The sequence below is a fragment of the Priestia sp. BR_2 genome (genome assembly GCF_041954005.1).
Taxonomy (GTDB): Bacteria; Bacillota; Bacilli; order Paenibacillales; family Paenibacillaceae; genus Paenibacillus_AQ; species Paenibacillus_AQ lautus_A.
Genome location: NZ_JAVFHM010000351.1, coordinates 288356 through 373636, shown reverse-complemented (window position 1 = coordinate 373636; position 85281 = coordinate 288356). Strand labels below are relative to the sequence as shown.

Sequence of the window (85281 nt, the reverse complement as noted above, 5' to 3'; positions counted from 1 at the left end):
AAAAATCTAGCTACACGAACGACAACGACCGTGTGACGGACTCATGTGCACTGATTGGCCAGATGAACCCACGATTTTAAGAGCAAACGGAAAACGGATCACTTATTACCGCAATAAACGGTCTATTTGCCATCATATTCGATGAATAACGGATCTGGTGTCCGTTAGCCATCAAAAACTACGCCTATTCAGCTAAATAACGTATCCTCAGTCCGCTTGTCCTCGGGCGGTCAGACCAAGACCAGGAGTCGCACCAAGACCAGTAGTCGCACAAGACCAGTAATAGCACCAAGACCAGTAATAGCATCAATACCTGCCAGTCACCAAGGGGCATGTTAACGGACACCAGTTCCCTTATGCCCCTGAATAACCTCCGATTCTCAGATCAAACGGACACAGGATCCCTTATTACCGCAATAAACGGTCCTTTTGCCATCATATTCTATGAATAACGTATCTGGTGTCCGTTAGCCATCAAAAATTACGCCTATTCAGCTAAATAACGTATCCTCAGTCCGCTTGTCCTCGGGCGGTCAGACCAAGACCAGTAGTCGCACCAAGACCAGTAGTCGCACAAGACCAGTAATAGCACCAAGACCAGTAATAGCATCAATACCAGCCAGTCACCAAGGTGCTCGTTAACGGACACCAGTTCCCTTATTTCCCTGATTAACCTCCGATTCTCAGATCAAACGGACACAGGATCCCTTATTACCGCAATAAACTGTCCTTTTGCCATCATATTCTATGAATAACGTATCTGGTGTCCGTTAGCCATCAAAAATCACGCCTATTCAGCTAAATAACGTATCCTCAGTCCGTTTGTCCTCGAGCGGTCGCACCAAGACCAGTAGTCGCACCAAGACCAGTAGTAGCATCAATACCGTAGTCGCACCAAGACCAGTAGTAGCATCAATACCGTAGTCGTACCAAGAACAGTAGTCGCACAAGACCCGTAATAGCACCAAGACCAGTAATAGCATCAATACCAGTAATAGCATCAATACCAGCCAGTCACCAAGGTACTCGTTAACGGACACCAGTTCAATAACGCTCGCTTCACGGTAACTTTTTACGACGTCTTCACCACGATCTCCGCCCCTGCAACATAGGTCATCGCTTGGATGTATTCCGGGTCTTGGGCACGCTGTTCCATTTCCACCGGAGTGAGGTCCTCCATTCGTGTCTGTACCCACCATAAGTTGCCGAACGGGTCCCGTACCCGTCCCACCCGATCGCCGAAGAACAAGGTCGTTGGCTCCGTCACCGAGACCGCACCTGCGGCCAGCGCTTGCCGATACACGTCATCGCAATCCTCAACATACAAACGGAGGTATGCCGGGCTATCCGGCCATTCCGGCTTTGCGTCAAACATCATGACGACGGCATCCCCGATTCGCACCTCGGCATGGCCGATGACACCATCGCCAACATAGACGCGGGCTAACTCTTCGGCCCGAAAAGCCTGCTTGAGGAAATCGATCAGCGCTGCGGAGTTTCTTGAGATGATCCACGGCGTCACGGAGGTGTAGCCATCCGGAATGGGTTTAACCGCTTTCGGTTGGTTCGTCATAAATACACTCGCTCCTTTAAATTTCATTTATTTGAATTGTGCTTATGCACTCATTATGCGGGGGCATATATGACAGCCGAGCGTCAGTGTTTCCGGAATGAGTTTGGGGTAGCCTGCGTTTTTATCTTGCGAAAAGACAGCCGCCACCGTACATCGTCACAATCACGCGGTCGGAGGAAGGCTCGAGCTTGAGGTTCCGTCCACAAACTGTTAACGTTTGACACCACCCCCAAACCTATGTACAGTATTAGACAAAAGAATAGGAAGTCCACTAGGGGAGCCGTTGGCGGCTGAGACAAGAGCGTATCTTGGACCCTTTGAACCTGATCTAGTTCGTACTAGCGTAGGAAAGTGGAGCCTTCGAATATGAGGTCTCGGTGCGTTTTTTTGGCGCACCCGGGCTTGTTGACGAAGCCGCTCCAGTTTTCGGGGCGGCTTTTTTCGTTTTCTGAAAAGTCGTGTCTTACGGACTTCCTGCTCTTCAATATGTTGGAGGTGGGGACAAACATGAGTTTCACGCAAGAGCTCCGTCAGCAGGCGGGAGGCATTTTTCAAGCAATCTTCGATCATCCCTTCGTAAAAGGCATTGCCGAGGGGAATCTGGAGCGGGAGCAGTTGATTCACTATGTGAAGCAGGATTTTGAGTATTTGAATGCCTACATGCGGATATACGGAATAGCCATTTCCAAATCGACCAGCCGGGAAGAGATTGCGGCCTTTAACGAACAGATTTCATTCATCCTGCACAGCGAGGTGCACCCGCATCAGAATTTTTGCGCAGCCGCCGGGGTGACCTATGAGGAGCTTCAAGGGTATCCGCTGGCTCCGTCCGCGCATCATTACATCCGTCATATGCTGACGGTGGCGCACGAGGGTAGTTTGGGGGAGATTATGGCCGTGCTGCTGCCGTGCCCATGGACGTACCTGGAGATTGGCCGCAAGCTGTTGAATGAGGTGAAGCCGGATGCCTCCCATCCGTTTTACGACTGGATTTCTTTCTACGGAAACCGGGGGGAAGACGCGACAGCCAAATTCCGCGACCGTATTGATGCATGGGCGGAGCGTGCGACGGCAGCCGAGCGGGAACGGATGAGGGAGCATTTCATGCTGAGCTGCCAGCTGGAGTATCTGTTCTGGGACATGGCTTATAAGCAGGAGGAGTGGCCGGTGCAGCTGGAGGCTGCGGTGCTGTAAGAGCAATGATCACAAGCACATGGAATTCCATTATAGCGAAGAGAGGCTGATATAAATGCATTCATGGGAAAAAGAGGTTTCGGCGCTTTTGACGAAGGTACAGCAGACGAGCCCCCTCGTTCACAATATGACGAACGTGGTGGTTACGAATTTTACGGCTAACGGCTTGTACGCGCTGGGCGCGTCGCCCGTGATGGCCTACGCGCCGGAGGAAGTGGCGGATATGGCCGCCATCGCGGGCGCGCTCGTATTGAACATCGGTACGCTGAACCGCGAGCTGGTGGATGCGATGATTATCGCCGGGCAATCGGCGAATGCCCATGGCGTGCCGGTGCTGCTGGACCCGGTCGGCGCGGGAGCGACCCGTTTTCGGACGGAGTCGGCGCTGCGGATCCTAAGCGAGGTGAAGGTTTCGCTCGTGCGCGGAAATGCGGCTGAAGTCGCTCACCTTATCGGGGAGATCCGCGAGATCAAGGGCGTAGACGCAGGCAATAGCGCAGGCAGCAATCATGCCGAGCTGGCCGTGCGGGCGGCGCGCGAGTTAGGCACGATCGTGGCCATTACCGGTGAAGAGGACGTGATTACCGATGGAACGGAAGTGCGCATCATTACCGGAGGGGATGCTCTGCTTACGAAGGTGACCGGCGCAGGCTGCCTGCTGACCTCGGTGCTGGGTGCCTTTGCCGCGGTGGAAGCAAACCTGCTGCTTGCAGGTACGGCGGGTCTGGCCTTCTATGGGGCCGCGGCGGCGAAAGCTGCTGAGCGAACGGCAGATCTGGGACCGGGAAGCTTCCAGATAACTTTCCTGGACGAGCTGGCGAAGCTTCATCCAGGATCGCTGGAAGGGTATGCCGCTGTGCTGGAAGCGGGAGCGGCGGCTGCCGGAGGCACGCGATGAGCGAGGCTCGCATACCCCGTGCCCTGACGATTGCTGGGTCTGACAGCGGTGGCGGCGCCGGCATTCAGGCCGATCTGAAAACCTTCCAGGAACTCGGCGTGTACGGCATGTCGGCGATTACCGCGATCACGGTACAGAATACCTTGGAGGTTCCCGGCGTTTATCCGCTGCCGCCCGAAGCAACTGCGGAGCAGATTGAAGCGGTTGGCTCGGACCTCGGGATAGATGCATTGAAGACGGGCATGCTGTTCAACGCCGAGATCATTCGGCTGGTTGCTGACCGGATTCGGGCATTCGGCTGGGGGAAGGTCGTTGTCGATCCCGTGATGATCGCCAAGGGCGGAGCGGAGCTGCTGCAAAGCGAAGCGGTGGAGGCTTTAAGAGAAGATTTGCTGCCGCTGGCGTTGATTGTCACCCCCAATATACCGGAGGCCGAAGTATTGGCGGGGATGCGAATCCGCACGATGAACGATCGCAAAGAAGCGGCGAGACGTATTCATGCTCTTGGGCCCAGGATCGTAGTGATCAAAGGCGGTCATGACGAGGGAATCCTTGGAAGCGATGAAGGTACGGATCACGAAAGAGACAGGGGACCGGCTATATCGGCGGGTATGCAGCAGGAAGAGTTGCCTCAATCCGAAAGGACGCACGGTCTAACGAGAATTGCCATGCCTGCTGGGGAGTATAGGGGGGGCCGCCCGCTCTTTTCCAACGATGACGGTTATCCGGAAAGTCTTCCGGTCATCGACATCGTTTATGATGGTACGGCCTTCACAGATTTATATGGCAAACGAATTGATACCGTTCATACACATGGGACCGGCTGTACCTTCTCTGCGGCCATTACCGCAGGCCTGGCCCAAGGCTTGAGCGCACTCGATGCGATTCAGAGCGGGCGCTTATTCATTCAAGCCGCCATTGAGGACGGCTTAAACCTGGGGCAGGGGCAGGGGCCGACCAATCATTGGGCATACAATCGCCGCCGTCAGGAGGTGCTGCGATGACGGGCAGAGTGGCCCCCGAGATCATGAGGCGGCATCTGCGGATGTACCTCGTGCTCGGCAGCTTGAACTGCAGCGTCGAGCCAAGCTTGGTCCTGCAGGAAGCACTGGCTGGAGGAGCAACCATGGTCCAGTTCCGTGAGAAGGGGCAAGGAGCACTCGCCGGGGAGGCGATGATCCGGCTGGCTCGCCGGATTCAGGATCAGTGTTGCCAAGCGGGCGTGCCCTTCATCGTCAATGACGATGTGGAGCTGGCACTGAAGCTGAACGCCGACGGCGTGCACGTCGGCCAGGACGACGAATCCGCGGCTTCCGTCCGCGAGCGGATCGGCAACCGGATTCTCGGCGTTTCCGCCCACACGGTGGAGGAAGCGCGGCGCGCGATTCTCCACGGCGCCGACTATCTTGGCATCGGGCCGATCTATCCGACCCGCTCGAAGGATGATGCCATAACTGCGCAAGGCCCGGCCATTCTCCATGAGCTTCGCGAAGCTGGAATCCACCTGCCGATCGTTGGGATCGGCGGGATTACCGTGGAGCGCGTGGAGGAAGTGATTGGAGCGGGTGCGGATGGCGTCGCGGTGATATCCGCCGTGACGGGAGCGGAGTCGGCGCGGGAAGTTGTAGAGGCTTTTATAGGTAAGATACGATGTACGACCGGAAGAATTTCTTAAGATGTAAGAGGGATTAAAATCGGATCATGAAACAAGGGGGCCGACTTCTGCGGCACCCTTGTTTTGTTTACGTCGGATTTTAGAATACTGTATATGCTCAGCTTTTCCGTCAATATGCCATTTCTTTTGATCCACTCTCGTGTAACCTCCCAGATCAGTTTGCCATAGAGACCCGGATATGATATACGTAGGACAATGCACCCGCTCTACGATGAGTGAGCACTCCCATTAAGTTGAATAGGGGATCGGAATGAATAATAGGCAAAAAGAGATTTTTCGCAATTTGTTAATGGAACCGAACCGGCTGTGGCTCGTTCAGGATCTGGCGGATCAGACCGAGTGCTCGGAGAAGACGATCCGAAACGATCTGAAGGTGATTGAAGAATATATAGCTAAGCACTCCAGCGGCCATCTGGTGAAAAGGCCGGGACTTGGCGTCTATCTGGAGATCGGGGAAGCGGATCTGGCTGATTTATTCCGCCGCTTGTATTCCAACGAGAGTACCGCCGAGGATGAATCCGATGAGGAAAGGGTGCTGCACCTGGCATATCGGCTCTTGATGAACGCGAAGCCCGTAACCCTGCAGAACCTGGCTTCACCGTTTTACGTGAACAAGGCGATTATCCGTCGGGATATGGAAAAGATTGAGGGCTGGCTGCGGAGCTTTGATCTGAGCTTAATGACGAAGCAGCGAGTAGGCTTCATGATTGAGGGCTCGGAGAAGAACAAACGGATGGCGCTGGCGCGGTTGAACCAATTGATCAACCGTCCGGAATTGACGGGACAGATGATGCGTAACCAGTATGAACCGCACGAGATCGCAGCCGTATACAATGAGTTGAAGGCGTTGCAAAAGCGGCACCAGCTCCGCTTCACCGATGAAGCCTTTGAAAGCTTGATGCTGCATATATTGCTTATGGTCAAACGGACCAAGTTGGGACAGCCGATTTCGCTCTCTGCGCAGGACATAGCGTTTTTGGAGAATAAAGCGGAATTTGCATGGGCGATAGACTTTTTGAAGCAGCTGCAAAAATTGTTCGCCGTCCCTTTTTCCAAGGAAGAAACCGCTTATCTAACCCTGCACCTGCTTGGCGGGAAGTTCCGATACACGCAGGAGGATGGAAGTGCCCGGCGGGGCGATCTGGCAGACAGCCACCCCCTGCTGCCACAGTTGGTTGAGCAACTGATTCGGCGGATGTCGGAGCTGAATATGATCCCATTTTCCAAGGACCCGGTATTATTGAACGGGTTGAAAGTGCATTTGTACACGACCATGAACCGTCTTCATTATGGTCTGGCTGTGTCCAATCCGATGCTGGCCGAGATCAAAAAGATGTATCCCTATATGTTCGATCGCGTCATCATGGCCCTGGAGGAGGTAGGGGGAGCGCTCCAACTGTACTTTCCAGAAGAGGAGGCCGCGTATTTGACTTTGCATTTTCAGGCGTCTGTAGAACGGCTTCACCAGAACGAAAGCCACCCTCAGAAGGTCATAATCGTGTGTCATATGGGCGTTGGGATGTCCCAATTGCTTCTCGCGAAGGTGGAACGAAGATTCCCGTCCGTGCATGTAGAGACAACGATGTCCAAAGCGGAAGTTGAGGATTATCTGGCAGCTCATGAGGTGGATCTTGTCATTACGACCGTTGATCTGCCCGAGTTAAAAACACCTCATATCCTCGTTTCCCCTCTGCTCGAGGCCAGTGACGAGCGGAAGCTGGAGCAAGCGATCCGGGGGCTCGATGAGCCGGACGGCAGGGCGGCTGAGGAATCGGTCTTTTTGAAATATACGACACCTTTTCTCATCTTTCCTCAGCAGGAGGTCGAGCGTCCAGAACAGTTGATCTCCAAGTTTGCGCAGATGCTGGTGGACAAAGGATATGTCCAGGCAGGATATACGGAAAGTGTGCTGGATCGTGAGAATATGTCTGCTACGACGATTGGAGGAGGCATTGCCATCCCTCATGGCAGCTCGGAGCGGGTTACACAGTCCTGCATCGTTGTTATTACTTTAAAGCAGCCGATTACCTGGGGAACCGAGAAGGTAGAGCTTGTGTTCTTACTTGCTATCAAGCATGATGAGCGGAAAGAGATGCGGCAGCTGTTCAGGGAATTGTCACGGATCAGTGAGCAGCCGGCATTGGTCCGTGCGTTGTCTAAGGAGACGGACGCGATACGATTGCTGAATACGTTAAAAGGGTAAAATTAGTAGTAGAGGTTGTTCAAAAAGTCAGCTTTTGATAAGAAAACCTCTTATCGAGGCCACTTCAAGGATGAGCGACCGCGATGCATAGGTAGGTTTTCTTGCGATATAGAATTTCATCAGTTCCACTGATAACTCATAAATTCTATATCTAACACGAAGCGAATCAGGAAGCAGCTCGGCATCGAATCTTGAATTCAGCCGGGCCTAAGCAGATGCTTTCGAAGCATGTTTCCTGCGGAAACATTTCAGGTGCTCACGTACCCAAAACGTACGCTCCGCTCCTGACGTCCCTAGCTTCATCCAACCTTCTCGGTGCTGAAAATCGACCTTTTTGAACACGCACTATTTCAAACTGTGATGATGAAGCAGGACGGTATACCGTCCTGCTTTTTACATTTTTTTGGGGTCCCGCGTAAAGTATTTGGATTAAGCATATAGGCTCCACTTTGTGGGGATATTTGTTTGCGAAATAAACCTGTTTTTCCGGAAGTTCCGGTAAAAAGTTCATCCGATAACAGCGTTTTCAGCATGTACACTATAAATGTAAGCGGGAACATGACAGCGAAGGAGAATGACGAACATGAAAATATTAGCGATTACTTCATGTCCTAACGGAATTGCACATACGTATATGGCCGCTGAGAATCTGCAGAAGGCAGGCGCGAAGCTTGGCGTTGAGATGAAAGTGGAGACCCAAGGCTCCATCGGCGTGGAGAACCAATTCACGGAGCAGGATATCCGCGAAGCCGATGGCATTATTATCGCAGCGGATAAGACGGTGGTGAAGGACCGGTTTGTGGGTAAAAAACTGCTTGTCGTTGGGGTGCAGGATGGTATCCGTCGTCCAGAAGAGCTGATCCAACGGATGATGGAAGGGGATGTGCCCGTCTATCAGGCACAGTCCAAGTCGGCTGAAGCTATGACGGGAGAGAACAAACCCAAACAAAATCCGATCTATCGCCACTTGATGAACGGTGTATCCTATATGGTGCCGTTTATCGTGATCGGTGGGCTGCTCATCGCAATCGCCCTGACGATGGGCGGCGTGAAAACGCCGGGTGGTCTGGTGATACCGGAAGATTCCATCTGGAAAACGATTGAGAGTATCGGCGCGGCTGCGTTTACCTTCATGGTTCCGATCCTTGCCGGATTTATCGCCATGAGTATTGCGGACAGGCCGGGTCTTGCACCAGGTATGGTCGGCGGGTTCATTGCTGCGAACGGCAGCTTTTATGGAAGTGAAGCAGGAGCTGGATTCATCGGGGGGATTATTGCCGGTTTCCTGGCGGGATATGTCGCACTTGCTATTAAAAGGATCAAGGTTCCTCGGTCGCTGCAGCCGATTATGCCCATTATCGTTATCCCGGTACTGGCTTCGCTGGTTGTAGGATTAATCTTCGTCTTTGTGATTGGCGCTCCGGTTGCGGATCTGTTTGAAGCGTTAACCGTCTGGCTCGCGGGAATGCAGGGTACTAGTTCGATTCTGCTCGCGCTTATTCTGGGCGCGATGATTTCTTTTGACATGGGGGGGCCCGTGAATAAGGTTGCGTTCCTGTTCGGCTCGGCCATGATCGGTGAAGGCAACTATGAAATTATGGGCCAAATTGCCGTTGCCATCTGTGTTCCTCCGATTGCCATGGGACTGGCGGCCATGATGAACAAAAGGAAGTTTACGCCTGCGGAACGCGAAGCTGGAAAAGCGACATTTACGATGGGATTGTTCGGTATTACCGAAGGAGCGATTCCATTCGCGGCGCAAGATCCTCTACGCGTCATTCCGAGTATCATGGTCGGTTCCATGACGGGTTCGGTGATTGCCATGTTGGGCAGTGTCGGTGACAGCGTAGCCCATGGCGGTCCTATTGTAGCCGTGCTCGGTGCCGTGGATCATGTGCTGATGTTCTTCATAGCGGTCATGGCCGGTTCAGCCGTATCGGTTATCATGGTGAGCCTGCTCAAGAAAGATGTTGCAGCTGTGACTCCGGCAGTTGTTGGAGAAGGAGCAGAAGCGATAGAGAATCCTGCCGTAGCAGGTGAATCGTCGACAGTACACGCGGCTGCCCCCATGGCCGCGGATTCAGCTGAAGTGGATTCAACCGTGATCCATAATGGTACAGCAACGGAAGTTTCTGCTATCCGCGTTGAGAAATTGACGGATATTGTGACACCGGATCTCATTAACCTGAATCTGGTAGGAACAACACAGGATGCTGTGATCGACGAAATGATCGGTGTATTGGAGCGGAATGGGGCGATCAGAGCCGACGGAGATTTTAAACAGGCCATATTAGCCCGGGAGCAAGAAAGCTCCACCGGCATCGGCATGAATATTGCAATTCCTCACGGTAAATCGGATGCTGTCCTGAAACCAAGCGTGGTCTTTGGCATCCAGCAGGATGGCGTCGACTGGAAGAGTCTGGACGGTAGCGAAGCCAAACTGATCTTTATGATTGCCGTGCCGCGTAATAGTAAACAGAATGCGCATTTGAAAGTGCTGCAAATGTTGTCCCGCAAGCTGATGGACGATGATTTCAGGGAAGCGCTCTTGGCGGTGACAACCAAGGAAGAGGCCTATCGATTGCTCAATCAGGTGCATTAATTCAAGAGACTGAGTGAATTCACCTAGACCAGCCCCGCACAGAAATGAGCGGGGCTGGTTTTATACGTTTCTCGGCTTGCTTCCGCAAAATCCACGGATTTGCTTGTCAGCCGGCGCCATGCCAATCGCTTTCAGAGCAATAACTCCATGGCTGCGCGTTCTTTATCCGCAATCTCGAGCAAGAGATTGGACGCCTGCTGTAGCTCCTGGGTGTTACCTGATCTTCCCGCACGGTCGATCGCTGCGGAGACACTGGCCCACATTGGCGCGATCTCCGTAAACAAAAGGTAGGCTTGTTCGATTCTCGGGTCTTCCAACCGATCGGCGCATTCCTTCAAGTAATCCCGATACAGATTCCGAAACAAAGCACCGCCGGTTCCCGCACGCTCCATCAGCAATGCGGTCAGGCATAAATCTTGTTCGAAATGGTTGCTGCGGGAAGGCCACTTCAGGATCTCTTTGCTCATTTTTACAATGCCTTTATTCCCGATATTGCGAATGGGCGGGTTCAAATAGTCATGCGCATTCTTGGTCAAGGATTCGCGTAATGCGGGAACGAGCGGCGGTAAGGCGTCGATGGGCTCGAGCGTAAAAGAGCGGTTTCGGGAACTCATGGCACCCTTTGCGTTTCTGGCTGCGGCCAAGCTTGTCAAACGCGTCTTTACCAGTCCGCCCTGTTGCCTGGTATCTGCCATGTAGGCATATTCGTCATCCACGCCGTATAGGACCGCATAGTGACCGGCAAAGTGCACTTTGTTCGTGAAATAGTCCAAGTAATAGGAATCCAATTTCAGCCCAACCGGAATTCCGCGTTCGATGCAGCTCCGTACGTTCCGCCACGCTTTGTCGACGGACGACGTTTCTTGGACTCTGACGGTCAACCCCAGCCTGTCAGCGAGGTTCGCCGTCAACTTATCCACTTTCACCCTTCCTCCGATGAACGGAAAATCCATTCCCTTCGAGTCCCAATAAATGAATCCGAGCCCTTGTCCGAGTCCGAACAGCATCGGCTCCGATAGCCGGACTCCCGCAAATTGCATTAAATTGCCCAGGGTGGTCGTTTCGCAATGGTCGCCTTGGTAAGGAACAAAACCTTCAATGATTGTGGTCATCTTCCCTGGTCTCCTTCGACAATTCGTTAATTAGACTGGCAACGAACGCTTGCTCACTCTCTATTAGGCTAATCGGATGCAAGAACAGCGCCCTTACGTTCAGCGGCAAATGGACGCCGCCCTGGGATTCGAATTTTTGCTTTATGCCTTCTGAAGCTTCCCGTAGAAAATCCAACCGCTTCCGCAAGGCAGCTATGGCCATGTCGTTCCCGATAAGAGGCAATGCGGCCAAACCGAGATCGAAGCGGTTGTCGCGTTCCCGTGCTGACGAAAGACTGTCAAGGACTTCATCTTTCAGCTTGACCATACCGGCTTCGGTGAGGACAAACCGGGTCGGCATGGGTCCCTTGCCGGATTTTTCGTCGGATTCCTCGGATGCAATCCATCCTTTATCGCTCAGTTTCCTCAGTCCTACGTAGATCGAAGTCGTGCCGATGTTGGCCCATTCCCGATAGCCTCGTTGATCGACTAACTTCTTGATATCGTACCCCGAAGCTTGACGACATTCTGCGATCATTTGCAGCAGCATGAATTCGACGTTTGAAATAGGGTGCATGAAGAACCCCCTTGTCTTTTAATATTTCACATATGTAATATAACACCAGTGAAATATAAGATCAACAACGGAATTCAGACACTCGACAGTACGCCGAAAGATAATCATCGATACTAAACCTTTAAAACCATGAGCGGATGAATTGAAATGTATGAGTATCACGGATGGGCAACTATTAGAGAGAGTTCTTCAATTGAATTTTCAAATGACAAAATAATAGGTGATCCTTTTTTATAGCGAATTAATTTCCATTAAACTAAAGCCTGCCGTTTACCCGGCAGGCCTTCGGAATTCGGTGTTATAAATCGTATTTTCGTTTTTCAGTTCCAGTATCTTAGCAGAGATCGAACCGAAGACGTTTATTACATGTATGTTACTGACGTAAATAATGAGCAGTATCTAAAAAGTTTGAAAGTAACCTTGGAATTGATATTGATCCATATGATTCAACACAAAATGAGTTGATACTGACTAAAGTAGGAGTAGAGAATTGGAGAAAAGTTTTGCCGCCAGAATTGTTGTAATAAAGTTTTTCTGGATATGATTTTGACGAAAGCATGACGGCAAATTACTAACTTCATGAAATAAAGTAAAGTGGAGCCGTTTCCTATTCGGGAGCGCAGCTTCTTTTTATGTTATAACCAGGCTGAAAAGGAATGTAATCTAAGAAAATTCAACTCATTACAGTTTACATATCTATCGAATGAACCATACTTTCCCCCCCCCCACCTCAACAAAACACAACCTCAACCCAAAAAAACAAAGAGGCTGCAACAGCGTACCTTCTATAATGGAGGTTACTAGACTGTCGGACCGTTAACTGGCAGGTGAGGAGGGACAAACATGAAGCGGGATGAATACATGGATGGGGCCGGATGGGAGCAGGAACGCTCGGATATTATCCCGACTGATCTATTGGTGAACGACCGAGATCACAATCGTCGGATAGCCTGGTGGAGGGAAGCGCGTTTTGGGCTGTTTGTGCATTGGGGGCCTTACTCGATGCTGGGCGGAATGTGGAAGGGCGAGCGAGTGGATGCGAATTATGCCGAACATATCCAGCTTAGGGGGAAGATACCTGTAGCTGAGTATGCAGAAGCCGCAGCCGGTATGAATCCGGAGGCGTTCGATGCGCATGAGTGGGTGTTGCTGGCCAAGCGGTCGGGGGCCAAATACCTCATCGTGACGGCGAAGCATCATGACGGGTTTGCCATGTATGATTCCAAGGTTTGCGATTATTCGATTACCCGGCATGCAAATTTCCCGAGAGATCCGATCAAGGAGCTGGCAGAGGCATGCGAGGCCGAGGGGATTCGGCTCGGGATTTACTATTCTCACGCCATGGACTGGCATCATCCGAATTCGCAGGGGAACACGCTGGATTACCCGGGGAATATCGGTGCATGGGATCTGCTGGAGGACTGGATCGACGATCAGGATAAGCGGGAACGCTTTGAGCGTTATCTTCATGAGAAGGCTCTTCCCCAGGTCGAGGAGCTGCTGACCGATTACGGCCCGATCGGGTTGATGTGGTTTGATTGCGGCCATAAGATCAGCGACGAACACGCCGTGTGGTTCCATGATCGGGTACGCCGGCTGCAGCCGGATTGCCTGATTAACAAGCGGCTTCGGGATGACCGCTTTGCGGATTACGGGAATCCGCATGATAACCAGCTGCGATTTCATCCGGTGCAGCAGGACTGGGAGTCGATTCATACGCTGAATGATTCTTGGGGATTCCGGTATGGCGATGACCATTGGAAGAGTCCGGAGGAATTGATCGACCAGCTGCTGCGCGTGGCAGCGGCGAACGGCAATCTGGTACTGAATGTCGGTCCGCTCGGAAACGGGGCGATTGACGAGAAGTCGAGAAGCCTGCTGGAGACGGTGGGCAGCTTCCTGGAGCGGAACGGCGAGGCCATATATGGCACGAGCGGCAGTCCAATCGGTACGCCGCAGTGGGGCTACTGCACCTGGAAGCCTGAAGAGAACAGCTTGTATCTGCTGGTTAGAGATTGGTCACAGGACGGTTATTTGATTCTGCCCGGTCTCGCAAGCGGAGTTCAATATGCGAGGCCTATCGGAGCGAAGGCCAAGGAGGACCGCCTGCCGATCCGGCAGCTTGGGCGATGGGACTGGCAAATTGATGTGCGTTCGGTACCTCAGGACGCCTATGCGACTGTGCTAGAGCTGAAGCTAAGCGGGGAGCAGCTGGAGAGCAACGGGACTCCTAGATTCATATCTTCAATGCCGAATACGTTTTGGGCATATGATGGTGTTATCGAGGGCGACGGCCTGCGCCGCGACAATGGAAAAAGAGGGCATGACGGCGTTACCGGGTGGACCGCTCCACATGCGGCTGTTCAATGGGCGTTTCGTTCGGAAGAAGAAGCGCCCGTCCACTGCCGAATCATCGTCACCTTGTCCGCCTCAGCGGATCAGGCGGGGGGACGCTTTGAATTGTCCCTGGATGAACAGAAGCTGGCTTGTACCGTTTACGATACGGGAGGGGACGGATGCTGGGGAGATTTTGAGATCGGTCAATTGACGATTCATTCGGCAAGCCTACACCGTCTTGAAGTCCGCGGAATATCGCTGGCATCGGATTCTTTGATGAATTTGCGCAAGGTTACGCTGCTGCCAATGGAAGGGGAGTGAGGAGTTTATGAAAATCGTATTTGATCCTGCACCGGTTGCAGGAGGCTTTCGAATGCCGGGGTATTGGGTCTGGTGCGGCAGCGTGATTCGAGGCGAGGATGGCCGCTACCATATGTTTGCTTCGCGCTGGCCGAAATCCATGCCCATGCACCCCGGATGGCTCGCGGCCTCGGAGATCGTCCGTGCAGCCGCCGATCATCCGGCCGGACCGTACGTCTACGAGGAGACGGTGCTTGGGGCCAGGTCTCCGGCCTATTGGGACGGCTGCAGCGTGCACAATCCGCATATCGTGAAGGTGGATGGCATATACGTGCTCTATTATATGGGCACGACGTTCCCGTTCCCGCTGCCTGACGAAGGGGAGGCGCTGCTGCCGCACGATCCGCTCGCCGTGGTGGCCAGGGCCAACAAACGGATCGGCGTTGCGACCGCTCCTTCCGTAACCGGCCCTTGGACACGAAGGGATCTTCCGGTTCTGCTGCCGCGCCCGAATCAGTTTGACAGCTTTTTCGTGTCCAATCCGGCACCCTGTGTTCATGCCGACGGCTCGGTGCAGCTGATCTATAAATCCCGGCCCTACGAAGGGCATACCTATGGCAACATGCAGCTGGGCTTGGCCAGCGCTGAATCGGTATACGGTCCATACGCCCGCAAGCCTGAGCCGCTGTTTCCGCCTGCCATTCATATTGAAGATCCCTTCATTTGGCGTACGGCACGGGGGTACGAGATGATTGCCAAGGACATGGACGGCTCCATCTGCGGAGAGCGCTATAGCGGGGTCCATGCGTGGTCGGCGAACGGAGAGCAGTGGGAGATGACAACCCGGCCAGGGGAGCCGGCGTATTCCCGCAGGGTAATGTGGGACGATGGCGCGGAGCGGCTGATGGGCAACCTGGAACGGCCGTTTTTGCTCATGGAGGACGGTCGTCCGGCCTGGATGTTCGCAGCGACCTCGGATGGAACCAACGGATTTCACGACTGCACGGAAACCTGGAATATGGCGATTCCGATTCGGGAGATGGAGGAGAAGGAGCACGAATAGGGCAGCCTTTTCCGGTGCAAACGAATGGATGAGCTTGTTTTTCCCGCGAAGCCGCACGGGGTGATATTCACGATTCAGCTCCATCCGATCCCCCTTGCCAACCGGGGGACCGCCGTCCTGCGACACCGAACCAAGCATCGTAGTCGAGCGAGGTTCGTCACACGACGGCAAGGTTGTTCCCCATGGACACAGTAGGCCTGTGTCCATGCCCCATAAGCATAAGCCCTTTGGCGAAACTTGGCCGTATTAGACCAGGGTTCCCTAAAGGGTTCTTTTTTGTGTCACACTCCTTTCGCCGTGCCCTCTACAAACACAATCGTAAAAAAACACATCGACAAACAAATGCCGCCATTGTTGGCGAAGCACTCCGCTTATAGGATGAATACGAAGGCAAACTTACAACGGGAGGTCCTTATGGCGAACATCAACCCAAGCACGCGGCTAACACCGTCAGCGCGGAGCCGGGAATGGTTATCCAGCTTTCGCAAGTACAAGGCGATATACCTCATCTCGATTCCGGGCATCCTCTATTTTCTCGTATTCAAATACGTCCCTTTATTCGGCAGTGCCATGGCTTTTCAGGAGTACAACTTATTCAAAGGCATATGGGAGAGCCCTTGGGTCGGGCTGGACCAGTTCTACCGGATGTTTCAGTACGAGGAGTTTCTGCGGATTTTCTGGAACACCCTGCTGATCGGGATGTACAGCATCGCATTCGCGTTTCCGGTACCGATCATTCTGGCCCTGCTATTGAACGAGATTCGTCTTGTCCTGTACAAGCGGGTGCTCCAGACAGTCATCTACATGCCCCACTTCCTGTCCTGGGTCATTATCGGGGGGATTGCGGTGGGCATTCTGTCTCCGACCACGGGGATCATCAATCAGATCCTGATGTGGGTGGGACTCGAACCGATTTACTTCCTTGGCGAGGAAAGCTACATTCGCAGCATTCTGATCGGCTCGGGCATCTGGAAGGAAGCGGGCTGGGGAACGATTATTTACCTGGCGGCGTTGGCCGGAATCAATCCGGACCTGTACGAAGCTGCACGCGTAGACGGCGCGAACCGCTGGCGCCAGACCTTGGCGATTACGATTCCGTCGATTCTGCCAACCATCATGATTCTATTCCTGCTGAACATCGGCAACTTCCTCGATTTCGGGTTTGAACGGGTGTTTGTGTTCCTGAACGCCTTGAACGAGAACAAGGGCGACATTCTGGATACGTACATCTATCGCGTCGGTCTGCTTGGACAGCAGTACAGCTACACCACGGCCATCGGGCTGTTCAAATCGCTCATCGGGCTGCTGCTCATTGTGGGCGGTAACGCCATCAGCCGTAAAACGACCGGAAATTCCTTATACTAGGCAGGTGACCGAAAACATGATAAAACGATCAACAGGCGAAATCGTATTCGAAATGTTCAACTATATCTTCCTGGCCGTCGTGTCGGCCGCCATGATCTTTCCGATCCTGCACGTAGCGGCGCAATCGCTCAGCAGCGATCTGGCCATCTCCAGGGGGGACGTCGGCCTGTGGCCGGTTGAGTTTACGCTCTCGAACTACGCCATCGTATTGAACGATACCTCGGTATGGCGTTCCTTCATGATCAGCGTATTCGTGACCGTCGTGGGGACGGGAATCAACTTAATCGCAACGGCTTCGCTGGCTTACCCGCTGTCGCGCAACGAATATCGGGGACGGAAGGTCATTCTCATGCTCGTCCTGATCACCTTTATTTTCAGCGCGCCGCTCATTCCAAACTATCTGCTCATTAAATCGCTGAATATGCTGGATACGGTCTGGGCCCTCATTATTCCGGGCGCCATCAGCGCGTACAACCTGTTCATCATGCGCTCGTTCTTCATGAATCTGCCTAACGAGATTATCGACTCGGCAAGGATCGACGGGTGCGGAGAGCTGCGGATCATATCAAGCATCGTGCTTCCGCTATCCAAGCCGGTGATGGCGACGATGGGACTGTTTTACGCCGTGGCGCATTGGAATTCGTACTCGTCCGCTCTATACTATATCAATAGCCGAAAGCTGTTTCCGCTGCAGGTTCGCCTGAGGGAAATCGTGATCACCGATCAGATGGGAGAGATGGACACCACGTTCGAGAACTTGGCCAACATGTCCCCGGAGGGCATCAAGATGGCCACGATCGTCATCGCTACGCTGCCGATCATCCTGGTATACCCGTTCCTGCAGAAATATTTTATCAAGGGCATGCTTATCGGTTCGATCAAATCCTGATCGTAAAAGAACACAAATCCATAATAAGAACGCCAATTCTGCGCATGAGGGTTATGAGCTACGATGAAATGGATTTTACGAAAGCGCTTACCTCATGAATGAACCACTTGTCTATTTTTGCGAAAAGGGGAGAGGTTGATGAAAAAAAGTTGGACGGTCTTACTGATCGGCGTCATGATGATGACACTGCTTGCGGGGTGCGGGGGGAAAGCGGAAGAAGGAGCAGGGAATACCAAGCCGGAAGGGAACGAGCAGGGTACGGCTTCCAGTAAGCTGGCATTCTCGATTTCATTCTCCACGGGCGGCAATACCTATATCGAATCGTCGCCCGACATCAACAAGGACAAATGGGTGCTGAAGCTGGAGGAGATGACGAACACCGATCTCGATATCCGCTTGATGTCCCATAAGGAATTCGATCAGAAGATGAGTCTGATGTTTGCAGGCAACGAAATTCCGGACGTGGTCGGCAATATGCGCGGGGGGCCGACGACGGGCTCCATGTCAGGCTCGGTGGAAGCGGGCGTGTTCATGCCGCTGGATGACCTCCTGAAGGAGCATGCGCCGAATCTGATGAAAATGGTCACCCCGGCGGCATGGGAGGAAGTATCGTACGACGGCAAAATCTACGGCATTCCGGCTTGGCTGGAGAACCCGTCGCGCCGCGCCACGTTTATCCGTACGGATCTGATGGAGAAGGCAGGCATCCAGGAAGCGCCGAAAACGGTGGAAGAGTATCTGGATATGCTGCGTGCCTTCAAGAGACTGGGAGTAGAGCATCCGTTCCAATACCGGGAGGGCTTTAAATACGCGGATACCTTCCTGGGGGCATACGACGTGCTGCCGTTCCAGTTCATGGAGCTGAACGGGGAAGTCGTGCCGAAGTTCTTCGATGTGGAGAACATGACCAAGGCGCTGGAGACGTATAAGACGATGTACGACGAAGGCCTGATTCCGAAGGATTTCGCTTCCCTGTCCCAGGAGGATTACGGCCGGAATATCAATTCCGGCAAAGCCGGCATGTGGGCGTCCAACGGCGAGGGGCTGATCGGGTTCCGCGCCAAGCTGAAGGAAGTGGATCCTTCGATGAAGGTGGATATTTATCCTTCGCCGACGGGCTCGGACGGCAAGGGCGGCCTCGGCTTGTACAGCTCGATCTCGACCACGTATTACATCAACAACAAGGTCGGTAAGGAAAAAGCGATCGAAATCATTAAATTCCTCGACTGGATGCTGACGGAGGAAGCCGATATGTTCTTCTCCTTCGGGATCGAGGGCGAGAACTACACGATGGAGGACGGCAAGGTCAACTATACATGGCCCGTGAAAAAGGAAGAAGTGGACGAAGCGGGGTTCCGGGCCAACCAGCTGTGGTTCGTGCATGAGCTGACCTACAACAAGAAGCAGACGGCCCTGACCGAGGACGGCCAGGATGTCATTACGGCGTTCAGCGACGTGCTCAGCAATGAAGGCCGTGGCGGCATTACGTTTACGGCGAACCTGAACAGCTTCTCCAAGTTCCCGGATTTGGCCTCGACTGGAGATACGGGACCGAAATTCATTCTGGACAGCATGGTGAAGATGATTTACGGCAAGCAGCCGATATCCGAATGGCCGAAGGTGCTCGAGGAATATCGCGCCAAAGGCGGGGACGAGATCATCAAGGAAGCGACGGAACGCTGGAAGAACAAGGAGAATGTCGTGGATCGTACAAGATAACATGCAAGATAGGCAGTAGGACATCTCCTGTTTATCCCGAAAATCCTGTACAATGAATCCGATATGTAAGCGTTTTAAATAAATGAATGAATGCGAAAGTTCAAGGTATCCGCCGGTCTGCCATGCAAGGCAGCCGCTCGCGGATACCTTCTTGTTCCATTTCATGATTGCCTCATCCCTAATTCTTCTACATACAGGAGGCTGAAAATAATGCGGTTGTTGATTGCTGACGACGAACCTGTCATCCGAAGAGGGCTGGTCAAGATGGCGGAAACCTATCGCCTGCAGTTTGACGCCATCGATACGGCCGTGAACGGCGAGCATGCGCTCTCGATGATCAAGGAGACCGAGCCGGATGTGCTGCTGACCGATATCCGCATGCCCCGAATGGGCGGGCTGGAGCTGTGCCAGGAGCTGCATGAGTTGTATGGGCATATTCAGATCATCGTCATCTCGGGTTACGGCGAATTCCAATATGCGCAGCAGTGCCTGGCTTACGGGGTGAAGCATTATCTGCTGAAGCCGGTGACGGGCGTGGTGCTGCACCAAACCTTTGACGCGATCGTAAAACATCGCAATAAAGGCATTGTCTCCCTGGCTTCCTACGTCGATTGGATTGAAAACATCGGGCAGGAAATTTGGATGCTGCAGACCGAAAGGCTGGATGAGCTGTTGCTCGATTGGAGGGCGCATCTGCAGGCAGCGGGGCTTAGCGTCCCGCAGCTTCAGCAGCTGCTGGATGATGCAGTGGGGATGATTTTCCGGCGGCTGGTATCGAAGGGATATATGGAGGTTTCCGTGATCGAACCCATCGGCCATCATGCGGCCCAGGAACAGCTGCTGAATGAATTCGAGCTGAGGGTTAAGCGGATGACGGCCGATCTGGTGACCCAGCGCTGGGGGAATTTCAAGAATCCGCTGGATGAAGTGAAAGCGTACATCGACACGCATCTGTCCGAGGAAATCACGCTGGAGGAAGTGGCGGAGATGGCGGGGTATACGCCGACCTATTTTAGCGCGATGTTTAAGAAAATGACCAATGAAACCTTTGTCCGGTACCGCATTCACCGGCGGATGGAGCGGGCGAAGGAGCTGCTTGCGCTGCCGCATATGCGGATCATCGACGTGGCGGCAAACGTCGGTTACGAGGACTATCCCCATTTTACGAAGATGTTCAAGAAGGTAACGGGACACACGCCGACGGAATATCGGACGATGCTGGGATTTAACGGATGAAGAATAAACTGTATCGCAAGCTTTTCCTGTACTGCGTATCGATCATAGCGCTGTCCTCGTTATTGATCGGCATCGTCACGTACGCGCGTTCTTCCGCGGAGCTGGATCGGCAGCTGGATCGGCATCTGTCGCAAATCGTGCAGAATGCCTTGAATCACACGGACCTGTACATCAAATCCTATGACCGGACGATGATCTCCCTGCTGACCAACCGGGAATTGAAGAAATTCGTGGATCTGCCGAACCCGGCGGACCATTACGAATACTATCACATCAGCTCCACGATCAAGGATACGGTGTTCCGTCCCCTGATGGACCGGGGGCCCGAGCTGCTGACGATGTATCTGTTGTCCTACAACGGAAACGCGACGTACAGCTTCGGCTCCGACTTTACGGCGCCGGTGTTCAGCGAAGAGGACAAGTCGAAGCAGCTGACGGAGCTCCGCCATGCCACAAAAGACGAAAGCGGCCTCATGATTCATACGGAGAGCATTATTCCGGGACGCAGCGGCAGCGTGATACGCATGACTAGACAGATGAAGGGTTTGTCTTCCACGGCGGAAAAAGGGGTGCTCGCCATGGAGGTGCGCTCCCAGGAGCTGTCCTCCCTCTGGAAAGGCATCGATCTGGGCGAACGCGGATACTTCTATATTGCCGATGCCAGCGGTCACGTGGTTTACCAGCCCGAAGGGCTGGAGGACAACGCCTCGTCTCCTGCCCGGGATACGAAGCTGACCGCCGCCATTATGGGCGCGGACGAGGAATCCTTTAAATACACGACGGTCGATGGAGAGCAGCGGGTATTCATGACCCGGATGTCTCCTTATTCCGGATGGCGCTTGGTAGCCTCGATTCCGCTGGAAGAGTGGCGCCAGCCGATTGCCAATATCCGCACGACGGCCTGGACGATCGGCTTGATCAGTCTCGTCGCCGCTTGTTTGCTTGCTTACCGTTTCACCCGTTCCATTACCCAGCCGATCCAGACGATTATCCGCGGAATGAGGCAGACGGAGCAGGGCCGATGGATTCCCCTGGACCTTCCTGAACGGCGGCAGGATGAGCTGACGGAAATGATGCAGCGGTACAATCTGATGGTGAGCCGGCTGTCGGAACTGATCGAGCGGGTATACGAGACCGAGCTGCAGCAGCAGAAGACGATCATTGAGCGGCAAAAGGCCGAGTTTCATCGTCCGAGATTACCGAGATGGTGTCTTCGCTGGGCTTTATGATGCGATATTCCTTACTGACCTCGCTGGAGGAGATCACGGTTGCGAACGAACTGAACCATGTGCTGAATTACATGACCATCATGAAGCACCGGCACGACATGGAATTCGATCTTCGGGTCGAGGTTCCCCATGAGCTTCTCCTGTACAAAATGGTGCGCTTGACGCTCCAGCCTTTAATCGAAAATGCATTCCAGCATGCGTTTCCGGACGGCATCGAAGCCTCGCAGCACATCATCATCACTGCCGGCTGCAGCGACGATGCCTTCTGGGTCAGCGTGACGGACAACGGCATCGGCATGACCGATGAACAACTGCACGAGGTTGCGGCACGGCTGTCCTACGAGCACGACCACACGAATCCTTCGCCGGAATCCTCCCTGAACCTTAGCGGTACCGGAGGCATCGGACTGCTTAACGTGCATCGCCGGATTCAGCTGGTATTCGGCAAGAGTTACGGACTCCGCGTAACCTCCGCGGGCGAGGGGGCAGGAACCACCATCCGCATGGTTATGCCGAGTCCGCCGCGTATTTAGCCAAGTCCTGCCTCTCCCGGTCATGGAGGGCAGATTCTGTGCTCGAAGTGCAAATAGAAACGCTGTCCTTAAGGTAAGGGCAGCGTTTTTCCCGTTCTTGGGGCGCATTTCGGATCGCAAAGTTTCATGGAACGAGATTCGAAGGTTCCAAGAAGCTCTGCGCCTTCAGCAGAGGCTTATGATCGGTTAACGTTTCACGAATGGCGTCCACGACGTCCAAGCCGTCCGTAAAGATCATTTCAAAGCGGCGTGAGATGGATGGATAGACCTCCATATATCTTCAGGCGCTTCGTGATCGTATCTGTGCTGCAGCAGGTTTCCGTGCGAATCTCAATGGGAGGAAGAACGGAACGATAACGATATTCGTCCGGCTCTCCCTGCTCCTGATAGATCACTGCTTGGTATGCCGTATGATCGTCAAGGAAATCCAGCGGGATTCGGGCATCTCGTCCTCCTGCGGCACAGATGGAGGCGACGAACCATTCCGCGCCGGATCGTCTGGCGATCGTAACGTACCGGCCCGGATAACCTTCCAGCAGCCGCGTCTCATCCCAGACGGCAGGAACCTCGGCCAGCAGCGGCTTGCCCGGATGGTCCGCGAACACGGAGATCGCATCCGCATAGTGCTGGATGCCGGACTCGAAGAGGATGGCCAGAGCGAGCTGAAGCCCCTGGGTCGTGTTGGTCTTCCTGCTGAACGTGACCGGCGTAAAGTCCATGGATCCGATCACATTTCGCGTAAACGGCAAGGTACAGAGATGAACCGCATTCGGGCCTTCACTCTGCGCCCGGTAGTATTCCGCGCCGTAAACGCCTTCTCTTGTCATCACATGAGGCCATGTCCGGTGCTCCCCGCTCGGTTTGGTGGATCCGTGGAAATTAACCATTAGCCGGTGTCTGGCGGCGGATTCGGCGATGGCGTCGTAGACCTGGAGCGTCTCTTGATTGTCGCTGTCGAAGAAATCGACCTTGATCCCAACCGCACCCCAGGAGGCCCACAGGCGTAATTTCTCTTCTCGGAGTTCCTCCGTGTTCAGCCCTTGATAATGCGTCCACAGCCAGATGCCGACGCCGCGCTCCTTCGCGTAATCGATCAGCTGAGGCGCATCCAGCACACCCTCCCAGCCGCCGTCTACGACGACGTATTCCCATCCCATCCCGGCGGCAAAATCGATATGCTGCCGCTGAATATCCATATCGCCGCAAGAACCGCCCTCCGCGTACCAGGACCAGGCTGCTCTGCCCGGAGCGATCCAAGAGGTGTCTTTCAGCACGGGCGGGGGACATAGATGAGTCGTTACCGATGAAGTCACCAGATCCCCGAGCGATCCGATGATCATGACGCGCCAAGGCGTCGAGAGCGGAAGCTGCGCGGCAATCGGCGTTTCCTGATCCGGAGCGTACGAGATGCGAAGCTTCCGGCCGTCTTGCTCATCGGCTGCGAGGTGACTGGCGCCATAACCGCCGTCCACGGCAGCTTCTGTCAGCAGCAGCCATTGCTCCTCTGTCGATTGAACCAAAAGCGGGAAGCCGAAATGCCCTCCCCGAAGATCGTTCGGCATGGCATGGTCGTAGGTTCGTTCATAACACCGCATGAACGGCTGCGCCCAGACGTTAAGCATCCGATCCTCCGGCAGATGGAATCCGGAGATCTCGTTCTCGATGCGAATATCACCTTCTCCTTGCAGTTCATAGCGGTAAGCAGCGCCGTCTCGAAAAGCGCGGAATCGAATCCTCACCTGATGATGCTCGACGGAAGCCAGGAGCATCAGCTCGCTTGCTTCGTAAGACTGCGATTTTTGCTTGCCGGTCATCAGCTCGTAACGCTCCGTGATCGCGTTGTGCTCAACCCCCTGGATGCGGATGTTTTGCTGAAATTGGTATCTGTTCGTGATGAGTCCGAGCGGGGATCTGTCAAGAACCCGGAATCCCTTGTTCATAACCGTATACAAGAGGGGACCGTTATGCGCCTGCTCCAGGGTGATCTGCAAATTCCCGTCAGGGGAAAAAAGCTGAGCATGAAACGGCGCCGACAGAGATGGGGACAGCTCATGATCCATAAACGAAACTCCTTCCTTGTCGCTACCAAAATGACGTACCCATTGCAGCCTCATTGTAACGGACAAAGGGGAGGCTTAGCATACGGCTCCGTTCGTTCCGGGTTGTGTTTTCTTACGTTGTGTTACTCCGTAAAAAAACACGGCCCTTCCGCAAGTTACGGCATGGTCTGGCGAGAGGCCGCTGTTTTAACATGGAAGCATCAAGAGGCGTCTGAAAGGAGGGTATCCTGTAATCGCGGGTAGATCGTTAATCACTACACTAGGACAAAGGATGGGTGATGATTGATGAGACAGGTGCGCAGGCGTAACGGACAGGTAAGAAGGGGGAGTATTATATTGCTGCTGGGTATTCTGCTGTTTTCGTTCAGCAATCCGCCAATACAGGGGGAAACGGCGGCAGCCGGTGGGTTGGAGCGGGTCAACCTTGCAATGAATAGGCCGGCAACGGCCAGTTCGGAGATCAGCGGGCGTGAAGCCGGGAAAGCCGTGGATGGCAGCAAGGATACCTATTGGCAGCCGGCGAGCACGGATCGTGAGGACATGAGTGTGCACGTTCAGGTGGATCTGGGGAGCGAGCAGTCCTTCAACCAGGTCGTCCTGGACTTAAACCGGGGAGATAATTTGGGCAGCATCGAGATTGATTATTCCCTTGACGGCGAGTCTTGGACCAGAGCCTATGCGAAAAACGGGGGCATTCGAGCGGACGGTCAGGAAGTCATGGCGTTTGATTCCGTAAGCGCTTCCCAAATGCGGGTGACTCTGCAGCTCAGCCGAAATCTCAACGTTCAGCTTAAGGAGTTGGAGGTTTATATGCAGGATGGAGATCAAGGGATTCCGTCGGACGTAACGGAGCTGGCTTTCGTGAAGCCGGATGGCACTCCTTATAACAACAATGATGAACGGACCTTGGACATTGGAGAAACGTCGACCTTGGGGGTGCGCGGCAAACGAGCCAACGGAGAGTGGGTTGCGCTCCCTCCAGGCCAGGTACAATACCATGCTGCGGGGAGCAGCATGGCCGTGGATGCAGCTGGTTCCGTAACCGGAGTCAAGGTCGGCGCCACGCGGATGTATGCGGAAATCAGCGTTAATGGCCAAACGGTTGGGACGCCGGATTTCTGGTTTGTCGTGAAGGATGATCAGGAATTCCGGGATGCGAAATATATTGCCTTCAGCTCGTTCACGCATCCGACGTTAGTCCAGAAGATCGGCGAGGCGGCGATCCTGGATGACGGCAAGCCATTGCCTGTCGTCACGATCGCTCCGAATACGGATGGGACCGTTAGCGCCAGATGGTTCAAGGACGGCCAATCCAGAGGTTCGCTGGGCACAAAGACGCTGCAAACGGGGATAAGTCAATCGATCACTCTTCCGGGCGGGATGAAGGTACCGGGCACGCACGAAGTGAGGATGACGTTCCAAGCCGCGGACGGGGGAACTTACTACGACAGCTTGTTTTACACCGTCATGCCCAAGAAAGGGATACCTGACGGTCAGAGTCATATCGCATATACAGGAAAGGACGGAAGAATGGCGTATGTTCCCGATTATAAAGGAAATCGGATCATCGATTTCTCGAATGTCGGTTATATGGGCGGCGGGGTGAAGCTTCCCGACGTGCAGGCGAGGATCGCCGTGCAGCCGACCGGCGGGGATGATACGGCGATGCTGCAAGCGGCGATCGACGAGGTGTCGCATCTGCCGCGCGACGCAGACGGCTTCCGGGGGGCCGTGCTGCTGAAGAAGGGCACGTATCTGGTCGGCGGATCGCTGAACATCCAGGCGAGCGGCGTCGTGCTCCGGGGCGAGGGGAAGAGCGAGGACGGGACCATCATCCGCGGCACGGGAACAACGGCCAGAAATTTGATCGTCGTGGGCGGAACGAATGGCGCAACGATCGTGGACGGCACGGAGACCGATATCCAGGATCTGTACGTTCCGGCAGGCTCGCGTTCCTTCCATGTCCAGGATGCCTCTGACTATCAGGTAGGCGATTCCGTCATCGTCCGGAGGATCGGCAACGACCGCTGGATTCATGAAATCGGCATGGATCATATCTACATGCGGCCAGGAACCGGAGGAACGCAGCAGTGGTCCCCGTTCAATCTGGATTTTGACCGCGTGATTACGGCGATCGACGGCAACCGGATTACGGTGGACGCTCCGTTAGCGAATGCCGTTGAGCGTCAATGGGGCGGGGGCAAGCTGTTCAAGGCGACGGACGAATCGCGAATCGAACAGGTAGGGATCGAGAACATGCGCGCCATATCCGATTTTGATCCAAGCAAGACCGACACGAAGATGGATAACGATGTTCTGGACACTCCGTATTACTCCGATGAGGACCATGCGGAACGTTTCATCATGATGAACAGCGTGAAGAATGCCTGGGTACGAGAGGTGGCCGGCTACCATTTTTCCTATGCCTTGGTGCAGGTCGGGCGGCAGGCCAAGTGGGTCACGGTGCAGGACAGCGAAATGCACGACATGGTGAGCATTATTACCGGCGGGCGGCGTTACAGCTTTTTCATCCAGGGGCAGTTAAATCTGGTGCAGCGCAATTATACGGAGACTTCCCGCCATGCTTACGTCATTGAAAGCCGCGTGCAAGGGCCGAACGTGATGTACGACAATAAGGCCACTCGCGAATACAATACAAGCGAGCCGCACCACCGCTGGTCGACAGGCGGTTTGTACGACAACGTCAGCGCGCGCATCAGCGTCCGCGACCGGGGATGGCTGGGCAGCGGACACGGGTGGGCCGGCGCGAATTACGTCATGTGGAATACCGAAGGCGGGCTTGTCGCCCAGAAGCCCCCAACTGCCCAAAACTATGTCATCGGGCATATCCCTACCGAAGACGGCTTGAACGTGAAGCCGCTCGTTCCGAGTGCCTACGATCCAAGACCTCGCGAGGACGGCTATTGGGAATATGCCGATCGGCATGTGGCGCTCCAGAGCTTATTCATCCAGCAGCTGAAGGATCGCCTGGGACAGCATGCGGTAGATCATCTGGCCCGAACGCCGGTGGGCGGCGGTGCGTTGGATATACCGGAACAGCCTTAATCATATATAACGAACAGGGGATGTTCAGGGAGAACGCTGAGCATCCCCTTTTTCTTGAAGAAGGAGACGTGTTGGATTATGGAGAGGGAGACAACAGGAAGTAATGCCGAGTATTCTCTTGAAGGGCATCAGGGAGGTCGTGATCTTGCGGGGCAGCCTGAGGTGACGGGGGGGATAGATGTTACCGCTTCGAGGCGGCCTGACATCTCCGCAAATCGGGGCTTGCGGTTGTGGTACGATTCCCCGGCAGCGGAGTGGAATGAAGCTTTGCCGATCGGGAACGGTCGCCTGGGAGGCATGGTCTTTGGCAAGCCTTCGCTTGAGCGCGTGCAGCTAAATGAAGATTCTCTATGGTATGGAGGTCCGGGGAGGGGAGCCAATCCTGACGCCTCCGGGTATTTGAGCGAGATCAGGCAGATGCTCTTCGATGGGCGCCAAGCCGAGGCCGAGCATTTAGCCCGGATGGCGATGACCTCCTCCCCGAAATACGAGCAGCCGTACCAGCCGCTGGGCGATCTGCTGCTCAAATTCCTGGACGGGGAGGAAACGGTGGAGCATTATGAACGAGAGCTGGATCTGGAACGGTCGATGGTGACCGTATCCTATTCGTCCCGGGGCATCCGATTTCGCAGGTCGTATTTTGCCAGTGCGCCGGATGGCGTGCTGGTCATTCGCCTGTCTGCCGACAGGCCGGGGGCGCTGACGTTTGCGGCGAACCTGATGCGCCGTCCTTTTGATGGGGGGACGGTATCATTGCGTCATGACACCCTGCTGATGGAGGGAGAGTGCGGTGCGGACGGCATTTCCTTTGGCATGGCGCTGCGTGCTGCCGCTGTGGGAGGAGCCGTTCGAACCATCGGTGACTTTCTCTCGGTAGAAGGAGCGGATTCCGTTACGCTGCTGTTGTCAGCCCAGACGACCTTTCGATGCCGGCAGCCGGCCCAGGTCTGTCTGGAACAGCTGGATCGTGCGGCAGGCATGTCTTACGAGCAGTTGGTAAACCGTCATCAGGCGGAATATCGGGAGAAGTTTGAACGCTTCTCCCTTACGCTCGGCACTGGCAAGAACGGGGCGAGCAGGGCGGAATGTTCCGATAGCGGAACTGCCTTTTCGAATGGGACGGAGGTAATCCGCGCTTCAGATCGAGTCGAATATCCTAATGGAACAGAAGACGACCAGCCGTCCCTGCCCACCGATCGGCGGCTGAATTTGCTGAAGGCTAGAGTGAAGACGGAAGGCGCTTCCGCAGAGAATAGCGACCCCGAATTGATTGCCTTATACGTGCAGTACGGGCGATACCTGCTCATCTCCTGTTCCAGGCCCGGATCTCTTGCTGCGAACCTGCAAGGCATATGGAATGACAGTTTCACCCCGCCCTGGGAGTCCAAGTATACGATCAATGTGAACATTCAGATGAACTATTGGCCGGCAGAGCTGTTGGGCTTGGCGGAGTGCCACGAGCCGTTGTTCGACCTGATCGACCGGATGCTCCCGAATGGCCGCGATACGGCTCGGGAGATGTATGGCTGCCGCGGCTTCGCGGCGCATCATAATACGAATCTTTGGGGAGAAACCCGGCCCGAAGGGATATTGATGACTTGTACCGTATGGCCGATGGGAGCCGCGTGGCTGTGCCTTCATCTGTGGGAGCATTACCGGTTTGGCGGCGATGCGGATTTCCTGCGGGAGCGGGCGTATCCGGTCATGAAGGAAGCGGCAGAATTCCTGCTGGATTACATGACCGTGGATGAGGTAGGGAGACGGATGACCGGCCCCTCCGTGTCGCCGGAAAACCGATTCGTGCTTCCGAACGGAGCCGTCGGCAGCCTCTGCATGGGGCCCGCCATGGACGGGCAGATTGCGACGGCTTTATTCCGTGCCTGCCTGGAGGCCGGCCATCTCGTCGGAGATGAGTCTGCCTTCTTAGGGGAGCTTCAAACGGCGCTGGAGGAAATTCCGGCACCGCAGATTGGACGCCATGGAGGGATCATGGAATGGCTGAACGATTACGAGGAGGCCGATCCCGGGCACCGGCATATCTCGCAGTTGTTCGCCCTGTATCCGGGAGAGCAGATTGATCCTGACCGGTCCACTGAGCTTGCCGAGGCGGCTTACAAGACCTTGGAGCGGCGGCTTGCTCATGGCGGCGGCCACACGGGCTGGAGCCGCGCTTGGATCATCAATTACTACGCCAGGCTGCAGCGCGGAGCGGAAGCGCACGAGCATCTCGTGAATTTGCTGGCTTCCTCGACTTATCCGAACCTGCTGGATTGCCACCCGCCTTTTCAAATCGATGGCAATTTCGGCGGGATTGCCGGCGTTGCCGAAATGCTGCTGCAGTCGCATATGGATGAGTTAAGGCTGCTCCCCGCCCTGCCCCCGCAGTGGAACAGCGGCGAGGTGAAGGGGCTTCGGGCCCGCGGCGGCTTTGTTGTCGACATGCGCTGGGAGGAAGGCGAGCTGACCGAAGTGAAGATCCGCGCTGATAGAGCCGGCGAGTGCAGGATTTGGTCCCGTGCGGCACTTGTCTTCATAGAGGAGAAACAGCTGGGAGAGGTAACTCTGATGAGTACCACGATATCCCGCAGAGGCCATGGCTGCTCTATCCGGATGCAGCAGGGTACCAGCTGTTGCTTGGAGCGGCCTAAAAGGGGCGGCTTAAAGAACGGTTAAAGAATAAAATGGCTGACGTACCTCGATAAACGACGAAAGCAACCCGCTCCTAAGGCTGCCGCCAAAGCGGGTTGCTTTCTCATTCCTGAAGCTATCTTGGAGGAGATATAGCCGATTAACACACCAATTAAACGTTATGAGACTTGCTGCCATTGCGGCCTCAAGGCTACACTAATATCATCATGAAACAGACAACGATGGATGAAAGGAGCGGATAGCCTTGAAGCATGGAAGCGGCAAGACCTCATTGGCGACATTTGCGGGCGGTTGTTTCTGGTGCATGGTGAAGCCGTTTGACGAGCTGCCCGGCATCCTTTCGCTGGTTTCCGGCTACACGGGCGGCCATACGGAGAATCCGACCTACGAAGAAGTAGGAACGGAAACGACGGGGCATTACGAAGCCGTGCAAATCCGGTTTAACCCGGATGTGTTTCCGTACTCACGGCTGCTGGACATCTATTGGCGCTTGATTGATCCAACGGATGCGGAAGGTCAGTTCATGGACCGCGGGGCGTCTTACCGGTCGGCGATTTTCGTGCATGACGAAGCGCAGCGCGAGCAGGCGGAAGCCTCCAAGCGCAGCCTGCAGCTTAGCGGCCGGTTCAAGGGGAAGATCGTGACGCCGATCCTTCCGGCAGCTCCCTTTTATCCCGCGGAGGATGTCCATCAGAACTACTATAATACCCACCGGTATGACTATAACCGGTATTATGAGGGTTCCGGCCGGGATTCTTTTGCGAAGCGGCATTGGAGGCGCAAAGAGGATCAGGATGAGCTGCGCAGGCGTCTTACCGCTCTCCAATACGCGGTGACGCAAGAAGGCTTGGACGAGCCTGCCTACGATAATCTGTATTGGAATCACGCAAGCCGGGGGATTTACGCGGACGTGGTGAACGGCGACCCTCTGTTCAGCTCGACCGATCAATATGATGCGGGTACGGGATTGCCGGCTTTTAGGAAGCCGCTGCACGAAGGATATATCAGCAAAAAGGGGGATCTCCGCGGCGGCAAGGTACGCACCGCGCTCTACGGCAGATTGTCCGGCTCTTACCTGGGACATCTGTATCATGACGGGCCCCAGCCGGGCGGCCTGCATTATCAGGTAAACTCCGCGGCGCTGCGGTTTATACCGGAGGAAGCGCTGGTCCGGGAAGGTTACGGTGAATTCGCCGGGCTGTTTGAGTAGGGAACGGATGGAGGCCGTCTTATGATAATCAAACTGCTGTACCTTGTAGCGAATTTCAGTATTTGCTTAAGCACGAGTACCCTTGCGTCGTGCCGATTTCTTCCGTGAACGGGGAATGGATCGAGACGATTCAGGTACCGGAGGGGCAGTATCACGGCGTCGTGTTCAGCGCCGCCGGAGGGATTGCATTCCATGGCACTCCCTCCGCGTCCCAATGCAGGGACTGGGGGAAATCGCTCGCAAGGCTGCATACGCTGTCCAGCCGATATGAACCTGGAGCCGTAAGGCGAAGAAGCGTGGAGGACATCCTGCGTTTGATCGATCAGGTGCTGCGGCGGCATCCCGGGGAGCAGGATGCTATGGATGAGCTTCATCGGGTCAGTCTATGGCTGCAGTTCCTGCCCGCGTCGAGACAGACGTACGGCTTGATCCACTTTGACTTCCAGCTGGATAACATCTTTTATGAAGCGAAGGAACGTTCATTCCACGTGATCGATTTCGACGATGCCATGTACCATTGGTATGCGGCGGATATCGTCACGGCTCTTGCCGATGCCGAGTCGGAGCATGACAAGCAGGCATTTCTGAAAGGGTATCGCTCGATCCGAAGCCTGGATCACGAGCTGGAGGCAGAGTTTTCAAGATTTCAAAGATTCAGCCGTTTGTACCGTTTTGCCAGCGTGCTGCGTTCCCTGGAGGACAGCGAGTTGGCCGATGTCCCCTCTTGGTATGAGGGGCTTCGCACGAAGCTGCTGCGCGATTGCGAGCAGGATAGACAGGGGTTCAGGGAACCGTGGTAACCGCACGAGCCATTACGCGCAGCTTGGATGCTGGCTGCTAGCAGCCGGACGGCTTTAGTGGGCTAATCGAACCAGGAAAACCACATCGGGCACGATGTGGTTTTTTGTCGCGGCTTCAAGACGGCATCAGCCGAAATCATCCCCATGGATGGCATTGGGCAAGCAGCGAGCAGGCGGAAGCGAAAAAAATCCCTTCAATTTGATATTAATTGTCGAGAAATGGTAAATATTGCTTTGTTCGCCGTTCAGGCATTTGCTATGATTTTCGTACTAGGCACAAAGAATCAGAGGAATGGAGTTGAAACGATGAATCGAAAAATGATTTTATCCACGGCCGCGTCTCTTCTGGTCGGGGTAGTGGCAGGCACGGGCATCATGATGAACGACCAGGCTTACCAGTCGGTCAAGCAGGCCGTAGGAGGAAGCGCAACGAACAATGCCATTGGCGGGATCGGTAACGTCGCACAGATCGATCTGTCCAGCATGGATATTGAGAGCGCATTGATGGTCGTGCAGCAGCAGCGGACCCAGATGCTGGATGCGCAGCTTAACAACCAGATTCAGGACGTGCAGAAGCGGAACGAGGAAATCGCCAAGAAGAACGACGCCATGGCAGGCATTAACAGCGCCTTGACCGGAGAAGCGGTGGACGGCAAATATTCGATACCGGACGATCTTGCCGGCAAGCTGGCAGCGGAAGGCATCGCAGATGCATCCAAGAAGGAATATACGGCCGAAGAGCTCAATCAAGCCACGGAGAAGCTGAAGGGATCGATCGATAGTCTATCGAACTCCCAGCAAATGGACATGCTTCGCCTGCAGTCGATGACCAACAAGCGCAATGAAGCCTTTGACGTCATGACGAATTTTATTAAGAAAATGGAAGAATCACGCAGCAGCATCATCGGAAATATGCGATAATAGAGTCATACATAATGAATAGAGAGGAATCTGCCGTCGGGCGGATTCTTTTCGTCTATGGAGAGAATGCAGATGACGACGAAGGCGATGGAGTTTTTGCGTAATCATACGCTGTTTCGCGGGGTGCCGCTGCATGAATTGGAAGGTGCCGTCCAGTCCATGCACGAGGAGCTGTTTCATGACGGGGACCCGTTGATCGTAGAGGGAAGCTACGGCAATTCCTGTTATTTCATCATGAACGGGCAGGTTCAGATCGTTTCGAGGAATCTGATCGGCCACACGGTGACGCTGGACGTTCTGGGCGAAGGCGCGTTGATCGGGGAGGTCTCCCTGTTTCTAGAGGAAAAAAGGACTTCGGGTGCCCAGGCGATCGGCGAGGTAACGGCATTGCGGCTGGAGCAGAACGCGTTCAGCCGGCTTGCCGCGGCAAGCCCGATGTTTCACGAGAGCCTGTCGTTCTCGGCCCGAATCCGTACGATGCATGCGATGCTGAGCAAGGCGACGATCTGGGCCGCGATTCCGAACGCGGAGCTGCGCGGTCTTGCCGAGGTCACGGTCAGGCGGAAAGTATACAAAGGGGACGTCATTGTCGCGGAAGGCACCATGGCGGACCGTTTCTATATGATTGCCGAAGGACGGTTCGAAGTGCGCAGCGGGCGCCGGAAGAAGGCGGTCTATAAACCCGGGGATTATTTCGGCGAGATGGACCTCCTCAGCGGCGAAGCCCATACGGGCACGGTGACGGCGCTTGAGAACGGCGAGCTGATGGTGATGGGCCGGGATGAGTTTCATTTTGTCCTGCAGCAGTACGAACCGGTCAGGCGGCAATTTCATGAGGTGCTGCGGATTCGAAGACCCGAGCTTCTCAATGATGAGGTATCGGCGAAGCTGCAATTCACGGAGGCGGAGCAGGTGCCGGAAGCTGCAGTCGAGGCTGCCGCGACCCTGGAAGCCGTTATTCCGGCCCCTCCCCAAAAAGATCGCTGGATGGATGTGCTGCTGGCGCTCGGCGGCATTTTCGTTGCGTTCACAGGGCTAGCCATTTGGCTGAAACAGCCGGTTTGGATATATGCCGCTTTGATATCGGGCGGATTCGTTGGACCGGTTTCGTTTGTTGCTTATATGCGCAGCTCCCAGCTGCTCGGATTCAAGCCCATTCGGCTGGCAGCCGTATTCGCGGCTTCCGGCATCATCGCCGTGCCGGTTGCGTGGGTGCTGGAACGCTACTGGTCCGTCGGCAGCGGCCTGGAGACAACGACCATTGAGCATGTGCAGGCATCGCTTCTGATCGGCGTTATCGAAGAAATGGCCAAGCTGCTCGTATGCTTCTTCTTCCTCCGCGGCCGCAAGCAGCGATTCCTGATGGATGCCGTAGTATTCGGAGCTGCGGTAGGCATGGGCTTTGCCGCGGTTGAGAGCATTCTGTACGGCTTCATGTATCTGCAGCAGCATGCGACTTCGGGGATGCTGGCCGTGCTGTGGGTCCGGGCGCTGCTGTCCCCGTTCGGGCACGGCACCTGGACGGCCATTGCCGCAGCCGGACTGTGGTATGGCCTAGGGAGATCCGCTAAACGGGGCTCGACCGCGCATCGGCTCCTGAGGATGGCTGCCCTGCTGCTGATCAGCATTCTGCTGCATGCGGCTTGGGACTATCCTTATGCGGCGGGCTTGTGGAAAATGGTCGGCATGGTCATGGTCGGGGGCATCGGCATTGCGCTGCTCTTTTCGCTCATTCGGCAAGGCACGAAGGAGGAAAGGGCGATGCATCGGGCCGTCAATCCCGCCCAGCAGGTAGAGGAACGGCTCCGGCAAGCGGTCGGCTCCGATTCGAAGCGCGGCGGTTCCAAAGGACCGGGCACCGCCCCGCCGTCTTTAACCTGCGAGGGTTGCGGCACCGTGTCGCCTGCAGGGACCCGCTACTGCGGCCGCTGCGGTCAGGCATTGCAGTTATAATACGAAAAGGGTTAGGCAGAGGGCTTGATAGCCCGAACTGCCTAACCCTTTTTTCATAACCGTCAACCATATAAATACGACTTCACATCCCAGCCGATGTAGGCTCGCCATATAATCAGATTGTAAGGATCGTCCCAGTCGATGTTCTGCGGCTCCCCGAACATGCGGTGCAGGCGGTTGTTGTTGAAGATGATCGAGCCGCGCTGATCGAAAGCCACCCCGTACACCCACAGCATTCGGTCATCGGACAGCAGCTTGTGAAATGAGCGCGTGCAGGGCGAATAATAACCGATGCCTTTGCCTTCCAGCATGGTGTAGAAGACATGGCCTTGATTGTCGGCATGCATGCCGTCGGTCGTCGTTCCTTTGCTGCCCAGAGCTTGAACGGCATTTCGAATGAGCGAATCGGGGGTATCGAAATTACGCAGCAGCCCCGTATCGATCGCATACAGATTGCGTCCGGTTACCTGGCAGTAGAAGAGCGTTTCGCGATCCGCCGCCAGGGCGATGCCGTCCGCGCCGATCCGGACCGGCTTGTTGCGATAGACCGGCTCCGTATCGATCTCGAACCGGAACCTTGGCACGTCCTGCGTGCTGTAATGGCTGTCCAGGACCCGGCGGAATCTCTTCGTTCTCATATTGTAGACGATGATGCCGCCGTATACCTCGTGATCGGGCCAGCCGGAGCCCGAATCGGTGATATAGGCGTAACCGTTCCGGTTATCCACCACAATATCGTTCAGGAACGACGTCCGGGGCGGTGCAATATCATCCGGGATGACGATGGAGTCGATCAGGCGGTTTGCGCTCAGGTCCCAGATGACCAGCTTTTGGGAGCCTTCGGGCGAGGTGTTATATGCGATTTTTCCTTGATCCAGAATCCACATCCGGTTATGTTCATCGATCTCGTAACCCAGGACGGATTGCAGCACTCGCACATCTCCCGGCGTATTCCACTCCCAGCTTGGAAAAGCATTCAGCACCGGCTTGCCGTTCACCATCACGATGGTGTTGAGCGTAGCGGGAACGCCTTCCGCCCAGCGCGGAACCGAAACATAGAAACGCCCCTGTCGGTCCACTTTGACGCCTGCAGGCATGCAGTGCTTCCAGTATTGATGCAGCTCGAACCGCTGCTTCATCGCAGCATTCGGAAAGTTCCAGTCCAAGCGGTTCCAGTGGAACAGCATTTGGTAAGGACTTGTTGGGTGATGAGCTTTCCTTGCATGGGGAAGGGCAGTCTGCTGCTGCATCCCCATAGGATGGTAAGGTATATACATTCTGGCAAGACCTCCGGTAACGTGTTCGGTTCACCCGAAACGGGCAGCGCCTTCCTTACGAGCTTATTCCTCTGAGTTCGTTATATGCCCGGAGGGTCGGATTGGCGCTGCTTAAATCATCGGAGAGGTCTTGTTGCGTGTTTCGTTACACTTGCAGAACCTTAATCAGATTCGTGTTGCCGGATTGACCGATCGGCACGCCGGCAGACAATACGATAATGTCGCCTTTTTCGATGTAGCCTGTCTTGATGGCGTTGCGGGTCGCGGACTCGAACATTTCGTCCGTTGTGGTAACCTTGTCGCCTTTTACCGGGATGACGCCGGAGAGCAGGCAGATTTTGGCCAGCACTTCTTCATGCTGCGTGACGGCGATGATCGGTGCTTCCGGACGATATTTCGAAATCATCCGCGCCGTAAATCCGCTCTCCGTTGACGTAATGATGGCTTTGGCATTCAGCACGAGGGAAGAGCTGACCGCGCCTTGGCTGATGACCTCGGTAATATCGGCTACTTGTTGTCTGGATTTGAAAGCGAACTGGTCCTTATAATCGATCATGGTCTCGGCGCGGCGGGCGACTGCCGCCATCGTACGCACGGATTCCACCGGATATTTGCCAGCGGCGGATTCTCCGGACAGCATGACCACGTCTGCGCCCTGGATCACGGCGTTCGCCACGTCGCTCACCTCGGAGCGGGTAGGGCGGGGATTGACCTGCATCGATTCCAGCATATGCGTTGCCACGATAACCGGCTTGCCTGCCAGATTGCATTTATCGATCATTTCTTTCTGCATCATCGGCACTTCTTCGATCGGCACTTCGACGCCAAGGTCGCCGCGGGCAACCATGATCCCGTCGGAGGCTTCAATGATGTCGTCCAGGTTCTCCATGCCCTCTCCGTTTTCGATCTTGGAGATGATCTGCACATGCTCCGCGCCGCGTTCCTTCAGGATGCTGCGGATTTCGCGGATGTTGTCGCCATGGCGCACGAAAGATGCGGCAATGATCTCGATGTTGTTCTCCAGTCCGAAGCCGATATGCATGACGTCACGCTCGGTGACGCCGGGCAGCGTCGTTTTGATGCCGGGCAGGTTGACGCCTTTGCGCGGTTTGAGCACGCCGCCGCTGACGATTTTGCAAAGAATGTCCGGTCCGTCGACGCGAATGACGTTCAGGTCGACAAGGCCGTCATCGATCAAGATGCGGTCTCCCGGTTTCACGACTAGATTCAACTCGGCATAATTGACCGAGATGCGCTGGGCGTCTCCCAGTATTTCTTCGGTCGTCAGGATCAGTTCCTCACCCGGTTTCAGAAGGCAGGAAGCCTCTTTCAGCTTGCCGATCCGGACTTCGGGACCTTTAATGTCCATCATGATCGGGACATACGTGTTTAATTCGGATGCGGCCTGGCGAACATTCCGAATCCGGGCCACGTGATCCTCCGGCTCGCCATGTGCCATATTCAATCGGGCGACCGTCATCCCCTCCTGAATCATATTTTTCAACAGCTCGATGGAATCGCATGCCGGCCCCATCGTACAGATGATTTTTGTCTTAAGCATGGTTGGTTGTTCCTCCTTTGTATTTGCACCCTGCGGCATTTTGCAGCACTCGGGCTTCTAGAAATGTAAATCTCATGAACTACCCTAATGATCACATTGTAGCCTGTCTTGTCGAATCATGATATGAACTATAGTACAATGAATGGATTATAGTAATGCATATGAGGTGAAATTATGGTCACTCCGGTTGAAGTTCGGCAAATTAGCGGCGTCGATTGGTATGAGGAAGCAGACCATGGAAAGAGCGCATGGCGGCTAAGCGTGACGACCTATGGAAAATGCGTATATTGGGTGAATGGAGATAAGCAGATTATGGAGAAGGGGGAACTGCTGCTTATTCCGGCCGGCGTTCCGTATTACGGCAAAAGCATCCCTACCGTGACGCACACGCAAATGGTCGTTCAATGGACGGGAGAGCCGTCCACGGCTTTATCCGCGCTTGAACGGGAAGAAGCGTTGAAGCATAAGCCGGGCTGTTACGAATTGATCCACGAACGTTTGAAGGCGATCCACCAGCAGTGGCGGGAGCGCCCGTCTTATTATGCAATGATGATAGAAGCATTATTGACAGAAGTGTTGATTTATATCAGCCGAGAACTGGATCGGGGCGTTATCACGCCTGAGAAGCACTTGCATGCGGAACGGATGAAATCTTACATTGAGCGGCATTACCGGGAGAGAATAACGAAAGAGGAGCTCGGCGATGCCATCGGCAAAACGCCCAATTACGCTGCGGCGCTCTTCAAGAGCGTCACGGGACAGACGATCAGCCAGTACGTGCACGCCCAGCGGATGAAACGGGCAGCCTATCTGTTGACGGAATCGCAGCTGACGGTACAGGAGATTGCGGTATTTCTCGGCTATCAGGACCTCTCCTACTTCTACAGAATCTATAAGCGGTTCACAGGCAGCGCTCCGTCGGAGCTGCTGCATGAGCGTCCGCGGACGGTCTAGCCGAAAAAAAAGAGGGCATACGCCCTCTTCGTTTGCTTGCTGGCTTTATTCAGCGGCATCGCTTTCGAACAATTCCTTTACGTACTGCCGCAATTTGTTTTTATCCACGCCGAGCACCTGGGCCCGTCCGACCTTCTCGTTGGTTAACAGCGAGAACGGCGGGATCTGCTGCTGATCGACTTTGTCCAGGTTCACGTCAAACCCGAGCGCCATCAGCTTCAGCATTTCCTTCGGGCTTAAGTCCGTCTCGATATAAGGCGCGATCGAATCCAGGATGCCGGGCAGCTTGATGAGCGAGCTCGTGGTCTGCATTTTCTTGGCGACTTCCGTCATGAGAATCCGTTGTCTTTCGGTACGGGCAAAGTCGGACCTCGCATCGTGCCGGAACCGGACATACTGCAGCGCCATTTTGCCGTCGAGGTGCTGCAGCCCTTGTTTCAAATCGATGTCGTACATATGCTTGTCGGCTTTGCTTGTGTAATACATGTCTTTCTCTACTTCAATGTCGACCCCGCCGATGGCGTCGACCAGGGCGATGAATCCGACAAAATCGGTGTAAACATATTTATGTATAGGCAGGTCCAACAAATCGCCGATGGTCTGTCTGGTCAGCTCGATGCCGCCGTAAGCAAAAGCCGAATTCAGCCTTCCTTTGCCATGACCGGGGATGTCCACGTAAGTGTCCCGCAAAATCGAGAACAAATGGGCGCTTTTCGTAACGGGATCGATGGAGGCCACCAGCATGGTATCGGATCTTCCGGCATCGTCTCCCCGGGAGTCTCCTCCGATCAGAAGAATATTGACGCGTTCTTTGCCCTCCCACTTCGGAATTTCAATGACCTCTTCCTGTGCGGCCCCCGTGCTGCCCGTTGGCTTCACCGGATTCGAAGCGGTCGAGATTTGGTTTGAGAATTGTATGATAGCGTAGGTATAGTACGAGATAATCCCCAAGATTCCAACGGAAAATAAGAGCATGGCGTATTTGAACCATTTCCTTTTCATCGTTTCCTATAACATCCTTTCTATTAAACTGATTGCATAATGGACCATTCTAGCAAAATAATGAGCAAAAATCATATTTTCTTGAGAAAAGCGAGATTAGGTACCGATATAACGAAGTAGAAATGGTAGTAAAAAAGGGATGTGACAGCGTCACATCCCGAATTCTAGCAGCATAAGCCATTATCCCCTTGAAGGAAACTCTCCCTGAAGGCAAATGATGAAATTTTGAGCGATAAACGGCTGCATATTGTTATGCGGCTGCGAGCCCCCCGTCACGGAAAGTGCCATGGGTGACATTTGCATGTTTGGCGCAGGATCGAACATCTTGGTTTGCGGTGCGATTGGCGAGGCTTTCGGTGCCTGCGCCCAGAAATTCCCTGTAGGATCTGATTTGCTTCCCATGGCATCGATAGCCTGAGGCATGTGCGTGTGGGGAGGTATTTCGTTGCTGATAAGCGTAACGGTAGGGGAGCCGACCTTCGATCCCACGGTTCTTGGCGTGAGGCCTTGTCCGGCTCCTTGATTCATGGCGGCGCTGCCCATTAGATTCGGTAAGGCAAAGTTGGTTTTGCCGTCGCCGCCATATTGCACGCCAAGTATGGAGAACAGGGCGGTGTTTTGAGCAATGGGCAACAGTTGGCCGTTACATAAGGCCCAGCCTTTGGGAGCGAAGTTTCCTGCAAAGATTCGAATTTCTCCAATATAAGCTTCTGCCATTGTACTTACTCTCCTCTAATTTCGACTAGGGAATATCCCCGTAACGGCGATTGCATAATTCAGGACCAAGTACGGCTGCATGTTCGAATGCGGCTGACTTCCGCCGGATGTTGAAATAGACTGGGCATTCATCTGCACCATGGCGGCTGGTGGATCATATACGTTGTCTACGGCCGCCCAGGCGTTGCCTGCAGGGGAAACGGCGCTTGCCGTATTGGAAGATGCGGAAACCTGATGGGTATGCTGCGGCATTTCATTTTGATTTAACGTATGTTGTTCTTCCCCGGAGGACAGTCCAAGGGGGAGGGTTGAGCTCACATGAATCGGTACGCGTCCGCGGTAATCCGGAAGGGCGAAGGTATTGACGCCATCGCCGCCATATACGTTACCAAGTAAGGAGTAGAGGGCCTGATACCCATTGATCGGAAGGATTTGACCTTCACAATACATCCAGTTACGGGGAGCATATCCGTTGGCAAACAAGCGGATTTCTCCTACGAAAGGTTCTGACATTTCGTTTCCTCCTTCATTCACTGTCAAATATAGTACGAGAAATCAAGGTTGGGGAGGGAAGACCCCATATAAAGAAATAATGAATGAAATCGTAGTGGTCGGCATCATGTTGTCATGGGGTTGTCCTCCGCCAACGGAAGATAACAGCTGGGTATTCATGCCCACCGGCGTTTTTCCAGAACCATCGGAGAAGCTTCGTCTGGACGTCTGCCCCCAGATGGAGTTTTGAGGGGTACCCCCCACGGCGTTGGTTTGTCCGTTCGCATGGGGAATATGCGTGTGCTGAGGCATTTGATTAAGTGTCAAAGTAACGGATTCCGTGCCACCCTTTTCGCCAACAGGATGTGCGGCATTCTTATGGATCGGAATACGGCCCTGCAGATCGGGTAAGGCAAAGGTCGTTTGACCATCCCCGCCATATGTTGTGCCTAACAGTGCAAACAACGCTTCATTCTCCGAAATGGAAAGCAATTGCCCGTTGCATAATGCCCACCCTTGCGGGGCGAAATTGCCAGCGAACATGCGGATTTCGCCCAGATAAGATTCACTCATCCATAGTCACCTCATGATTTGATATTGTATATAGAAAGTCGGAGCCATCAGATAGCCCCTCTCCATTCCAGCCTCACATGGTATCCGTCAGATTCTAGCTTGCGGAAACCCAACCGTTCATACAGCCGCAGTGCAGGAGAGGTAGGGAGTACGCTTAGTGACAATAGGTTCTGCTGCTTTGTTGCCTCTGTCTGAAGTTCACGAATGAGAGAGGTACCGATCCCGCGATTTTGGAACTCGGGAAGAAGTGAAATATCGATTAAAGTGATCGTCGTCTTTTCTTTTTGGCGATTGACAATCATTCGGCCCGCCTTTTTATTATTCTGAAGCAGAATAGACTGCTCCGCCTTCGGAAACTGCATGGCATAAGAGTGCTGCTGTGCATTCCACTGCATGAGTAAGAACTGCTCGCGCATCATATCGTCCCAACCATGGGCCTCAACCTCAGCCTGGCGCGTACTACAGTACAAAAGGAACAAAAAGCTTCGATCATCAGGGGTAACGGGACGTTTTTGAATCATAAGGTTACCCTCCCGGTGACAGGATAATTTTGGTACATAGGAAGATTATAGCATCTCGCATTCGACAATAATATACAAATTTTTTTGGTAGAAAATGCTATAAAAATGGTTTACCGGAGCGGCAGGATGACATATATTTAGTAGGTGTTATTTCGTTTTTGGTAGATACGATTCTTCGGAGGTGATGGGCAAGCAGACTGTTTTCAAAATACAGCAGTTATCTAAAGCTGCCTGTCGAATTCTTGACACGATACGACACTTCATTTTTTTGAGATGGCCAGAGGGGAGATTCGCAATTGAATCCATTTTTTAATAGAATTCGTCGCGCTTTGTGTATGATTATGGTAGTTTTGCTTGTCATTGGCTCCCAGGGGTTGGCCCCCTGGATGCCAAAAACAGAGGCGGCTGCAACTTGGGCTGAAGGGGATATGTCACCTTTCAATGTAGACCATATCAGTTTCGGCAACGGTGTTTGGCTGGCCACGGGGATGGATCGATACTATATTTCAACGGACGGTTCTACCTGGGACGAGAGGTTTTATTCTGGAGCGGACAACTGCTCCGCACGCGCGACCGTATACTCCGGCGGCAAGTGGTATGTCGCATGTTATAACGGCGCAATTCTTTCCTCCGACAGCCTGGATAGCTGGATGGAGAGGACCGTGGTTCCTGAAGGGTTGTATAACATAACGTCAAACGGAACCACGCTGGTAGCTGTCGGCGGCAATGAGAACACTGGCGACGGCGTGCTGCTTACCTCAACGGATGGGGGAGTTACCTGGAGAAATAGTTTGCCTAATAACGATATCTGGTATTTGATCGATATCATATATGCCAATGGACAATTCATGACTGTCGGAGCTGATAAAAATTATAGCCCGGTGATATTGGTTTCTTCCGACGGCATGAACTGGAATCCGTTACATCCTCAAGGCCCAGTCCAGCCTATAAACGGCATCGCATACGGTGATGGCCATTACGTTGCGGTGGGATTTGGAGGAGAGATATATACCTCGGCAGATGGCGTCAGCTGGAATAATTCTCTAACGCCACCGAATGAAGTATCCGGCAATGATTTCTTCTCTGTGGCATACAGTAACGGGAAATTTTACGCAGTCGGCACAGAAGAATCCATCATTTCGTTCTCATTTGAGCAAGGACAATGGAACAAAGAATTGGAAACCCATGTGAATTATTCCGTTCAACTGACCAGCATAGAGGCAGCGAATGGAAGAGTCGTTGCGGTAGGAGAAGACGGGATATTCAAAACAGCCAATCTAATCCCTCCTCTGAGCAGCGAAAGCCGTCTTAGCGGGTTGCAAATTTCGCCTGTCGGGATACCGTTCAATCCGGACCAAGAGACATATATGATGCCGGTGCCGCACGGAACAACTGAAGTATCGGTGACACCGACGACGATGGACTCTGCGGCGACGCTCACAGTAAACGGCGCTAGTAGGGTTAGCGGAGCCGAAACAAAGATTCAGCTGGATGCCGACGGGAGTACGGATATCAACATCATCGTTACCGCACAAAATGGAATAACAACAACATACGACGTTAATGTAGTAGAACAAGCTCCTTCAAATAACGCATTTTTGCGTAACATTCAGCCAACAATGGGAAGTTTAAGCCCGGCGTTTAGCCAGAATCAATTTGATTACGAAGTAGCCGTTCCATATCCTGTCGTGGAGATCGGCATCACGCCGGAGCTAGCGGATTCACATGCCAGTTACACGCTGCACCTTGATGGCAAGGCTATAACCGATGCTGAAGCACAGCATATAAGTCTGCTTCCAGGAGTTCCGGGCGTACTGGAGATCGAAGTGACGGCGCAGAATGGCGTCGATCAGCAAAGCTATCAAGTCAACGTAAAGCGCGCATCCCCTGCAAAGGATGCAACCTTGAGCAGTTTATCGTTGAACGGGGCCATGGTGCAGGGGTTTCAGAGCAACAAGTTGGTATATAGCGAAAGCGTACCTTATACGACCGAGATGATCGATGTGAGTTGGATCATGCATGATCCGAATGCCGCCTATAAGGTCTTGGTTGGCGGCCAGGAGCAAGTCGGTGCAACCGAGATTAGCGACCTGTCCTTGATACCAGGCACACCGACAGAAATCACAATTGAAGTAACAGCGGAAGATCCGGCGGTTAAGGAGACGTATAAGCTTACGGTAACTCGTGCAGAACCTGCGAAGAACGCAGCGCTTAATAGCTTGACTATCGATGGAGCACTGGTGAATGGGTTTCAGAGCGATGGGTTAACGTATGCAGAGCATCTGCCTTTTACAAACGACTCTGTCGATGTAGATTGGGTTGCAAGCGATCCGAATGCGACTTACAAGGTGAGGGTTGACGGTCAAGAGGTTGCAAATGCACCCAACCCTTATACCCTGCCGCTGCTCCCTGGAGCCGATAAAGTGATTGAAATCGTGGTCACAGCTCAGGACACCCGTATTGAGAGGACTTACACATTAACCGTAACACGAGGAGAGCCGGCAACCGATGCTACGCTCAGCGGCTTGACCATAAACGGAATAGCGGTGAAGGATTTCCAAAGCGGGAAGACCGATTACACTGAGGATATTCCCTACACGATGGATGCAGTCCATGTCGATTGGACCGTAAATGATGTTCATGCTACTTACAAGATTAAGGTGGATGGGCAGGAGCAAGCCAACGTAACGCGGCTTGCGAACCTCCCATTGTCGCCGGGAACGCCAAAAGTCATTGAAATCGAGGTTACCGCCCAAGACACGAATGTGAAAATGACTTATCAGTTGCAGATTACACGTGCGAACCCTGCGACTGACGCAACGCTCAGCAGCATTAACATCGATGGGAATTTGTTGGATGGATTCCAGCGGGATCAATACAGTTATACGAAGACGGTTCCATATACGACAACTGCCGTAGATGTTGATTTTGCGCTCGGTGATCCATCAACAGCGACATTCGAAATCAAGCTGGATGGCGTGGATGTCGGCCAAAATCAGTTAAACGGGATCGCCTTGATACCGGGAACCGATAGAATGGTTGAAATCAAGGGTATAGCACAGGATCAAAGCGAGAAAATCTACAGGCTGACCCTGAAACGAGAGCTGCCGGCAACGGACGCAACGCTCGATAGCTTAAGGATCGACGGTCATTTGGTAGAAAATTTCCGAAGCGACCGCTTTGCGTATACTGTAGTCGTACCTTTTACACAGGAACTAATAGATGTCTCCTGGGTTTTGGGAGATCCTAATAGGGCGACGTTTAGGGTTTTGGAAGACGGTCAGGAAGCGAGTGGGAATGAGCTTTTCGATGTGATCCTGACTTCCGGCGTAACGAAGAAGATTGAAATCGAGGTCAAGGCACAGGATCCGAATGTAATCCAAACCTATACATTGAACGTGACCCGGGATCTGCCATCCAATAATGCCCTTCTAGGTTCGCTTGCCGTATCATCAGGCGCAAGCTTGGAGCCTTCATCTTTTGTGCCGACGATAGCTGAATATAAGGTGCAGGCGCTTGAGGATACGGATAGCTTTGCCATCACTCCTGTGCTGGCGGACACTACGGCATCCATTCGGATTACAGAAGGGACTAAAAATACTTCGTGGAATAGCGGAGAAGCATACGCCATTACCCTTGATAAGGGAGAGACGAAAGAGGTAGGAATTGTGGTCTTGGCGCAAGACAGCATAACCTCCCAAACGTATACGCTGCAAGTTTCGCGTGCGCCTTCTACCAATGCACTGCTCCGTGATATCCATATGACGGCAGGTACGCTTAATCCTGGGTTTGATCCTGCCGGCCAGGAATATGCACTGCTTGTTCCGTACATGGAGAACGAGGTAGGTATTACGCCTGTATTGGCTGATTCCAAGGCTTCCTTCCAGGCAAACGTGGACGGTCAGGCAGTGAATGAAGCCGAGTTGTCCAACTTGGTACTGATTCCTGGGGTGACTAGAGTGATCGAGATTCAAGTGACCGCACAAAACCAGGCCGTAACTGCATTGTATAAGTTAACGGTAACCCGGGCAGAGCCTGCGACGGATGCTGCACTTAGCAGCTTAAATGTGGACGGCGCATTGGTAGCGGGATTTCAGAGCGATGCTTTGGAATACACGGTTCATATGCCAACGGCCAAGTCCGCTATCAACGTGAATTGGACTTTGCGGGATGCTGTAAACGCAACATCGACGGTTAAGATCGACGGTAAACCAGTGAATGACTCCACGCTGGAGGATGTGGCATTGGTTCCTGGCGTAGCCAAAGTGATCGAGATTGAAGTGAAGGCGCAGGACGGAAGCACTCAAGTTTATAGGTTAACGGTTATTCGCGCCAAGGGAGTGGTTAATCCGCCGTCAGAACCATCCTCGCCTGCTCCGGGGCCAACTCCATTACTGCCTGTTCCGGTCAATGAAAAGGCGGAAATCGATGTAGATGGGGGCTTCAAAACTCCGGTTGCCGCGAAAATGATCATAGATCGAACAAAGGAGTCAGGCAAGATAACGGAAAAATTGACTTTGAATCATGAAAAGATCAAAGCGGCAATTCATGCGCTGCCATCTGCAAAAAATACGATCCGCCTGGTTATTCCGGATAAGAAGGACGAGGTAACGCGGCTAGATGTGAACATGCCTGCTGCAGTTTTAAAGGAACTTAGCGAAGCTAAGAAACGCCTGGAGATTTATACGGATCATGCTCGAATCCAGCTCTCACTAGAAACAATGAAAGGCCTGCTGGATTCATATTTCCGCATCGTTCCGGTCAGGGATGCACAGAAGCATACTGAAGTGCTTAACGGCGCATTGCAGGAAGAGTTTATTCAGCAATTCTCCCTCACCTCCAAGCCATTCGTGGTTGCAAGACCGATGGTCATTGAGACCAACCTGAGCAACAAGGAGGTTACGGTCGTGCTGCCGCTAAAAGACGTCACGCTACCGCAAAGCCTTGAGGAGCAGGAAGCATATGCGAAATCACTTGCCATATTTATTGAGCATAGCGACGAAGAACGCGAGCTGATCGCTGGAAGCCTTGTAGATTATGACAACAACGGCTTGATGGGGATTCAATTTACCGTCAAGAAGTTCAGCACGTTTGCCATTCTTAGCTGGCCTGGTCAAGATATGAATAAGCTTTTGAATGGGGCATCCGTAGGAAATCATGAGGCTTACATCCAGGGCTTTGCAGATGGAACGTTCCGGCCTGAGCAAGGCGTGACCCGTGAACAGCTTGCTGCCATGCTGGCACGGCTGCTTGGCGGCGAAACAGCGAAGATATCCGGCTTTACGGATGTGGGAGCAACGCATTGGGCAGCGGAAGCCATTGCTTTTGTCCAAGAACAAGGTCTGATGATTGGCGATCCGTCAGGCCAATTCGCGCCAGATCAAGAAGTGACGAGGGCAGAGCTTGCCGTCATAGCTGCACGGTATAAAGAGCTGAATGTGGTGAAGCAAGACAAGAGAGAGTTTACTGATGTTGCGTTAGAGCATTGGGCTATGGGAGCTATAACTGCTTCTAAGCAGGCCGGATTGCTGCAAGGTTATACCGATGGGTCATTCCGGCCTGACAGGAGTGTAACCCGCGCTGAGGCCGTAACCATTTTGAACAAGATGTTTGGGCGATATCCAATTGCGGGATTGCAGTTGTCTTCCTGGAAGGATGTCCCAACCGCGCATTGGGCATTTGGAGACATTGAGGAAGCTTCACGCAGCCATCAGTTTAAAGTGACAGGCGAAGGCATGGAGCAGATCATGGATTAATCCGTTTGTTGTGGTGCCGGGAATGTTTTTTGCAGAAGAGGGTTAAGTGGATGGTTACGTCTGCTTAATCCTTTTTTGCTTCACTTATTTCATTAAATCAAGGTTGACTCTCCTCCAAGGGGAGGCCTTAGACTGTAGATCGAAGGAGGGAACAGCATGCTGTACACGGTAAAAGAGGTTTCGGAACTGTCCGGGTTAACCATCAAGGCGCTGCATCATTATCACAAAATCGGACTGCTGCAGCCTGCCGAGATCAGCGATGCGGGGTATCGCTTGTACGGCGCGGCGGAACTGGAGCGCTTGCAGCAAATCCGGTTCTACAGGGAGATGGATTTTCCGCTGGAACAAATTAAAGAGCTGATGGAGGAAACGACGGATCGGCTCTCCATTCTCACGGAGCAGGAGAAGCTGCTCCTGGCCCGGTGGAATCGGCTGGAGCGCGTTCTGCAGACGTTGAGGCAGTCCATAGAATACGTTGGGGAGGGAAGACGAATGGAGCCGGAAGAAATGTTCAAAGGGTTTGATAGCGAAGAAGAGTGGAAGGATGCCTTGGCTGAGCAGAATCAACATTTGAAGGAGCGGTACGAGGTGGATTTGCTTGACGGTGCACCGATGGATGTTCCCAATGTGAACGAGCAAGCGAAGGAAGCGGCTGACTTCATGGCCGGCATGGCCAATGCTTTGAAAACGGGAATCAGGCACGATGATGAGCGTGTTCAAGATGCGATCCACGAACATTTGCGATTTATGAACGAGCATGGCCACGCTTTTACCGCCGCCGATTTTGCCGGGCAAACGAAGTTTTTCCTGCACGATGAATTCCATCTTCGGATGCTGGAAGAGCAGCAGACGGGGCTGGCTTATTATCTGCATGCGGCTGCAGAGGCGTATGCGAATCTGACGTAAATCCTATGATGAAGCCGCGCGAGCCGCGGCTTTTGTCATTTCTGACGCATACATGGATTCCGCATGAACCAGCCGGTACGGTTTCAGCGGCGAGGAGAGCCGCGAATGGCGCTGGGCGAACGGCCTGCTGCCAGACGGTACCGGCAATTTCGAATACGTGGCGAATCCGGCGGCTTATGGCGACGTTCCCGTATTAAATCCTCCCTCCAAACCAGCACTTTACGCTGGGAACAGGTCCTATGTGGTGAGCGAAGGAATCGAAAAGTAATGTTTAATTTTTTTCCGAAGGGTTAAATAGATGACGTAGCAGCAACAAAAAACAACTTAGGAGTGATGAACAATGGCTAACAACAACGGCAACAAAATGAGCAGAGAAGAAGCCGGACGCAAAGGCGGCGAAGCAACGGCCAAGAATCACGACAAGGAGTTTTACCAAGAAATCGGCCGTAAGGGCGGAGAGGCCACATCGGATTCCCACGATAAGGAGTTCTACGAGGAAATCGGCCGCAAAGGCGGAGAATCCCGCGGCAATCAAAACAATAACGATTAAATGAAGTCGACAATCTAAAAATAGCAAGCTTTTAACAAAGCAGCGGCGGTTCCCGTTAAACGGAATCCGCCGCTGCTTTTTTTTGAGCTAACCGTCGGGTTCGGATCGTTTGCCGGACGCTGTCAGCTATCTTGAATTTAAGTCCACCGTGCTGCCCACAGCTTCATTTCCTTGCAGATGACATGCAGGTCCATGCCCTTCGGCGTTAGGGTGTATTCCACCGTAACCGGAACGGTAGGGAATACTTCGCGCTCCAGCACGCCCTGTTCTTCCAAGTGGCGAAGCGTCGTGGTCAGCGCCCGCGGGCTGACATTCGGGATTTGCCGCTGCAGCTCGCCAAATCGTTTCGTGCCTCCAAAGAGCTCCCGAATGACGAGAAAAGCCCACTTTCCCCCTAGGACCAGCAGCGTTTTTTCGATATTGCATTCGATATGTTCGGGAGTTTTCGGTATGTAACTGCTCGCTTTATTTCCCATAACCATAGGCTCCTTCCGGTATTCTATTAACTATACTCCAGTATATCAGCTATCCTTCCTATAATATAGTGAAGAACTTTTCACTTCTTCCGTGGGAATAGGAACTACTTTAGAATAGTTCATGTAGCATCCAAGTTAATCTATTGAAGGAGGATTTGCCATGAAATACAGAAGATTAGGACGCACAGGTCTCAAGGTCAGTGAGGTCAGCTTGGGAAGCTGGCTTACATACGGAGGTTACGTTGAACGCGAGAATGCGGTTAACGCGATTAAAACGGCTTATGATCTGGGCATTAACTTCTTTGATACGGCGAATGTTTACGAGAAGGGCGCAGCCGAAGTATTGGTAGGCGAAACCTTGAAAGCGTATCCGCGCGAATCGTACGTGCTGGCCACGAAGGCCTTCTGGCCGATGGGTGACGGCCCGAACGACCGGGGTTTGTCCCGCAAGCACATTATGGAGCAGGCGCATGCCAGCTTGAAGCGCCTTGGCCATGATTACGTGGATATTTTCTACTGCCACCGCCATGATCCGGAAACGCCGCTGGACGAGACGCTTCGCGTGATCGACGACCTTGTTCGCCAGGGCAAGGTGCTCTATGTCGGCGTCAGCGAGTGGCAGGCATCGCAAATCGCGGAGGCATTGACGGTAGCGGATCGTTACCTCCTCGACCGCATCGTGGTCAATCAACCTATCTACAATATGTTTGAACGTTATATTGAAAAGGAAATCATTCCGCTCAGCGAGCGCTCCGGCATTGGGCAGGTCGTATTCTCCCCGCTGGCACAAGGCCTGCTGACAGGGAAATATACCTCTGCCTCCGATATTCCGGCTGACAGCCGTGCCGCGAAGCTGGAATGGATGCGCAAAGGCATTACCGAGGAGAAAATCGCGAAGGTTCGCGAGCTGGAGAAGATTGCGGCAGAGCTTGACGTGTCCGTGGGCAATCTGGCGCTTGCGTGGATTCTGCGTCAGCCGAACGTAGCCAGCGCACTGGTCGGCGCAAGCCGTCCGGAGCAGGTAACCGAGAATGCGAAGGCATCCGGTATCGAGCTTAGCGAAGATGTTCAGACTCGCATCGAGGAGATTCTGAAATAGGGAAGTAAATCGACTAAGAACTAAAACGTTATCGCATGGACCCTTGGGAATAAGAGAATCCGAGGGCAGTATGAAAGATTTATATAAGATGGCTTCTGACTTGGTTCAGGGGCCATCTTTTTTGCGTGTATATTTGGCTAATGGAGCCTCCCTCAATTAGAAGACATTTTCTTGTTGAATTATACGTTCCATCATTTATAATACTCCCTAGTAATGTTATAATACTTTCTAGTATTATATTACTGAAATAGGACAAATGCATTAGGGGGAGAAGTTGCAATATGCAAAAACGAAGGCGAATGGCATCCGCGAAATGGTTGAAGGTGATGTTGTCCATTCTAATAGGTTTAGAGGTTGTACTGGGTGTGCTCGCATCTCCGAAGACGGTTAAGGCGAATCCTCCAAACTCTCACTATCTCGGGGAGATCCGACTGTTTCCATACCATAACGGCCCCGAAGGGTGGATATACTGTGCAGGGCAGGAGCTGCCGTTAGGTCTCGAATATGTGGGTTTGTATTCATTTTTGGGGGACCAATTCGGAGGAGATGGCAGCAAGACGTTTGCAGTGCCTGATTTACGGGGAGAAGAACCCGTGCCGGGTATGGGGTACTATATAGCGGTTGAGGGATTAAACCCTAGGAACAATGGATTGACCTCCAATACGATGCTGGGGGAGCTTCGACTCTTTCCCTACTATATGGAGATGAATGATAACTGGGTGACGACGGATGGCCGCGCTTTAAGCAATTCTGACCCTCTGTACGGCATCTACGGCACTGCATTCGGCCAAGACTGGCAGGGCAGCTTTAAATTGCCGGAGATTGACCCTGTGCAGCCCAACATCCGGTATTTCGCCGCCAAGTCCGGGATCCAACCCAGTACGGCTGGTGCCGTATACATGGGCGAGACACGTCTGTTTCCTCTGGATATCCCTGCCCTCTCTTCTTTTAAGGCGGACGGTAAACTGCTGAATGTTGCCTCGAACATGGCGCTGTATGGCTTAATCGGCAACGCTTTCGGGGGATCGCCGGATCAAACGTTTGCGATTCCCGATCTTGGAGTCGATCCGCTGATAACGTATTATGTATTCCATACGGGAATCGTTCCTGTCTTGCAGCAGGTTCAACCCGTTAGCGTGCCGGATCAATATACGACGGCGGAGTCCACCATATTAAGCGTTCCTGCACCGGGTGTTCTGAAAAATGATTCCGATGCCATGATCGCCAACATCGTGGATCTGCCTGCTCATGGAAAGATCACATTTCATAAGAATGGCTCCTTTACCTATACGCCGGATGCCGATTTTGTTGGCACAGATTCTTTTACATATATCGCTAGCAACAATAACAAGAGCGGCAGCGTAACCAGCGTTACCATCCACGTGGCAGAGCCTGAATCCCGGATAAGCGGTGTAACCGATGGAGGAATTTATAATCACGAAGTGACGCCTGTTTATACCCATGGCACGGGAACGCTGGACGGGCAGCCCTTTGCCAGCGGTACGACCATCCGCAAAGATGGCCAGTATAGACTGGTCGTCGAGTCGCCTCGCGGAAAAACGGTCAAGGCCGATTTTGAGATCGACCAAACCGCGCCTTTGGTTTCAGGCGTGGCAGATGGAGGCCAATACGATCGGGAGCTGCAAATCTTCTTCAATGAAGGGAGCGCAACGCTCAATCAGCAAGCGTTTCGAAGCGGAGACAGGGTTAACACGGAAGGGGAATTCGATCTCGTCGTAACCGACCGTGCAGGGAATAAGGCTGAGGTTCATTTCTCGATCTATTTCCCTAAAACCGTGACGTTCGACAGCAACGGGGGGGCTCCCGTGGCAGATGAGGTCGTCCCTCATCATACAACGGCAACGAAGCCCGTTGATCCGATAAAACCCGGTTATGCCTTCGGGGGGTGGTATATGGATCGAATCTTTCAGCTTCCATTTGATTTTAAGACACCCATTCTGGCTAACCTGACGCTGTATGCCAAATGGAACGATGCGGATGCGCCTGTCGTGGTGGATCGGGCTCCTCTGCATCTGGCGGATGACGTGCCGATCGGGACGAAACTTGAATTCACGTTCGATGAACCCGTAACCGCAAGCAGCGGCAAATACATATCGATTATGAGAGCGGCGGACCATCAAAAGATCGAGTCGATCGACATAACCGATAGCTCCCGCGTCAGCGTGATCGACGAGAGGGTTGCGGTAAGTCTGACGCGACAGCTGTCGTATCTTACGCGTTATTACATCGAAATAGAGGAGGGTGCATTTCAGGATGCAGCAGGCAACCTCTATGCAGGCATGAAGGGCCCTGGAGATTGGAGCTTTACAACGGAGGCTGGGCCTGTCGCAGCACCGTTAGCACCTGCAAATTTGACGGCTACAGCAGGAGATGGAGAGGTGTCCTTACTGTGGTCCACCGTTACGGGTGCGACCTATTACGATATTTATTCCGGGACGGAGTCCGGCGTATACGGGAGCTCACCGATCGCAACGGTTACGGGTTCGACGTATTCGGCAGGGAATTTACTGAACGGAACGACTTATTATTTTGCGGTGAAAGCCGGTAACGTCGGGGGTTCCAGCGCATTTTCGGAAGAGGTGAGCGCAAGACCGGCCGGTGCCGAGATACCCGTTCCGGGCGATGCGGATTTAAGCGGATTAGCATTATCGCATGGAACGCTTGCTCCGGCATTCAACCCTGCTGTCACCAGCTACATTAGCCATGTTGGAAACCCTATAACGGAGATCCGCATAACGCCGAGCGTTTCCGATCCTAAGGCAACGGTGACGATAAACGGTAAGGCTGCCTCCGCCGGACAGGCATCAGATTCGATCAGCCTGGCGGTAGGAAGCAACAGCATTCATCTCGTGGTTACGGCTCAGAATGGATCTACGAAGACTTACGCGGTGGATGTGACCAGAGAGGCGGCCGCTTCACCTGAACCTGAACCGGAGCCCGGAAATCCTTCCAGTCCGGGGACGCCGGGGAGCGGATCAGGATCTTCGGAAGGTCAAGGACCTGGCGTAGATGGGAGTTCCCAAGCAGGTCAAGGGGCGGGCTCAGGGCAGAGCCCGTCAGGCAGCAGCCACGTCACGTCGTATATTAATGATGTATTGCTGACCGGCTTGATATCATCGGAGATAACGAAAGAGAACGGACAGACCCTGCTGACCGTCAAGATGAACGGAGACAGGCTCCAATCGCTGCTGGCACAGGATAAGAACAGCCGACTGATCGTCCGGCTGCGCGCCACGGAGGGGCTTGATCAAGCCGTGGTGGTTCTGGATGGCAAGTCAGCCAAAGCGCTTGAAGCAAGCGGAGCGATGATTGCCTTCGAGACCTTGGCAGGCAGCGTCCGTATTCCGGTTCAGGCCATTTCCGAACAGATCGGCAGTCTTGCCGGAACGAAGGAAGGCACGATTCAACTTGGGCTAGCCGATGGCAACGCCGCGATCAGCGCAAAGCTGAAGCGGGTCGGGAACGGGAAGTATTTTGGTGAACATTATGGCTCCATAGACGTTAGCGTAGCAGCCTATGATCAAGGAAAACGGCTGAGCGGAAATACCTATTCCTCTTATGTGGAGCTGGAAGTTCCCGTGGCAGAGGGGTCAGCTGCCATCGTGACAACGGCCGTCCTGCTGGATGATCAAGGGAAGGTTCATCACGCACCAACCCGGCTGGTTACGCGGGAAGGCCGTACTTACGCCATAATAAAAGGTTTATACAGCGGGACGTATGCTTTAATCAGCCACGACGAAGAATTATCGGATATGAAAGGCCATTGGGCCGAGGCGGCGGTGAACGAGATGGCGTCACGCCTTCTCGTTGGCGGCAGAGGCGCCGCCGGATTCCATCCGAATGAACCGGTAACCCGTGCGGAATTCGTCACCATGATGGTACGCTCGCTCGGTTTAACGGAGCAAAGCAATACAAGCACGTTTCAAGATGTAACTTCCCGGGACTGGTATGTGGGGGCCGTTTCGGCAGCAAGCGGGAGCGGACTCATACACGGTTATGCCGACGGGACTTTTTTGCCGAATGGCTTGATCTCCAGACAGGAGGCGATGGTTATTTTCGCAAGAGCGTTAAAGTTCGCTGAGGGTTCCCCAATGGTAGAGGCCATGGATTCGGAGGCTGTGCTGGCTGCTTTCCAAGACCGTGCCGAATTGGCAAGCTGGGCGAAGGCGGCTGCAGCCGAAGTGGTTCACAGCGGACTCATGAGCGGTTACGATGCCAAGCTGAGACCACGGAGTGATATGACCAGGGCGGAAACGGCAACGATTCTTCTACGGATGCTATCAGCTTCGGGGATGATCGGAGATATGCCGTCTAAATAGTGGTTTTCGAGTATAGAAGAAAAAGAGCTGCACCGAAGGGTCGTTGGTCCCGGAGCAGCTCTTTGTATTAGCGGAACATCGCAGCTTACCCCAGCCGATACGTCGCAAACGGCTTGGCATGAACAAAGCCGTCGCTGATTTCATCCAGGCTCGAACGCAGGGACTCGTCCAGCTTAATCTCGAGGCTTTTCAGGTTATCGTCCAGCTGTTCGGTCTTCGTAGCCCCGACGATGACGGTCGAGACGGCAGGGCGGTCCATCAGCCAGGCAATGGATAGCGCGCTGGGAGAATGGCCGTGCTCTGCTGCGAGCTGGTTTACTTGTTGACCGAGCTTCAGATTGTGTTCTTCAAGGAAGCGATTGAAGTTCGGGTCCGTTTCCGCGCGGGAGCCGGCAGGCTTGCTTGCGCCCTGACCGTATTTGCCGGTGAGAATGCCGCCGGCCAGCGGGAAATACGGAATGATGCCAACGCCCTGATCGAGACAGAGGGGGACAAGCTCCAGCTCCGGCGTACGGTCTGCCAGGGAATAACTCGTTTGGGTCGATACATAACGGGCATATCCGCGCAATTCGCTGATTCCGAGCGCCTTCATGATTTCCCAGGCGGCATAGTTGGAGGCGCCGATATATCTGACCTTGCCCGATGTTACCATGTCGTCCAGCGTGCGCAGGGTCTCCTCAAGGGGAGTGTCCGGATCAAACGTATGGATCTGATATAGGTCTACATAGTCGGTCTTCAGCCGCTTCAAGCTGTTCTCCAGCTCTTGCTGCAGATGATAGCGGGAGGAGCCCCGTTCGTTCGGTCCTTGGCCGTTCACGAGTCCGGCTTTCGTGGCTAATACGACGTTATGCCGTTTGCCGGCCAGCGCCTCACCGATGATGCGCTCGGATTCCGATCCGGCGTAAATATTGGCGGTATCGATGAAATTGATGCCACGGTCCAGCGCGTGATCCAGGATCCGGGTGGATGTTTCTTGATCGGCTCTTTTGCCAAAAGCGTTCGTGCCGAGCCCCAGCTCCGAAACCTTGAGGCCGCTGCTGCCAAGACGGCGATAATTCATGCTTAATCCCACTCCTCTATGTATAGATTTCCTATAGTATAAACATGATCCAAGAGGCGCTTCAAATGGATCGAACGCATAAAAGGTATGAAGATGTAAGATTCTACATCTTTTTTCGACAATATCTAAAAAAAGTGATTAACTTCCATACCATGAAATGGTAATATAGTCGTAGGAGAAAAGATTCGGATTAACCATGAGATTTACTGCTTAAGAACTACTTCGGATGTTGGAGTACGACTTCTTTTTTCACTAATCGTTGGAGTGTGAATCATGAAGATTTATCTGAAAAATGATGCTGGGGTAACGAAACAAGTGAAGGTAGGTTTTAGCTGGACGACGCTATTCTTTGCATTCTTCCCGGCATTGTTCCGAGGCGATCTGAAGTGGGCAGTCATCATGTTTATTATCTCTGCCGTAGTCGGTCCTTTTACATTGGGAATCGGGGCTTGGATCAGCGGAATCATATTCTCGTTCGTGTATAACAAGATATATATTAAGGAGCTGTTGGAGAAAGGCTACCGTCCTGCCACGGAGGAAGCTAGAGCCGTTCTTGAAAACAACCACATCATCGCTAGAGCGGCATAATTCTATTTGCATGCATAAAGCCTGGAACTGAGTGAATCTTTCATTCATAGCTCCAGGCTTTACTATATTCTTTAGCTAACGATGAAGCGATTCGTGACTAAATTCTAAAGGTAACGCGAATTGTCTTAGGACTCCTTGCGATAGGCAAAATAGTACGATAGGATAGTTACGTACGAATTGGAAGGGGGATTATGATATGAATGAAGCGATTTTCAACCAATTGGATTTTGCCAGAGGAGCAACCTTGAAATCGGTGGAACAACTAACGGAACAGGAAGCGGATATCATCCCGGAAGGATTCGCGAATAGCATTCGCTGGAATCTCGGGCACATCTACACCGTAACCGAGCAGTTCGCTTTTGCGACCGCGGGCGAGCAGCCGCGTCTTCCGGAAGGATTCGAGGCATGGTTTGCAACCGGAACCAAGCCGGCCGATTGGACGTCGAAGCCGCCTGCGCTGTCCGAGCTGGCAGAGCTTTTGCAGGAGCAAACCGCCCGAATCCGCGAAACCTTCTCGAATCGCCTGGACCAGGCCTCTGCCCACCCGCTGACGATCGGTCCCGTGACGTTCCAAACCGTCGGCGAGTTTCTTACGTTCAGCTTGTACCACGAAGGCATGCACACGCAGACGATCAAGGCTTATAGAAAATTGATAAAGTAATGCATGAACTCGAAGCGATAGAAGTATGCCCAGCGTATACCTTCTATTGCTTTTGATTTGTCGCTGGGGCTGCGGGTCCTTATAATGGAATCAGCAGACTGGGAATGACGAATGGAGGACATCACACTCATGGCGATTGAAATCGAACGCAAATACCTTCTGGAGGCTTATCCCGATGAGTTGATTCAGGAAGGAAGTATCGTGGTCGAGAAGGAGCAGTTCATCGAGCAGACGTATTTGGCATTGGATGGGGACCAGGAGCTGCGGGTCCGGAAAATAACGGATCTGACATCGGGTCGGCTCGAATTCACCCATACGTTCAAAAAAGGGTGGGGAATTGCCCGGGAAGAAGTTGAATATGCGATTTCCGAAGGTCTCTACGATCAGGTAGTCAAGGCGCATGGGGCGATTCCGTTGACCAAGAGACGGGTAACCGCCCGTTGGGGCAGCACGATCATCGAAATCGACGATTATGCGCAGATAAGCTTGCTAGTGCTGGAAGTCGAATTTCCTTCCCTGGAAGCCGCTGACGGCTTTGTGCCGCCGGCATGGTTCGGACGAGATATCAGCACGGACAAACAATACAGCAACAAAAAGGTATGGCGGGATCTGCAGCTTCAAGCAGGCAGGGAAGCCTGAGCGGAATAAGGCTCGAATAGGGCTCGAATAGGGCGGAAGGCGCTTGGGACAAGCGCGGTCAGTTCAGATGAGGGGGCAACGCCCTCACCATACGGTTGGAACAAAGGCTCTTGCGGCAGGTTCGCAAGAGCCTTTTACTATGGCATGCAGCAAACAGAGCGCGCAGCTATCGAGATACACCTTCGCCGGATGCCTGCTTATTCGAGCATTCGGACAGTCATCGACTTTTTTTGACAAAAATATTGTAAACGGTTTATTATTATAATATAATATTATCATGATAATTAATTATTATTTTTCAATGGACGATATCCATAAAAATGATGGCGTATCAGAGAAGGGAGAGGCTCTTTATGAATGAAAACCAGCAGCTGCTTGAAAGCTATTTTCCAATCGCTTCGTTTATCGCGGCGATCATCGGACCTCAATGCGAGGTGGTCGTGCACGATATCAGCGATCCGGAACGCTCTATCATCTTTATCGAGAACGGCCATATTAGTGGACGCCGGGTCGGCGATGCCTCCACCGACCTCGTGTTGAAGATTTTGAAGGCGGAGGCCTACCGCGAAGAGCAGTTCATCGCGAACTACAAAGCTTCCGGCGCTCGGGGGCAAACCTTCCGGTCGTCTACGTACTTTATTAAGAACGGAAGCGGCGAGCTGGTCGGTCTTATGTGCCTGAACATCGACATCACGCATATGGAGGTTGCCGCTGATTGGATCAACAGCATTTTGCGGGGAGGCTCGCTTACGCCGCCGGCCGCCCTGGATGCACCCAAGGAGGACAAACCTTCCACCGAATACCTCCAGGGGAACGTGGACGATTTGCTTCAGCACATCATCCAGACCGTCCTAGGCAAAATCAGCATTCCGGCGGACCGTTTATCTTCGAACGAGAAGATCGAGATTGTGAAGGAATTGAACGAACAGGGCGTATTCCTGCTAAAGGGCGGGGTTTCCAAGGTTGCCGCTGCTTTATCCATATCGGAGCCTACCGTGTATCGTTATTTGCAGAAGCTGAAATAAGCGGCCGTTTATCCTGTTAAACATGCATTGCATCCTGAGACAATGGAAGGTGACATCATGACATATAACTTTGACAAGGTCGTCAGCCGGTATGGAACGAACAGCGCCAAATGGGACGGCATGGCGCAGAGCATGGGGAACGACATGATCGCTCTCTCCGTGGCGGATATGGATCTGCCGGCACCGCCCATGGTGGTGGACAAGGTAGCGGAGGCGGCGCGTCACGGCATTTACGGATATACCGACCCGTTTCCGCCTTACTTCGAAGCGGTCCGTGCTTGGCTCGATAAGGCCTACGACTGGCAGGTCGAGCCCGAATGGATCGTGTTTTGTCCGCGCATTGTGCAGGCCGTTTCGGTCATTGTTCAGAAATTCGCGGAAGCCGGAGACAGGATTCTTGTCCACACGCCTGTTTATCAGCCTGTTGCGAAAGCGGTTACGCTAAACGGCCGGATATTGGTTGAAAGTCCGCTGGTGCTTGCGGACGGGCGATACGAGATCGATTTTGACGATATGGAACGACGGATGCAGGAAGGGATCAAGATAGTCCTGCTCATATCCCCCCACAATCCGGTGGGCCGCGTATGGACGAGGGAGGAGCTTGAACGCATGGCGGAGCTTTGCATCCGGTATGACGCACTGATTGTGTCCGATGACATCCATGCCGATTTCATTCATGAAGGTCACGAGCATACCGTCATCGCCAAGCTGTCCGAAGAGGTTGCGAACCGTTCCATAATCTGCACGTCGCCGGGCAAAACCTTTAACCTGGCGAGTCTCGAAATCGCCAACATCATCATTCCCAATGCTGCGCTGCGGGAGCAGTTTCAACAAGGTTTGCTGCAGGCGGGGATTCATAATCCCACATTCTTCGCCGTGCCCGCGCTGGAAATTGCGTATGCTTCGTGCGATGAATGGCTGACGGCGCTGCGCGCTTATATCAAAGACAATATTGCTTATGCTCAAAGCTTCATTGCCGATCATATGCCTGAGCTGAACGTCATCGATCCTGAAGGGACGTACCTGCTATGGATCGACTGTAAGGCAGTGAGCCGTCATGAAAAGGATCTGGTGGAGTGGATCCAGGAAAAGGCGCGCGTCAGCGTCAGCTTCGGCTCATCCTTCGGTCCCGGCGGTGAAGGCTATATCAGGGTCAACGTGGCTGCGCCGCGCCCTGTGTTGCAGGAAGGCCTGAAGCGGCTTGCCGCGGCTTATCCACTAAAGCGTTAACAACCATAGTCTAAGAGATCAGAAGGAATAAACTTCAAAGGCTTACCAACCTTATCACGCAAGAAAAACTTCCGCTATATGCGGCATGTCTTCTACAGAAGGTTACGTCGATTGACGTTTTCTTATTTACATCCAGGGGGAATTCATAATGGCTAAGCCAACAGAGGAACGAATGATTAAGCAGCCGACCATGTTTCTGGCGCTGCTTCCGATTTTCACCATGGTAATCTTGCTGTGCCTTGGTTACGTATTGTTCGAGCTGCCGCCCGAGCCGCTGATTATTGCATCCGCCATCGTCGCAGGTTTGATCGCGATTAAGCTGGGGTACAGCTACAACGATATATTGGAATCCATTTCGCAGAAAATAGCGAAAACCATGCCCGCCATCCTCATCCTGATTGTGGTCGGATTTATGATCGGCGCGTGGATGGTCGGCGGAACCATCCCGATGATGATTTACTACGGCCTGAGAATCATCGATCCGCAGTTTTTGCTGATCACCGCTTTTCTCGTTACGTCCGTGGTCTCCGTATGTACGGGCACTTCCTGGGGATCCGCGGGTACGATCGGGGTCGCCTTCATGGGCGTTGGCGCCGGCATGGACGCCAATCTCGCGGCTGTGGCCGGTGCGGTTGTAGCAGGGGCTTACTTCGGGGACAAGCTTTCGCCGCTTTCGGATACAACCAACATCGCGGCCTTGTCGACCGGCGTTAACCTGTATGAGCATATCGGCCATTTGCTGTACACGACGCTCCCGTCCTTCTTCGTGGCGGGGATCGTCTACGTGGTCACGGGCTTGAACACGCATGTGTCCAGCATAGGAATTCCCGAGAAGGTAACCGACATCATGAACACCTTGGCCACGATATACGATTGGAACCTGCTCCTGATTCTGCCTGTGCTGATTGTGCTGTACGGCTCGATCACCAAGAAACCTACGATTCCCGTCATGCTGCTGTCGTCGATCGTGGCGATGGCGAACGGCATGATCTTTCACGGCTTCACGCTGCATGACGTGGTAACCTCGGTTGTCAGCGGATTCGATATCGCGATGGTTCATGTCAGCGGATTTGATCCGAATACCGTCATTGCGGACATACCTCGCCTTATTAATCGGGGCGGCATGAGTTCCATGATGGGAACCTTGCTTATCTGTTTCAGCGCGATCACATTCGCCGGCACGATATCGCTGACCAAGTCGCTGGAGCTGATCGTGGACAGGCTCTTGAAGCATGTGCGTTCCACAGGCTCCTTGATCCTGGCGACGATTGCAACGGGGCTAACCATGATCGGCGTAACCAGCAACGGACAAGTCTCCATCCTGATGCCGGGCGAGATGCTCCGCGAGGCTTACATCCGCCGCGGTCTGCATCCGAAGAATCTGGGACGGACGGTGGAGGATTCCGCCGCCATTACCGAACCGATTCTGCCATGGACGGCAGCCGGTGCCTATATGGCCGGAACGCTTGGCGTAGCAACGCTATCCTATTTGCCTTGGGCGGTGCTGTGCTGGACAGGCATTATTTTTGCAACGATTTGGGGCTTTACCGGGTTCGGCATTGCCAAACTTACGCCTGAGCAGCAAAAGGAAATGCTGAAGGAATACGATGATCCGCATCACGGAAGCCGAAAAGAAGCTGCAGAAGCTGCATCGGCCCATTAATACAGATGATGATGTTTTGGAAGATGGTAACCAACCATAAATATAAATGCGTAATACTATGCGCTACAGAGGAGAGAACACCATGACGCAACAAGAAAGAAAAACCATCGCAACCCAGCAGGCTCCAGGAGCAATCGGCCCTTATTCCCAAGCCGTGCAATACGGAAATCTGCTGTTTACCTCCGGCCAGCTCGGCATGGATGCGTCGGGGCATTTCGCGCCGACGGTAGAAGAGCAGGCGAAGCGCTCCCTGCTCAACGTGAAAGCGATCCTGGAGGCTGCCGGCTTCGGCATGGAGCACATCGTCAAGACGACCGTGTTCCTGAAGGACATGAACGATTTCCAAGCGGTCAACGAGGTGTACGCTTCTTTCTTTGCAGAACCGTATCCGGCACGGAGCGCCGTAGAGGTAGCCCGATTGCCGAAGGATGGCTTAGTTGAGATTGAAGTGGTAGCCAGCAAGCCGTAATAATAAGCGCTCTTCCAGGTATCTTGATAATAAGTTTTTAAAATGAGATTACAGCCAAAAACGGCCGGGCATGATGCCCGGCCGTTTGGTTTAAGCGGCTGAAGTATCCTCGTTTATTTCGTACGCCCATAATGCTTACCGTAAGACAGCACTCTATGGTAGAGGCTGCGGTCCTTTAGATTTTTGAGCGGATAAATTTGCGGTCGGGTGTTGACCTCGAGAATCCACGGTCTGCCTTTCGAATCGACAGCCACGTCCAGGCCGAGTTCCTTGAATCCTTTATAATGGCGGTCAAAGTTTTTGCCTACGGCAACGCCGAGTCCCTTGAGTTCAGACTCGAGCTGCTGGATGAAGGCCGAGTCGAAATTGGCGCCGCTCATCGTTTTCTTGAACGTGCCGATGGAGCCGCCTTGATTATAATTGGTGGCCACTTTGTTCGGGTTGCCGACCTTCGTGAACAGGGCGGTGCCGACCCAGGCGCCCTCCCGGGTTTTCTGGACCATCACCCGGATATCGAAAGGCTTGCCATTGCTTTTGGCCAAGCGAATTCCTTTTTGCAGCAGATAAGGTCTGCTCCCTGCAAAGCGATTCAGGTCGCGGTACAGCTGAGATGAGCTCGAGTACGACGTTTTCGTCGTGTTCAGCTGGCTTTGGTAGCCTCCGCCGGTTTTGCGGATCCGGATAATGTTATTGCCGCCTGAACCATCCGTAGGCTTAAAGAACACCGTGGAGTAGCTCGCCAGCATGGTGTTCAGGTTTTTTTTGCTGAACGGCAGCGTGTGCGGCACGTACTGCCTGAAGTAAGCATCTTCGTTCAACCATTTCGTTTTCTTCCACTTGCTTTTGATGGTGCTGCTTTTATAGCTCATAGTTAAGAGGCTCACCTCTCTTTTTTGTTCAGCATATGCCGATAAAGTAGAGCAAGCCTCCACGATGGCCTTGAGCCAAGCTATGTGCTCGAAAACAATTTTTTATCGAAAAACAATAAGGTGATAAACAAAATTGCTGCGATAAGCAAAATCGACGCTGGAATGATAAAGGCCAGCAGGGTTGCCGTATTCTGCATTTGGTAATACATCAGCATGCCCAGCGGCATGATCCCGCCCCCGAGCAAACTCGTCCAGAAGTGCATCGCGGCGGTTCTTTTCATGCTGAGCTTGTCCCGAAAGACGTAGTAGAACATGCCATAGGCAAACAAGGTCAGCCAGCCTACCACCAGGATATGGGCGTGGCCTGCAACCATGCTGTAGCTGCTTCTGCCTGCCATGTCCGCTCCGATCAATGCGCCGATGAGCATATAAATGGCCGCGATGCGCATCAGCCATTTGCTGTATTTCAACATGGATAAATTCCCCCTTGCATCTTGAATCAGTCCCAATATACAAGAGTTGTATGAACGGAGCATGAACAACATGTCAAACGGAATTGAACAGGGAAACATCATCTACTATAATCAAATAGATCTGATCTTGAAGGAGAGAATTTCCAGGTGCGAAGCCCACTCATTGCTTATTGTCTTTCGAAGAAAGCCGCAGCCGAGGATTATCCGTTCGGACCGCTTCCGATCGTCATGAAGGTCGGCGGCAAAATGTTTGCCCTGATTACCACCACGGCAGGGGAGAAGGTCAGCCATATTTCCCTGAAATGCGATCCGGTCATCGCGGAGAATTTGCGCGAGCAGCATGACGCCGTGCAGCCCGGATACCATCTCAATAAGAAGCACTGGAACACGGTGACCGTCGATGGCTCGCTAACGGAAGCAGACCTGCGCGATATGATCGACCATTCCTACGATTTGGTGCTGAATAGTTTGCCGAAAGCGCAGCGCGTTGCCATCTCCCAGCGACTGGTATGAAGGCTGCTCCAAAACATAATCGCCCTATGGCAGCGTGGTGGCTGCAAGCCATCCATCCGCCAAGGGCGATTTTGCATGATCCATCAAACGTGATGGATCCGAGCTTCAGGCGGGTTCCGCATCAGAACGGTTTCATCCCTAATGTATCGACCTTCTCTCCGGTAATATCGACGCCCATACGGCCCGTGATATCGCGGTAATGCCCGGCGCGCCGCTGCACGGGACTGCCCTCGGTTTCCCCGAGATTCGCTTCCAGGCCGTTCAAGATCATCACCGTTGTGCCGAAGCCGGGACTGCCCAGTCCCCTGAACTTCTCGAGCGGGGAAGGCTTCCATCTGCCGACCATCACGTCATGGGCGGAAGGTTTCGGGTCCTGCGGCGTCATCCAGAAGAGGATGGCGGTCATGTAGCCGATCTTGCCGTCGGCGGCAACGATCTCGGGATGGTCCAGCAGCACGCTTTTATCCCCATAGATAATGGAGCTGAAGAGTCCGTAGTTGAAGTTCCAGCTGAGCATGATCGGTCCCCGCCCATAATAGCGCTTGTCCGGCGATCCGGGATACAGCTCTGCGCTTGCCGGATCAACGAAGGCATCCATGTTGACCCCTGTCCGGCCGGCGATGTTTTCGTTCCAGAACAATCCCCAGCGAAGCGGACCGCCGGGAGCGGCAGCCCAGCCCCCGCCGGTTTCGTGGGAGAGATTGGCCAGGAAGGCGGCCAGTTCGCGCTTGCGGTCCTTCTTGAACCCTTCCTTGAGAAAGGTGCCGCCGTCAATGATAACGGTTTCAATCGCTTGGTTAAGGTTCTCGGCCGAATGGAAATCCGCCGAACGCACGACGAGTGTTTCGACCCGGGCATCTTTGTCCAATCGGTAAATCTCTTGGGCGGAAGGGGCTCCTTGCCGCGTGCGGATCTTGATCTTCAGATTGGACACCTCGGCCACCGCGTGAATCAGGTTGTCGTAAGAGAAATAGTCCGTCTGATCGGCTTTATAGTATTCTTTGCCCTTGGCGACGTTAAACCATGCGGCCGAACCTAGCCTGTAAGGAAATAAAGCCTCGAAGTCTTCCTCCGACAGCAGCGCTTTAACCGCTTCGATCGACTTTTCCGGCGTGTAATCCGGATCAAGGCCGTCCCAGTGCCGGTCGATCTCCTTGCGGCTGATCAAACGGTGCTCCCCAATCGCCAGGGAATCGGCTGGATTCCCCGTGAATTGTGCGAAAGCCGTGGTGTCTGTCGGGATGCTGGACGGCGTTTTCATTGGCGATGCCTCGGCTTGGGGCGCCTCATCGGCAGCAAGGGCTTGAAGCGGGGTCATAAGGAGGGCAGCGCTGAGGGCTGCAATCATGCTGCGCTGAACCATGTTGCGGGATAACGGATATTTCCACACGGTCATACACATTCTCCTCTATATCGTTGGGATGGAATTACATTGCCATCATATATACGGCATGTCCTTTTGTACATAGTCAGGAAATCCCACGGCATCACGCGAATTTAGCATGTTACATAAGCTTTAGGGCGATCAAGCGGGGAGAGATGAGACAAGGGGCAGGGGATTTGCTGCGGAATCCTCCAGGATGCCGTCGAAGTTCGATTACCGGCTTTCGTAATGGAGTGCAACCAGACGACTAGTTTTTTACCGTAAAAACATTATAATGTTATTATGTTTTTGATTCTATGAATCTACTATACGGCAGGAAGGATGCTTCACTTCATTTGGTTCTGTTCATTTGCATAATTTCGTATATATTAGAGATTCATCATCTTATAGTCGAAGAAGGTTAGCTGACATGAGTTTATTTGTTCGGGAAAAAGGATTCTACAAAAGTTTTTTCTGGCTGACGCTTGTGATCGGGATGCAGAACCTGATATCGGTCGGCGTGAATTTGTCGGACAACGTCATGCTGGGAGGATACAGCGAATCGGCGCTGTCGGGCGTCGCGCTGGCGAACCAGATCCAATTCCTGCTGCACATGCTGGTTCTGGGCGTATGCGAAGGCTTGGTCATCATGTCGTCCAGATTCTGGGGAGCCAAGGATTTAGGCTTGATCAAAAAAGCGGCAAGCATCGGCATGCGAATGGCCATCCTTCTCAGTATCGTGTTATGGGTCATCGTGTTCTTTTTCCCGCACGAGGTATTGTCCTTGTTTACCAAGGAAGAGAACGTCATAGCTGCCGGCGTGGAATATTTGCGCATCATCTGCTTCTCTTATATCTTCTTTGCGGTCACCAGCTCCTTGCTGGCTTCCTTAAGAAGCGTGGAAACGGTAAAAATCGGCTTCGTGGTATCGCTGTCCACCTTGGTTATCAACATCTGCTTGAACTACATCCTGATTTACGGGTATATGGGCTTCCCGGAGCTGGGCGTGTCCGGATCGGCTATCGCTACCCTGACGGCGAGGATCATTGAATGCGTGATCGTCATCGTGTATGTTAAGCGGTTCGATCGCAAGATCCTGTTAAAGTTGCAGGATTTCCTGAAGTTCGATATGGAGCTCTTCAAGCAGTACATTCGCGTAGGCTCCCCGATTCTGATGTCCAATACGATATGGGGGCTCGCCATGGCGGCACAAACCGCCATCCTGGGGCATATGGGGGAATCCGCGATCGCCGCCAACAGCATTGCTACAACGATTTTCCAGATGGTGACGGTCATCGTGTACGCTTCCGCCAGCGCAACGGCCGTGCTGATCGGGAAGACCATCGGCGAGGGCATGATGGATAAAATCATATCGTATGCCAAAACGCTGCAGATTCTGTATATCCTTCTCGGTTTATTGACGGGGGCCGTGCTGTTTGTGATCAAGGATTTCGTGCTGGGCTTCTATTCGATATCCGATGAGGCCAAAACGCTTGCCCTGCATTTCATGACGGTGCTGTCGATCACCGTGGTCGGAACGGCCTACCAGATGCCGGCTTTGACGGGCATCGTGCGGAGCGGCGGAGACACCCGCTTTGTGCTGTACAACGATTTGATATTTATGTGGCTGATCGTGCTGCCCTCATCCGCCTTATGCGCTTTTGTGTTCCATTTATCGCCGCTTGCCGTGTTCATCTGCCTGAAATCGGATCAAATCCTGAAGTGTTTTGTGGCGATCGTGAAGGTGAACCGGTTCAAATGGATCCGATCCTTCAGCTCATGATGGTGCGGACGGGTATTATAAGGTAAATCCATAGCGTAAAAAAAGAACCTCGGGAACGCGTGTCCCGGGGTTCATTTGTAGGGTTATCCCCGATTAATCCTCCAGCAGGTTCAGCGACTGGGCTTTAACCAGAGCCTGCGTGCGTGTCGTCACGCCGAGCTTGCCGTACAGTCTGGACAAATACACCCGGATCGTTCCTTCGGACAGGCCGAGTGCTGCGGCCATCTGTTTATTCGCGGCGCCCTGGCGAATCAGATGCAGCAAATTCATTTCGTTCCGATTCAGCCGTTCGGGAAGAGTTTGCTGGGGTGTCTCGGCGGAAGGAATATCCGCTTCGGAATAACCCGGGAAACGCTTCACGAGCGTGCGTGCATATTCAAGCGTCCGAAGTTTCTCCGGGCTTAAGCCGTCTTCCTGTACAAGTCGGCTCGAATACTGCTGCAGCAGCTGGCACATGTCCTCCCCTTCGTCGAGGAAGGTGCGGACATAACCGTTCTGTGCCCCGACACGCAAGGCTTCGCCAAGAAGATGAAGCGACTGCTGCCGCTGGCCGCGTTGATGTTCCAGCAGCGCCTGCAGGCTTGTGATTTCAATGATGCTGGATCGCTGCTGTTCGCGCTCCGCCTGAGGTTTCAACAGGTCCAGGAGGCGCAGCGCCTCGGTTTCCCTGCGCTGTCTGCCTAACATGCGGACCAACGCCAGGTATTCCGTTTCCCGGCTATAGGCGGGCTTGTCCTTGACGGAAACGGGGAGATCGGCCACTTCCTTCCGTGCTTCGGCTATACGCCCTTCCCGGATATAGATCAAGCTTCTGACGGCCTTTAACGGGGCGAGCCAAAGGCTCGATTTCCTGGCAAGCGCAGCGGAGCACGCTTCATCCAAAGCATAATGGGCTAGATGGAATTTGCCCTCGGCAGCGAACAGCCTGGCTTCGGTGATATGCAGCGGCACGAACAGCCCCATCGTTTCTTTGGCGGGCGGCGCATTACGGATCTGCACCAGCAGCTGCCGGCATTCCGCCAGTCGGTTCCATTCATAATATCCCTCGCACAAGGATTGTTTAACATATAAGTTCATGAGCGAATGCGCCCACCCGTGGGATTCCAGCACACCGGTAAACAGATGCGCGATTCTTTCCGTATCGGCGGAGAGAGTTCCCTTCATGCCGAGCGAGGTACGCCTGACATAAGGCTCCCGCCGATTGTAATCGAACTGGTAGTACATCGGATTGTCGGGCATCAGGTTGTCGAGGATACCTTCGCTGAAGGCGAACCATTTGCCGAAGTCACCGTTCAGAAAAACAAGATTGGACCGCACGAACAGGATGGAACTCATAAGCTGCTCCCTTCGGTCCGATGATTCTAGCGCAGCGCAGGCTTCCTCAATAAGGGACAGCATGCGCTCGGAACGTTCGAGATTTCCTGTCAGTACCAAGACAAAAGCATGCGCCAGCGACATTTCGGGTGTCATCGGATAGCTGGGGGGGATGCGGTCAAACCATTTCAGCAAGGTGGCAATCTCTCCAAGTTCGAGCACGGATTGCATATGCTGCTCGAGCAAGTTCAGGGCATGCCCGAAGTCCTGCGCTGCCAACATATGGTCAATCGCTTCATCCATGGAGCCGACGGAGGCATAATACTCACCGGCGAGCCGGTGGCGCTTGGTATATTCCCCGTGAAACTCGCGCTGAAGCAGGTCGAGCAGAAACTGCGAGAATAAATGATGATAACGAAAGAAGGTTTGATGTTCGTCCAGCGGAACCAGAAACAGATTCAGCTTCTGCAGCTCCTCCAGCATCGGACGGCTGTCGCCGAGATCGGTTACGGCATCGCAAACCTGCGGATGCAGCTCTGAAAGGACGGCGGTCTGGAGCAAAAAGGAGAACACGTCGGGCGACAGCTTGCTTACGACTTCCTGAAACAGATATTTGGATACGAGAAGCGGATTCCCCTTCATATCCTCCACGAATCCTTCCAGACCGCTGCCGGTTCGCGTGGTAATCACGGCAAGCTGGAGCCCGGTAACCCAGCCTTCCGTCTGGTTCCGTAACGTATCAAGCTCCATCGAGGTCAGAATGGGATGGCCGCCGTTTGACGCATGGCGGAACAAGCGCTCCGTCTCCTCGTAAGTAAATTCCAACTGCTTCATGCCGATAAGATGGACCTCATGGTTTACCAAGCCCTTGATCGTGGGGAATGGAAGCTCGGTCCGGGACGAGATGAGAAGATGAATATGTTCGGGGAGGTAGTCGACCAAGTAGGAAATCCCTCCATGGATGGTTGAAGAGTGAATACTGTGCAGGTCCTCAAGAATGAGATTGAGGGGCTCGGAATCCTCGTATAATTCACTGATCAGCGTATCCAGAAAGGTTTCAATCGAGGCGCTTGGCAGCAGCTGCGTATGGTGCATGAGACGAGCTCCTTGCGGCTCGGGAAGAATCGAGGCCAGCGAGGCCGCCACGTATCTCCAAAAGCGGACGGGATCGTTATCCCGCTCGTCCAGCGAAACCCAGGCGCTTCGTTCGTCGGTCTCATGAGCCCATTGGGCGAGCAGCGTCGACTTGCCGTATCCGGCAGGCGCGATGACGGTTGTCAGCTGACCCTTATGGCCTGCTGCCATATCCTGCAGCAGCCGGTCCCGGCGAATCAGATGCTCCTTCAGACCGGGAAGGCTTATTTTCATTTTCAGAATGGGTGAGTCGGTCAGTAGTTTCATAGGATACCCTCGCAATATACGAAACGTTATTTTTACGGAAATTGAGTCGCGATAACTAGATTATATGAAAAAAAAGATGAAAAGTTAACGTTTGTCAATCGTTTTCCTCCCATAAATTTGATAGCATCCTTGGTGCCGCGGTCCTAACCGGGCCGCAGCTATCATAACGCTGATGAAACGAAGGAGGAGATTATGCTAAGGCGTTCAGGAAAAATCCTGCTGTGTGCGGCTTTGCTGCTGCTGCAGGTGGATGGGTTATTGGGATATCGCCAAGCCTTTGCGGCTGCGGCCGTTGCACCAAAGCTTGTAGCCGGGTACTATCATACCGCTTCGCTCGTAAGCAGCGGTGAAGTTTACTCATGGGGATACGGAGACAGGGGGCAGCTGGGTGACGGCACCTGGAATACCCGGACGACTCCGGTCATGGCGAAGAATTTGAACCATGTCATTGACATTCACTCCGGCGTCCGCAGTTCGATGGCGCTAAGGCAGGATGGAACGGTATGGACCTGGGGGGCAAACGAGAACGGACAGTTAGGGATTGGAACGATAACGAATGTGAACGCGCCCGCGCAAGTTCCGGGTCTGAGCGGGATCAAGGCAATATCGGGCGGATTGGCCTATCACGGCATGGCGCTTTCAGAGAACGGCACCGTTTGGACTTGGGGGAAGAATGACAACGGCGAGCTGGGAAATGGAACGACGATACAACAAAACACCCCGGTTCTGGTGGCCGGTCTAAGCGATGTGACGGCGATTGCGGCTGGAGGATACTACAGTCTTGCCTTAAAATCGGACGGCACCGTATGGGCCTGGGGCGTGAACGGAAGCGGGGAGCTTGGAGACGGGACAACGACGGACCGGCACGTTCCGGTACAGGTTGCCGGGCTGACGGACGTCATGGCGATTGCCGCCGGCGGTTCCCATAGTTTGGCCATTAAACAAGACGGCACCGTGTGGGCATGGGGAAACAATACGTACGGTACGCTTGGCGACGGTACGAGAACGCACCGGACGAGACCCGTGCAGGTTCGAAACCTGCAGCATATCGTTGCCGTTGCGGGTGGAGGTTATCACAGCCTTGCAGTGGACCGGGCAGGAAACGTATGGAGCTGGGGGGATAACAGTCAACAGCAGCTGGGCCTAAACTCGAATGCTTCCAGCCTCATTCCGGTCCCTGTGCCGGGGATCGAGCATGTACGCGAAATTTCCGCCGGCGGCTTTCATAGCGTGGCCATGAAAAAGGATGGGACCGTCTGGGGATGGGGCTATAACTCCGGAGGACAGATCGGAGACGGGACGTACAACAATACGAGGGGAATACCTACCCTGACCAAAGCCGTGCTGGATACGACGTCTCCGGATACGGGCAGCGGTAGCCTGAATCCGCACAGCATCACGTCAGACTCCGTTGCATTGGAATGGCCGAAAGCCTCGGACAATATGACGGAGCAGCACGAATTGCAGTATTTGTTATATTCGTCCGGCAGCCCGAATATCGGGGACGTCAGCCAAATGGAGAGGAACGGGAAACCCCTCGGAAACTACGCGGCGGGTCACACCGGGATGGTGGTGAACGGGCTTGCCGCAGGCACGGATCATTATTTTAACGTCATGGTCAAAGATGCCGTAGGCAGGAAAAGCGCATACCGCATGCTGAAGGTGACAACCCTATGGCCGCAAATCTACTCGTTAACCTATGACGGCAACGGACACACCGCAGGGAATGTTCCGGTAAGCAGCGGTTTGTTTGCCAGAGGCGACGAAGCGGTCGTGGCGGGCAATACGGGGCAGCTGGGCAAGGATGGACATGTCTTCGACGGCTGGAATTCGGAGGCCGACGGAAGCGGAATCGATTATCCTGCCGGTGGCAAGCTTATATTCGGTACGCAGGACGTCACGCTGTATGCCCAATGGAAGGCGATCCAGGCACCGACCGAGCTTAAGGCCGTATCTTACACGCCATCCCACCAGTCTGTCGGCGTGGAAAAAGATGTAACCTTGCAGGTTGTCTTTAATGAAGAAGTGACGGCGATGTCCGGTAAATCGATTGCGATTAGGCTGGCCTCGGATCATCGCGTCGTCGAGACCGTCGATGCAGGGGGCGTCACGATTCTCGGGAACGCGGCGAGAATAGATCCGCTGAATGATTTTGATGCGGGAGCAGCCTATTACGTCGAGATCGAGCCGGGTGCTTTTATCGGTAACCATTCGGGTACCGGCTTTGCCGGCATTCAGGGGGCGGATGCTTGGAGCTTTACGGTCGGGGAACATGAGGCCCCGGCCTACGACGCTGATTTGCAAGCATTGGGGCTGCGATCGTCGAGCGGAGAAGTAGCGATGAGCCCTGTGTTCTCCAGAGATCACTATGATTACAAAGCGCAGGTCGCCAGCGATACGGACCGCCTCACGGTAACGGCACAGGTATATGATGCGAGGGCGTCGGTAACGGCCAGCGTGTACGGCGAGGCCGGTAATTTGGTATGGGGGCCGATGGCTCTCCTCTCCGGCCAGGAGAGCCCGTCCTTCCCCGTCGCCGTAGGCAGCCAGGTCGTGGAGGTTATGGTGACGGCGCCTGACGGCCAGCATATGAAATACAGAACGACGGTAACTAGAGCTTCATCCGGAGGCGGTGGCGGAACGCCTGAAGAACCGGAAGGTTCGTCGCCAGGAGGTTCCGGCCAAGGATCGGCTATACCGGGCCCATCAGGCAATGCCGCACCTTCGAATAGAGTAGACGTCAAAGTTACGATAAACGATGAATCTCAGGAAGGGATGGTTACAGGTTTGTTCCATGAGGCCAATGGACATACCGTCGTATCGATGAAATTGGATACGGCTAAGCTGGAAGCCCGTTTAGAGACAGTGGACTACAATCCGGTAATCGTCATCGCGTTGGCACGGCCCGCGGATCAGGTCTCCCTGGAAACCAGCGGAGCTGCTCTTGACCTGCTTAACGCCAAGCAGGGCGCCATTGAAATCCGATCGGCGCTTGGTCATTTCCACGTTCCTGCGGCCGTGATGGCATCATCGCGCTGGCACGCGCCAGGGAGCACGGATTTGCCGGCCGCGGATCAAATATCGATAACCCTGACGATGGCTGGCAGCGACGCTGCCAAGGTAGAGGCCGTTAAGAAGGCCGCATCGCAATCCGGCAGTACGCTTATCGGTTTGCCTATCGAGTTTGAAATCACGGCTAAAGCTCAGGACACGGCACTGCAGTTAGATCCGTTCCCGCAATATATGAAGCAGCGAATCATTTGGCCGCAGGGAATGCCGGGCCGCATGACAACGGCTGTCTTGCTGGATCGGAACGGCAGCTTTTACCCGATCCCGACGCGCTTCGAGCTGAAGGAGGACGGAAGCAGCGAGGCGATTCTGCATTCCTTATCGGCAGGTACGATTGCTTTCATCTCTCATCAAGTGCGAGTTGCTGATGCATCGTTCCACTGGTCCAAGGATGCGGTGAACGATCTTGCTTCGCGAATGATTCTGAACGGAACCGGACTTGCCGAAGGTGGGACAGACACAAACGCGAATCAGCCCGCGGCGATTCATTTCGAGCCGAATGCCCAAGTGAGCCGTGCCGAGTTTGCCGCCATGATCGTAAGGGCGCTCGGTTTGGATGAGGTGCAGGACGGAGCTCCTGCTTTCCGGGATGTCGACGCAGAGGACTGGCATGGCGGCGTCATAACGCAAGCTGTGCAGTATGGGCTCCTTCAGGGGTATGAGGACGGCCGTTTCAGGCCGGCCCAAGGCATCACGCGTCAAGAGGCCATAGCGGTTATGGCGAGAGTGATGAAGCTGGCGGGAACAACGAGTGCAGTGAATGAGATGGAGGCGGCAGCCATCCTCTCCCCTTACCAGGACCGTGAAGACCTGTCCGACTGGGCCAGACCGGCTGCGGCCGCCCTAGTGAAGCAAGGAATTGTCCTGGGATCGGGTGCAGGGCTTAAGCCGCTCCAGAAGTTATCCCGCGGCGAAGCAGCGGTCATGCTGCAGCGGTTATTGAAAGGCTCGGAGCTGATCGATTGAATCGGCGGTGGAAGCAGGCTGGGCTGAAGAATTCAACATTTCGTATGCTGCTTCATCTAAATAGAAATCATGCAAGAGAGAGGATGCCTAACGGCATCCTTTTTTATATAGATAGAGAGAATTCAGGTTTGCGTGATGCCAGGAATTTGAAAATAATGCGTTTTCATCCCGGATCCATGCCGGAAGCGTTTGATCAAATGTTGGCAATTTCCGAACATTATCGACATTTTGATAAGGTAATGTTCTGTGATATACGCAGTTTTCCACCAAATTTTTGCTAAAAAACACATTAAACTACATAAAACGCTAAAATTTTTGTTTTGACATCTGCTTGTCTATACCATAGGATAATAGTATAAAAAGTGCTCACTTAGGAGGATAAGGTCAGGAAATGAAAAAGACATGGTCAATTCTATTAACACTCGTATTATCCGTTGGATTGCTTGCAGGTTGCGGCAACGATGATAAGTCTACTGACAGTGGTGCAGCTAATGGCGGTTCCGAAGGATCTCAAGATAAGAAACGCATTGCACTAGTTCTTCCTGAGAAGATCGGCGTGAATCCATTCTTTGCCCTGATGGACGAAGGATTGCAAAAGGCTGCTGCCGATTTCAACGTTGAAGTCAAAACGATTGAATCGACAGACCCTGCTTCGATCGAGCAGAACCTCCGCACGGCGGTTGCCGAGAAGTATGATCTGATCATCACATCCACCTTCCAGATGGAGGATGCATTGAAGAAGGTTGCACCGGAGAATCCAGACGTGCCGTTTGCGATCATTGACACGGTCGTGGATTTGCCGAACGTCCGCAGCGTCGGATTCCGCGAGCATGAGGCTGCTTATCTTCTAGGGGCGGCTGCAGGATTGGCAACGAAAACGAACAAGGTCGGCAACGTTGTGGCCAACGACATTCCGATTATGCATAAATATATGACCGGCTTTGAGGAAGGCGCGAAATCGGTCAATCCGAACATCGAAATTTTCGTTAACTTCGTAGGCGGATTCGACGATCCGGCAAAAGCGAAGGAGCTTGCGCTCCTGCAGAACTCCAAGGGCGCGGATTTCGTAGCCGGCATGTCCGCCGTTGGCGATCTGGGCGTGTTCGAAGCAGCGAAAGAGAAGGGCTTCTACACTTCCGGACAAGATACGGACAATACCGAGCCTGAGCATGTGGTGCTCGCGCAGTTGAAAGGTACCGACGCTGTCGTATACGAAACGGTGAAGGATTTTGCAGAGGGCAACTATACTTTCGATATTCGCGACTACGGCCTGAAAGAAGGCGCAGTAGGTCTCACTTACGTTACGCATGAGAGCAAAACGCCGCTTAACCCATTCATTGGACAAGACATCGTGGATCAGCTTAAGGTGATTTCCGACGATATCATCGCCGGAAAGATTAAAGTAACGAACGCATTGGAACAAAATTAGTTCTTACCTGGACCGGCTGCACATGGGCAGTCGGTCTTTCATTCAGAAACGAAAGGAAGGCATGACTCGATGCTACTCCAGATGGACAATATTACGAAGAAGTATGGCGAGTTCAGCGCAAACCGCGGCATTGATTTTTCGCTGCGCGCGGGTGAGGTTCATGCGATAGTCGGGGAAAACGGTGCAGGCAAAACGACGCTGATGCGGATATTGTACGGGATGGAGCAGCCAACCTCGGGTACGATTCGGCTGAATGGCAAGGAAGTTTCGTTTGCAAGCCCGCTTGACGCGATTCAAGGCGGAATCGGCATGGTGCATCAGCACTTCATGCTGTTTCCTACGTTTACGATCGCCGAGAATATCGTGATCGGCAATGAGCCGGGCTCAGGTGCCGGGTTTGACCGCAAGCAAGCCGTGAAGATCGTGGAAGGACTCTGCGAAAAATACGGCATGAAGGTGGACCCGCGCGCCACCGTAAGCAGCAGCGCCCCCGGCGTGCAGCAGCGGGTTGAAATATTGAAGGTGCTGTATCAGGGAGCCGAAATCATCATTCTGGATGAGCCGACGGGCGTGCTGACGCCGCTCGAGGTGCAGGAGCTCCTGGATGCCATTAAACAGCTCTCCAAACAGGGAAAAAGCTTTATCCTGATCAGTCATAAGCTGAACGAGGTCCTTGACGTGGCCGACCGCATTACGGTGCTCCGTGACGGTGCCGTCACGGGCGTGGTGGAGAAGGGGAACACCGATGCCCACCAGCTCTCCCGTCTCATGGTCGGCCGCGAGCTGATGGAACTGGACCGCAAGCCGATCACGCCGGGCGAGAAGGTGCTGGAAGTATCGGACGTCTCGATCCGCGGAACGAAAGGCAAGCCGGTTCTGGACGGCGTAAACCTGGAGGTACGGGCCGGCGAGGTTGTCGGGATCGCCGGTATTTCAGGCAACGGGCAGTCCGAGCTGCTTCAAGTGATCTCGGGCCTGGCTCAGCCGGACAGCGGCCGGATTGCCGTGTCGGGCAAGGACGTAACCGGCATGTCGACAAGAGAAATACGGGAACACGGGTTAGCCCATATTCCGGAGGATCGCTACGTATGGGGTGCCAATCGAACGGCAACCGTGATGGATACCGGGCTTATGGGGCATCACCGCCGCTTGCAGCAGGGCGGCTTCCTCAAACTCAAGGACATTCGTTCGCTCGTATCCGGATGGGTTCAGAAATTCTCCATCAAGACGGGCTCTCTGGAGACCAGCACGCAGTATTTGTCCGGCGGCAATCTGCAGAAGCTGATCGTGGCACGGGAACTGGAGCAGGGAACTCCGTTCCTGATCGCGGCGGAACCGACGCGAGGCGTCGATATCGGTGCCATGGAGACGATTCATGGCGAACTGCTCAAGCGGCGCGAAGAGGGCACGGGAATTTTGCTGGTATCGTCGGAATTAACGGAAATCTTGAAGCTGTCCGACCGTGTTCTGGTCATGTATGAAGGCCGGATCGCGGGCGAACTGTCGGCGAAGGAAGCGACAGAAGAGAAATTGGGACTGCTGATGGCGGGAGGAACTCTGTAATGAACAAATGGACTAAATTTACGCTTCCGCTGCTTCAGCCGATTGCCGCAATCATCGTGGGGCTGCTTGCCGGAGCCATCGCGATCATGATTGCCGGCGGCGATATCCTGCAGACCTACGCGGAGATGTGGAAGGGTGCCTTCGGCGGGATGTATTTCTTTACGAATACGCTGTCCCGCGCGACCCCGATCATTCTGATCGGTCTGGGCGCGGCGTTTGCCTTCCGTGCAGGCTTCTTTAACCTAGGCGCGGAAGGACAAATGGTGTTTGGCGCGCTTTCCGCCGCGTTGGTCGGATTGTATATGCCGGGTCCGGGCTGGCTGGTGTGCATCGTTGCGATTCTTGCCGGCGTTGTCGCAGGGGGATTATGGTCGGTAATGGCCGGATATTTTGATGCCCGGTTCCGGGTGAACCTGCTGATCTCCACGCTGCTTCTGAACTATGTGGCCGTATTGTTTGCGGGGTATCTGGTCGCCTATCCGCTGAAGGACCGCTCGGGTTCGGCCGCGATGGCGCAATCCGAAATGCTCGATAACAGCGTCTGGCTGCCGAAGCTGATCTCCGGCATGCCGCTGCATGTCGGCTTTGTGCTCGCGGTGCTGGCCGCGTTGATTATATTCGTCTTGTTGAAGCGCTCCGTGATCGGCTACGAAGTACGGATGCTAGGCGGAAATCCGCTGTTTGCCCTGTTCGGCGGGGTTAAGCGCGGGCCGATGATGCTTGGCGCGATGTTCTTCAGCGGCGGCTTGGCCGGACTTGGCGGGGCCGTTGAAATCCTGGGCTCCCAGTATCGTTATATCGATGGTGCGTTATCTACGGCCGACTATGCCTGGACGGGCATCATGGCAGCATTGCTGGCAGGGTCGCATCCGATCGGCACGCTGATTGCATCGATTTTCTTGGCCGCGCTTCAGACGGGCGGCATGGGCGTGGAACGGAATACGGAAGTGCCGCTTGAGGTAGGAGCGATCATCCAAGCCGTGCTGATTCTGTTTATCTCCGCCCGATTCACATACAGCTTCCTGAAGCGCAGAAAGGGGAACAAATCCGATGGAACAGCTGTTTGACCTTGCTTTAATCAACTCGGCCCTCCGCGTGCTCACTCCGATCCTGCTTGCGGCTCTCGGCGGTGCCCTGTGTTCGCGCGTCGGATTGTTCAACGTCGGTTTGGAAGGCTTTATGCTGCTGGGGGCTTTCTCAGCCGTGGTGGGGAACCACTTTTTCGGCAACGTGTTTTACGCGATTTTGTTCGCGATTGCGATCGTGTCGATCTTTTCCTTTATCTTTGCTTACCTCAGCATTAATCTGCAGGCCAACGTCATCGTGGTCGGTATCGCGATGAATGCGCTGGCGGCAGGGTTGACCACATTCAGCTTGCGGGCTATTTTTGATGTGAAAGGTGCATTTTATGATAATACGATGGTCGGGCTGCCGAAATGGAACATTCCGATTATCGAGGATATTCCGGTGATCGGTCCCATTTTGGCGGGCCTGACGCCGCTTGTGTATCTGTCGTTTTTGATTGCGGGCCTCATGTGGTATTATTTCTATCGCACGAAGAACGGCTTCCGTTTTCTGGCTGCCGGCGAGAATCCGCTCGCTGCCAAAAGCGTGGGCATCCGTGTAAGACGGTATCAGTATGGAGCCGTGCTCGCGAGCGGCGTGTTATGTGCGCTTGCAGGCGCGCAGCTGTCGCTTGGACAGGTGACGATGTTTACGGAAGGCATGACGGCCGGCCGCGGCTTTATCGCGCTCGTCGCCACGATGCTTGGCCAATCGGGTCCGCTTGGGGTAACGGCGGCAAGCCTGCTGTTCGGCTTTATGGATGCACTCAGCATCCGGTTCCAGGGGCTGGCGCTGCCTACGCATTTTACGCAGATGCTGCCTTATGTCGTAACGATTCTGGCGATGTTCTTCTTTAAGGATAAAAGCTTCCAGCAGGACGCGCTGAAGCAGGGATCCAGTTCCAGATAAGCGCGTAGTCCGCTACGCGACAACCTGTGATTGAAGTCATCCCGTCGATAAGCGGATGCGAAAGCGATCAAGCGTAAAGGAGATGAACATGGTGCATAAAAAAGCAGAACGTTTGAAAAAAATGAAGCCGATGGCGGTGGGCAACCTGACCGAAGAGCAGCGGGCCAAGCTGCCGCCGGGGCAGACGCTGACCGAGAAGTTCCCGATTTTGCATGAAGGGGAGGTTCCCCATTACGACATGTCGGAATGGACCCTCCGGGTTTTCGGCGAAGTGGAAGAGGAACGGACCTTTACGTATGAAGATATTCTGGCGCTGCCAACGGTAACGGTGAACACCGACATTCACTGCGTCACGCGCTGGTCCAAGTTCGATACGGTATGGGAGGGCATCCTGTTCCGGGATTTCATAGCAGGGCTTCGGATCAAGCCGGATGCCAAATACGTCATGTTTCATGCCGATCCCGATTATGACACGAATGTGCCGATCGAGGATTTGCTCCGTGACGATGTGCTGCTGGCCTATCGTTTCAACGGCGAGCCGCTGACGGACAAGCACGGCTGGCCGCTGCGCACGGTCGTGCCGCACCGATATTTCTGGAAGAGCGCCAAGTGGCTGCGCGGCATCGAGTTTATGAAGGAAGACCGCCCGGGCTTCTGGGAACGTAACGGCTTCCACAACGAAGCGGACCCGTTCAAGGAAGAGCGGTTTAGCGGCGAGGCGCTGGATATACCCGAAGACGAATGGACACGTAAGGAGTTTGACTAATATGTTGATGCCTATTTTGCAAGTGAACTCGGAGGATATACCTGAATTTGTGATCGTCTGCGGCGATCCGAAACGCGCGGAGACGATATCCCGTAAGCTCGAAAATGCGCGCGAGCTGGCATTCAGCCGCGAGTACCGCACTTTCGTGGGGACGCATGAAGGCGTTGAGCTGGCGGTAACCAGCCATGGCGTCGGCTGCCCGGGAGCGGCCGTTTGCTTCGAGGAGCTGATCCGCGCGGGCGCGAAGACCTTGATTCGCGTGGGGACCGCCGGGTCTTATCGGGCGGACACTCCTGCAGGAAGCCTTGTGGTCAGCACCGCGGCGATCCGTACGGACGGTCTGACGAAGCAGCTGGTGCCGGACGGCTTTCCGGCGGTTGCGGACAGCCAGGTGGCGGAGGCGTTGTACGAATCCGCGCTCGCGATCGGCGAAGGCGTCGTGCGCAAGGGCATAACCGTCACGCTGGACGTGTTCTTTAACGGAGTCGAGGAAGTGCCGCACCAGAAATATAAAGCGGCCGGCGCGCTCGGCGTCGAGATGGAAATTGCGGCGCTTTACGTCGTTGCGGCGATCCGCGGCGTTCGCGCCGGCGCGATTGTGGCCATGGACGGCTTTGCCGACGCCGACCTTGCGGCCGAGTACGACCCGAACACAAACGTGGTTGCCGACGCGGTGGAGCGCGAGATTAACACCGCTTTGCAGGCCGTGGTGAAGCTGGCGAAGCAAGGCTAGCCAGGGATGAAGAAAGCCGGATTCCTCAGCGTAAGCTGCAGGAAATCCGGCTTTCTATTTTGAGTAAGAGGTAATTCCTTTTGATAACTTAAAACAGCAAATCCAGCCGTGTCTTGTTTTTACTGCTTGGCCGGCTGAAGCGTGAAGAAGGGAACCTTCTCGATTCCGACAGCCCGCACGTAAGTAAACAACTGTCCTTTATGGTGGATTTCATGGTCGACCATATTGTTTAACCACACGTTGCCGGGCGCTGTGAACCCATTGAAGTCGAGCGGCTGCTCAAGCTGGCTGTCGGACAATTCGGCAAAAAGGGCCTTGGTCGATTCGGTCGACGCTTGCACGATATTTCGAATGTCATCGATGGTCTCGAATTGGGTGGAAATCGAGGGTGGAGTAAACGAGCCGTTTTGGATGGAACGCAGGAACATATCCGAGGCTGCCGCAATATGAACAGCTAATCCGCCCAAGGTATAGGCATTTTCCCACGGTTTATAATCCAAATGCTCGCTCTGTACGTCCTGCAGCAGCTGAAGCAAGACCGTACGGTGTCTATGCCATCGTTCGAATTGCTGTTGACCTTCATGACTCATGGTTGATCCTCCTTGATCGATTACAGGATAAAGTCTTGGAATAGGCTCCCGTCTTATTTGCGGTTCATAAACACAATTCGATAAGAAATAGCGGATTCCTCCCCTATGCTCAAGCTATCCCAGGTGTTGAATTCAATAATTTTGGAAGAAAACAGTTGCAAAAGGAAAACGGACCGTATATACTGAGTTCAATTAGTGATTGGTCAATCAATAATAAATCATAACGAGTGAGAGGAGGTTGGTTGAATGGCTAGAGCTTCAACCTCTGCGAATCGGCGAAATGAGATTGTAGCAGCAGCAATCGAAGTGTTTGCAGAGATCGGATACTATCGCGCGACCACGGCTCAGGTTGCCGAACGGGCAGCGATATCCCAGCCTTACGTCTATCGGTTCTTTACCAAGGAATCGCTGCTCGTGGAATCGCTGACGGTCTCCTGGAAGCGCATCGTGCAGGCATTTCAGGGGGTCATCGAGTCCGCTGCTCCGGAGGAATTGGAGACGGGCCTGATCCGGGCGTACGAAGGGATCGTGCAATCCCATCGCAGCGAAATCTTGCTGCAGATGCAGGCGCAGACGATCCAGGAAGCGCCTATCCGCGAAGCGATGCAGCTGGGAATGAACGAGGTGAAGGACCTGGTTCAGCATGCTTTCGTGAAAGCGGGATTCGAGGATGCCGACAAGAAAACCTCCGATTTTCTGGCCCGGGGGATGCTGTGCAATGTAGCCATGGCGATGGATATGCCGAATATGATGCCCAAAAGATAAGGCGCACGTCGATGTGCCGCACCGCGTACTGCATCAGGTTGTGCGCGGTGGAGAAAGGGCATTTCTTTTTTAATCAATTGTGATTGATCAATCAATTATTTTAATATGAGGAGAGATTGATGATGAAAAAAGCGATTGTTTTGGGTGCGACAGGCGGCGTAGGCGCCCCATTAACGGCGGAGCTGGTGAAGCGCGGAATTCAAACGGTAGCCTTCGGCCGTTCCGTTAAGAAGCTGAATGAGCTGGCTGAGCAGCTGGACTATTCTCCTCTGCTTACGCTGGAAACGGGAGATGCCTTTAATCCGGAGGATATCCGAAGAGCCGCGGATGGGGCCGACGTTATTTTTCAAAGTGCCAATATTCCTTACCACGAGATGGAATCCAGGCTGCTGCCGCTGGGGGAATCGGTCATGACGGCTGCGGAGAAGCTGGGGACCAGGGTTGTGGTGGTAGATGGTATTTATCCGTATGGCAGACGCTTAATGGAAAAGGCAACGGAGGATCATCCCAAAAAACCGCATACCCGTAAGGGCAAAATAAGATTGGCCTACGAGCAGCTGATCTTCTCGTCGCGCTGGCATAAAGCAAACCCTCTTATCGTAAGGCTGCCCGACTACTATGGCCCTTCCGCGCAGGCATCCTATTTATCCGTCACGATGGAAGCCATTGCTGCCGGGAAGCCAACCGCCTTCATCGGCAACATGAGCGTTCCCCGCGAATACGTCTATTTGCCGGATGCCGCCCGCATGATCGTAGAGATTGCCGAGAGAGAGGAGTCCTACGGGCAGAACTGGCATATCCCCGGACCGGGCGTGATTTCAGGCCATGAGCTGGTGCGGATTGCGCAGCAGACCGCCGGAAAGCGCAAGGCGGTAATGCCGCTCGGACGAATCGGGCTCTCCCTGATCGGGTTATTCAATCCGGTGATGAAAGAGGTGGTTGAGATGCTGTATTTGACCGAGGAGCCTTTGGTGCTGAGCGGCGAGAAATACGAGCGCCTGATCGGTCCGATTCAATGGACGCCTCATGAGCAGGCGATTGCGGCGACCATGAGGGGGTTAATGAAAAAACGCGCATGAGCAGCGGAAGCCATGAAGAGTGGCGCAGCAGCGATATCATGATATGCGAAGGGATTATTTTTTAGATATTAGTAATTGATCAATCAATAATAAAATAGGATTTCTTACTCGAGTTGTTGTCTCTTAGAAGGAGGTGAATCCAATATGGCTAAACTTCAGCTCAAGTTTATGGACGGTTTCTTTGCGGCGGTTATGCTGGTGTGCATGCTTAGCTGGTGGGATTAAGGCATCAGGGAAGAGGAGTTGTTAGCGGCTGAATGAAAATAGAAGGAGGATGCAAGCATGAAGGAAGAGATGCGTTCGATATGGTTTTCCAGGCACTCGCTCTTGCTGGGCGCAGTAGCCGTACTGCTAGTGCTGTTCTCCATGTGGGATTAATGTTCGTTAACACGCTGACCGCGAAGACGGTCGGCGTGTTTTTGATTGGTTGAAAAATAATTTTCGAGAATATCCATCAGTTTCTTTTTCCCAAACGTTATATTAACAGAAAAGACAAAACGAAAAGTGAGAGGTTGGCTAATGCAAGTATGTGATCTCTATGAAAACCTGAAGGACGATGTCCAGCGTTATGCCAGATCCATCGCCAAGCATGCTTACGAAGCGGATGATCTGGTCCAGGATGCCTTTATGAAAGCCATCAAGGAGCCGAACCTGGCAGCGCTGCCCCTTCACAAGCAAAAGGCCTGGTTCTTCAGAGTCGTCAAAAATCGCATGATCGATATTAGCCGCCGGGAGAAGCGGCTCGTATCGTGGGAGGATGATCTGGTCTTCGCCGAGCTCCCCGTTTCAAGCCGCAATATAGAAATGACGGAATGGCTCGCCCGTTTGCCGCAATCGCAGAGCGATATCGTGTTTAAGCGCTTTTGGCTCGGGATGTCCAGCCAGGAAATCGGCGAGCAGCTGGGTATGCCGGCAGCCACGGTTCGTTACAAATTGCAAACCGCCATCAAAAAATTGAGAAAACTATGGGAGGAAGATATGAAATGAGCAGAATCATCGAGAATGTAGGGATGTTGGATCTTACGCAGGCTACGGAGGAAACCGTAACAAGCATCGAACGGATCGGAAACGTAGGTCTCGTAATATACCGGGCAGAGACGGCACACCTCCTCACGCTGTTGAAAAACGCAGGCAATATCGGCAAGACGATTGAAATCCCCGAGGGACACCGTTATTACAGCGGCACGCTGCGGCTGAACGAGGAATATTTTCAGCTCTTGGAGCAGCCGGACCGCGTATTCGTTAACGGCACGGTCATCATCGATAAAGGAGTATCCCTTGAAGCATTCCAGAGCGGCACGCTGCACTTGGTGGTTAACGGCGAGGTCTATGCTCCACGGCATCTGGCCGCTGCCGTTACCTCTGCACTCCTCAAAGTGGGAGGCGCCAGCGCGGAGATTCACGCTTACGAATACGAACCCCGGTTCGAGTCCGGGAAAGTGCAGCTGAACAATGCATATCTGGCCTCCAACAGCGAGCCTATGGAGCTGGTCCTGAACGGCATGGTTCATCTGGATAAGGAGCTGGATATGGAGCAGTTCTCGGCCCGGATTGAAAAGATCCAAGTCAACGGCAAGGCGATTATCCATGAACATCAATCCCCGTATTTCTACGATAAATTGAAAAAGATCAACGGCTTGGTCGAGGTGATCCCGGCAGGATTCGAGCATGTAACCAAACCGTTACGGCTAAACGCAAGAAGCGTACGGCGCTTTAAAGGCCATAAGCTCTACACGAATAAGCCGCTCATTCTCGAGGCGGACGTGACCCGGGACGCCTTCAGCCAGGCCGTGTCGGAGATACAGTCAACTTCGTTCATCATTTGCGGCGAAGAGATCGAAGATCTGGTCTGGGAGCGCTGCCCCAACCTGAATACGGAAATCGTAAGTTATGAGCGGCTGTTTGTGTTCATCAGCGGCGAGGAGACCT

At 53.6% G+C, this 85281-nt stretch carries 63 protein-coding genes, 1 pseudogene and 1 riboswitch (1 of these 65 running past the window's edge); of the genes and pseudogenes, 46 read left to right on the top strand and 18 right to left on the bottom strand.

Annotation, left to right across the window (positions count from 1 at the left end; translation table 11 throughout):
- Positions 1 to 1072: 1072 nt before the first annotated feature.
- Positions 1073 to 1573 (bottom strand): VOC family protein, encoded by a 501-nt coding sequence (locus tag RB298_RS33295; RefSeq protein WP_486050579.1) that lies wholly within the window; start codon positions 1571 to 1573, stop codon positions 1073 to 1075.
- A 263-nt stretch (positions 1574 to 1836) separates the two neighbouring features.
- Positions 1837 to 1940, top strand: a riboswitch (TPP riboswitch).
- 140 nt (positions 1941 to 2080) lie between these two features.
- Between RB298_RS33295 and tenA the strand changes: the two genes are divergently transcribed.
- The 6 genes from tenA (at position 2081) to RB298_RS33265 (ending at position 10145) form a co-directional block, all read left to right on the top strand.
- Complete coding sequence (gene tenA, locus RB298_RS33290; RefSeq protein WP_486050577.1) at positions 2081 to 2767, top strand: thiaminase II; 687 nt, start codon at positions 2081 to 2083, stop codon at positions 2765 to 2767.
- Positions 2768 to 2822: 55 nt separating this feature from the next.
- Positions 2823 to 3665 carry a hydroxyethylthiazole kinase gene (gene thiM, locus RB298_RS33285; RefSeq protein ID WP_486050576.1) on the top strand — a complete coding sequence of 281 codons (843 nt, stop codon included), beginning with the start codon at positions 2823 to 2825 and terminating at the stop codon, positions 3663 to 3665.
- A complete protein-coding gene (thiD, locus tag RB298_RS33280) occupies positions 3662 to 4669 on the top strand; it encodes a bifunctional hydroxymethylpyrimidine kinase/phosphomethylpyrimidine kinase (protein WP_486050574.1) in 1008 nt (335 codons plus the stop codon). Before thiM ends, thiD begins: the two co-directional genes overlap by 4 nt.
- A complete protein-coding gene (thiE, locus tag RB298_RS33275) occupies positions 4666 to 5340 on the top strand; it encodes a thiamine phosphate synthase (protein WP_486050572.1) in 675 nt (224 codons plus the stop codon). The genes thiD and thiE overlap by 4 nt, the downstream gene beginning before the upstream one ends.
- Positions 5341 to 5590: 250 nt before the next feature.
- Positions 5591 to 7543, top strand: a complete 1953-nt coding sequence (locus RB298_RS33270) for a BglG family transcription antiterminator (protein ID WP_486050570.1) — start codon at positions 5591 to 5593, stop codon at positions 7541 to 7543.
- A gap of 583 nt (positions 7544 to 8126) precedes the next feature.
- The gene (locus tag RB298_RS33265) at positions 8127 to 10145 is read left to right on the top strand and encodes a fructose-specific PTS transporter subunit EIIC (protein WP_486050569.1); all 2019 of its coding nucleotides are present in this window, start codon (positions 8127 to 8129) and stop codon (positions 10143 to 10145) included.
- A gap of 131 nt (positions 10146 to 10276) precedes the next feature.
- Here the strand turns inward: RB298_RS33265 and RB298_RS33260 are convergent, their stop codons facing one another.
- Positions 10277 to 11257 carry a BtrH N-terminal domain-containing protein gene (locus RB298_RS33260; RefSeq protein ID WP_486050567.1) on the bottom strand — a complete coding sequence of 327 codons (981 nt, stop codon included), beginning with the start codon at positions 11255 to 11257 and terminating at the stop codon, positions 10277 to 10279.
- Positions 11241 to 11813 (bottom strand): PadR family transcriptional regulator, encoded by a 573-nt coding sequence (locus RB298_RS33255; RefSeq protein WP_452517543.1) that lies wholly within the window; start codon positions 11811 to 11813, stop codon positions 11241 to 11243. Before RB298_RS33255 ends, RB298_RS33260 begins: the two co-directional genes overlap by 17 nt.
- Positions 11814 to 12656: 843 nt before the next feature.
- Here RB298_RS33255 and RB298_RS33250 point away from each other — a divergent pair.
- From RB298_RS33250 to RB298_RS33215, 8 genes are all read left to right on the top strand, one after another.
- Complete coding sequence (locus tag RB298_RS33250) at positions 12657 to 14471, top strand: alpha-L-fucosidase (RefSeq protein WP_486050565.1); 1815 nt, start codon at positions 12657 to 12659, stop codon at positions 14469 to 14471.
- Between the two features lie 7 nt (positions 14472 to 14478).
- A complete protein-coding gene (locus RB298_RS33245; protein ID WP_375120782.1) occupies positions 14479 to 15513 on the top strand; it encodes a glycoside hydrolase family protein in 1035 nt (344 codons plus the stop codon).
- A 414-nt stretch (positions 15514 to 15927) separates the two neighbouring features.
- Entirely contained in the window at positions 15928 to 16878 is a 951-nt protein-coding gene (locus RB298_RS33240; protein WP_192569563.1) for an ABC transporter permease, read from the top strand.
- 16 nt (positions 16879 to 16894) lie between these two features.
- The gene (locus RB298_RS33235; protein ID WP_096775111.1) at positions 16895 to 17767 is read left to right on the top strand and encodes a carbohydrate ABC transporter permease; all 873 of its coding nucleotides are present in this window, start codon (positions 16895 to 16897) and stop codon (positions 17765 to 17767) included.
- 138 nt (positions 17768 to 17905) lie between these two features.
- Positions 17906 to 19486, top strand: coding sequence for an extracellular solute-binding protein (locus RB298_RS33230; RefSeq protein WP_486050562.1), 1581 nt, complete (start codon positions 17906 to 17908; stop codon positions 19484 to 19486).
- A 210-nt stretch (positions 19487 to 19696) separates the two neighbouring features.
- On the top strand, positions 19697 to 20722 hold the full coding sequence (locus tag RB298_RS33225; RefSeq protein WP_096775113.1) for a response regulator: 1026 nt from the start codon (positions 19697 to 19699) through the stop codon (positions 20720 to 20722).
- Positions 20719 to 21951: a cache domain-containing sensor histidine kinase gene (locus RB298_RS33220; protein ID WP_486050560.1), complete on the top strand. Its 1233-nt coding sequence runs from the start codon at positions 20719 to 20721 to the stop codon at positions 21949 to 21951. The genes RB298_RS33225 and RB298_RS33220 overlap by 4 nt, the downstream gene beginning before the upstream one ends.
- Positions 21927 to 22484, top strand: coding sequence for a sensor histidine kinase (locus RB298_RS33215; RefSeq protein WP_486050558.1), 558 nt, complete (start codon positions 21927 to 21929; stop codon positions 22482 to 22484). The genes RB298_RS33220 and RB298_RS33215 overlap by 25 nt, the downstream gene beginning before the upstream one ends.
- Before the next feature lie 239 nt (positions 22485 to 22723).
- Here the strand turns inward: RB298_RS33215 and RB298_RS33210 are convergent, their stop codons facing one another.
- Entirely contained in the window at positions 22724 to 24544 is a 1821-nt protein-coding gene (locus RB298_RS33210; RefSeq protein ID WP_176502476.1) for a glycoside hydrolase family 97 protein, read from the bottom strand.
- 285 nt (positions 24545 to 24829) lie between these two features.
- On the opposite strand from RB298_RS33210, the gene RB298_RS33205 reads away from it, so the two are divergent.
- From RB298_RS33205 to RB298_RS33180, 6 genes are all read left to right on the top strand, one after another.
- A complete protein-coding gene (locus RB298_RS33205; protein WP_486050596.1) occupies positions 24830 to 27610 on the top strand; it encodes a discoidin domain-containing protein in 2781 nt (926 codons plus the stop codon).
- Positions 27611 to 27688: 78 nt separating this feature from the next.
- The gene (locus tag RB298_RS33200; protein ID WP_486050556.1) at positions 27689 to 30283 is read left to right on the top strand and encodes a glycoside hydrolase family 95 protein; all 2595 of its coding nucleotides are present in this window, start codon (positions 27689 to 27691) and stop codon (positions 30281 to 30283) included.
- 220 nt (positions 30284 to 30503) lie between these two features.
- Positions 30504 to 31469: a peptide-methionine (S)-S-oxide reductase MsrA gene (gene msrA / locus RB298_RS33195; RefSeq protein WP_486050554.1), complete on the top strand. Its 966-nt coding sequence runs from the start codon at positions 30504 to 30506 to the stop codon at positions 31467 to 31469.
- Positions 31470 to 31558: 89 nt separating this feature from the next.
- Positions 31559 to 32269 carry a phosphotransferase enzyme family protein gene (locus RB298_RS33190; RefSeq protein ID WP_486050552.1) on the top strand — a complete coding sequence of 237 codons (711 nt, stop codon included), beginning with the start codon at positions 31559 to 31561 and terminating at the stop codon, positions 32267 to 32269.
- Positions 32270 to 32575: 306 nt separating this feature from the next.
- Positions 32576 to 33190, top strand: coding sequence for a hypothetical protein (locus tag RB298_RS33185; RefSeq protein ID WP_096775120.1), 615 nt, complete (start codon positions 32576 to 32578; stop codon positions 33188 to 33190).
- A 72-nt stretch (positions 33191 to 33262) separates the two neighbouring features.
- On the top strand, positions 33263 to 35143 hold the full coding sequence (locus RB298_RS33180; RefSeq protein ID WP_486050550.1) for a cyclic nucleotide-binding domain-containing protein: 1881 nt from the start codon (positions 33263 to 33265) through the stop codon (positions 35141 to 35143).
- 62 nt (positions 35144 to 35205) lie between these two features.
- On the opposite strand, the gene RB298_RS33175 is transcribed toward RB298_RS33180, so the two are convergent.
- The gene (locus RB298_RS33175) at positions 35206 to 36420 is read right to left on the bottom strand and encodes an L-dopachrome tautomerase-related protein (RefSeq protein WP_486050548.1); all 1215 of its coding nucleotides are present in this window, start codon (positions 36418 to 36420) and stop codon (positions 35206 to 35208) included.
- A gap of 145 nt (positions 36421 to 36565) precedes the next feature.
- Positions 36566 to 37981: a pyruvate kinase gene (pyk, locus tag RB298_RS33170; protein ID WP_012819280.1), complete on the bottom strand. Its 1416-nt coding sequence runs from the start codon at positions 37979 to 37981 to the stop codon at positions 36566 to 36568.
- A gap of 174 nt (positions 37982 to 38155) precedes the next feature.
- On the opposite strand from pyk, the gene RB298_RS33165 reads away from it, so the two are divergent.
- Positions 38156 to 38935 carry a helix-turn-helix transcriptional regulator gene (locus RB298_RS33165; protein ID WP_096775124.1) on the top strand — a complete coding sequence of 260 codons (780 nt, stop codon included), beginning with the start codon at positions 38156 to 38158 and terminating at the stop codon, positions 38933 to 38935.
- A 45-nt stretch (positions 38936 to 38980) separates the two neighbouring features.
- Here the strand turns inward: RB298_RS33165 and RB298_RS33160 are convergent, their stop codons facing one another.
- From RB298_RS33160 to RB298_RS33140, 5 genes are all read right to left on the bottom strand, one after another.
- Positions 38981 to 39937, bottom strand: a complete 957-nt coding sequence (locus RB298_RS33160) for an LCP family protein (protein ID WP_486050546.1) — start codon at positions 39935 to 39937, stop codon at positions 38981 to 38983.
- Positions 39938 to 40117: 180 nt separating this feature from the next.
- Positions 40118 to 40654 (bottom strand): phage tail protein, encoded by a 537-nt coding sequence (locus RB298_RS33155; protein WP_486050544.1) that lies wholly within the window; start codon positions 40652 to 40654, stop codon positions 40118 to 40120.
- A gap of 15 nt (positions 40655 to 40669) precedes the next feature.
- Positions 40670 to 41167, bottom strand: a complete 498-nt coding sequence (locus RB298_RS33150; RefSeq protein ID WP_375120767.1) for a phage tail protein — start codon at positions 41165 to 41167, stop codon at positions 40670 to 40672.
- A 42-nt stretch (positions 41168 to 41209) separates the two neighbouring features.
- Positions 41210 to 41719, bottom strand: coding sequence for a phage tail protein (locus tag RB298_RS33145; RefSeq protein ID WP_486050542.1), 510 nt, complete (start codon positions 41717 to 41719; stop codon positions 41210 to 41212).
- Positions 41720 to 41766: 47 nt separating this feature from the next.
- Complete coding sequence (locus RB298_RS33140) at positions 41767 to 42240, bottom strand: GNAT family N-acetyltransferase (protein WP_375120764.1); 474 nt, start codon at positions 42238 to 42240, stop codon at positions 41767 to 41769.
- Between the two features lie 386 nt (positions 42241 to 42626).
- Here RB298_RS33140 and RB298_RS33135 point away from each other — a divergent pair, with 386 nt between their 5' ends.
- The 3 genes and pseudogenes from RB298_RS33135 to RB298_RS33125 all read left to right on the top strand — a co-directional run.
- Complete coding sequence (locus RB298_RS33135) at positions 42627 to 47996, top strand: cadherin-like beta sandwich domain-containing protein (protein ID WP_486050540.1); 5370 nt, start codon at positions 42627 to 42629, stop codon at positions 47994 to 47996.
- A 156-nt stretch (positions 47997 to 48152) separates the two neighbouring features.
- Positions 48153 to 48902, top strand: coding sequence for a MerR family transcriptional regulator (locus RB298_RS33130; protein WP_486050538.1), 750 nt, complete (start codon positions 48153 to 48155; stop codon positions 48900 to 48902).
- Between the two features lie 340 nt (positions 48903 to 49242).
- Positions 49243 to 49449: pseudogene (locus RB298_RS33125) on the top strand (KGG domain-containing protein); the annotation flags it as partial.
- Between the two features lie 140 nt (positions 49450 to 49589).
- On the opposite strand, the gene RB298_RS33120 reads toward RB298_RS33125, so the two are convergent.
- Positions 49590 to 49928: a winged helix-turn-helix transcriptional regulator gene (locus RB298_RS33120; RefSeq protein WP_009594357.1), complete on the bottom strand. Its 339-nt coding sequence runs from the start codon at positions 49926 to 49928 to the stop codon at positions 49590 to 49592.
- A 160-nt stretch (positions 49929 to 50088) separates the two neighbouring features.
- Between RB298_RS33120 and RB298_RS33115 the strand changes: the two genes are divergently transcribed.
- Both RB298_RS33115 and RB298_RS33110 read left to right on the top strand, forming a co-directional pair.
- Entirely contained in the window at positions 50089 to 51027 is a 939-nt protein-coding gene (locus tag RB298_RS33115) for an aldo/keto reductase family protein (RefSeq protein WP_486050536.1), read from the top strand.
- 281 nt (positions 51028 to 51308) lie between these two features.
- A complete protein-coding gene (locus RB298_RS33110) occupies positions 51309 to 55367 on the top strand; it encodes a tail fiber protein (RefSeq protein WP_486050534.1) in 4059 nt (1352 codons plus the stop codon).
- A gap of 85 nt (positions 55368 to 55452) precedes the next feature.
- On the opposite strand, the gene RB298_RS33105 is transcribed toward RB298_RS33110, so the two are convergent.
- The gene (locus RB298_RS33105; protein WP_486050532.1) at positions 55453 to 56427 is read right to left on the bottom strand and encodes an aldo/keto reductase; all 975 of its coding nucleotides are present in this window, start codon (positions 56425 to 56427) and stop codon (positions 55453 to 55455) included.
- A gap of 273 nt (positions 56428 to 56700) precedes the next feature.
- Between RB298_RS33105 and RB298_RS33100 the strand changes: the two genes are divergently transcribed.
- From RB298_RS33100 to RB298_RS33070, 7 genes are all read left to right on the top strand, one after another.
- Positions 56701 to 57015, top strand: coding sequence for a hypothetical protein (locus RB298_RS33100; RefSeq protein WP_096775129.1), 315 nt, complete (start codon positions 56701 to 56703; stop codon positions 57013 to 57015).
- Positions 57016 to 57211: 196 nt separating this feature from the next.
- Complete coding sequence (locus RB298_RS33095) at positions 57212 to 57676, top strand: DinB family protein (RefSeq protein ID WP_486050530.1); 465 nt, start codon at positions 57212 to 57214, stop codon at positions 57674 to 57676.
- A 129-nt stretch (positions 57677 to 57805) separates the two neighbouring features.
- Complete coding sequence (locus RB298_RS33090) at positions 57806 to 58315, top strand: CYTH domain-containing protein (RefSeq protein ID WP_213580401.1); 510 nt, start codon at positions 57806 to 57808, stop codon at positions 58313 to 58315.
- Positions 58316 to 58668: 353 nt separating this feature from the next.
- The gene (locus RB298_RS33085) at positions 58669 to 59340 is read left to right on the top strand and encodes a helix-turn-helix transcriptional regulator (RefSeq protein WP_096775132.1); all 672 of its coding nucleotides are present in this window, start codon (positions 58669 to 58671) and stop codon (positions 59338 to 59340) included.
- A 57-nt stretch (positions 59341 to 59397) separates the two neighbouring features.
- Positions 59398 to 60570: a MalY/PatB family protein gene (locus RB298_RS33080; protein ID WP_486050527.1), complete on the top strand. Its 1173-nt coding sequence runs from the start codon at positions 59398 to 59400 to the stop codon at positions 60568 to 60570.
- Between the two features lie 148 nt (positions 60571 to 60718).
- On the top strand, positions 60719 to 62233 hold the full coding sequence (nhaC, locus tag RB298_RS33075) for a Na+/H+ antiporter NhaC (protein WP_486050525.1): 1515 nt from the start codon (positions 60719 to 60721) through the stop codon (positions 62231 to 62233).
- Between the two features lie 82 nt (positions 62234 to 62315).
- On the top strand, positions 62316 to 62702 hold the full coding sequence (locus tag RB298_RS33070; protein ID WP_012819294.1) for a RidA family protein: 387 nt from the start codon (positions 62316 to 62318) through the stop codon (positions 62700 to 62702).
- A gap of 113 nt (positions 62703 to 62815) precedes the next feature.
- Here the strand turns inward: RB298_RS33070 and RB298_RS33065 are convergent, their stop codons facing one another.
- The gene (locus RB298_RS33065) at positions 62816 to 63571 is read right to left on the bottom strand and encodes a YheC/YheD family protein (RefSeq protein ID WP_486050523.1); all 756 of its coding nucleotides are present in this window, start codon (positions 63569 to 63571) and stop codon (positions 62816 to 62818) included.
- A gap of 80 nt (positions 63572 to 63651) precedes the next feature.
- Entirely contained in the window at positions 63652 to 64044 is a 393-nt protein-coding gene (locus RB298_RS33060) for a hypothetical protein (protein WP_375120756.1), read from the bottom strand.
- Between the two features lie 147 nt (positions 64045 to 64191).
- Here RB298_RS33060 and RB298_RS33055 point away from each other — a divergent pair, with 147 nt between their 5' ends.
- Positions 64192 to 64557, top strand: a complete 366-nt coding sequence (locus RB298_RS33055) for an MmcQ/YjbR family DNA-binding protein (protein WP_486050521.1) — start codon at positions 64192 to 64194, stop codon at positions 64555 to 64557.
- 121 nt (positions 64558 to 64678) lie between these two features.
- Here RB298_RS33055 and RB298_RS33050 read toward each other — a convergent pair whose 3' ends face one another.
- Positions 64679 to 65953, bottom strand: coding sequence for a chitinase (locus RB298_RS33050; RefSeq protein ID WP_486050519.1), 1275 nt, complete (start codon positions 65951 to 65953; stop codon positions 64679 to 64681).
- 397 nt (positions 65954 to 66350) lie between these two features.
- Here RB298_RS33050 and RB298_RS33045 point away from each other — a divergent pair, with 397 nt between their 5' ends.
- Positions 66351 to 67703: an MATE family efflux transporter gene (locus RB298_RS33045; RefSeq protein ID WP_012819299.1), complete on the top strand. Its 1353-nt coding sequence runs from the start codon at positions 66351 to 66353 to the stop codon at positions 67701 to 67703.
- Positions 67704 to 67796: 93 nt separating this feature from the next.
- On the opposite strand, the gene RB298_RS33040 is transcribed toward RB298_RS33045, so the two are convergent.
- Positions 67797 to 70418 carry a winged helix-turn-helix domain-containing protein gene (locus RB298_RS33040; protein ID WP_486050517.1) on the bottom strand — a complete coding sequence of 874 codons (2622 nt, stop codon included), beginning with the start codon at positions 70416 to 70418 and terminating at the stop codon, positions 67797 to 67799.
- A 192-nt stretch (positions 70419 to 70610) separates the two neighbouring features.
- Here RB298_RS33040 and RB298_RS33035 point away from each other — a divergent pair, with 192 nt between their 5' ends.
- From RB298_RS33035 to RB298_RS33005, 7 genes are all read left to right on the top strand, one after another.
- Entirely contained in the window at positions 70611 to 74453 is a 3843-nt protein-coding gene (locus RB298_RS33035; RefSeq protein WP_486050515.1) for an RCC1 domain-containing protein, read from the top strand.
- Positions 74454 to 74844: 391 nt separating this feature from the next.
- On the top strand, positions 74845 to 75882 hold the full coding sequence (locus RB298_RS33030) for a BMP family protein (protein WP_009594391.1): 1038 nt from the start codon (positions 74845 to 74847) through the stop codon (positions 75880 to 75882).
- Between the two features lie 69 nt (positions 75883 to 75951).
- Positions 75952 to 77445 (top strand): ABC transporter ATP-binding protein, encoded by a 1494-nt coding sequence (locus RB298_RS33025; protein ID WP_096775141.1) that lies wholly within the window; start codon positions 75952 to 75954, stop codon positions 77443 to 77445.
- Positions 77445 to 78512 (top strand): ABC transporter permease, encoded by a 1068-nt coding sequence (locus tag RB298_RS33020; RefSeq protein WP_012819303.1) that lies wholly within the window; start codon positions 77445 to 77447, stop codon positions 78510 to 78512. Before RB298_RS33025 ends, RB298_RS33020 begins: the two co-directional genes overlap by 1 nt.
- On the top strand, positions 78496 to 79419 hold the full coding sequence (locus RB298_RS33015) for an ABC transporter permease (protein WP_012819304.1): 924 nt from the start codon (positions 78496 to 78498) through the stop codon (positions 79417 to 79419). The genes RB298_RS33020 and RB298_RS33015 overlap by 17 nt, the downstream gene beginning before the upstream one ends.
- Positions 79420 to 79510: 91 nt before the next feature.
- Complete coding sequence (locus tag RB298_RS33010; protein ID WP_486050594.1) at positions 79511 to 80185, top strand: sulfite oxidase-like oxidoreductase; 675 nt, start codon at positions 79511 to 79513, stop codon at positions 80183 to 80185.
- Position 80186: 1 nt separating this feature from the next.
- A complete protein-coding gene (locus RB298_RS33005; RefSeq protein WP_213580406.1) occupies positions 80187 to 80918 on the top strand; it encodes a nucleoside phosphorylase in 732 nt (243 codons plus the stop codon).
- 119 nt (positions 80919 to 81037) lie between these two features.
- On the opposite strand, the gene RB298_RS33000 is transcribed toward RB298_RS33005, so the two are convergent.
- Positions 81038 to 81508 carry a DinB family protein gene (locus RB298_RS33000; protein ID WP_375120752.1) on the bottom strand — a complete coding sequence of 157 codons (471 nt, stop codon included), beginning with the start codon at positions 81506 to 81508 and terminating at the stop codon, positions 81038 to 81040.
- A gap of 246 nt (positions 81509 to 81754) precedes the next feature.
- On the opposite strand from RB298_RS33000, the gene RB298_RS32995 reads away from it, so the two are divergent.
- The 4 genes from RB298_RS32995 to RB298_RS32980 all read left to right on the top strand — a co-directional run.
- Complete coding sequence (locus tag RB298_RS32995) at positions 81755 to 82273, top strand: TetR/AcrR family transcriptional regulator (RefSeq protein WP_486050511.1); 519 nt, start codon at positions 81755 to 81757, stop codon at positions 82271 to 82273.
- Positions 82274 to 82395: 122 nt separating this feature from the next.
- Entirely contained in the window at positions 82396 to 83352 is a 957-nt protein-coding gene (locus RB298_RS32990) for an NAD-dependent epimerase/dehydratase family protein (RefSeq protein WP_486050509.1), read from the top strand.
- Positions 83353 to 83871: 519 nt separating this feature from the next.
- The gene (locus tag RB298_RS32985; RefSeq protein WP_096775145.1) at positions 83872 to 84339 is read left to right on the top strand and encodes an RNA polymerase sigma factor; all 468 of its coding nucleotides are present in this window, start codon (positions 83872 to 83874) and stop codon (positions 84337 to 84339) included.
- On the top strand, positions 84336 to 85281 hold the 5' portion of the coding sequence (locus RB298_RS32980) for a hypothetical protein (RefSeq protein WP_486050507.1). The gene runs 263 nt beyond the window's last position; 946 of the gene's 1209 nt are visible here — the first part of the coding sequence; it begins with the start codon at positions 84336 to 84338; its stop codon lies beyond the right edge, outside the window. Before RB298_RS32985 ends, RB298_RS32980 begins: the two co-directional genes overlap by 4 nt.

What these genes read in the sequence shown, in the direction of transcription:
- RB298_RS33295 (WP_486050579.1), bottom strand. Translation starts at nt 1,573, where the DNA reads ATGACGAACCAACCGAAAGCGGTTAAACCCATTCCGGATGGCTACACC.
- tenA (WP_486050577.1), top strand. Translation starts at nt 2,081, where the DNA reads ATGAGTTTCACGCAAGAGCTCCGTCAGCAGGCGGGAGGCATTTTTCAA.
- thiM (WP_486050576.1), top strand. Translation starts at nt 2,823, where the DNA reads ATGCATTCATGGGAAAAAGAGGTTTCGGCGCTTTTGACGAAGGTACAG.
- thiD (WP_486050574.1), top strand. Translation starts at nt 3,662, where the DNA reads ATGAGCGAGGCTCGCATACCCCGTGCCCTGACGATTGCTGGGTCTGAC.
- thiE (WP_486050572.1), top strand. Translation starts at nt 4,666, where the DNA reads ATGACGGGCAGAGTGGCCCCCGAGATCATGAGGCGGCATCTGCGGATG.
- RB298_RS33270 (WP_486050570.1), top strand. Translation starts at nt 5,591, where the DNA reads ATGAATAATAGGCAAAAAGAGATTTTTCGCAATTTGTTAATGGAACCG.
- RB298_RS33265 (WP_486050569.1), top strand. Translation starts at nt 8,127, where the DNA reads ATGAAAATATTAGCGATTACTTCATGTCCTAACGGAATTGCACATACG.
- RB298_RS33260 (WP_486050567.1), bottom strand. Translation starts at nt 11,257, where the DNA reads ATGACCACAATCATTGAAGGTTTTGTTCCTTACCAAGGCGACCATTGC.
- RB298_RS33255 (WP_452517543.1), bottom strand. Translation starts at nt 11,813, where the DNA reads ATGCACCCTATTTCAAACGTCGAATTCATGCTGCTGCAAATGATCGCA.
- RB298_RS33250 (WP_486050565.1), top strand. Translation starts at nt 12,657, where the DNA reads ATGAAGCGGGATGAATACATGGATGGGGCCGGATGGGAGCAGGAACGC.
- RB298_RS33245 (WP_375120782.1), top strand. Translation starts at nt 14,479, where the DNA reads ATGAAAATCGTATTTGATCCTGCACCGGTTGCAGGAGGCTTTCGAATG.
- RB298_RS33240 (WP_192569563.1), top strand. Translation starts at nt 15,928, where the DNA reads ATGGCGAACATCAACCCAAGCACGCGGCTAACACCGTCAGCGCGGAGC.
- RB298_RS33235 (WP_096775111.1), top strand. Translation starts at nt 16,895, where the DNA reads ATGATAAAACGATCAACAGGCGAAATCGTATTCGAAATGTTCAACTAT.
- RB298_RS33230 (WP_486050562.1), top strand. Translation starts at nt 17,906, where the DNA reads ATGAAAAAAAGTTGGACGGTCTTACTGATCGGCGTCATGATGATGACA.
- RB298_RS33225 (WP_096775113.1), top strand. Translation starts at nt 19,697, where the DNA reads ATGCGGTTGTTGATTGCTGACGACGAACCTGTCATCCGAAGAGGGCTG.
- RB298_RS33220 (WP_486050560.1), top strand. Translation starts at nt 20,719, where the DNA reads ATGAAGAATAAACTGTATCGCAAGCTTTTCCTGTACTGCGTATCGATC.
- RB298_RS33215 (WP_486050558.1), top strand. Translation starts at nt 21,927, where the DNA reads ATGGTGTCTTCGCTGGGCTTTATGATGCGATATTCCTTACTGACCTCG.
- RB298_RS33210 (WP_176502476.1), bottom strand. Translation starts at nt 24,544, where the DNA reads ATGGATCATGAGCTGTCCCCATCTCTGTCGGCGCCGTTTCATGCTCAG.
- RB298_RS33205 (WP_486050596.1), top strand. Translation starts at nt 24,830, where the DNA reads ATGAGACAGGTGCGCAGGCGTAACGGACAGGTAAGAAGGGGGAGTATT.
- RB298_RS33200 (WP_486050556.1), top strand. Translation starts at nt 27,689, where the DNA reads ATGGAGAGGGAGACAACAGGAAGTAATGCCGAGTATTCTCTTGAAGGG.
- RB298_RS33185 (WP_096775120.1), top strand. Translation starts at nt 32,576, where the DNA reads ATGAATCGAAAAATGATTTTATCCACGGCCGCGTCTCTTCTGGTCGGG.
- RB298_RS33180 (WP_486050550.1), top strand. Translation starts at nt 33,263, where the DNA reads ATGACGACGAAGGCGATGGAGTTTTTGCGTAATCATACGCTGTTTCGC.
- RB298_RS33175 (WP_486050548.1), bottom strand. Translation starts at nt 36,420, where the DNA reads ATGTATATACCTTACCATCCTATGGGGATGCAGCAGCAGACTGCCCTT.
- pyk (WP_012819280.1), bottom strand. Translation starts at nt 37,981, where the DNA reads ATGCTTAAGACAAAAATCATCTGTACGATGGGGCCGGCATGCGATTCC.
- RB298_RS33165 (WP_096775124.1), top strand. Translation starts at nt 38,156, where the DNA reads ATGGTCACTCCGGTTGAAGTTCGGCAAATTAGCGGCGTCGATTGGTAT.
- RB298_RS33160 (WP_486050546.1), bottom strand. Translation starts at nt 39,937, where the DNA reads ATGAAAAGGAAATGGTTCAAATACGCCATGCTCTTATTTTCCGTTGGA.
- RB298_RS33155 (WP_486050544.1), bottom strand. Translation starts at nt 40,654, where the DNA reads ATGGCAGAAGCTTATATTGGAGAAATTCGAATCTTTGCAGGAAACTTC.
- RB298_RS33150 (WP_375120767.1), bottom strand. Translation starts at nt 41,167, where the DNA reads ATGTCAGAACCTTTCGTAGGAGAAATCCGCTTGTTTGCCAACGGATAT.
- RB298_RS33145 (WP_486050542.1), bottom strand. Translation starts at nt 41,719, where the DNA reads ATGAGTGAATCTTATCTGGGCGAAATCCGCATGTTCGCTGGCAATTTC.
- RB298_RS33140 (WP_375120764.1), bottom strand. Translation starts at nt 42,240, where the DNA reads ATGATTCAAAAACGTCCCGTTACCCCTGATGATCGAAGCTTTTTGTTC.
- RB298_RS33135 (WP_486050540.1), top strand. Translation starts at nt 42,627, where the DNA reads ATGCCAAAAACAGAGGCGGCTGCAACTTGGGCTGAAGGGGATATGTCA.
- RB298_RS33130 (WP_486050538.1), top strand. Translation starts at nt 48,153, where the DNA reads ATGCTGTACACGGTAAAAGAGGTTTCGGAACTGTCCGGGTTAACCATC.
- RB298_RS33120 (WP_009594357.1), bottom strand. Translation starts at nt 49,928, where the DNA reads ATGGGAAATAAAGCGAGCAGTTACATACCGAAAACTCCCGAACATATC.
- RB298_RS33115 (WP_486050536.1), top strand. Translation starts at nt 50,089, where the DNA reads ATGAAATACAGAAGATTAGGACGCACAGGTCTCAAGGTCAGTGAGGTC.
- RB298_RS33110 (WP_486050534.1), top strand. Translation starts at nt 51,309, where the DNA reads ATGCAAAAACGAAGGCGAATGGCATCCGCGAAATGGTTGAAGGTGATG.
- RB298_RS33105 (WP_486050532.1), bottom strand. Translation starts at nt 56,427, where the DNA reads ATGAATTATCGCCGTCTTGGCAGCAGCGGCCTCAAGGTTTCGGAGCTG.
- RB298_RS33100 (WP_096775129.1), top strand. Translation starts at nt 56,701, where the DNA reads ATGAAGATTTATCTGAAAAATGATGCTGGGGTAACGAAACAAGTGAAG.
- RB298_RS33095 (WP_486050530.1), top strand. Translation starts at nt 57,212, where the DNA reads ATGAATGAAGCGATTTTCAACCAATTGGATTTTGCCAGAGGAGCAACC.
- RB298_RS33090 (WP_213580401.1), top strand. Translation starts at nt 57,806, where the DNA reads ATGGCGATTGAAATCGAACGCAAATACCTTCTGGAGGCTTATCCCGAT.
- RB298_RS33085 (WP_096775132.1), top strand. Translation starts at nt 58,669, where the DNA reads ATGAATGAAAACCAGCAGCTGCTTGAAAGCTATTTTCCAATCGCTTCG.
- RB298_RS33080 (WP_486050527.1), top strand. Translation starts at nt 59,398, where the DNA reads ATGACATATAACTTTGACAAGGTCGTCAGCCGGTATGGAACGAACAGC.
- nhaC (WP_486050525.1), top strand. Translation starts at nt 60,719, where the DNA reads ATGGCTAAGCCAACAGAGGAACGAATGATTAAGCAGCCGACCATGTTT.
- RB298_RS33070 (WP_012819294.1), top strand. Translation starts at nt 62,316, where the DNA reads ATGACGCAACAAGAAAGAAAAACCATCGCAACCCAGCAGGCTCCAGGA.
- RB298_RS33065 (WP_486050523.1), bottom strand. Translation starts at nt 63,571, where the DNA reads ATGAGCTATAAAAGCAGCACCATCAAAAGCAAGTGGAAGAAAACGAAA.
- RB298_RS33060 (WP_375120756.1), bottom strand. Translation starts at nt 64,044, where the DNA reads ATGTTGAAATACAGCAAATGGCTGATGCGCATCGCGGCCATTTATATG.
- RB298_RS33050 (WP_486050519.1), bottom strand. Translation starts at nt 65,953, where the DNA reads ATGACCGTGTGGAAATATCCGTTATCCCGCAACATGGTTCAGCGCAGC.
- RB298_RS33045 (WP_012819299.1), top strand. Translation starts at nt 66,351, where the DNA reads ATGAGTTTATTTGTTCGGGAAAAAGGATTCTACAAAAGTTTTTTCTGG.
- RB298_RS33040 (WP_486050517.1), bottom strand. Translation starts at nt 70,418, where the DNA reads ATGAAACTACTGACCGACTCACCCATTCTGAAAATGAAAATAAGCCTT.
- RB298_RS33035 (WP_486050515.1), top strand. Translation starts at nt 70,611, where the DNA reads ATGCTAAGGCGTTCAGGAAAAATCCTGCTGTGTGCGGCTTTGCTGCTG.
- RB298_RS33030 (WP_009594391.1), top strand. Translation starts at nt 74,845, where the DNA reads ATGAAAAAGACATGGTCAATTCTATTAACACTCGTATTATCCGTTGGA.
- RB298_RS33025 (WP_096775141.1), top strand. Translation starts at nt 75,952, where the DNA reads ATGCTACTCCAGATGGACAATATTACGAAGAAGTATGGCGAGTTCAGC.
- RB298_RS33020 (WP_012819303.1), top strand. Translation starts at nt 77,445, where the DNA reads ATGAACAAATGGACTAAATTTACGCTTCCGCTGCTTCAGCCGATTGCC.
- RB298_RS33015 (WP_012819304.1), top strand. Translation starts at nt 78,496, where the DNA reads ATGGAACAGCTGTTTGACCTTGCTTTAATCAACTCGGCCCTCCGCGTG.
- RB298_RS33005 (WP_213580406.1), top strand. Translation starts at nt 80,187, where the DNA reads ATGTTGATGCCTATTTTGCAAGTGAACTCGGAGGATATACCTGAATTT.
- RB298_RS33000 (WP_375120752.1), bottom strand. Translation starts at nt 81,508, where the DNA reads ATGAGTCATGAAGGTCAACAGCAATTCGAACGATGGCATAGACACCGT.
- RB298_RS32995 (WP_486050511.1), top strand. Translation starts at nt 81,755, where the DNA reads ATGGCTAGAGCTTCAACCTCTGCGAATCGGCGAAATGAGATTGTAGCA.
- RB298_RS32990 (WP_486050509.1), top strand. Translation starts at nt 82,396, where the DNA reads ATGAAAAAAGCGATTGTTTTGGGTGCGACAGGCGGCGTAGGCGCCCCA.
- RB298_RS32985 (WP_096775145.1), top strand. Translation starts at nt 83,872, where the DNA reads ATGCAAGTATGTGATCTCTATGAAAACCTGAAGGACGATGTCCAGCGT.